The following is a 115343-nucleotide window of genomic DNA, read 5'->3' on the forward strand; positions in this document are numbered from 1 at the left end:
TTGAAGTTGCCACGACAGACACTGTTCCAGGTCTTCGGCCTGACCTGCCTGCACTGGGCGTTGCGCTACAGCGTGTTGTACCTGGCATTGAGGGGGCTGGGGGCGGATTTGCAATGGGCCTGGTGTTTCCTGATCCAGATGCTGTCCTTGAGCGCGGGGCAGTTCAGCCTGTTGCCGGGCGGTGCCGGAGCGGCGGAGTTGACCTCGGCGGCGCTGCTGGCGCCCATGGTGGGCAAATCCACCGCGGCGGCGGCGATTCTGATCTGGCGGGCGGTGACCTATTACTTTTATCTGGTGGCCGGTGGGCCGGTGTTCTTCCTGATGGTCGGGCGGCCGTTGATCAAGAAACTGATCCGGCTCAGGCAAGCCTGACAGATCAAGGTTTCTGTTCAGAATCGTCCTGGGGATGCAACTGCTCCCACAATTGCGCGGCATCGGGAAACTCAGTGCCGTCCTCCGGGCCCAACGCGTCGGGGTCGTAGCGGCTGAGGCAGCCCTCGCCCAGGGTCGCCGGCGCGTTGGAAGTGGCTTTGTCCAATGGATCGGTCATGGCGCGTTCCTCCCTTGAGGTGGCATGAAAATCACCGTGGCGAGGGAGCTTGCTCCCGCTCGGCTGCGCAGCAGTCGTAAAACCTGCCTACTCTACTTTCCCGATGCACGGTGTTGAATTTTTTGGTCTGCTTCGCAGCCCAGCGGGAGCAAGCTCCCTCGCCACGGACATCGTTGTTCTTCAGTAAAAAGGCCTGGCGATCGCTCGTCCAGGCCCTTTGCAGTGTAGTCAGAAGACCACGGTCTTGTTGCCGTGCACCAGCACCCGGTCTTCCAGGTGATAACGCAGGCCACGGGCCAACACCATCTTCTCTACGTCACGGCCGAAACGCACCATGTCTTCGATGCTGTCGCTGTGGCTGACGCGCACTACATCCTGCTCGATGATCGGGCCGGCATCCAGCTCTTCGGTCACGTAGTGGCAGGTGGCGCCAATCAGCTTCACACCGCGCATCGACGCCTGGTGGTACGGCTTGGCACCGACGAATGACGGCAGGAAGCTGTGGTGGATGTTAATGACCTTATGGGCATATTCGCTGCATAAGGCTGGCGGCAGGATTTGCATGTAGCGCGCCAGCACCACCACCTCGGCATCGTGCTGCTTGACCAGCCGCGAAACCTCGGCAAACGCCGGCTGCTTGTCCTGCGGGTTGACCGGTACGTGGTAGTACGGGATACCGTGCCATTCCACCATGCTGCGCAAGTCGTCATGGTTGGAAATCACACAGGCGATGTCGCAATCGAGCTCATCGCTGTGCCAGCGGTGCAGCAGGTCGGCCAGGCAGTGAGACTCACGGCTGGCCATCAACACCACGCGTTTTTTCTGCGCGGTGTCGGTGATACGCCAGTCCATCGAGAACTCTTCGGCAATGGGGGCGAACGCTTCACGAAAGGCTTCGATACCGAAGGGCAGCGAGTCGGCACGAATCTCGTGACGCATGAAAAACCAACCACTTTGATTGTCCGAGTGATGGCTCGCTTCGGTGATCCAGCCGTTATGGGACGCCAGAAAGTTACTGACTTTAGCAACGATACCGACGCGGTCCGGGCAAGCAATCACCAGACGAAAAGTGCGCATTAGGGAAACTCCAGAACTTCGCAAAGGCGGCCATTCTAGCCATTGCGCGGCAAAACTGCAGTATCGATGACACGCCACCTTCTCAGCGACGCCCCCGGGCCACGACCTGCGCGGTCGGGGCAAGCAGGCTATATGTGTGAACAGATGTGAAGGCATCTGTCGCGGTATTTAACTGCAACAGGCATTTTTGTGGCACAGCACTAATTAATTAAATAAAACACCGGTTAAATGTTTACTTGATGAAACTGTCTGATTACTATTGCCGCACTGTCTCCTTGTCACCCGCGTCCTACATAAGGTAGTCCACATGTCCTTGATCAATGAATACCGCGCCACAGAAGAAGCCATCAAAGAACTGCAAGCTCGCCTGAAAAATCTGTCCCAAGACGACAAACTGCAAACCGAGCTTGAATTCGAAGGCAAACTGCGCACTCTGATGGGCGAATACTCCAAGTCGCTGCGCGACATCATTGCCCTGCTGGATCCAGAAGCCAAGTCGAGCAAAGCACCACGTGGTGCCGTCAAAACTACCGGCACCAAACGCGCTCGCAAAGTTAAGCAATACAAGAACCCGCACAACGGTGAAGTCATCGAAACCAAAGGTGGCAACCACAAGACTCTGAAAGAGTGGAAAGCCAAGTGGGGCGGTGACGTGGTTGAAGGCTGGGCAACCCTGCTGGGCTAAGCCTTAGCGCTTCGCACCATTCTTTGCGAACAAAAAACGCCAGCGATTGCTGGCGTTTTTTATGCCTGCCATCTTTTTATTTCATCGCGGCTCAAGGCTTAAACGTTTGCGCAATTGCTGGCTATAGCCCTGCCACTCCGCGAGTACTTCTCGCTGCATTGGTGTAGACAGCGTCATCCACTCTGCCATCGCTTCATCAAAACTTTCCAAGGTATTAGGCGCGCCCCATTCCGGGGATGACAGACGTTGTTGGCAGAAAAGTCTCCAACGCCCCTGCTCTTCAGGATTCAACGTGTCCGGAAAGTTGCGTGCGCGATATCGGAACAATAGTTCCGGCAAACGCTCATCATCGAACGGCCAGCGTTCTTGAGCCAATTGCGCCGGATCAGCCATGCGCACTTGTTCACATAAACGCCGATCACGATCGCCCAAGAAGCCTGCGTATAACTGTTGCTCGGGATCCTCGCTGGCGCTGAAATCCTCGCGAGCATAAATAGCCTGAAGTTTATCCTGCCAAACTTTCTGTGCGTCAGTTAGCCGCAATGCCCGCTGCTGATAGCCCTCCATGTCCAGTTCCAATCGCTGCTGGTCCTCGGCACGCAGCACCGACAACGGCGCGACCACCGGACATTTGTTGATATGGATAAGCTTGAGCGGCACCGGCAACTCTCCTTCGAGCAATGCTTCCCGGCGGGTATACAAGCGCTGGCGCAGGCTTTCGGCATCGAGGTCCAGCAGGCCCTGGGGGTCCAGGTGCAGGTCACAGACAATCAGGGCGTTGCGGTTTTTCGGATGCCAGGCCAACGGCAAGACCACACCGATGTAGTTGCGCGCCGCCGAGAAGCGACCGGAAATATGCACCATGGGCTGCAACAGGCGGATCTGGTCCATCACCTTCTGTTTACTGCGCAACTGGAACAACCAATCGTAGAGCTTGGGCTGCTTCTGCCGGATCAGGCGCGCCAGAGCGATGGTCGCGCGCACGTCCGACAACGCGTCGTGGGCCTGGCCATGATCGATGCCATTGGCGGCGGTCAGGCGCTCGAGCTTGAGGGTCACGCGACCGTCCTCTTGCGGCCAGACAATGCCATCGGGGCGCAGCGCATAAGCGGCGCGCACCACATCGATCAGGTCCCAACGACTGTTGCCGCCCTGCCATTCCCGCGCGTACGGGTCGAAGAAATTCCGATAGAGGCTGTAGCGGGTCATTTCATCGTCGAAGCGCAGGGTGTTGTAGCCGGCGCCACAGGTGCCGGGCGCTGCCAGTTGTCCGTGGACACGGGTCATGAAATCGGCTTCGCTCAAGCCTTTCTCGACCAGGCATGCCGGGGTGATACCGGTAATCGCACAAGCTGCCGGATGGGGCAGGATGTCATCGCTGGGCCGGCAATACAGGTTCACCGGCTCGTCGATTTCATTGAGTTCGAAATCGGTTCGGATACCCGCCACCTGCAAGGGCCGGTCACAACGCGGGTTGATGCCGGTGGTTTCGTAGTCGTACCAGAAAATGGAAGTCACGGGCTGTTCCTGAACTGAAGACTGGCGAAGTCTAGGCGTTCGAACCCGCCTGCGACCAGCAGTCCTGTAACTTTTGAATGCCAATGCGCGGGGCCACCCCCCCCCTGTGGGAGCGAGCCTGCTCGCAATGGCGGTGGGTCAGCTTGTATTGATGTTGAATGTAACGCCGTCATCGCGAGCAGGCTCGCTCCCACAGTTGATCTATGGCGCCCTCGAATGCACTGCCCACCGCCCCCCTATGGGAGCGAGCCTGCTCGCGATGGCGGTAGGTCAGGAACAGACAGTGCTCGCCCTCTCAATTCCGTTGCTAACCATGAAATGACATACACAGTTGTATCGTTTGCCCGCACGAAGACTGCTAGCATCTGGGCCGAGATTGAACATTCGGTCTGGCCCATCACAGGTTGCCCATGCTCGAGACACCAGCACTGCAAAGGAACGCGACGCTGCCCGCGCCCCTGGACACGCGCTATCAGGTTGAAACGCCCGAAGGCATCGACCTGCCGCTGCGCCCGGCGGGATTGATGCCGCGTGCAATCGCCTTCGCCATCGACCTGGGCATACGCGGGTTGGTCCTGGGGCTTTTCTTCCTGGTGCTGGCGTTTTTCGGCGAGCTGGGGATCGGCCTGGGATCGATCCTGCTGTTTGTCGTCAGTTGGTGGTACATGGTGCTGTTCGAGGTGCTCAACCAGGGGCGCTCTCCCGGCAAACAGATCATGGGCCTGCGCGTGGTACAGGACGACGGTCGGCCCATCGGTTGGTCGGCGTCGTTGATCCGCAACCTCCTGCGTTTCGTCGACATGCTGCCCTTCGGCTACACCTTCGGCGCCATCAGTTGCCTGCAACACCCGGCATTCAAGCGCCTGGGCGACCTCGCGGCCGGCACGCTGGTGGTGTATCGCGAGCAGCCGGTCAAACGCCCCGCATTGCCAATGGCGGCCCCGATACGAACGCCTTTCACCCTGAGCCTGCAGGAACAACGCGCGGTGCTGGGCTTCGCCGAACGCCAGGCAGAACTGTCCCAGGCGCGGGTCAACGAGCTGGCGGCCATCCTGGCCGCGCCACTGAACGTCCAGGTGCCGCACGCCGTCGCCGAACTCAATGGCGTCGCCCGCGGCTTGTTGGGGCCAACATGAAACAAAGCCTGTTCGAAAGCCGTTACCAAGGGGAATGGGCACAGCTGTCCCGGCAACTTGACCAACTGGAGCGCAGCCGCAGCGTGCCCCAGAGCAGCGACTTCCCTGCCACCTACCGACGGCTTTGCCATCACTTGGCACTGGCCCAGGCCCGGGGCTACAGCAGCTTGCTGGTCGACACGTTGCAACAACTGGCGCTGCGCGGTCACCAGCAACTCTACCGGGACCGCAGCCGACCATCGGCCAGCCTCTCGGCCTTTATCCTGGTCGGTTTCCCTCGATTGGTGCGTGAACAATGGCGATTCGTGCTGGTCGCCAGCCTGATGTTCCTGGGCAGCCTGGTCGGCATCGGGCTACTGGTCTATCTGTTCCCGGAACTGGTCTACAGCGTGCTCGGCGCCGACGAAATCAGCCAGATCCGCAGCATGTATGACCCGGCCTCCGGGCACCTGGGTCGCTCGGTCGAACGGGCCGCCAGCGAGGACTGGGTCATGTTCGGCTACTACATCATGCACAACATCGGCATTGCCTTTCAGACCTTTGCCAGTGGCTTGATGTTTGGGCTGGGCAGCGCGTTCTTCCTGTTTTTCAATGGGCTGACCATCGGCGCGGTGGCCGGGCACCTGACCCAGATCGGCTCCGGGGGAACGTTCTGGTCGTTCGTGATCGGCCACGGCGCCTTCGAACTCACCGCCATCGCCCTGGCCGGGGCCGCGGGCCTGCAATTGGGCTGGGCCTTGATCGCGCCGGGGCGCCTGACCCGGGGCGAGGCCTTGCGGCTCGCCGCGGGCAAAAGCGTGCTGATGATCGGCGGCGTGATGCTGTTCCTGCTGATTGCCGCGTTCATCGAGGCCTACTGGTCTTCCAGCGCCGTGACGCCCGCCACCAAATATACGGTGGGCGCCTTGTTGTGGCTGTTGGTGATCAGTTATCTGTCGTTTGCCGGACGGGTGCGCCATGCGCCTGAGTGACGCCACCGTCGTTATCCGCCCCCGCACCACCTGGGAAGCCATGGACCTGGGTGTGCTGATGAGCCAGCAGCATCGACGTCTGCTGATGACCAGTTGGGCGATCATCACGCTGCCGGTGTACCTGTTGTTATCCCTGCTGCTGTGGGATTCACCGTCGCTGGTGGTGATGCTGTTCTGGTGGTTGAAGCCGGCCTTTGAGCGTCTGCCGCTGTACATCCTGTCCAAGGCGCTGTTCGGCGAAACCCCCACCTTGAGGCAGGCCTTGCTCCAGTGGCCGGCGCTGCTCAAGCCCCAGTTGCTGGCCAGCCTGACCTGGCGCAGGCTGAGCCTGAGCCGCAGCTTCCTGATGCCGGTGGTGCAACTCGAGGGGCTTTCCGGCGAAGCGCGGACGCAGCGCTTGCGGGTATTGCTGCAACGCAACCGCGGCGCGGCGCAATGGTTGACCATCATCGGCGCGCATCTGGAAACCGCCTTGTGGTTCGGCCTGATGGCCTTGTTCTATCTGTTCGTGCCGCAACAAGTCGAACTGCAATGGGATTGGGAGATGTTGGTGTCGGCGGCGGAGCGGGACTGGTTGTGGTTCGAACACCTGGTCAACTTCCTCTACCCGCTGCTGCTGATCCTGTGGGAGCCGGTGTATGTCGCCTGCGGCTTCAGCCTCTACCTGAACCGACGCACGATCCTCGAAGCGTGGGACATCGAGCTGGTGTTCCGGCGCCTGCGTCAGCGCCTGAACGGCGTGGCCCCGGTGTTGATGCTGCTGGCGCTCATGCTGCTGCCGCTGGCGCCTCCGGCGTTTGCCGCCGAGGACAGCAGCGGCCCCGACAGCCCACGACTGCTCAACCAGCCCCTCACCAGCGAAGCCTCCCGGGACGGCATCAAGGCGATCCTCGACGCCCCGCCGTTCAAGAACCCCGAGACCGTCACCCGCTATCGTTTCGGCGAAGAAACCGCCGAATCCCCAGAGACCGAGAACAAGAACGAGGCCAAACCGAGCTGGCTCAAGGCCCTGTTCAAATGGCTCGGCAGCCAACGCTTCGACATCGCCGCGGCACTGATCCAGGTGGTGCTGTGGGCTTGCCTGGTGGGGGCGATCGCCTGGCTGGCCTGGCGTTACCGTGAAAGATTCAAGACCCTGGCCAATCGCCGACCGACGAAGCGCCCGCCAACGGAACGAGCAACACCTGCGCGCATGTTCGGCCTGGATATTCGCGAAGAGAGCCTGCCCGCCGACGTGGCCGCCAGCGTCGAACAACTGTGGGCCACAGAGCCCCGTGAAGCCCTGGGCCTGCTGTACCGGGCGCTGCTCAGCCGATTGCATCACGACTTCAAGATCCCCCTGAAACCGGCCGACACCGAAGGCCAGGTGCTGCAACGCGTCGAACAGCTCAAGCAGGAAAACCTGCTGGGCTTCAGCAAAAACCTGACCTTGCATTGGCAGAACATTGCCTACGGGCATCGCCCTCCGCCGGCACACCTGCAACAGGAACTGTGTGACGGCTGGCGCGGACTGTTCGGTCCGGGAGCGGCCCGATGAGTCGGCACGCAGGCTGGCTGATCGGCGCCGTGCTCGCCGCGCTGGTGGGCGCATTGGCCTTCTATCTCTACGCCAAGGCCGTCCCCTACGAGGAAACCATCGAGCACGGCCCCTCCCCGCAAGCCCAGGCCAATCCTTACCTGGCCGCCGAGCTTTTCCTGCGCCAGCAGGGTATCAACGTCGAGCACGCCAACAACCTGAACGTACTGCCCACCCTGGAGCCTCGCCAGCACAGCCTGCTATTGCTGGGCGAGCGAACCCACATGACGCCACGGGAGGTCGAACAGTTGATGAACTGGACCCGGGCCGGCGGGCGCTTGCTCTTCGTTGCCGAAGCCTTGTGGGACGAGACCACCGGTAGCAGCGGCGACTTGCTGCTCGACCGCGTACGCCTGCATCAACTGTTGAGCAAGGACCTCAAGGAGCCGGCGCCCGAACTGATCAAGGACCGTTATCCCGAGCTGACCAAGCTCTACCTGGAGGACGAAGAGGCGCCGGCGTATGTCGGCTTCGACACCGACTTTCACCTCGAAGACCCGCATAACCTGGCCCAGGCCTGGGCCAACAGCGCGCTGTCGACCCACATGATGCAACTGAACCTCGGCCTGGGCTCGATCACCGTGATTACCGACGCCGAGCTGTGGAAGAACGAGAACATCGAGCAGTACGACAACGCCTGGTTGCTCTGGTATTTGAGTGCCGACACCGACGTCACGCTGCTGTACAACACCGACCATGACAACCTGCTGACCCTGCTGCTGCGCTACTTTCCCCAGGCGCTGGTGGCGCTACTCGCCTTGATTGCCCTGTGGTTCTGGCGTTCGGCGGTGCGTCATGGCCCACTGCAACAACCGGCCCCCAAGGCGCGACGTCAGTTGGAAGAACACGTGCAGGCCAGCGCCGGCTTCCACCTGCGCCACAACGGCCAGCAACACTTGTTGCACGCCTTGCAACAAGACCTGCTGCGCCGGGCGCGCTACCTTCATCCAGGCTTCGAACAACTGGCCGTCGCCGAACAATGGCAGGTCCTCGCCCGCCTGACCCGGCAACCCACCCGAGCCATCAGCCAGGCGTTGAGCCCACGACCGAAACAGCGTATGTCCAGCGCAGAGTTCTGCCGCCAGGTCGCCCATTTGCAAACTCTCAGGAATGCCTTATGACTGAACAGAACGAACCTGTCGACGCCCAGGCCCATGCCGCCCAACAGCGCCAGCGCGCCAGTCAGTTGGCCCAGGCCATCCGCAGCGAGCTGGGCAAGGCGGTGGTCGGTCAGGCCAGCGTGATCGACGATGTGCTCACAGCACTGATCGCCGGCGGGCACGTGCTGCTCGAAGGTGTTCCCGGGTTGGGCAAGACCTTGCTGGTGCGGGCCCTGGCTCGCTGTTTCAACGGCGAGTTCGCGCGCATCCAGTTCACCCCCGACCTGATGCCCAGCGACGTCACCGGGCATGCGGTGTACGACTTGCAGACCGAGCAGTTCAAGCTGCGCAAAGGCCCGGTGTTCACCAACCTGCTGCTGGCCGACGAGATCAACCGCGCACCGGCCAAGACCCAGGCTGCGCTGCTCGAAGCCATGCAGGAACGCCAGGTCACCCTCGAAGGCCGCGCCCTGCCCATCGCCCAACCGTTCATGGTCCTCGCCACCCAGAACCCCATCGAACAGGAAGGCACCTACCCGCTGCCGGAAGCCGAGCTCGACCGCTTCATGCTCAAGGTGCGCATGGACTACCCCGACGCCGACCAGGAGCTGGACATGGTGCGCCAGGTCAGTCGCTCGACGCGCGCCGACATGCTCGACGTGCAGCCGTTGCGCACGGTGTTGCAAGCCAAGGACGTGCAAGCGCTGCAACGCATCGCCAGCGATCTGCCAATGGACGATCAAGTGCTCGACTACGCCGTGCGCCTGGCCCGCACCACCCGCAGTTGGCCGGGCTTGACCCTCGGCGCCGGCCCGCGTGCCTCGATTGCCCTGGTGCGTTGCGCCCGGGCACGGGCGTTGTTGCGCGGCGGCGAGTTCGTGGTGCCGGATGACATCAAGGGCTGCGCCCTGGCCGTGCTGCGCCATCGGGTGCGACTGGCGCCGGAGCTGGACATCGAAGGGCTGACGGTGGACCAGGTGCTGGGGCAACTGCTCGATCAAGTGCCGGCGCCGCGGTTGTGAATAACACCAGCATGATAAGGGGATTTATGTGGGAGCAAGGCTTGCCCGCGATGGAAGCGACGCGGTCTCGCAGAAATCGAGGTGCCTGTTTCGCGAGCAAGCTTTGCTCCCACATGAGTCCCCTCTGCACAAAAGCTCGCTCTGCATTTCCTCCAAAGGGAATGTTGCGATGAAACCCTCACGCCTGCTACTGACCTGGCTCGCCCTGTTGCTGGCCGTGAGTATCGCGCTCGGCGCACTGCGGGCATTGGGCATCGCGGTGCCATCGACGTTGCTGTCGATCAACTGGGGCTTGCTGCTGGCCCTGTTGGTCCTGGCCATACTCGACGCGGCGCGCCTCAGGCGCTTGCCCTCGCCCCGGGTGCAACGGCAGATGCCGGGAAGCCTGGCCCTGGGGCGCTGGAGCGAAGTGCACCTGCAAATCCAGCATGAATTCGCCCAGCCCTTGAGCATCGAAATGTTCGACCACATCCCCCAGGGCCTGGACTTCGAAAACCTGCCGCTGTCGGTCGAGCTTCAACCCGGCCAGCACAGCCAGGTCGGCTACCGCGTGCGCCCGCTCAAGCGCGGCCACTTCACCTTCGCCCAGTGCGAAACCAACCTGCCGAGCCCATTGGGCCTGTGGACCGGCAAGCGCCGGCTGGACGTGGTCGATGAGACTCGGGTGTACCCGGATTTCGCCAGGCTCTACGAAGGCCAGCTATTGGCGGTGGACAACTGGCTCAGCCAGCTCGGCATCCGCCAGCGGCAACGGCGCGGCCAAGGGCAGGAATTTCATCAACTGCGCGAATTTCGCGAGGGCGACAGCCTGCGCCAGATCGACTGGAAGGCCACCGCCCGTCATCGCACGCCGATTGCCCGGGAGTACGAAGACGAACGCGACCAGCAGATCATCTTCATGCTCGATTGCGGCCGGCGCATGCGCAGCCAGGACGGCGAGTTGTCGCACTTCGACCACGCCCTCAACGCCTGCCTGCTGCTCAGCTACACCGCACTGCGCCAGGGCGATGCCGTGGGCCTGAGCACTTTCGCCAGCGAGCAAACCCGCTACCTCGCCCCGGTCAAAGGCACGGGCCAACTCAACGTCCTGCTCAACACCGTGTACGACCTCGACAGCAGCCAACGCCCCGCCGATTACCAGGCGGCCGTGACCCAACTGCTGGCCCGGCAAAAACGCCGGGCCCTGGTGGTGCTGGTGACCAACCTGCGGGATGAGGACGACGCGGACCTGCTCGCCGCGGTGAAACGTCTGGGCCAACAGCATCGGGTGTTGGTGGCCAGCCTGCGGGAAGAGGCCCTCGACCGCTTGCGCCAGGAACCCGTGCAAACCGTGCCCGAGGCCCTGGCCTACTGCGGGACGGTGGACTATTTGAACGCCCGGGCCGAACTGCACAAGCAGTTGGCCGCCCACGGCGTCCCGGCCCTGGACTCGCGCCCCAGTGAGTTAGGCGCGGACCTGGTGACCCAATACCTGGCCTGGAAAAAGGCCGGGACCGCCTAGGTCCTACAGCGAGTAAGCAAAGGTCCGGTTAACTACAGCGCCTTGCGCAACGGACTACAGATCCGCCAGAATCCGCCGGCTTGTGCGCCTTGGTTCTGCCCCGTAACTTGATTCGCGTCGCTGATATCCAGTGATCGGGTTTAGTCGCCCGGCGGTTCGACACGATGTGCACAAGCGTCATCCAGTGGGGTTTCCCTATCCCTTACTTGATGGTGGCTGTACGCAGGGCGCCCTCGGGCGCGCCGGATTTCGTGTCTCCGCCGGTCGACTAACCTGCGTCCAGCCGCCACCCTACATTCGTTTAGTCGCGAACCGGTTGGTGGCCCATTAAGGAGACCTAATCATGTTCAAAGCTACACCTAACCCGCCCCACACCGACCCGCTATTCCCCCACGAAACCCTCGACTCCGAAAAGCTCGACGAAGCCGCCCAAAGAGCCCTGGACTACTACCTCAAGCCCAACCACGGCCAACCCGACAAAAAACCTTACAAACAACCGGATTACTTCATCGTCGCGCCCAACGCTGACCCCGAAGGCATGCTCGCGCATACCTACGAAACCTTCTGCTCGGTGAGCACGCTCATCCTGGATTTATCCGAAGGCCTGGAAGGCGCCCCGCGCAACCTGGCGCTGGCGATTCACCAGATGGGCGAGATGGGAGTGTTGTTGCTGGAGAAGATGCTGGATAACGAAGCGAGGGTTCAGCGCTGAAGGCTGCGCAAGCATAGGCGACTGAATAATATCTAGAAGCTAATGCAGAACCTGTGGGAGCGAGCCTGCTCGCGAAGGCACACTTGAAATCGCCATCGCGAGCAGGCTCGCTCCCACAGTGGATTGGGGTGGTCACAAGTCCATCCCTAATCTCTTGTGGCGCCACTTCGGCTACGCTCCTTTCGAATTCGTCGTTAATCCTGATGGGATTAGGCGGAAACGTTTACTTCCCCCGTCATATTGACATCGTCTTCCTTAGGCCTGTCGTATATCCAATTGAAATATATCGTTCCAGAGCGACCATCTCCCTCCACAGACAGGTTCCTGACGAAAGCGTGCCACTCACCATTTTGATTACCGTTACTAATTAACGCCATCCACCCGGTATTTCCATCCCCTGAAACAAGCCCTACTTTCAGATTGCCGGATGTGCGATCGTTTTTGGCTGCCCGATACCGTTTTGTATCCACATAAAATCGGTTACCAGTCCACCTGTACTCCACTTCAAGGTCAGCCCAATAACCATAGCCTGCGCGGGTTGCGCGTATCACCACAGTATTAGCCATGACTAACACCTCCGTTCTAAAGGGCGTTCCGGTTGGCGACGCCATCAAAAGAACTCTCAGGTGCAGTAAACGTCAGGGCTATCGGCTCGAACACCTGTTAAACCTGACAGTACCGACAAGTGGCAGCTTTTGATGTGGGAAATCTCCGAGTGACTACAACGCCTTGCGCAACGGACTACAGATCCGCCAGAATCCGCCGGCTTGTGCGCCTTGGTTCTGCCCCGTAACTTGATTCGCATCGCTGATATCCAGCGATCGGGTTTAGTCGCCCTGGGGTATGTCACCAAGATGCATTGCGCTTTCATCAGTCAGGTTCCCTATCCCTGCTCTTGATGGTGGCTGTGCGCAGGGCGCTTCGGCGCGCCGGTTTTTGGTGATGATCCCCCGGTCGACTAACCTGCGTACAGCCGCCACCCCTCCGTTTAGTCGCGGAGTGGTCAAGGCATCACTTAAGGGAATATCACCATGTTCAAAGCCACACCCAACCCACCACACACCGACCCGCTATCCCCCCACGAAACCCTCGATCCCGAAAAGCTCGACGAAGCGGCACGAAGAGCCCTGGACTACTACCTCAAGCCCAACCACGGCCAACCCGACAAGAAAACCGACAAACAACTGGACTACTCATCGTCGCCCCCGACGCCGACCCCGAAGGCATGCTTGCCCACAGCTACGAAACCTTCTGCTCGGTGAGCACGCTGATCCTGGATTTATCGGAAGACCTCGAAGGCGCCCCGCGCAACCTGGCCCTGGCGATTCACCAGATGGGCGAGATGGGGGTGTTGTTGCTGGAACGGCTGCTGGATAACGAAGCGAAGATTCAGCGCTGAGAACCGCACCGGCACTGGCAACTGAATAATATTTAGAAACTGTGAAACACCTGTGGGAGCGAGCCTGCTCGCGATGGCGATTTCAAGTGCGCCATCGCGAGCAGGCTCGCTCCCACAGGGTGGTATCCCACTAAAAGGCGTCGGGGCTCAGGCCGATGCCGGCAACGAATGAAAACTGAAATACTGCCGCAACGCACTGACCAGTTGCGCGTACTCCGGCGGTGCAGACTGCAGGCTGAAACCGGCGTCGAAATGCTGCGGCGTCACATCTTCACGGCACCACAGGCAATTGGCTCGGAGCACAATGTTCTGCTGCGGTCCCTCATCGGCGGGGATTTTCAGGTGCAAGTCAAAGTCCGCGCCGACCATCAACGGCAAATGGCTGATCAGCATCAGACCATCTGCAGAAACATTGCCCAGAAAACCGATGGGCTTGCCGTTGACTTCATTAAACACTCTCAAAAAATACGGCAGCTGCTGCCGCTCGATTCGCCGTTTTTTGTACATGTCTTGTATCGCTTTTTGGACGACCCCAAACAGGGGCAACCGAATACTTCGGAACGAGCAAACGCCAGCTCGCTCTCCCCGATCCCGGTGCCAGACGCTTACAAGCGTCTTGGCCCTACTGCTGCCGGTCACAGGTGCCGCTTGAAGTTAGAGACCCAGCTCTAATGACGATTTGTACAAATATAGCTCAAGGCTGTGTGGCGGCCAGTACATCCGCAAACCTTTCATAAACAAAATATACGTTGCTCTGGTGGCCAGGGATCGCCCCCGGCCATGGCTTGGGAGGGCTGTCAGGACGCCGTCGGGCGGATCGCCGATGCGCTGCGGGTCGGATAATGGCCCAGGCTCTGCAGGGTCTCGAGCCGGGCCCGGGCACGGAAGGCGTATTCGCTGTTAGGGTATTGCGTGATGATGAACTGGTAGGTCTGCGCCGCATCGACGAACAGCTTCTGCCGCTCCAGGCACTGGCCACGCAGCATCGAGACTTCCGGCTGCATATAGCGGCGGGCACGGCTGGCGCGGTCGACCTGGGACAGCTCGAGCATGACCTGCTCGCAATTGCCGCGCTCATAGGCCTTGTAGGCCAGGTTCATGTGATGGTTCATCGACCAACGGGTGCAGCCCGTGACGCTCAGGGCCAGGGCAACAAAAAGCACGAATCGCATGGGAGGTTCTCCTGTCTTGAGCTCTATATCGACCTGGTTGGGAAAATCTTCAGCCTGAAAATGGCGCGGGAAACTGCACTTGTGGCGAGGGGATTTATCCCCGCTGGGCTGCGAAGCAGACCCAAAGTCTGTCACCTAGGTGTGTCAGGTTAATGTGCATCTGCCTTTCTTGGGGCCGCTTCGCAGCCCAGCGGGGATAAATCCCCTCGCCACAGGGGAAATGTGAAAACCATATAAGCGCAAAAATTTTCAGGAATGTTCATTTCGAAAAACAAACGAAAAAGTAGTGCATATGAACAATGACTACACCCAAAGAGCATAGTAGCCTTCGCTGGCGCTTGAACTTGAGGAGTCTTGCATGTCCGTCCGTCGCACCAAAATCGTCGCTACCCTTGGCCCGGCCAGTAATTCGCCGGAAGTTCTCGAACAGCTGATTCTGGCTGGCCTGGACGTTGCCCGTCTGAATTTCTCCCACGGCACCCCCGACGAGCACAAGGCCCGTGCCAAGCTGGTGCGCGACCTCGCCGCCAAGCACGGCCGCTTCGTTGCCCTGCTGGGTGACCTGCAAGGCCCGAAGATCCGTATCGCCAAATTCGCCAACAAGCGCATCGAGCTGAAGATCGGTGACAAGTTCACCTTCTCCACCAGCCATCCGCTGACCGAGGGCAACCAGCAAGTGGTGGGTATCGATTACCCGGACCTGGTCAAGGACTGCGGCGTGGGCGACGAGTTGCTGCTCGATGACGGTCGCGTGGTGATGCGCGTCGAAACCGCCACCGCCACCGAACTGAACTGCATCGTGACCATCGGCGGCCCGCTGTCGGACCACAAAGGCATCAACCGTCGCGGTGGTGGCCTGACGGCACCAGCCTTGACCGACAAAGACAAGGCCGACATCAAGCTGGCTGCGGAAATGGAAGTCGACTACCTGGCCGTGTCCTTCCCGCGTGACGCCGCTGATATGGAATACGCCCGTCAACTGCGCGACGAAGCTGGCGGTACTGCCTGGCTGGTGGCCAAGATCGAACGCGCCGAAGCGGTGGCCGACGATGAAACCCTCGATGGCCTGATCAAGGCCTCCGACGCCGTAATGGTGGCCCGTGGCGACCTGGGCGTGGAAATCGGCGATGCCGAGCTGGTGGGCATCCAGAAGAAGATCATTCTGCACGCACGCCGCCACAATAAAGCGGTGATCGTCGCGACCCAGATGATGGAGTCGATGATCCAGAACCCGATGCCGACCCGCGCCGAAGTGTCCGACGTAGCCAACGCTGTGCTCGACTACACCGACGCCGTGATGCTCTCGGCCGAAAGCGCCGCCGGCCTGTACCCGCTCGAAGCGGTGCAAGCCATGGCACGTATCTGCATCGGCGCTGAAAAGCACCCGACCAGCAAGACTTCCAGCCACCGCATCGGCAAGACCTTCGAGCGTTGCGACGAGAGCATCGCCCTGGCGACGATGTACACCGCCAACCACTTCCCGGGTGTAAAGGCGATCATCGCCCTGACCGAAAGTGGCTACACGCCGCTGATCATGTCGCGCATCCGCTCTTCGGTGCCGATCTACGCGTTCTCCCCGCACCGCGAAACCCAGGCTCGCGCCGCCATGTTCCGTGGCGTCTACACCGTGCCGTTTGACCCGGCCGCCCTGCAACCGGGCGAAGTCAGCCAGGCGGCGGTGGATGAGCTGGTCAAGCGTGGCGTGGTGCAGACCGGCGACTGGGTGATCCTGACCAAAGGCGACAGCTACCACACCATCGGTGGCACCAACGGGATGAAAATCCTGCATGTTGGCGACCCGATGGTCTGAGTGACCGAATGCTGAAAAACAAAAGCCCTGCCATGTGAATGGCGGGGCTTTTTGGTTTTCACCTTCTGATAAATGTGTTGCCTGGACTGGCCTCATCGCGAGCAGGCTCGCTCCCACAGTGGGTGTTGGACGCAGGTTCATTCACACCGCAGATCCCCTGTGGGAGCGGGCTTGCTCGCGAAGGCGCTGGTACATTCAACATTGATGCAAGCAGACCCACCGCTTTCGCGAGCAAGCCCGCTCCCACAGGGATTGGTGGCGGATATGGATTTGTAAGCACCCGGAAAACCTTGTGGGAGCGAGCCTGCTCGCGATAGGGCCGGCCAGGCACTACAAAGCTCAATGCCTGTTGATAAACCCCGACAACGCCGCCACCGCCTCGGGCGAGCGCAAGCGTTGGGTGAACAGCTTGCCCTCTTCTTCAATCACCTTGCGCAGCTGTTCCCGATCCGACGCTTTCATCAGTTGCTTGCTGATGCGCACCGCGTCAGGCGGCAGCGATTCGAAGCGCAACGCCACCTCCCGGGCCTTGGCCAATGCCGCCTCGCCACTGTCCAGCGCCTCGGTGGCAATGCCCCACGCGACCGCCTGTTCACCACTGAACCCCTCGCCCAACAGCAACAGTTGCGCAGCCCTGGCCTGGCCCAGCAGCCGCGGCAGGATCAGGCTGGAGCCGAATTCCGGGCACAACCCCAGATTGACGAACGGCATGCGCAGCCGAGCGTCCCGACTGACGTAGACCAGGTCGCAATGCAGCAGCAATGTGGTGCCGATACCCACCGCCGGCCCGGCCACGGCGGCGATCACCGGTTTGCGGCAATCGAGCAGGCTGAGCATGAACTGGAACACCGGGTTATCGAGGTCGTTCGGCGGCTGTTCGAGGAAGTCGATGATGTCGTTGCCGGCGGTGAAGCAGTCGCTGGAGCCGGTGAGCAGTACCGCGCGAATCTGCGGGTCGGTATCGGCCGTCGCCAGGGCTTGGGCCAATTGACTGTACATGGCCCGGGTCAGGGCGTTTTTCTTGCCCGGGCGGTTCAAGCGCACGGTCAGCAGACCGCGTTCACGGTCCAGCAGCAGGGTTTCGGTCATGGTCGGTCTCGCGTCTGGAAATCAGCGCTCAACCACGGGGCAGGAAGACGTCGGCCAGCAGTTGATTGCGCGGCAAGCCAGCCAGGTACAAGCGTTTGGCGAAGGCCTCGACCCGGTCGGGATGGCCGCAGAGTAAGGCTTGGGTTTGCCGGGAAACAAGCCGCAGTTGCGCCAAGGCAGGCGGCGCCTCGGCCGCGGTCAGCAGCTCGACACTGAGGTTCTGATGCTTGGCCGCCAGCGCCGCCAGGGGTTTGGCCAGGTAATGCCCGGCGGCATCATGGGCCACGTGAATAAGGCGAATCGCGCCTTGGTGATGCTGACGCAAGGCTTCGCGCAGAAGACCGAACAGCGGAGCCAGGCCGGTGCCGGCAGCGAGCAGCCACAGCGGCCTGTCGTGCCAGTCGGGGTCGTAATGTAGGGCACCGCCACGCAGCTCGCCAAGGCGGATCGGGTCGCCGGCCTTCATCTGCCTGGCCGCATCGATGAATTGCCCCGGCTCGCGGCAATCGAGATGGAATTCCAGGAAGCGGTCCTCCTCGGGCAGGCTCGCCAGGGAATACGGCCGGGCTACGTCGCCGGCCCACAGCACCAGATGCTGCCCGGCCCGATACCGCAACGGCCGCTCAGGGGTGACGCGCAAGCGCAGCACCTCGCCACCCAGCCAATCCACCGCCGCCACGTGGGCGGCCTGGCCATCGCGTTGCGGGTCGAAGGTGTGGATCCGCACATCCTCGACCACCTGGCATTGGCAAGCCAGCCGCCAGCCCTGGTCCCGCTGTGCCGGGCTCAAGGCGTCGGGCCGGCTGTCGCGTACATCGCCGCCCACACACTGCACCAGGCACGCATGGCAGCTACCGGCACGACAACTGTAAGGCACCGACACGCCGGCTCCGTTCAACGCATCCAGCAGGTTACTGCCCGCCGCCACCGTCCATTGCCGACCGGCGACTGTCAGTTCAGGCATCGACGTTCTCCCAGGCGGCGGCACAACGATTGCGGCCATCTCGCTTGGCACGGTACAGGGCCTGGTCGGCACGCTGCAACGCGTTGTCCAGGTCATCGCCCATTTCCAGCATCGTCATGCCCGCCGACAGGCTGAGGGCACCGACCTGCAGACCGATCAGCTCGACTTCGGTGAACGCCAGCCGCAGCCGCTCGCAACAGGCCGTCAGGCGCGAGGGATCGCAGGCAGGCAGCAGCATGACGAACTCCTCACCGCCATAGCGGGCCAGCACATCGCCTTCGCGCAGGCATGCCGTGGCGACCGCGGCAAACGCCTGGAGCACCTGGTCGCCAGCGGCGTGGCCGTGCAGGTCGTTGATGCGCTTGAAATGGTCGAGGTCGATCAAGGCCAGGCCATGGGCGATGCCAGGCCTGAGGGTATTGAGTTCGCGGGAAGCCAGGCGCAGGAAGTGCCGGCGATTGAACAGCCCGGTCAGTTCATCGGTGGCCACCAGGTCTTCGAGCTGACGCATCATCCCGCGCAAGGTGTCCTGGTGCGCCTGCAAGGCAAACCGTCGCTGGCGCATGCGCTGGCGTGAGGTCTGGACGTAGCGGGCATAAAACACCAGCCACACCAGCACGAGAAACAGCACGGCCACCTGCAACCCGGCCAAGGTAGGATCGGGAAGCCTGAAGAAGTACCCGTCCCAGAGGGTAATCGCAGTGAAACTGATGAATACCAGCGACGCGCAGCGCACAAAGGCCCGGCGCGACAGGTGGAACAGCCCGAACAGCAGGATCAGCACATAGAACACCAGGAACACGCCTCGAGCCTGGTCCAGGTGCGCCATCATCCAGGTCTGCCAGCCAAGACCGATCAACACTTGTATTTCGGTCAGGCTGGGGTCGGCGAAGCGCAGGTTGCGGTCGGTGATAAACAGCGCGAACAACCCGGCCTGGCACAGCACGACCAACACGCTGCCGATGATGACACCGCGCAACGAATCGAGGTAATGACCACTGAAAAATGCCAGCCACAACAACACCAATGCCAGCGCGTAAGTCGCGGCCGCCAAAGCGAAGCGTTTCAGCAAAAGACGTTGAATGGCGTTATGGGTCAATCGTTGACTCACCATGGGAAAGGAAACTGACAGGAGGCGTCCTACGCTACAGGCCAGACGCCACTTTAGTGGCGTGTAGGACAAATGACCATTCAATTCTGGAGCAGAAAAATGGCGTCAAAGCAATGGCCTAGATTGACGCAGTTGTTTGATGCGGGCAGGTGACCCTGTGGCGAGGGGATTTATCCCCGCTGGGCTGCGAAGCAGCCCCAAAATGCCTGAAGGCGAACAACCTGACACACCGAGGTGACTGACTTTCAGGGCTGCTTCGCAGCCCAACGGGGATAAATCCCCTCGCCACAGATAAATCCCTTCGCCACAAAGGCAGCTCGCTCCCACAGGGTGCCGGCCTGCGATATACTGCCGCGCCTTTTTAGCGTCGCGCCAGCATGCCCGGCGTGCCTTATAGAGGTGCCGCCCGTCGACCGATGCACCCAAGCGGCCGGCACCTTATTGAATGTTCCCGTCTTTAGAGAGGAGCGCGACTCATGACCGTGATCAAGCAAGACGACCTGATACAGAGCGTTGCCGACGCCCTGCAGTTCATTTCCTACTACCACCCCGTGGATTTCATCCAGGCGATGCACGAAGCCTACCTGCGCGAAGAATCGCCGGCGGCCCGTGACTCCATGGCGCAGATCCTGATCAACTCGCGCATGTGCGCCACTGGCCATCGGCCGATCTGCCAGGACACCGGCATCGTGACCGTGTTCGTGCGCGTGGGCATGGACGTGCGTTGGGATGGCGCGACCATGAGCCTGGACGACATGATCAACGAGGGCGTGCGTCGCGCCTACAACCTGCCGGAAAACGTCCTGCGTGCCTCCATCCTCGCCGACCCGGCAGGCGCACGCAAAAACACCAAGGACAACACCCCGGCGGTCATCCACTACTCCATCGTCCCGGGCAACACCGTGGAAGTGGACGTGGCGGCCAAGGGCGGCGGCTCCGAGAACAAGTCGAAGATGGCCATGCTCAACCCGTCCGATTCCATCGTTGACTGGGTGCTGAAGACCGTTCCGACCATGGGCGCCGGCTGGTGCCCACCGGGCATGCTCGGCATCGGCATCGGCGGCACCGCCGAGAAAGCCGCGGTCATGGCCAAGGAAGTGTTGATGGAGTCCATCGACATCCACGAGCTCAAGGCCCGCGGCCCACAGAACCGTATCGAAGAGATGCGCCTGGAGCTGTTCGAGAAGGTCAACCAACTGGGCATCGGCGCCCAGGGCCTGGGTGGCCTGACCACCGTGCTCGACGTGAAGATCATGGACTACCCGACCCACGCCGCCTCCCTGCCGGTGTGCATGATCCCCAACTGCGCCGCCACTCGTCACGCCCACTTCGTGCTCGACGGTTCCGGCCCGGCATCGCTGGAAGCACCGCCCTTGGACGCCTACCCGGAAATCGTCTGGGAAGCCGGCCCGTCGGCTCGCCGCGTCAACCTCGACACCCTGACCCCGGAAGAAGTACAGAGCTGGAAACCGGGCGAAACCGTACTGCTCAACGGCAAGATGCTCACCGGTCGCGACGCCGCGCACAAGCGCATGGTCGAGATGCTGAACAAGGGTGAAACCTTGCCGGTGGACCTCAAGGGCCGCTTCATCTATTACGTCGGCCCAGTCGATCCGGTGGGTGACGAAGTCGTCGGCCCGGCCGGCCCGACCACGGCTACGCGGATGGACAAGTTCACCCGCCAGATCCTCGAGCAGACCGGCCTGCTGGGCATGATCGGCAAATCCGAGCGCGGCCCGACCGCTATCGAAGCGATCAAGGACAACAAGGCTGTCTACCTGATGGCCGTCGGCGGTGCCGCTTACCTGGTGGCCCAGGCGATCAAGAAATCCAAGGTCCTGGCGTTCGCCGAACTGGGCATGGAAGCGATCTACGAGTTCGAGGTCAAGGACATGCCGGTGACGGTCGCGGTCGATAGCCAAGGCGAGTCGGTGCACATCACCGGTCCCGCCATCTGGCAGAAGAAGATCAGTGAAAACCTGGCGGTCGAAGTGCAGTAACAGGCATTTTGGCGCGGCGAAAACGGCCGGTGGGCGACAAGCTCACCGGCCTTTTTTTTTTGCCACAACCCCTCCGGTTAATCTTCACCACAGATCCCTTGTGGGAACGAGCCCGCTCGCGATAGAGGTGTGTCAGCTTGCATCCCTGTTGGATGTACCAGCGCCATCGCGAGCAGGCTCGCTCCCACAGTGGTTTTGGGTTGTTCACAACAGTTGATATCCCCCACCGATCCCTTGTGGGAGCGAGCCTGCTCGCGATAGCGGTGGGTCAGCTTGCATCTCTGTTGGATCTGCCATGCTATCGTGCCCGCCCGACTTTCCACTGGTTTACGCCAGCATGCTACCAACTACCCGTACCTTGCGTCTGTCGTTGTACACCTTGCTGATCCTCACCGGCGCGGCGGTTGCCGCCACCTTCGCCATACGCCATGCCGAACGCGCGGCCCTGGAAGAAGATGCCAGCCGCGCAAACCAGCAACTGGCGCTGTACGCCACTTCGCTGCACACCCTGATCGAACGTTACCGCGCCCTGCCCGCCGTGCTGGCGCTGGACCCGGAATTGCGTTCGGCCCTCAAGGGCCCCGTCAGTGCAGCGCAGCAGGACGCGCTGAACCGCAAGTTGGAACAGATCAATGGCGCCGCCCAGTCATCCACCCTGGAACTGCTCGACCACACCGGCCTGGCCGTCGCGGCCAGCAACTGGCGCCTGCCCAGCAGCTACGTCGGGCACAACTATGGTTTTCGTCCCTATTTCCTCCAGACCCGCACCCAAGGCACCGGGCGGTTTTACGCGGTGGGCGTGACCAGCGGCATCCCGGGGTATTTCCTTTCCAGCGCAGTGACGGGCGACAACGGCGAATTTCTTGGTGCCATGGTCGTGAAACTGGAGTTTCCCGAGATCGAGCGTGAATGGCGCCAGGGCAGCGACACCCTGTTGGTCAGCGATGCCCGAGGCATCATCTTCATCGCCAACCGCCCGGGCTGGCGTTATCGCCACTTGCAGCCACTGAGCGACAGCGACCGCGCCGAGCTCAAGGCCACCCGCCAATACGACAAACAACCCTTGCAACCGCTGGCCTATGAGTCGCTGCGGCGCTTCGATGACAATAGCCATCTGGCCCGTGTCGAGTCCCTCGACGGCTCGACGGACTACCTGTGGGAATCCTTGCCGTTGACCGCCGAAGGCTGGACGCTGCATTTGCTGCGCCGTCCGCAGATCGCTTTCGAAGACCGTCGCAACGCCGGGCTTGCCGCCGCCGGGTTGTGGTTGGCGCTGGTGTTTCTGCTGCTGTTTCTCAACCAGCGCTGGCGCCTGGCAAGATTGCGCCAGCGCAGCCGCGAAGAGCTGGAACGGCTGGTGGAGGAGCGGACCCGGGACCTGCGCACCGCCCAGGACGGGCTGGTGCAATCGGCCAAGCTGGCGGCACTGGGGCAGATGTCGGCGGCGCTGGCCCATGAAATCAACCAGCCCTTGACCGCCCAGCGCATGCAATTGGCAACCCTGCGCTTACTACTGGATCACGGTCGGATCGACGATGCCTACAAGGCCCTCAAACCGGTGGACGACATGCTGACCCGCATGGCCGCCCTCACCGGCCACCTGAAGACGTTCGCCCGCAAAAGCCCCAGCGGCCTGCGCGAACGCCTGGACCTGGCGGCAGTGGTGGACCAGGCACTGCAACTGCTGGACACGCGCCTGCGCGACGAACAGGTCAGCACCGTGCTGCACCTGACCCGCCCGGCGTGGGTGCGCGGCGATGCGATCCGCCTCGAACAGGTGTTGATCAACCTGCTGCGCAACGCCCTCGACGCCATGGCCGGCCACCCCCTCAAACGCCTGGAAGTGCGCCTGGAAGCCGATGATCAATTGTGGCGCCTGACCGTCAGTGACAGCGGCACCGGCATCGCCGAGGAACACCTGGCCCAGGTATTCGATCCGTTTTTCACCACCAAGGCCGTGGGAGATGGCCTGGGCTTGGGCCTGGCGGTTTCGTTTGCGATCATTCATGAATCCGGTGGCCGCCTGAGCGCGGACAACCATGAGCACGGCGCGGTATTCTGCGTGACCTTGCCCATCGATCAGGAGGCTCAACTGCATGCTTGATTCAGTCATGGTCGTTGATGACGAAGGCAGCATTCGCAGTGCTGTCGAGCAATGGTTGAGCCTGTCGGGATTCCAGGTGCAGCTGTTCAGCCGCGCCGATGAATGCCTGGCAAAGTTGCCGGAACATTTCCCCGGGGTGATCCTCAGCGACGTGCGCATGCCCGGCCTCAGCGGCCTGGAACTGCTGGCCGAAGTGCAGCGACGCGATCCGGACCTGCCAGTGATTCTGCTCACCGGCCATGGCGATGTACCTATGGCCGTGGAGGCCATGCGCGACGGCGCCTACGATTTCCTGGAAAAACCCTTCAGCCCCGAAGCCTTGCTCGGCAGCCTGCGCCGGGCCCTGGATAAGCGCACCCTGGTCCTGGAGAACCGACGCCTGCATGAGCAGGCCGACGCTCGGGCCCGGCTCGACGGGACGCTGCTGGGTGTGTCGCGGGCACTGCAAAACCTGCGACGCCAGGTGCTGGACTTGGCAGCGCTGCCGGTCAACGTGTTGATCCGTGGCGAAACCGGCAGCGGCAAGGAATTGGTCGCCCGTTGCCTGCACGACTTTGGCCCGAGGGCGAGCAAACCCTTCGTCGCGTTGAACTGCGCGGCCATTCCCGAAGCGCTGTTCGAGGCCGAGCTGTTCGGCCATGAAAGCGGGGCCTTCACCGGCGCCCAAGGCAAACGCATCGGCAAACTCGAATACGCCGACGGCGGCACACTGTTTCTCGACGAAATAGAGAGCATGCCCCTGGCCCAGCAGGTCAAGCTGCTGCGGGTATTGCAGGAACAGAAGCTCGAACGCCTGGGTTCCAACCAAAGCATTCAAGTAGACCTGCGCATCATCGCCGCCACCAAGCCCGACCTGCTGGACGAAGCCCGGGCCGGGCGGTTTCGCGAAGACCTGGCCTATCGCCTGAACATCGCCGAGCTGCGCCTGCCACCGCTGCGGGAACGACGCGAGGACATTCCCCTGCTGTTCGAGCACTTCACCCACAACGCCGCCGAACGCCTGGGCCGCGCCGCCGCCCCCCTGAGCGGCCCGCAATTGAGCCACCTGCTCAGCCACGACTGGCCGGGCAACGTGCGCGAACTGGCCAACGTCGCCGAACGCCAGGTGTTGGGGCTGGATCAACCGCAGGCCCTGGACACCGAACCCGGCCAGTCCCTCGCCGCCCAACAGGAAGCCTTCGAAGCCCAATGCCTGCGCGCCGCCCTGACGCGGCACAGAGGGGATGTGAAAGCGGTGCTCGAAGAACTGCAACTGCCACGCCGCACCTTCAATGAAAAGATGCAGCGGCATGGGTTGAGTCGGGAGATGTTTTTGTAGGGCCGCTGAATTTGCTGTGTCTGTACCGGCCCATCGCGAGCAGGCTCGCTCCCACAGGGTGATGTGTACGCCGGACAAATGTGGGAGCGGGCTTGCTCGCGAAGGCGTCGAGTCAGTCGGTATTGAATGGGCTGACACACCGCTTTCGCGAGCAAGCCCGCTCCCACAGGGTTATCTGTACACCGGCCAAAATGTGGGAGCGAGCCTGCTCGCGATGAGGCCGGTACAGACAACACATCCATGCCCGAATAAGCGGATTCCCGCCCACACCCCCAGTCACAATGAGCGGATTCCCGCTCATCCAGCGCCGCAAACCCCTCTAGCCCGGCCCTCCAGCCGCTGGCACAGCTCCTGCTATAGCCCTGTCAGGCTGCGTTCCCACGCGCTCCACAAAAACAATTAAACGAAGGATCCTTCAATGGACAACTCCAACGCCCTGCCCCTTGGGTCGGCTGCCGTGCCCGCCCGTGAAAGAACCACCGCCAGCCGGATCAAATCGATCTTCAGCGGTTCGGTCGGCAACATGGTCGAGTGGTATGACTGGTACGTCTACGCCGCATTCTCGTTGTACTTCGCCAAAGTCTTCTTCCCCAAGGGCGACACCACCGCCCAATTGCTCAACACCGCCGCGATCTTCGCTGTAGGCTTCCTGATGCGCCCGATCGGCGGCTGGTTGATGGGCTTGTACGCCGACCGCGCCGGACGCAAGCGGGCGTTGATGGCGTCGGTATACCTGATGTGCTTCGGCTCGCTGATCATCGCCCTGAGCCCGAGCTACGAAACCATCGGCGTCGGCGCGCCGATTCTGCTGGTGTTTGCCCGCTTGCTCCAAGGCCTGTCGGTGGGTGGCGAGTACGGTACCTCGGCGACCTATCTGAGTGAGATGGCGACCAAGGAACGTCGCGGCTTCTTCTCCAGTTTCCAGTACGTGACCCTGATCTCCGGCCAGCTCATCGCCCTGGGCGTGCTGATCGTGCTGCAACAGTTCCTCACCACCGAACAACTGTATGCCTGGGGCTGGCGCATCCCGTTCGCCATCGGTGCCCTGTGCGCAATCGTGGCGCTGTACCTGCGTCGCGGCATGGAGGAAACCGAGTCGTTCACCAAGAAAGAGAAGTCCAAGGAAAGCGCCATGCGCACCTTGCTGCGCCATCCCAAGGAACTGATGACCGTGGTCGGCCTGACCATGGGCGGCACCCTGGCGTTCTACACCTACACCACCTACATGCAGAAATACCTGGTGAACACCGTCGGCATGAGCATCTCCGACTCCACCACCATTTCCGCCGCCACACTGTTCCTGTTCATGTGCCTGCAGCCGGTAATCGGCGGGCTGTCGGACAAGATCGGACGCCGGCCGATCCTGATTGCCTTCGGCATCCTGGGCACGCTGTGCACCGTGCCAATCCTCACCACTCTGCACACCATCCAGACCTGGTGGGGCGCGTTCTTCCTGATCATGGCCGCACTGATCATCGTCAGCGGCTACACCTCGATCAACGCCGTGGTAAAAGCCGAGTTGTTCCCCACCGAAATCCGCGCCCTGGGCGTCGGCCTGCCCTACGCGCTGACCGTGTCGATCTTCGGCGGCACCGCTGAATACATCGCGCTGTGGTTCAAGAGCATCGGCATGGAAACCGGCTACTACTGGTACGTGACGGCGTGCATCGCCGTGTCGCTGCTGGTGTACATCACCATGAAAGACACCCGCAAGCACTCGCGGATCGTCACCGACTGACAGGGTTCCACAGTCACTGCAACGGTGGCTGTGATGGCCCCATCGCGAGCAGGCTCGCTCCCACAGGATTTGCGCCGAACCTGTGGGAGCGGCGGCGCGGTAATCAGCTCAACTCAGCCGCACGCTGCCTGTTGCCATAACGGTTCTGCGCATACGCCGCGCCGGCGACCATCACGATCAGTATCCCCGCCAACACCGCCGATGAGCCGACGGTGCCGAAGTCCAGCCCCCCTTTCTCATGAGGCTTGGTCATCAAGTCACCCAGCGTCGCGCCAAGGGGGCGTGTCAGCACGAAGGCTATCCAGAACAACACCACCGACGAAATCCTGGTGAAGTACTTGAGCAGCACGACTACGGCAATGGTCGAGCTGATCAGCAATGCGCCGCCAGCAAATCCCAGCCCCGAGTCGTCGGCCAGGTAATCACCGAGCGCGGTGCCCAAGGTGTTGGAAAACAGAATCGCCATCCAGTAGAACATCTCGCCGCGAAAGGTCTGCACCTTGGTGACGTTGAGCGAATCACCGCTCAGGCGCCAGGCTGCGAAAATCGCCAACAGAATCGCAATCAGGATCATCGACCCGGTGGCGTAACCCAATTCAAGGGTGCGATCCATGAAATCGGACATTGTGGTGCCCGCCGTGCTGGTGGACAGGATCACGATCCAGTACAGCAGCGGCTTGTAGGTCTTGGCCATCAGCTGTGTAACCAGCGTCAGGACGAACACGCTGATCAGAATCAGCGAGCTGATGGCGTAACCGACATTGAGGGTCATCGATAACAAATCCCCTGCGGTTTCGCCCAGGGTCGTCGCGCAGATCTTCATGACCCAAAAGGCCAAGGTGATTTGAGGCAGTTTATTCATCGCAGGCTCCAGAGGATGGCGGCCAACTCTTGGGGCTAACCGTGGGAGCAAGTTGACATCGCAGCGGTGAAAAACAGGTCGGCAACGTATGAAAAATCCGTCATTGAACGGCGATTAATCACCCGTTAATGCACTTGCCACACCCTGAACTCATTGAATCGATGACCTGCGCAAGGTTCGCTCCGACTGCTGAAGCGAATTATATGTGCCGCCCTTAACATCGATTTAATCGATAGTTTTTAGCATTATTTTGCGCTTTTCAATCAATTTAATTGGCTTAGTATTCAACCCATGCAAGACACATCGCCAACGAACCTGGAGTGACCACCATGAAAACCAAACTGATCCTCGCCCTGACCCTGTCCGTACTGGCTGCCAACACCTTCGCCGCCGACGGTTTCGACAAGACTGGTACCGCTTCCTTCAGCTCGGGCGCCAGCGCTGCCATCGAACGCAGCCATGCCGGTAGCTACGCCGCCGATGGCTTTGACAAGACCGGCACCGCCGATGCCATCGCTGCTGACGGGTTCGACAAGACCGGTACCGCCGACGCCATCGCCGCTGATGGGTTCGACAAGACCGGTACCGCCGATGCCATCGCTGCTGATGGGTTCGACAAGACCGGTACCGCCGATGCCATCGCCGCTGATGGGTTCGACAAGACCGGTACCGCCGACGCCATCGCCGCTGATGGGTTCGACAAGACCGGTACCGCCGACGCCATCGCCGCTGACGGGTTCGACAAGACCGGTACCGCCGACGCCATCGCCGCTGATGGTTTCGACAAGACCGGTACCGCCGAAGCGATTGGTTAATGATTGAACGTCAAAAGATCGCAACCTTCGGCAGTTCCTACAGGACCGTATTCAATCTGTAGAAGCTGCCGAAAGCTGCGATCTTTTTGCATCAACCAAATCTGGAAATAAAAGGCCCGGCCTTGCACTATTGGCCGCCTACGAATGCCTTCCAGGAAACACTCGCCATGCCCGACGACATCCATTTCTACGAACCTGCCAACGGTCACGGCCTGCCCCACGATCCGTTCAACGCCATCGTCGGCCCGCGCCCCATCGGCTGGATTTCGTCCCAGGATGCCGAGGGCCGCCTGAACCTGGCGCCCTACAGCTTCTTCAACGCCTTCAACTACATCCCGCCGATCATTGGTTTTTCCAGCGTCGGGCGCAAAGACAGCCTGAACAACATCGAACAGACCGGCGAGTTCGCCTGGAACCTGGCCACGCGCCCGCTGGCCGAGCAGATGAACCAGAGTTGCGCGATGGTCGCGCCGGAGGTCAATGAGTTCGAACTGGCGGGTTTGACGACCGCCCCGTCACGGGTGATCCAGGTACCGCGCGTCGCCGAAAGCCCGGTGTCCTTCGAATGCAAGGTCACGCAGATCATTCAATTGCAGCGAGCGGACAAGGGGCTGGTGCCGAGCTGGCTGATCCTCGGCGAAGTGGTCGCCGTGCATATCGCCAAGTGGCTGTTGAAGGATGGGGTGTACGACACTGCCGCCGCCGAGCCGATCTTGCGCGGTGGCGGGCCGGCGGATTACTTCCAGTTGGGGCCTGAGGCGTTGTTCAAGATGCATCGCCCAAAGTAGGAGCAGCGCGCCCCCCTGTGGCGAGGGAGCTTGCTCCCGCTGGGCTGCGAAGCGGCCCCTTTTTTGGTGGGTGCTTCGCACCCAAGCGGGAGCAAGCTCCCTCGCCACAAAAGCAACTCCCAAAATACTGATTACCAGACCAACCCACCCTCGTCGTCGACCCCCTTGAGATGGGTCAACTGCACGGCGGCCGCATCGTCGGCCTCGGTAGCTGTCTTGAAGGTCTGCTCCTCAAGCACCTTGTTGAAACGCGGCGCACCGGAGCCGCCAATAGCCTTGGTGGCAATGGCGGCATGGTAGCCGCCGCCTTCATTGGGAACGACCGCGGAAACAGCTTCAAAGGTTTCAAAGGCTTTACGTGCCATATCTCGTGCATCCTGGCGGTGGAAAATGACGCTCATTAAACCCTCAACCGGCCAGTTTGTGTACCTGCGCCAGGCACCCTTCAGTCGCCTGGGCGGCGGAGACTTCGCGGAACGTGTGGAAATCCAGGCTGCTCACCACCAGGTCCTGCACCAGCTCGGCGAAAATCGCCATGGCCGGTGAATTGAAGTAGGCGTCCATCGACGGTTGGTTGACCCAGAGCCCGGACACCAACCACAGATCAGCATCGCATTGCGATTGCTGCAAGGCGAAGTGCAAGCAACCGGGAGCCTGGCGCGAAGGCGCGATCAACGTACTCAGGCGCGCCCCCAGTTGCTTGGAGCAACCGCCGCGGGCGCGGACAAAAGCCATGTGGCTGACGGGGATCTGTGTAGTCATGTTCAACCCTCCCAGGTAATCCGTTGTGCAGCCGGGGACAGGCTGCGACAGGATCAAAGGTTAAGCGCCACGACGCCAGCTTCGTTAGTCGATTCCTGCCGACCCCTTGCACGATCCTGCGCATCGGTAGCACGAAATCCGCCATCGATTCGCTTACGGCCCGGAAAGTTGAAACAAAAGGTTTCAAGCAAGTTTCCAGCGCATTGCACCGTTATGGCCCCTCGCGCCGTGCAGGATCAGGCAAGCTTTCAACAGGATGTTGCTACCGCTGCGCCTTGCACAAACATAAGCTTTGTCCATCGCCCCTATGCCTGAGGATCCTGGCATGTCGCCACTCGACCACGCCCACGTCCCGCTGGACCCCTACCTGGAACAACAGCGCGCCGAACTGGCGTCGATCATCGACCGCAATACCAGCGAGGACGGCAGCTACGCCACGGCCATCGGCTCGCTGAATCTGTCGCGCCACAGCAAGCCCCAAAAGTTCGCCCCGGTGCTGGCGCAGCCGGCGCTGTGCATCATGGCCCAGGGCAGCAAGCAGGTGCGCCTGGCCGACGAATTTTTCAACTACGACCCGCTGCATTACCTGGTGGTCTCGGTGTCGATGCCGTTGAGTGGCTGCATCGCTAACGTCTCGCCCGAGGAGCCGATCCTGGCCTTGCGCCTGGACATCGACCCGGCGGAAATCACCGCGTTGATCGCCGACGCCGGCCCCTTGGGTGTACCGACCCGTCCCGCCGGGCGCGGGCTGTATGTCGAACGCCTGGACACGCCGACGCTCGACGCCGTGCTGCGCCTGGCGCGGTTGCTGGACAGCCCGAAAGACATCGCCATGCTCGCGCCCCTGGTACGTCGGGAAATTCTCTACCGTTTGCTGCGCAGTCCACAGGGCTATCGGCTCTACGAAATCGCCATCGCCAACAGTCAGAGCCATCGCATCAGCCAGGCGATCAAATGGCTCAATGGCCATTTCGAAAAACCGTTGCGCATCGATGACCTGGCCCGGGAAGTGAACCTCAGCGTCTCGACCTTGCATCACCGCTTCAAGGCCATGACTGCCATGAGCCCGCTGCAATATCAGAAGCAACTGCGCTTGCAGGAAGCCCGCCGGCTGATGCTGGCCGAAGGGCTGGAAGCTTCGGCGGCGGGCTATCGGGTGGGTTACGAAAGCCCTTCGCAGTTCAGCCGCGAGTACAGTCGGTTGTTCGGCGCGCCGCCGCTGCGGGATCTGGCGCGGTTGCGGATGACCGTCTGAGCTGATTCTTGAGTTGTCTGTACCGGCCTCATCGCGAGCAGGCTCGCTCCCACATTGGAACTGCGGTGAACATAGAGTTTGTGTTCACTGAAGATCCCTTGTGGGAGCGAGCCTGCTCGCGATGGGGCCAGCCGCAGCACCACATCTTTAGAGATCAGGCACCCAGCAACCGACACGCCTGCGCCGGTATGGTCACCGACACCGCATGCCCAATGCCCAGGTCCATGCCCTGGCAAGGCGTGCTCAGCGCCGTGAACGAAATTCCGGAACACTCCACCGTGGTCTCGACGGTGGCGCCGATGTCCCGCACGAACGTCACCTTGCCCAGCAACCGGTTGCCCGCCGTGACCTGGGGCGAGGACAGTTGCAAGTCTTCGGGACGTACCAGCAGCTTGATCTTCTCGCCAGCGCTGACGCTATGGCTGGCCGGCACGTCCAGCGTGTCCCCACCCGGCAGCCCGACCTGGCCGTTACCCAGGGTGGTCGCCGGAAAGATGTTGCCTGAGCCAATGAAATCGGCGACGAATTCATTGGTCGGGTGCCGGTAGATCTCGATCGGCGTACCGACCTGTTGCACCCGGTGCTCACCCAACACCACCACGATGTCGGCCATGGTCATGGCTTCGCGCTGATCGTGGGTCACCAAAATGGTGGTGATGTTCAAGCGCTGTTGCAGTTGGCGGATTTCCACTTGCATCGACTCGCGCAACTTGGCGTCCAGGGCCGACAGCGGTTCGTCCAGCAGCAGGATTTTCGGCCGGGCGGCAATGGCCCGGGCAATCGCCACGCGCTGGCGCTGGCCGCCGGAAAGCTTCGCCACGGGCCGGTCGATCATCGCCTGGAGCTGGATCAGTTCCAGCAACTCCACCACCCGCGCCTGTTGCTCGACCTTGCTCACGCCGCGCAGTTTCAGTGGATAGGCAATGTTCTCGCCGACGGTCATGTGGGGAAACAACGCCAACGATTGAAACACCATGCCGAAATTGCGCAGGTGCGCCGGGGTATGGCCGATGTCTTGGCCATCCAGGCGAATTTCACCGCCGCTGAGGCTTTCCAGGCCGGCAATCATGCGCAGCAGCGTGGTCTTGCCACAGCCCGAAGGTCCGAGGAAACACACCAGCTTGCCCTCGGGCAAATGCAGGTTCACGTCCGTTACCGCGCAGGCCGAGCCGTAGTGTTTCTCGACGTTTTCCAGTATCAGTCCAGTCATGTCTTCACCTCGAAATCAAAAGGAAACGCCGCCCTCGCCTACCAGTTTCTCCAACGCCCAGATCAACACGAAGTCGATCAGCACGATGAGTACGGCAAACGAAAAAACGGTGGGGTCCAGCGACGACACGGTGCGGCTGTACATCCAGATCGGCACGGTCATGACATCGATGGTGTAGAGGAAATAGGTCACGGTGAACTCGTTGAACGAGACGATGAACGCCAACAGCATCCCGGCGAGAATCCCCGACTTCATCAAGGGCACCACCACATCGACGATGGCCCGCTGCGGTGTGGCCCCCAGCATGCGCGCGGCCTCTTCCACTTCACTGCCGATGCCGAGCATGGCGGCGGTGCAGTTCTTCACCACGAACGGCAAGGCCAAAATGACGTGGGCAATGACCAGCCGCGAGGTGGTCATCTGGAACGGCAGGCTGTCGAACACCAGCAGCAGTGCCAAGCCCAGCACCACCATGGGAAACACCAGCGGCAGCGACATCAGTTGCAGCGCCACGGCCTTGCCACGGAACTCGCAACGGGTCAGCGCGTAGGCCGCCGGCACCGCGATCAGTGTGGCGAACACCATGGTCAGGCAGGCCACCAACAGGCTGGTCGCCATGGCCTGGCCTAGGCTCAGCACATCGCTGGCATCCGGCGACACAAAGGTGTGCCAGGCGGCCCGATACCATTGCAGGCTGTAGCTGCTCGGCGGAAAGTCCAGGTTCGCCGCACCGCTGAAGGACATGACGATCATGGTCAGGATCGGCAGCACCGCCAGCAACAGGATGAAACCCGACAGCAGCCCGACGGCGCGCCCGGTTTCGCCGGGCAACAGCGACTGGCGCTTTTTACTCAACGCGCTCATTGAGAAGCCTCCAGCATCCGCCGACGACGGCCGGTGAAATATTCAGACAGAGTCATGATCATCAGCGTGGTGACAATCAGCACCACCCCGGCGGCGGATGCGGCGGGCCAGTTCATCAACGGGGCGATCTGGTCGTGAACCATCACGGCCAGCATTGGCACTCGTCGACCGCCCAACAGCAGCGGTACGACAAAGCTGCTGGCGTTGTAGGCAAACACCAGCGTCGCGCCGGTGATGATCCCCGGCAGGCTCATGGGCAGCACCACTTGGCGAAACACCTGGAAGCGGCTGGCGCCAAGGGTGGCGGCGGCCTCTTCATAACTGCGGGCCACGCCCCGCATGGCACTGGCGATGGGCAGCACAGCCAGGGGGAACGCGGTCTGGACCAAGCCCATCAGCACGCCATTCTGGTTGTACAGCAACATGATCGGTCGCTTGATCAGGCCCAAGCCCATGAGCGCCTGGTTGAGCATGCCGGCCGGGCCGAGGATCACCAGCCAGCCATAGCTTTGCAGCAGCAGGTTGACCAACAGCGGCAACAGCACCGCCGCCAGGAACACCCGTCGCAACAAGGGCGAAGCGAGACGCGACATGGTGTAGGCCACGGGGATCGCCAGCAGCACGGCGATCACTGCGCTAATCAATGCCAGGCGCAAAGTCAGCAGCAGGGACTTGAGGTAATAGGGCTCCAGCAACTGCCCGTAACTGGCGAGGCTGAAGCCGCTCCACTCCGCGCCCTTGGTGCCGACGCTCATGCGCAGCACCAACAGGCTGGCGGCGATCAGCACGCCGAGAAACAACATCGACGGCGACAGGAAAAGCCAGGCTCGGCGGGTGGGCGAAATGCCCCGGGTTGCACGTATCGGCGCAACACTTTGGGGATGGGTTAACGGTTGGTGTTCCATAACAAGGTCTCGTCAGTGGAAAACGACAGAACAAACACAAATCTCAATTCCCGGTGGGAGCAAGGCACAGTCAATATCTCCTTCAGTTGAACCACCGCTATCGCGAGCAGGCTCGCTCCCACAGTGGATCGGCGGTGGGCACACAATCCATGCCCCCCCACAGTGGTTCTCCAATGGTCACAGAATCCATGCCCCCCGATTCCCTGTGGGAGCGAGCCTGCTCGCGATGGATTCGGCCAGGCAATATCTCCATCACTGACCCACCGCTATCGCGAGCAAGCTCGCTCCCACAGTGGATCGGCGGTGGAGACAGAATCCATGCACGTACCCACAGTGGCGCTCGAATCAGGAAGAGAAAATTTCCGTGTACCGGCGAATCCACTGGTCATGCACCGTCGCCAGGAAGGCGTTGTCGTGCATGATCGCCTTGTCGGCGATTTGCTCCGGGGTGAGGATGTACGGGCTCTTGCGCGCTTCGGCGGAGATGATGGCCTTGGCGTTGACCGGGCCGTTGAAGATGTCTTCGGCCATCTTGCCTTGTACTAGCGGGTCGAGGGAGTGGTCGATGAAGGCGTAGGCCAGGTCGGTGTCGCCCGGGCGGTTTTTCGGCATGACCGAGAGCATCAGGTCGGTGTAGAAACCTTCCTTCATGCCAAACGTCGCCCCCAGGCTGTAGGCCGGATCGCGGATCTGCTTGGGAAAAAACGCCGGCGCGTATAACCCGCCCATGTCCAGGGAACCGGTGCGGAACAATTCGGCGATCTGGTTCGGGTTTTCCCCCAGGGTCACCACCCGGTCCTTGAGCTCGGCGAGTTTCTTGAAGCCGGGTTCGATGTTGTGCTCGTCACCACCGGCCAGCTTGGCCGCGATGATGATCAGGTCCATGGCCTCGGTCCAGTTCGGCGGCGGCAGGAAAATGTTCGGCGCCAGGTCCGCGTCCCACAGGGCGGCGTAACTGTCCGGCGCCTGTTTCAAGGTCCGGGTGCTGTAGACCAGGCTGTTGCACCACAGCAGATAACCGATGCCATGGCCGCCGGCGCCAGTGCGGTATTGCGCCGGTACGTCGGCCAGGTTGGGAATGCGATTGAGGTCGGGTTTTTCCAGCAGCCCGGCAGCAGCCAGGCCCTCGGCCCCGACGCCTGCCAGGGTGATGATGTCGTACTGCGGCCGGTCGCCTCCGGCCTTGAGCTTGGCGACCATTTCCGATGTGCTGCCGGTGCGGTCGGCGATGACCTTGGCGCCGGTCTTGGCCTCGAAGGTCGCCGCGATGTTGCGCAACGCCGCCAGCCCGGTGTCATCGGACCAGGTGAGCAAACGCAGGGTCTTGCCAACGAACCGCGTGTCACTGGCCCGGGCGCTGATGAAGGGCACGCTCATGGCGGCCGCCGCTACCGAAACCACACTTGCAGTCTTGATGAATTGACGTCTGTTCAGATCATGCTCGCCCATGGAGGACTCCCTTTATTTTTTTAAGTATGAGGTGGGTAAAACCGTTGCGCCCGCACCGTTCGACGTCGACCAAACCCCCGTATTGCTTGGGCTTTGCCGCCGCCTGCGGCCATCCTGAGGTTGTGCAAAATCCCTGACTATCGAAAAAAACTCATTGAAGCCATGTTCCCCGCGCATGCCTTTTTTCGAGGCATGCGTGACCTGATAACGTGCCGTCAGACCGCCCGGACCACATGCTTGATTTCCTGGAACGCCGCCAAGCCCCAAGGCCCCAATTCACGGCCGAGACTGCTCTGCTTGTAACCCCCCCACGCCGCCTGGGGGAAAATCACCTGGGGTGCGTTGATCCACACCAGCCCTGCCTGTAACGCGTTGGCCACCTGCTCGGCGGCCGTCGTATCACGGCTGACCACGCTGGCTACCAGGCCGAAACGGCTGTCGTTCGCCAGGGCGATGGCCTGCGCCTGGGTGCTGAAACGGCGTACGCACAGCACTGGCCCGAAGATCTCCTCGCACCACAACGCACTGTCCAGGGGCACGTCAGTGAAGATGGTCGGCTGTAAAAAAAAGCCGCGCGACAGATGCGCGGGACGCTGTCCACCGCACACCAGCGTCGCCCCGACGCTCAAGCCTCGGTCGATGTGCCCCAGCACCCGCTGGTATTGCGCCTGGTTGACCAGCGCGCCCATCTCCACGTCCGGATCGAACGGGTCGGCCACGCGGATCGCCTCGGCGCGGGTCTTGAGCCGTTGCAGGAATTCATCGGCCAGTTCATCGGCGACCAGCACGCGGCTGGTGGCCGAACACATCTGCCCGGCATTGAAGAAACCGCCACCGCAGGCCAGTTCCACCGCCAGGTCCAGATCGGCATCGGCCAGCACCAGCAAGGACGATTTGCCGCCCAACTCCAGGCTCACGCCCTTGACCGTTTCCGCCGCTCGCTGCATCACCTGCACACCCACCGCATTGCTGCCGGTGAAGGAAATCTTCGCCACCCGCGGGTCCGCCGCCAGCGGCGCCCCGACTGCCAGGCCGGTGCCACAGACGAGGTTGAACACCCCGTCGGGCAAACCGCAGCCGGCGATGATCGATGCCAGTTCCAGCTCCGGCAGCGGCGTGACTTCCGAGGGCTTGAGCACCACGCAACAGCCGGCAGCCAGGGCCGGGGCGAGTTTCCAGGCGGTGGTGACCATCGGGAAATTCCACGGCACGATCAAGCCGACCACACCGCAGGGTTCGCGGCGCAGGCGTGCGCTGAAATCAGCGCTGGGCAAGGCCAGCGGACTGTCCTGGCGGGCGTCGAGGCCTTCGGCCAGTTCGGCGTAATACTCGAAGGTGGCGACCACGTCGTCGACATCGATGGCCGCTTCGAACAACGGTTTGCCGTTGTTGCTCGATTGCAGGTGCATCAACCGCTCACGGGCCTCCCGCACGCCAGCGGCGATACGGCGCAGAAGCGCGCCGCGCTCGCTGCCAGAAGTGTTCGACCATGGGCCGAAAGCCTGGGTAGCGGCGTCCAAGGCCTGATCGACGGCGTGTTCGTCGCCGCCATAAACAGTGGTCAGCAGCGCCTCGGTCGCCGGGTTGATCACCCGCAACGGTTGATCGCCGGCCAACCACTCACCGTTGATGTACAGCCCGTCTTGCGTGGTAGGGAAATTCATTTCGACACCTGCGTCATCCAGGTTGCCTGGTCGATTTCGATCAACGTCGGCCCCTGCCGATCGCAAGCGGCGAGCAATGCGGTATGCAGTTGCGCTACGCCGTCGATGGCTTCGGCCGCGCAGCCCAACGCCTTGGCGACACCGATGAAGTCCGGGGTGTAGATGTCCACGCCCACCGGTTCGATGGCGCGGTTGACCATGTATTTCTTGATCTCTTCGTAGCCCTGGTTATTCCACAGCAGCACGATCACCGGTGTGCGCGCCTCCACGGCGCTGGCCAGCTCCGGCAGGGTGAATTGCAAGCCGCCGTCGCCAATCAGGCACACCACCGCCGGGCGACCGTGGCCCAGGTCCTTGCCGCCGAGCCAGGCGCCGATAGCCGCCGGCAAGGCGTAGCCGAGGGTGCCGTAGCCGGTTGACGAGTTGAACCAGCGACGTGGCCGCTCCAGGTTGAAGGTCAGGTTGCCGGTGTACACCGGCTGGGTGGAGTCGCCGACGAATACCGCGTCGGGCAACGCCTGCAAAACGCTGTCGAGAAACAGCGTCTGGGCGCGGGTCGCAGCGTCCCAGCCGCCCTCCAGATCGGCCCGCAACCGCGCGGCGCGTGCAGGGCCCCAATCGCCGCAGCGCTCGGCCAAGGGCTGCGCGTTCAACTCGTCGAGCAGAGCCCGGGCAGCCGTGCGTGCGTCGGCCACCAGGGCCAAGCGCGGTGGATAGTTGCGCACGGTCTGGTCCGGGTCAATGTCGATACGCAGCAACGCGCCGGGGATCTCGAAGCCGCCAGCAAAGGTGATGTCGTAGTCGGTTTCGGCCAGCTCGGTGCCGATCGCCAGCACCACATCCGCCTCGGCCACCAGGGCGCGGGTAGCGACCAGGCTCTGGGTGGAGCCGATCAGCAGGGGATGCCGGGACGGTAGCATCCCCTTGGCGTTGATGGTCAACGCCACGGGCGCGCCGAGGCGTTCGGCCAGTTCGGTCAATTCGGTCGCCGCGTCGAGGGCGCCACCACCGGCCAGGATCAGGGGCCGCCTGGCCGACGCCAGCATGGCCGTCATTTGCTCCACGGCACTCGGTGCAGCGCCAGCACGGCTGATGCTCACCGGTGTGCTGGCGAGCAAAGCGTCAGCGTCTTCGACCAAAACATCCAACGGAATTTCGATATGCACCGGTCGCGGCCGCCCGGCCTGGAACAAGGCAAAAGCCCGGGCCAGCACGCCAGGCAATTCAGCGGCGGACATCAGCGTGTGGGAAAACGCCGCCACCCCGCTCACCAGCGCGCTCTGGTTCGGCAATTCATGCAACTTGCCGCGCCCGCCACCCAACTGGTTGCGCGACTGCACGCTGGAGATCACCAGCATCGGGATCGAATCGGCGTAGGCCTGGCCCATGGCGGTGGTGATGTTAGTCATGCCGGGGCCGGTGATGATGAAGCACACGCCGGGCTTGCCGCTGACCCGCGCGTAGCCGTCAGCCATGAAGCCTGCGCCCTGCTCGTGACGCGGGGTCACATGGCGGATGCTGGAACGGGCCAGCCCGCGGTACAACTCGACGGTGTGCACGCCGGGGATGCCGAACACCTGCTCCACGCCATAACCTTCGAGTAACTTGACCAGTACTTCGCCACACGTCGCCATTGCCATTGCCTTTTTCTTGTAAAGGGCTCCGCACAGCACGCGGCGGGTCCCTTTTTGTTTGGGGAATGGCGTTATTGGAACGGTCTGACCATAGCGGCAACAATGGATAAAAAGTCATACTAGCCATGTCCTCACGTCATGGCTTGGATCCGAAATGAAACGACTTCCCCCGCTGCCGGCGCTCCATACGTTTCTGATCACGGCCCAGTGCTGCAACTTCACCCGGGCCGCCGAGCAGCTGCACATCACCCAGGGCGCGGTGAGCCGACAGATCGCCGGGCTGGAAGATCATTTGGGTTATGCGCTGTTCCAGCGCCAGGCGCGCGGCCTGAGCCTGACCGCCGAGGGCCTGGCGTGGCTGCCACGGGTGCAGCAGGTGTTCAGCCTGATCGGCGAAGCGGTGGAGCAGATCGGCGAAAAGCGCCAGACCCTGCAACTCAAGGCCCCGACCTGTGTGATGCGCTGGCTGCTGCCACGCCTGTTGCAATGGCAGAAGGAACGGCCGGACGTACCGGTGGAGCTGACCACCACGGTCAGGCACGGTGTGGATTTCCAGCGTGAAGCCTTCGACGCCGCGGTGATCTATGGTCCGCCACCCGATGCCTCATTGGCGTGCCTGCACCTGTTCGATGAACAACTGACGCCTGTCTGTTCTCGCCCGGTCCTGGAAGGCTCCGTACCTCTGCGTGAACCCGCCGACCTGCAACAACACCTGCTGTTGCACCCCACCCGTGACGAGCGCGACTGGAACGCCTGGCTGGAAGCGGCCGATGTGCACTTGAGCAATGTCAGCAAGGGCCAGCACTTCGAAACCCTGGACCTGGCGATGTCCATGGCCTCCCAGGGCACAGGCGTGGCGATTGGCGACTGGTCGTTGATCGGCGACGACCTGAGCGCCGGCAGGCTGGTGATGCCGTTCGAGCTGAAGGTCCAGACCGGGCTGGGCTATCACCTGGTGCACCCGCGCAAGCCCGAGTCATCGGGGCCGTTGCAGGAATTGATGGGGTGGTTGGTGGAGCAGGCTCAAGCGCGGTAGAGGCTGACCCTCCCCCTTCAAAGGTGAATGAAACTGTGGCGAGGGAGCTTGCTCCCGCTGGGTTGCAAAGCAACCCCATAATCTACCCAGCCACCTTGATGCCTCGGGCTGAACCCTAGGGGCTGCTGCGCAGCCCAGCGGGAGCAAGCTCCCTCGCCACAAAAGCCCAGTCCTTTAAAAAGAAGGTGCCATCAGAGCAGATTCGGCGCCTGCACCGGCTCGATCTGCGCCCAGTGCGAAGTGTCTTCGCGGTGCTGCTGCAGGTACGGCAAAACCGCCCCCAGCAACGGTGCCTTGAATGCATCCTGGAAGCGATGGGCCAGGCCCGGGATCAGTTTCAATTGACTGCCTTGGATGTGCGCCGCCAAGTGCACGCCGTGCATCACCGGCAGCAACGGGTCGGCGGTGCCGTGGACCACCAGGGTCGGCACCCGCAGTTGGTTGAGCAGCGCCACCCGGCTCGGCTCGGCCATGATCGCCATGATCTGGCGCTTCACGCCTTCGGGATTGAAGGCCCGGTCATAGGCCACGGCAGCCTGATGCAGCAATACCTGGCGATCATCCACCACCATCGGACTGCCCAGCGCGGCCAGCAGGTCGGCCTGTTGTTGCAATGCCGCTTCGCGATTCGGCGCACTGCGTCGCGATAGCAACTGCACCAGCGCGGCGCTGGGTGCGGGCAGGCCTTCGGCACCGGAACTGGTCATGATCAGGGTCAGGCTTTCGACCCGCTGCGGCGCCATGGCGGCCATGTGCTGGGCGATCATCCCGCCCATGCTCACACCCAACACGTGGAAGCTTTGCACCTGCAAGGCGTCCATCAACCCCAGCCCGTCGTCAGCCATATCGGTCAAGGTATAAGGCGCGGCCACGGGCAAGCCGAGCTTGTAACGCAGGGCTTCGAAGGTCAGGTTGGCGCTGCCGGGCGCTTGGCGCCAGGTGGACAGGCCGACGTCGCGGTTGTCGTAGCGGATCACCCGGAAACCTTGCTCGCACAAGGCGACCACCACTTCATCCGGCCAATGGATCAACTGCCCGCCCAGGCCCATCACCAGCAGCAATGCCGGATCGGAAGCACGGCCAACGCTCTGGTAGGCCAGGCTCACCTGATCCAGATCGACCCGTTGGGTCGCAACATTGACATCACAACGAGACGCCGCCATCGACGGCAGGCCGAAAAACAACGCGGCCAGGAAAATGAATACACGCATGAAGAAACACCGAAACGCAGAACCCCAGTAGAGCGCGAGTCTGATGAAGTTTGTTCAAGCGCGCTGCCACAGTTGCGTGACAGTTTGATGAAGATTGCCGAGTGGTTGCCTGCGCAAAGGATGTATCTGTGGGGGCAAAGCTTGCTCGCGATACAGGCACCTCGATTCCAGAGAGATCGCGTTGGCTTCATCGCGAGCAAGCTTTGCTCCCACAAGTCCCGGCTCAAGGTACCGGTTTCAGGCCAACTGGCTACGCAACTGCCGCGCCGCCGCCACCATGTTCACCAACGCCGCTTCCGTCTCCGGCCAGCCCCGGGTTTTCAGCCCGCAGTCAGGGTTGACCCACAGCCGCTCAGGCGCGATTCGTTTCACTGCCTTGCTCATCAGCGCGATCATCTCGGCGGTGTCCGGCACCCGTGGCGAGTGGATGTCGTAGACGCCCGGACCGATGTCATTGGGGTAGTCGAAGGCCTCGAACGCGTCGAGCAGTTCCATGTCCGAGCGCGAGGTTTCGATGGTGATGACATCGGCGTCCATGTCGGCGATGGCCTGGATCACGTCGTTGAATTCGCTATAGCACATGTGGGTATGGATCTGGGTTTCGTCGCCCACGCCCGATGCGCTCAAGCGGAAGGCCTCCACGGCCCAGTCCAGGTACGCCTGCCATTGCCCGCGACGCAAAGGCAGGCCTTCGCGGAACGCCGCCTCGTCAATCTGCACGATCTTGATCCCGGCCTTTTCCAGGTCCAGCACTTCGTCGCGCAGGGCCAGGGCCAGTTGTCGGGCCTGGACCTGGCGCGACACGTCTTCGCGGGGGAACGACCACATCAGCATGGTCACGGGACCGGTGAGCATGCCTTTCATGACCTTGTCGGTCAGGCTTTGCGCGTAGCGGATCCAGTCGACGGTCATGGCTTTCGGTCGGCTGATGTCTCCATAAATGATCGCCGGCTTCACGCAACGCGAGCCATAGCTCTGCACCCAGCCGAAACGGGTGAAGGCGTAGCCGTCCAGTTGCTCGGCGAAGTATTCCACCATGTCGTTGCGCTCGGCTTCACCGTGCACCAGCACATCCAGGCCCAGGCGCTCCTGGATCTGCACGGCATGGCGGATCTCGGTATGCATGGCATCCTGATAATCGTTGGCCGACAGCTTGCCTTGCTTATAAGCCTGACGCGCCAGGCGGATCGCCGGGGTCTGCGGGAAGGAGCCGATGGTGGTGGTGGGAAAAGGGGGCAGTTTCAGCCGGGCACGCTGCTCCTCGATGCGCTTGGCAAACGGCGAACACCGCTGGCTGTCCTGTGGCCCGATGGCCGCCAGGCGCGCCTGAACCTCGGTTTTATGAATGCGCGTCGAGCTGGCGCGACCGGTCTGCACGTCACGGCTGACGGCCAGGGCCTGCTGTACACCCGGGGCCTGTGGATCGTTGAGCGCATCGCGCAACACCGCCACCTCACCGCACTTCTGCACGGCAAAGGCCAGCCAGCTCTTGAGTTCCGGATCGAGCCGGTCTTCGCGTTCCAGGTCCACCGGGCTGTGCAACAGCGAGCACGAAGTGCTGACCCAGAGGTTGTCGCCAAAGCGCTCCTGGGCCGGTTGCAGTTGCGCCAGCGCCTGTTCCAGCTCGCAGCGCCAAATGTTGCGACCATTGACCAGGCCCACCGAGAGAATCTTGTAGGTCGGCAGGCGGTCCAGCACCTGGCCCAATTGTTCCGGGGCGCGCACCGCGTCGATGTGCAAGCCGTCCACCGGCAGGCTCACCGCCAGGCCGAGGTTGTCTTCCAGGCCACTGAAATAAGTCGCCACCAGTTTTTTCAGCGGCGAATACTGGAGGATGTGATAGGCACGCTCGAACGCGCTTTTCCAGGCCTGGGGCAGGTCGAGGGTGAGGATCGGTTCGTCGATCTGCACCCACTCCACGCCCTGAGCCTTGAGCCGATTGAGGATTTCCCCGTAGACCGGCAACAGACGCTCCAGCAGGCCGAGCTTGTCGAAATCCGCACCCTTGGCCTTGCCCAGCCACAAGTAGGTCAACGGGCCGATGATTACCGGTTTGACCTGATGGCCCAAGGCATGGGCCTCGTCCACTTCATCGAACAACTGCTCCCAGCTCAGGGCGAAGGTCTGGTCGGCGGAAAATTCCGGGACCAGGTAGTGGTAGTTGGTGTCGAACCACTTGGTCAGCTCCTGGGCGTATTGCGCCTGGCCGTGGTCGGCATTGCAGCAACTGGCCGTGGCGCCACGGGCCATGGCGAACAGGGTGTCGAGGGTCGGTCGGCCCTGGGCATTCAAGGTGCCGTGGAAACGTTGTGGGACGGCGCCCAGGGTCAAGGTATGGCCCAGCACCTGGTCGTACCAGGCAAAGTCGCCGACGGGCAGGAGGTCAATGCCGGCGTCTTTCTGCAATTGCCAGTGCCGGGCCCGCAGTTCGCGTCCCACCGCTTGCAGCGCGGCCGGGGCCAGGTCGCCCTTCCAGTAGGCTTCGAGGGCTTTTTTCAGTTCGCGGTCGGCGCCGATGCGGGGAAAACCGAGGGTGTGGGCCAGGGCCATGATGTGCGTCCTCCTATAAAAGATGGCGCCATTGTCGACAGCACGGCCCACATGAGACAAACTCAACCTTTTCGTGTTGATCACAAGTTTTACTCATGGAGCCCACAGTGCTTGAACTCCGTCACCTCAAGACCCTGCACGCCTTGCGCGAAGCCGACAGCCTGGTCGAAGCCGCCGAACGCCTGCACCTGACCCAGTCCGCCCTCTCCCACCAGTTCAAGGAACTGGAAGAGCGCCTGGGCATGCAGTTGTTCGTGCGCAAGACCAAGCCCGTGCGCTTCACCAGCGCCGGCCTGCGCCTGTTGCAACTGGCCGATGCCGCCCTGCCGTTGCTGCGCAGTGCTGAACGGGACATCGCCCGCTTGGCTGGCGGCACCGCCGGGCGCCTGCACATGGCCATCGAGTGCCATAGCTGCTTCCAGTGGTTGATGCCGACCATCGACCAGTTCCGCGATGCCTGGCCGGAAGTCGAACTGGACCTGGCCTCGGGCTTCGCCTTCGCTCCATTGCCGGCCCTGGCCCGGGGCGACCTCGACCTGGTGGTGACCTCCGACCCGCTGGAGCTGGCCGGTATCACGTACGTGCCGTTGTTCACCTACGAAGCGATGCTCGCCGTCGCCAACCAGCATCGGCTGGCGGGCAAGCCCTACATCGTGCCCGAGGACCTGATCAGCGAAACCCTGATCACCTACCCGGTGGAGCGCGACCGCCTGGACATCTTCACCCGTTTCCTGGAACCGGCCGACATCGAACCGGCCCAGGTCCGCACCTCTGAATTGACGGTGATGATGATGCAACTGGTGGCCAGCGGCCGTGGCGTGTGCGGCATGCCGCACTGGGCCCTGCATGAATACAGCTCGCGGGGTTACGTGAAAGCCAAGCGGCTGGGGGAGAAAGGCTTGTTTGCCACGTTGTATGCGGCAGTGCGGACCGACATGCTCGACGCGCCGTACATGCGCGATTTTCTGCTGACGGCCAAGGACACCTCGTTTTCGACATTGGATGGGGTCAGTGCTGTGCGCTGACTGGCGGCCTTTGTGGCGAGGGGATTTATCCCCGCTGGGCTGCGAAGCAGCCCCCAAGGCAGGCAACTCGGTGTGTCAGGAAGATTGAGTTCACTGCTTTAGGGCCGCTTCGCGGCCCAACGGGGATAAATCCCCTCGCCACAAAAGCGCAACGGTCATGGTCACAGGGATTAGAGCTCGAGCCACATGTGGATTTTGTCGAGGTATTGGTCGTCCACGCGGATCGCCATTGGCTCGAGGCCGTACAGGACGAAGCCGCAGCGCTGGTAGAGCTTGACCGCCGGGTCGTTGCCGGCGGTGACGGTCAGTTGCACCAGGCGCAGAAAGGGATAGCGCCGGGCTTCGTCGAGGGCGGCCTGCACCAGTTGGTAGCCGAGCCCGCGATGGCGATGCTCATCGGCGACGTACATGCCGAACAGCAACGCCTTGTGCCGGGCTTTTTCCCGGGGCTCCAGGGCCAGGCCGACGATGCCGACCAACGCTTGCTCGACAAACGCCCCCAGCAGCACATCGAACCGGCTGCCCAGGCGCGATTCCCACCAGTTGATGGGCAACTTCGCCCGCTCGTTGACGCTGGAGGTGAAGGCCTGCGGATGCAGGGCGTACGCCTGGAGCATCAGTTGGCGATACACCTGGGCATCGCCGGCCCGCAACCGTCGGATGCTCACGCCGAACGCCGTTGCTCAAACATCAGGCGCAACGCCAGCGCACCGAGCACAAACCCCATGAAGTAACGCTGCGCCGCCAGCCAGGTCGGGTTGTGGACGAACCACGAGGCAATACCGGCAGCGAACAGGGCAATCAACAGGTTGACGCTGAAACTGACGCTGATCTGGGTCAGCCCCAGGACAATGCTCTGGGTGAACAGTGAACCGTGTTCCGGGCTGATGAACTGCGGGAACACCGACAGATAGAACACCGCGATCTTGGGATTCAGCGCGCTGGTGAGAAACCCCATGGTGATCAACTTGCGCGTCGAGTCCGCAGGCAATTGCTGGGCCTCGAAGGGCGAACGCGCGCCGGGCTTCACGGCCTGCCAGGCCAGCCACAACAGGTACAGCGCACCGGCCCATTTCAACAACTCATAGGCCACGGGCACCGCCAGGAACACCGCCGTCAACCCGGCGGCGGCGGCGAACATGTGCACGAAGAACCCCGCCACCACTCCCAGCAGGGAGGTGACGCCGGCCTTGCGGCCCTGGCAGATCGAACGGGAGATCAGGTAAATCATGTTCGGGCCAGGCGTCAGTACCATCAGCAACGCGGCGGCGGCGAAAATCAACAGGTCCGGCAGTGGAATCATGAGCATCAGTCCTTGAGGCGTGAATCAGCAGGTGGCGAGATGTGTCGCTCGATAAAACGGCAGGATCACCTCGCCTGTCAACGGTGCCAGCACAAGATCATTGTCACCGGCCGGGTCGATCCAGCAAATCTCTTCAATCTCGGCAGCCGGCGAAACCGGCGCGTCGATGCGTAGCAAAAACACCTCGGCCTGCACGACGAACCCCGGTTCGTTGGCCGCCGGAGCGCTGAACACGCCCAGGTGCCGGGCCTGTGCCGGGTCGATCTGTAAGCCAAGCTCCTCTTCCAATTCACGGGCCAGCGCCTGCACCGGCTGCTCATGGGCCTCGATCTTGCCGCCCGGCTGCATGAAGGCCCGGGTGCCGCGCTTGCGCACCAGCAGGGTTCGCCCGTCCGACCCGAGCAGCAGGGCGGCGGCGATACGGATGAGGGGAGTGGTCATGGGAGATCAAGGCCTTGGGCGGGGAAATGCCGGGGAGATTACAGACCAGGACGGAGGGAGAAAAGCCTGGCACCCGTTTCGGCACACGCACAGCCCCCTGTGGGAGCGAGCCTGCTCGCGATGACGGAGTGTCAGTCGATTTCTTTTTTAACTGATACGCCGCCATCGCGAGCAGGCTCGCTCCCACAAGGAATCGCAGTGACCGCTAGAGGTCTGTCACCCCAAAATCGGCTTCGGCACCGAAGGGTCGGCCTCCTCGGGGATTTTGACGAACACGCTGTACCGGGCCCCCTCCATCGCTTCGAAGGCGATGAGTTTTTCCACCAGTGGAGCGCTCAGGACCTTGCCGGCGTTGAGCAACAGCATGCCGTTGTCGGCGTTGAGGTTACGCGCCAGGATCATGCCCGCCGCCAGTTCCCGGGTATTCATGACCTTCACCGTCGGGTCCGACAAGGTCACGTCTTCCAGGTATTCGCCACATGCCTTGATGAAGTCCTCGATCATGTCCGGGTCGTATAGCTTGCCGGCGTATTTGCGGATGTAGACCAGCGCTTCGTCACTGTTCATCTGCCGTTCGAGTATCAAGCCACGTTGCAGCTCGATGAAGTCCACCGCCAGTTTCAACAGCCGCGAACCGAACGGAATGGCATCGCCCTTTAGGTGCTCGGGAAAACCGCTGCCGTCCCAACGCTCCTGGTGGTGGCGAATGATCCGCGCTGCGTCCTTCATAGGGTCCAGAGTCATCAGCAGCGATTCGCTCTGCTTCGGATAGGCGCGGTACAGCTCGAGCTCAGTGTGGTGCAGCATGTCGGCGGGCGTGACCATCATGTTGTCGGTCCAGCTCAGCTTACCGATGTTGTAGAGCGCCGCGGCCATGGTCAGGTCGCGGTCGGTGGACTCATCGAGGAAATGCAGCCGGCTGTAGACCCTGATCAACTCGATGATCTGCCGGTTGGTCTGCTTGGCCTTGGGCAGGCGCAGGTTGGCGATCAGCGAAAACACCTCGGTGCTGGTCACATAACTGCGCTTGAGCTCGTCATAGGCCAGGTCGAGCATGTCGGCGGTCTGCTGCAACTCGGAGGTGCGCGACGCCACGCGTTTTTCCAGGGTGGCGTTAAGGGTCTTGAGTTGCTGGTTCTGCTCGCGATTCAGCGCTTCGAGGCGCTGGCGCTCGCTTTCGGAATGCTGGTGAGCCAGGGCCTGGCGCAGGGCCTGCACCAATTCCTCATCGTTCCAGGGCTTGCTGAGGTAGCGATAAAGCTGCCCCTCGTTGATGGCCTTGGTCATCATGTCCACATCGGCATAACCGGTGAGCAGGATGCGCAAGGTCGATGGATACAACTTGCGGATCTCGGCCAGCAGCGTGGCGCCATCCATGTTCGGCATACGCGCGTCGGTCATCACCAGGTCGACCGGCCGTTCCTTGAGGATTTCCAGGGCCTTGGCACCACTGTCGGCCAGCAGGATTTCGTATGGCTGACTGCGCAATAGCCGACGCAGGCTATTGAGAATCGACTCTTCGTCATCGACCAGCAGCACCGTCGGCTTCTTTACCGGAACGTCCGGCGATTGATCTTCCATTTGAAACCCCCTCCTAATTCACGACAACCGTTCTACCTTAGCCCCAAAATACAGGCTAGTAGATTGCGAAAATTTAGACACATTTGCCATCAGTGCACGAGCGCATCCCGATCAGACAGCTATGCTGTACCCCATGAAGGGCCATGTACAGGCCGAATACTCATGCCAGCGAAAGGGATATCAGATGTTTCCAGGGTTCTATAGTCCGCATCAAGACGGTGCACGGCCATGAGCCTGCCGTTGGATAAAACCAATCGGCGGATCCTGATCGTCGATGACACCCCGACCATCCATGAGGATTTTCGCAAGATCCTCAGCCCCCAGATGAACGCCGAAGACAACCTGAGCAGCGCCGAAGAAGCCCTGTTCGGCGCGCCGGTGGCGGTCGCCAGCACCAGTTTCGTGCTCGATTCGGCGTTCCAGGGCATGGAAGCCTTGAACAAGGTCGAAACGGCGCTGGCCCAGGGGCAGCCCTTCGCCATGGCGTTCATCGACATGCGCATGCCGCCGGGCTGGGACGGCCTGGAAACCATCGAACGGCTGTGGCGCGCCGACCCCAAGCTGCAAGTGGCCCTGTGCACGGCTTACTCGGATTATTCCTGGGAAGACATCGCCGATCGCCTGGACCTGGGCGACCGCTTGCTCATCCTGAAAAAACCCTTCGACGCCATCGAGATCCGCCAGATGGCCAGTACCTTGACCGTCAAATGGCAGATGACCGAGGACGCGGCGCTGAAAATGGACATGCTCGAACGCGCGGTCGAGGAGCGCACCCGGGAACTGGCCGACGCCAACATCATCGTGCAAAACAGCCCGACCATTCTCTATCGCCTGCGGGGCGAGCCGCCGTTTCCATTGATGTACATCTCCCACAACATCACCAAGTTCGGTCATTCCGCGGCGCAACTGACCAACGCGCCGGATTGGGCGCAAACCCTGATCCACCCCGACGACCAGGACAAAGTCCATGAGGCCATGGTCCGCGTCCTGGACCGCGACACTGCGGGGGCTTCCATCGAGTTTCGCATGCGCACCGGCGACGACACGTTCCGCTGGGTGGAGAACCGCTACATACCGGTGCGCAACGATCAGGGCCTGTTGCTGGAAGTGGAAGGCATCATCCTCGACATCACCGAGCGCAAGCTGGCCGAAGAGAAGATCGCCCTGCTGGCCCGCACCGACGGCCTGACCGGGCTGGCCAACCGTGCCACGGTGATCGAGCGCCTGCACCAGGCCTTCGCCGCCGCTCGTCGGGGAGCTGCGCCGTTTGCCATGTTCTACCTGGACCTGGACCACTTCAAACGGATCAACGATACCTTGGGCCACCCCATCGGTGACCTGCTGTTGCAGGAAGTCGCCGCCCGGATCAAGGCCTGTACCCGGGAAAACGACGTGGTGGCGCGCCTGGGCGGCGATGAATTCGCCCTGCTGCAACTGGACGTCCATGAAGCGACCCACTGCGCCGCGCTGGCGGCCAAGATCCGCGATGCCCTCGTGGCGCCGTACTCCCTGGACGGCAACGATGTGCGGATCTCGGTGAGCATTGGCATCGCCCTGTACACCCCGCAGAGCCTGAGTGCCGACAGCCTGATGGCGCAGTCCGACATGGCCCTGTACCGTTCCAAGGAAAAGGGCCGCAACCAGTACCATTTCCATAACGAGGAGATCAATCAGGAGGTTACCGACCGGGTCGCCCTCGCCAACGACCTGCGCCAAGCGGTCGAAAACAACGAGCTGCACCTGCACTATCTGCCGGAAGTCGACCTTGGCACCGGCAAGATCCTCGGCATGGGCGTGCAAGTGCGCTGGAACCACCCCGAACGTGGCTGGCTGGAGCCGGCGGCCTTCATGCCGGCCGCCGAGAAGACCGGGATCATCATTGGCCTGGGGCATTGGGTGCTGGACCAGGCCTGCCAACAGATGCGCCAGTGGCGCGACCAGGGCATGGCGCCACCGGTGATCGCCATCGACCTGTCCCTGACCCAACTCAAGACCGGCCCGGAACTGATCTACGATGTGCTGCGCACCACCGCGCGCTGGGAACTGGCGCCCTGGGACCTGCGCTTCGACGTCACCGAAGCCACCCTCGCCCAGACCAAGTGGACCCACAACGACGTCTTGCCACGCCTCTGCGAATTGGGCGTGCAGATCGCCATCGATGACTTCGGCACCGAGTACTCCTCGTTCGATTACCTCAAGACCTACCGGGTCAACCACCTCAAGCTCGCCCAGCGTTTCCTCGACAGCGCCAACGCCGACCCCGAGAACGCCACGACGCTGCGGGCGATCATCAACTTCGCCCGGGACGTGGGCATCGGAATCATCGCCGAGGGCGTCGAGACCCAGGAGCAGCGCACTACGCTGATGTCCAGTGGCGGAGCGATGCAGGCCCAGGGGCATTACTTCAGTACCGTGGTCGACAGCGGCCAGGCCGCCGAACTGCTCAAGGCCGGCACCATCGTTCCGGCGACGGACCACTGGACTCGACCTGCGAGCCAGCTATCGGAGAGCAATCCATGAACCCCATGTCGGTCCCTGCCAACCGGCGGATCCTGGTGGTGGACGATACGCCGGCGATCCATCAGGACTTTCGCAAGATCCTCAGCCCCAGCGCCGGCAGCGATGACTCACTGGACGACACCGAGAGCCTGCTGTTCGGCACCCCGCAGGTCAACCGGCTGCAATTCCAGATCGACTCGGCCTATCAGGGTGAAGAAGCGCTGGAACTGGTCAAGCGCGCCCAGGCCGAAGGCCAGCCCTATGCGCTGGTGTTCGCCGACATGCGCATGCCCCCGGGCTGGGACGGCCTGCAAACCATCGAGCAACTGTGGAAAGCCGACCCGCGCCTGCAAATCGCCCTGTGCACGGCGTTCTCGGATTATTCCTGGGAAACCATGTCCGAACGGATCGAGTTCGACGACCAACTGCTGATCCTCAAGAAACCCTTCGACACCCTGGAAATCCGTCAGATGGCCAGCGCCATGACCTGGAAATGGCAACTGGCCCAGGATGCCGCGAGGAAAATGCGCAGCCTGGAGCGCACGATTGAAGAGCGGGTCCAGGAACTGCTCAAGGTGTCTCACTTGTTGCAGTACGACGTGCTCACCGAGCTGCCCAACAGCATGTTGCTCGGCGATCGCCTGACCCAGGCAATGGCCCAGTGTCGCCGACATGACCGGCAACTGGCGGTGATGTTCATCGGCCTGGACCGTTTCAAGCGCGTCAATAACGCGCTGGGACATCCGGTGGGCGACGAAATGCTCAAGCGGGTGGCCCGGGGGCTGGCAACCGTGGTGCGTGAATCCGATTCGGTGTTCCGCTACGGCTCGGATGAATTCGTGGTAATCGCGGGGGACATCGTCGACGCGCAGCAAACCAAAGGCGTGGCCGAAAAACTGCTGGCGGCCATCAGCACCCCGCAGCCCATTGACGGCCATGACCTGAGCGTCACCGCCAGCCTGGGCATCAGCGTGTACCCAACCGACGGTTTCGACGCCGTGGCGCTGATCAAGAAAGCCGAGACGGCGATGCGCAACGTCAAGGAAACCGGGCCTAACGACTACCGTTTCTTCACCGAAGACATGAACCGCCGGGCGCGGCAGCAGCAGACCATCGAATCCGGCCTGCGCCTGGGCCTGCAACGCAAGGAATTCGTGTTGCATTACCAACCTAAGCTCGACCTCAAGAGCGGCAAGGTGGTGGGGGTCGAGGCACTGGTACGCTGGAACAGGCCGGATCATGGCCTGGTCTATCCGTCGGATTTCATTCCGGTCGCCGAGGACAGTGGCCTGATCGTTCCGCTGAGCCAATGGGTGCTTCAGGAAGCCTGCCAACAGGCCTGCCGTTGGCAAGCCCAGGGAATGCGGCCGCTGTACTTGTCGGTGAATATCTCGGCCATCGATTTTCGCCAGCGCGGCTTCGTCGACGGCATTGCCCGCACCCTCAAGGAAACCGGCCTGGACCCGACACAGTTAGAACTGGAGATCACTGAAAGCGTACTGATGCAGAACGTCGATACCACGGTCGCCATCCTCAAGGCCATCAAGCAACTGGGGATACGCCTGGCCATCGACGACTTCGGCACCGGCTATTCGAGCCTGAGCTACCTGCAGAAATTTCCGGTGGATGTGTTGAAGATCGACCAGTCGTTCGTCGGTGACCTGAGCATCGACAGCAACGACGCCAAGCTGGTGAGCACCATCATCAGCCTGGGCAAGAGCCTGAACCTGCACATCATTGCCGAAGGTGTGGAGACCCTCGAGCAATTGGAGTTTCTCAAGAAACACCAATGCGAGGAGGTCCAGGGTTATTACTTCAGCAAGGCCGTGGAACCGCAGGCCTTCGCCGACTGGATGATCGAGTGGGAAAAACGCCAGAACCCGTTTTCGTGAACACCTGAGTGTCATCAACCAAAGTTTCAAGGAAAGCATCCCCATGGCGTCACATGGACTGATTCTGGCTCTCGGCCTGCTCGTGGGATCAAGCGTGACCGCTCACGCCGAACCCCTGGACGAACCCCTCAAGCCCCTGCCCCCGATTCCGACCCTGGACCCCAAGCGCGTCCAGTTGGGGCTGCGGCTGTTCAACGACCCACGGCTGTCGGTGAACAACACCCTGTCCTGCGCCAGTTGCCATCGCCTGGACAAGGGTGGCGCCGACGACAAACCGTTTTCCCTGGGCTTCGACGGCAAGCCCGTGGAAGTCAATACGCCCACCGTGTTCAATGCCGGCCTGAACTTCCACCAGTTCTGGGATGGCCGCGTCGACACCCTGGAGGAACAGGTGAACGCGGTGGTGACCAGCCCGAGGGAAATGAACAATACCTGGGAAACGGTGGTCAAGCGCATCGCCGATGACCCGGGCTATGCCAAGGACTTCAAGGAGGCCTACCCGGACGGGGTGACCCGGCCCAATATCCAGAACGCACTGGCCGATTATGAACGCACCTTGCAGACGCTCAACTCGCGCTTCGACCAATATCTGCTGGGCAACACCGACGTCCTGACCCCCCGGGAAAAGTTCGGCTACGAGCGTTTCAAGGAGTACGGCTGCATCGCTTGCCACCAGGGTGTGAACATTGGCGGCAACATGTTCCAGAAGTTCGGGGTCATGGGCGACTACATCAAGGACCGCGGCAACCCCACTCGAGCCGACGAAGGACGCTTCAACATCACTGGTGATGAAGCGGACCGCCAGGTTTTCAAGGTGCCCAGCCTGCGCAACGTGGCCGTCACCGCGCCGTATTTCCACGATGCGTCGGCGCCGACCCTGGAACACGCGGTGGAGGTGATGTTCAAGTACCAACTGGGGCGTGAGCCGCTCAAGAACGATACGACCCTGATCGTCGAGTTTCTCAAGACGCTGACCGGTGAATCGGGGGGCAAGCCTCTATGACAACTCTCCGTCGCCTCGGTCTTGCGCTCATCGGCCTGTTGCTCGCTTCAGTCCTGCTGTTCATGTACATCAATTCGGGGGCCCAGCAGGCCGCCTCGTACATTGAGTCCCGGGACCTGATCCGCCAGCTCAAGCAGCAAGACGCCATCTGGGACAACGAGGTGCTCAAGTCGCGGATCGCCCTGACCCACGACTACGACCCCCTGGTTTCGCCCCTGCATGAAATGACACGCCTGTGGCATCGTCTCGACGCCATCGAATCGGAGCCCGGGCGCCACAAGTCGTCCCTATGGGAAGCCCAACGTGACGAGTACCTCAAGGCGGTCAAGGAAAAAACCCGACTGGTGGAGCAGTTCAAATCCCACAACGCGGTGCTGCGCAACTCCATGGCCTTCCTGCCCACGGCAGAGGACGACATCCAGGCGCAATTCGCCCGGCTGGCCGACACCGAGCGGCTGCAGCTGCAAAACGTCGCCATCGACACCTACGACCTATTGCTCAGCAGCATGGAGTTCGCCCAGCTCAGCACCCCGGAGGTCGCTGCCGAAGTGCTGCTGGGCCTGAACAGGCTGGACGTCAACAAGGAACGCATGCCGCAGGGGCTTCAAGGTCCCGTTGACATCCTGAGCAGGCACATCGCGCTGATCCTGCGCGAACAACCGCGGGTCAATGAGCTGTTGCAGGGCATCGAAGCGGTGCCCGTGGCCAGTCGCCTGGACACCATCACCGACCTGCTGGAGAAGGACCAGAGCAAAGCCGCGGTCAAGTACGAGCGTAACCACGTCTACCTGCTGGTGTTCGCCACGATCCTGGTATTGATACTGATCTGGCTGGCGATCCGGCTGGTACGCAGCTTCGCCGAGATCAAAAGGGTCAACAATGCCTTGCAAACCGCCAACGACGAGCTGGAACAACGGGTCGAAGAACGCACCCGCCAGCTCAAGGACACCCAGAGCGAGTTGATGGACACCGCCCGCCAGGCCGGCATGGCGGAAATCGCCACCAACGTGCTGCACAACGTCGGCAACGTCCTCAACAGCGTGAACATCTCCGCCGACCTGGTCAGCCGCAAACTGCGCACCAGCAAGGCCGTGGGGCTGGGCAAGGCGATGCAACTGATCAACGAACACGCCGATAACCTGGGGCACTTTCTCACTGAGGACGAGAAAGGCAAGCTGCTGCCCGGCTACCTCAACCAACTGGTCGAAGCCATCGCCCTTGAGCAGCAGGGCCTGATCGACGAACTGGCCCAGTTGAGCAAGAGCGTGGACCACATCAAGGACATCGTCTCCACCCAGCAGTCCTATGCCGGGGCCAACAGCCTGCTGGAACCCTTGGTGGTCAGTGAACTGCTCGAAGATGCCTTGCGCATGAACTCGGGCGCCCTGACCCGCCACCATGTTACGGTGATCAAGGAATACGGCGAGGTGCCGCGGATCATGGGCGACAAACACCGCTTGCTGTTGATCCTGATCAACCTGATCAGTAATGCCAAATACGCCATGGCTGGGGTTTCCAATCATGCGCGGAACATGACCCTGAAGGCCGCCGTCATCGATGGCGAGACCTTGCAAATCAGCGTCAAGGACGAAGGCGAAGGTATCCCGGAGGAAAACATGACGCGCATCTTCGCCCACGGTTTTACCACGCGTAAGGAAGGCCACGGTTTTGGCCTGCACAGCTGCGCACTGGCGGCCATTGAAATGAACGGCCACCTCACCGCCCACAGTGAGGGGCCTGGAAAGGGAGCAACGTTCCAACTCCAGGTGCCCCTGAAACTCGCAGAAGGTGAGCCATGAACAGCCTGAGTAACCGCCGCATCCTGCTGATCGACGATACACCCGCCATTCATGAAGATTTCCGCAAGATCCTCACCCCGGAGGATGACAGCAACGCCGACTTGCTGGACATGGAAAGCGCATTGTTCGGCGAAGCACCGAAACCTGCCGCCACCGTGTTCGAACTCGACTCGGCCTATGGCGGGCAGGAAGGCCTGAACAAATTGCTGGAGGCGGCAGCGAAAGAGCGCCCTTATGCCCTGGCGTTTGTCGACATGCGTATGCCCGAAGGCTGGGATGGCGCCAAGACCATCGAAGAACTCTGGAAGCGCGACCCGCAGTTGCAGGTGGTGGTCTGCACGGCGTATTCGGATTATTCCTGGGATGAACTGCTCGACCGTCTCAACGGCCACGACCGGTTGCTGATCCTGAAAAAACCCTTCGACAACATCGAAGTCCAGCAGATGGCCAATACCCTGACCACCAAATGGGAAATGACCTCTCGCGCGCAATTGAAAATGAACAAGCTCGAAGACCTGGTGGAACAACGGACCCTGGCGTTCAAACAGGCCAGCGAGCTGCTGCAAATGGAAATCGACGAACGCAAGATGCTGGAAACCCAACTGGTGCAGTCGGAAAAACTTGCCTCGCTGGGTCAGTTGGCGGCCGGGGTGGCCCACGAAATCAACAACCCGATCGGCTTCATTTCTTCCAACCTGGGGGCCTTGGACGGCTACTTCGGCAAACTCCAGGAAATGCTCAGCGCCTACGGCAGTGCCGAGGAAGCCATCGCCTCGCCGGAGCTGGTGGTGAACTTGAGAAAGCTGCGCGAACAGGTGGAGCTGGATTTCCTGGTCGAGGACATCCCCTTGCTGATCAAGGAATCCAAGGATGGCATCGGCCGCGTCGGGCAGATCGTCAAGGACCTGAAGGACTTCTCCCGCGTCGATTCCAGCCAGGAATGGCAGATGGCCAATTTACAGCAGGGCATGGATTCGACGTTGAACATCGTCGCCAATGAAATCAAGTACAAGGCCGACGTGGTCAAGGAGTACACGCCGCTGCCGGAAGTGGAATGCCTACCCTCGCAGATCAACCAGGTGATCATGAACCTGATCGTCAACGCCGCCCAGGCCATCGGCCCCGAACGCGGCACCATCACCCTGCGCAACGGCGTCGCCGATGAAACCGTGTGGATCGAAGTCTCCGACAATGGCTCGGGCATCCCCCCCGAAACCTTGCAGAAAATCTTCGACCCGTTCTTCACCACCAAACCCATAGGCCAGGGCACAGGGCTGGGGCTGTCGTTGTCCTACGGCATCGTGAAAAAACACAACGGCGAGATCACGGTACGCAGTGAAGTCGGCGTCGGCACCACCTTCCGCGTGGAATTGCCGGTGCGGCAGATGAAGCAGGCGAGCTGAGCCACACCTGGGGTGAGAACACTGTAGAAGCTGTGGGAGCAAGGCTTGCCCGCGATGGGGACGACTCGGTACTTCAGAAACCGAGACGCCTGTATCGCGAGCAAGCTTTGCTCCCACAGCCCTGCTCCCATGACAATCCCCTCGCCATAGGGTTGCCCGCCGTTTCGCTGTCAGCGCAGAATGCCTCCACCGCCTCGCCCATCGCTCACCCCCAAGGAAACCGTATGAGCCTGTCTCTGCTGAGTCGTTACGCCTTCTTTGCTGGCTGTGTCATCTTCACCCTCGCCAGCCTGCCGTTCCTGCAACACGACTGGCTCTGGCCGATCACGCTGGTGACCGGGCTGTTGAGCCTGCTGGGGTTGTTCGACCTGTTGCAAAGCCGTCACGCCGTGCGGCGCAACTATCCGATCCTGGGCAATATCCGTTACCTGGTGGAAGGCATCCGCCCGGAGATCCGCCAATACCTGCTCGAATCCGACAGCGACGCCCTGCCCTTCTCCCGGGCCCAGCGTTCACTGGTGTATTCCCGGGCCAAGAACGAAAGCGCCGACAAACCATTCGGCACCTTGATCGACGTCTACCAGACCGGCTTCGAATTCATCGGCCATTCCATGCGCCCGGCCCCGTTGAGCGACCCTAACGGTTTTCGCGTAACGGTCGGCGGCCCGCAGTGCACCCAGCCGTACTCGGCGTCGGTGTTCAACATCTCGGCCATGAGCTTCGGCTCCCTGAGCGCCAACGCGATCCGGGCACTGAACCAGGGCGCCAAGCTGGGCAACTTCGCCCACGACACCGGTGAAGGCAGCATCAGCCCCTACCACCGTGAACACGGCGGCGACCTGACCTGGGAGCTGGGCAGCGGCTACTTCGGCTGCCGCACCAGCGACGGGCGCTTCGACCCGGAGCGCTTCGCCGCCCAGGCGCAGAACCCGCAGGTGCGGATGATCGAAATCAAGATGAGCCAGGGCGCCAAACCCGGCCACGGCGGCATCCTGCCCAAGCACAAGGTCACCCGGGAAATCGCCGAGACCCGTGGCATCCTCATGGGCGAGGATTGTGTTTCACCGTCTCGCCATAGCGCGTTTTCCACGCCTATCGAATTGATGCAGTTCGTCCAGCAACTGCGTGAGCTGTCCGGCGGCAAACCGGTAGGCTTCAAATTCTGCCTGGGCCACCCCTGGGAATTCATGGGCATCGCCAAGGCCATGCTGGAAACCGGGATCCTGCCAGACTTCATCGTGGTGGACGGCAAGGAAGGCGGCACGGGCGCAGCGCCGGTGGAGTTCACCGATCACATCGGCGTGCCGCTGCGCGAAGGCCTGCTGTTCGTACACAACACCCTGGTGGGCCTGAACCTGCGGGACAAGATCAAGCTCGGCGCCAGCGGCAAGATCGTCAGCGCCTTCGACATCGCCAGCGTCCTGGCCATCGGCGCCGACTGGGCCAACGCCGCGCGCGGCTTCATGTTTGCCATCGGCTGCATCCAGTCCCAAAGCTGCCACACCAACAAATGCCCCACCGGCGTCGCCACCCAGGACACCCTGCGCCAACGCGCCCTGGTCGTCCCGGACAAGGCCCAGCGGGTCTACAACTTCCACCGCAACACCCTCAAGGCCCTGGCCGAAATGCTCGCCGCCGCCGGGCTCGAGCATCCGTCGCAATTGCAGCCCAAGCATCTGGTGCGGCGGATGTCGGCCACCGAGGTGAAGTTGTTTTCTCAGTTGCATGTGTTTCTGAAGCCGGGGGAATTGCTGACGGGTGAGGTCAATGGGGCGTTTTATTCGCGGATGTGGCAGATGGCGCGGGCGGACAGTTTTGAGCCGCAGGAGGTGGTGGCTGCGTAATAGTGGCTTGATTGCCTGCCTCGGTTGAGGCAGGTGTTGCTTTGAGAATAAATAGAGAAGCAATCATCTGCCTATTCACAAGGGAGAGGGATTGATCCCAATCCTTCTCCAACAGCGGTTTGATGTCAGATAAAGATTGCGCCACTACCCACCAGCGCTTGTGCCCATGACACTTAAGTAGCTGGAAGTTGCTGAAATAGATCCAATTGGGGCCTTCAGAAATCAGGGCATAGCCGCCACGCTCAACGACCTCCAAAACGACGCTTGGGAGCAGGCGAACGTAAAACTTTGGTCGTATACCTGTTTGATTGTAATAACTGAATGGCAAATACCAGATTAAAGACTCAAGCACGATTTCATCGCCTGGTCGAACGACTTCCTGGAGTTCAGCAGCCAGCACATCGAGCCTGAAATCCCTTCGCAAATCGGTACCATTCAAGCCATCATCTTGTCGATATACCGATTGCAGACCCAGTACTTCCGCTGCCAGCACAATCATTCCGGTCAAAACCAGAACATCAGCTCGTCGCGCCAACCTATCCAGCGCTACAGCGACGACGAAAGGCACCCCAACCGCCGCGAAAACCAGATAGCGAGGGACAAACATCGGGATAGCTAATGCCACCAACACAAGGACGACAGTCGGTATAAAAAAATAGCCAATCAGTAATCCGCTGAAACGAAGCGGGGTATTGTCTTTCCAAACCAGCATTGCCGCACTTGCGGCAACTCCTATCAAAGGTAGTGCACACACAAGCAATGATTGCGTCTGCCACCCGTTCATCAAAATGAACTGCCAAACGAGACTCAGCACTGCCTGCGCTGTGACAGGCGGTATCCAATTGAGCATATAGCTGGCGGATAGCTGGTCGATAAAATGCGGCAACCAAGGCACAAACAACAGCGCAATCACACCATTGACCAACATCCAGGACCGCACGGGTAGCACTGTTTGATATTTCCCCGGTCGCCCCCACCACCAATAAAACCAATGCACTAGCACACACAGCGCGGCAAAGTAGTGGGTATAGAAAGCGGCGGTCATCAGCAATACATAGGTAACCGGGAAACGCTTTTTCCCTGGTTCTTTCACCCAACAAACCAATGCAACGGTTGCTCCCATCAACCAGAATCCGAGCAAGGTATACATCCGAGCTTCCTGGCTGTATCGAACCGAGATGGGCAGCAACGCCAATAGCAACGCAGCCACCCAGGTCGCCCTTCGCGTAGCAACCAGGCTCATCAACTTTATGCCAAGCAAGACCGTACCCACATCCGCGATCACACTCAGCGACCTGACGGCCAAAGCTCCATCACCGAACCAAGCAATCCAGTAGTGCAGCACGAGGTAATAAAGAGGTGGGTGAACGTCTCGGGCCGTAAGCGACCAGATCTGCCAAGGCTCATGCCGGGCAAGCAGTACGCTGAAAGCCTCGTCATACCAGATAGCGGGCAGCGTGATTCCGTGAAATCGCACGACGAACGCAAGGATGGTCACGGTCGCCAACGCTGAGCGGTCCAGCCGAATCAATGAGTTGTTGAGAAAACCGTTCCATAACGTTTTCACGGGCGCTCCCGATCCAACCGGCCGTTGCCTGGTGCCGTTCAATCTATGTTCTGCGCCAGCACAAGGTCTACTGTAGGTACTAACAGGTACCGGTGGCTCCATAACGCGTGGCGAGGGAATTTATCCCCGTTTGACTGCGCCGCAGGCACAAACGCTCATGAAAGATTGAGGAGGTTTCGAAGGTCCCAATGAGAAAGCCCCGATCATCAGACCGGGGCTTTGCTATACATCGCCGTCCACTTACGAAGCTGAACGCACCGAACCCTGCACATCACCCGTCGGTTGCAACTTGAAGGTATAGAACAGCGCCGTCAGCAGCACCAGGAACGCCGGGCCGACATAGAGCGCCACGCGGGTGTCGGGGAAGTACGCCATCAGACCCACCACCAGAACCAGGAACGCCAGCGCCAGGTACGAGCTGACCGGGTACAGCCACATGCGGTATTTCAGGGCCGCACGCTCTGAAGCGCTCAAGCCTTTGCGGAATTTGAGCTGGGCCAGCAGGATCATCACCCAGGTCCAGATCGCGCCGAAGGTGGCGATGGAGGTGACCCAGACGAAGACTTTTTCCGGTACCAGATAATTGAGCAGCACGCCCAGCAGCAGCGCGGCGATGGACAGCAGCAGCGCGCGGCGCGGCACGCCGTTGGCCGAAGTCTTGGCGAAACCGGCCGGGGCCTGGCCGTTCTGCGCCAGGCTGTAGAGCATCCGCCCGGTGCTGAAGATCCCACCGTTGCAGGAGGACAGCGCGGCGGTGATCACCACGAAGTTGATGATCCCGGCGGCGGTCTTGATACCCAGGCGCTCGAAGGTCATCACGAACGGGCTGCCCTGGGTGCCGATCTCGTTCCATGGGTAGATCGACAGGATCACGAACAACGCCCCGACGTAGAACAGCAGGATCCGCCAGAACACCGAGCCGATGGCGTTGGGGATGGTTTTCTGCGGGTCCTTCGCTTCACCGGCGGTCAGGCCGATCATCTCCACGCCCAGGTAGGCGAACATCACCATTTGCAGGGACATCAACACGCCCTGCACGCCATTGGGCATGAAGCCGCCGTGGGTCCAGAGGTTGGAAATGCCCAGGGCCACGCCGTCATTGCCGAACCCGAAGGCGATGATGCCGACGCCGCCGATGACCATGGCGATGATGGTGACGATCTTGATCAGGGCGAACCAGAACTCGAATTCACCGAAGGCCTTGACCGCGATCAGGTTGATCGAACCCATGCTGACCAGCGCAGCCAGGGCCCAGATCCAGCGGGGCACATCGGGAAACCAGATGCCCATGTACACCGCCACGGCGGTGATCTCCGCCACGCAGGTCACCAGCCAGAGGAACCAGTAGTTCCAACCGGTGAGAAAGCCCGCCAACGGGCCAAGATAGTCCTGGGCATAGCGGCTGAACGATCCGGCCACCGGGTTATGCACGGCCATCTCACCGAGGGCGCGCATGATCACCAGGATCGCCAGGCCACCAATGATGTAGGACAGCATGATCGCCGGACCGGCCATTTCGATGGCCTTGGCCGAGCCGAGGAACAGCCCGACACCGATGCAGGCGCCAAGCGCCATCAGGCGGATATGCCGCTCACCGAGTTCACGTTTGAGCGGACCGCCCTGGGCGGTCTCGCCATGGGGCAGATGATTGCCGACAGGCATAGGGATAACCTCGTCTTGTTATTGGATTAGCCACCGAGTATCCAAGGCCACAGGCCGATAAGCCTGCAACCTTGCCGAAACCGGGTCTGTCTTGTGGGCAGACCGTCCTGTGGAACAACACCCTCAGGATCAGCGGGCCATGCAGTATAAAAAGCCAGGGATAGAGAGTTTCACTGTAAAACCTGGTAAATCCAGGGATAAGCCTAAGTTGGAATCCGGTTTTGCAGAGGCCTTGTCTGGAATAGAGGTCATTCAGAAAACGGCGCCGAGTATTGCACAACGATGGTGCAACGTCTTGCCTGGGTACAGGCAGATGGCTCTGGTGCAAGGTTTTCAGACAGTTCTCCTTGTGATGCGGAGATTAATCTGTGGCGAGGGGATTTATCCCCTCGCCACAGATGAGTTCCATCACAACTGGTAAATCCCACCACAACAGATAAATTCCCTCTCCACAGGAAAACCATATTTTCCTGTCCAAACAGGGAGCATGAGGGCTTCACAGCCATGCGGTATCCCAGAGCGGGTAATCCCCGATACATTCCACCAGCCCAGCCCGAATCGGATTGGCGATGATGTAGTCGGCGCTGGGGCGCAGCTCTTCATTGTCACGAATCGCGCGGTCATGAAAGCCACTTTGCCAAAGCGGACCAGTGGCTCCGATCATGCTATTGACGCTATGGGTACAGCGAGCTTTGGTAGCGCCGATGACACGACTCAGATGGCCCTCGTGGATTTGCAGCAACCAATGGAAATGATCCGGCATCACCACCCAGGCTAAAGAGCTGACCAGACCCGAATCATGGGCACGTTTGAATTCTGCAACCAATAGTCTTCCAACCTTCCAGTTGGCAAAAACAGGACGTCGTTGATGAACAACAGCAGTCACCAGATAAGCTCGTCCTGGCTCGGAATAACGACCTCGACGCAAGCGATGGGAATTGGGGTGTGGATGCATTCCTTGCTTCCTTTGAAGGGGTTTGAATGCAGCCTAGCCATGCCGCTGGTTTGTCGACGCTGCAAAGGTCGAGCGAAATTTCCGAGACTTGCGTAATCCCTATGATGAGAGGGATTTATCTGTGGCGAGGGGATTTATCCCCGCTGGACTGCGAAGCAGTCCCCCCAGATGAAATCCGGTATGTCTGAACAAATTGAATTGTCTGCATTGGGGCTGCCTCGCAGCCCAGCGGGGATAAATCCCCTCGCCACAAAGAAATGCCACTGGTCATGACAGACCAGGGCCAACAATTTCCCCTCCCCCCACGCCAACCACCGTCTAAGCTTCAAGCAAGTCCGATCAATCTGCGTGAATGGATCAGTCGACTATGGGCGCTTTGTGGCAAACCGATTCGAATGAACCTATGGTCCCGACTGAACGTATGGAAGAAGCGCCTTTACCTCAAAAAAAACGCCGCGCACGGCATGGCTGGCGGGCATTCTGGTTGTTGTTGCTGATTATCGTGGTGGTGGTCGGCCTGGCGGTGGCCAAGGAGATGCGCACGTCGCGGTTTCAGGCCCGGGAGCTCAGCAAGTACGCCGCGTCCCTGAACTATGCGGTGCAGCCAGGGCCCAGCGATGCCATCGTCTACCCTGGCGCGGGCCCGTTCGACCGACGCCTGGGCTACAGCGCGCTGGGGGAATTCCTGCCGCGCTTGCTCAAGCGCGACTACGTGATCCAGGCCCAGGCGCGGTTTTCGCCGGCGCTGATGGGCTACGTCGAAAAAGGCCTGTTCGTGCCCTATGCGGAAAAGATCCAGGCCGGGCTGACCATCACCGATTGCCGCGCCGCACCGGTCTATCAGTTCAAGTACCCGCAGCAACTGTATGCGAACTTCGAGGCGATCCCGCCCGTGGTGGTGCAGAGCCTGTTGTTTATCGAGAACCGCTTTCTGCTCGACCCCAAGCAACCGCTGGCAAACCCGGCAGTGGACTGGCCACGTTTCGCCATGGCGGCCTGGTCGCAAGTCGCCAAGCTGTTGAGCCTGCCGGGGCAGTCCGCCGGCGGCAGCACGCTGGCGACACAGCTGGAAAAATACCGTCACTCTCCCGAGGGCCTCACGGTGTCGGGCGGGGAGAAAATCCGCCAGATGATTTCCGCCAGCGTGCGGGCCTACCAGGCCGGCCCGCAAACCCTCGAGGCGCGGCAACGGATCATCCGCGACTACCTAAACAGCGTGCCGCTCTCCGCCGTGCCGGGGCACGGTGAAGTCCATGGCATGGCGGAAGGCTTGCGGGTCTGGTACGGCGCCGATTTCAAGCGGGCCAATGAACGCCTGTTCAGTACCGCCAACGACCCCAAGAGCCTGGCGGAAAAAGGCCTGGCCCTGCGGGAAATGCTGTCGTTGATGATCGCCCAGCGCCGCCCGTCCCATTACCTGTCCAAGGGCCACGATGAACTGGCGCGCCTGACCGACAGCCACATCCGGCTACTGGCGCAGAACGGCGTTATTGATGCGGCGCTGTCCGAGGCAGCCCTGGCGAGCAAGGTCAGTTATCGCGACTGGGTCCAGGACCCGACGGTCCAGCCCAACGAAACCAACAAGGGCATCAGCGCCGCCCGCAGTCGCCTCGCCACGCTGCTCAATCGCCCGCTGTACGACCTCGATCGTCTGGACCTCTCGGCCACCAGCACCTTGCAAAGCGACTTGCAGGCCCAGGCCACCGAGTACCTCAAGCGCTTGGCCGACCCGGCCTTCGCGACCGAGATCGGCCTGATGGGCGAACGCCTGCTGACCCCCTCCAGCACCACCCAGGTGCGCTACAGCTTCACCCTGCTGGAACTGACCCCCGATGGCTCGCGCGTGCGGGTGCAGACCGACAGCACCGACCAGCCCTTCGACATCAACGAAGGCAGCAAACTGGAGCTGGGTTCCACCGCCAAGCTGCGGGTGCTCACCACCTACCTGCAAATCATCGCCGAACTGCACGAACGTTATGCCCAGCAGACCCCGGCGGCGTTGAAGAAAACCGAGATTGCCGAACAGGACCGCCTTTCCCGCTGGGCCGTCGACTACCTGGTCCAGAACAGCGACCGCAGCCTGCCGAAAATGCTCGAGGCGGCGCTGGATCGCACGTATTCCGCCAGCCCTGGCGAGGCGTTCTTCACTGGCGGCGGGCTGCATACCTTCCACAACTTCCGCAAGGAAGACGACGGTCGCATGCCCACGCTGCGTGACTCCTTGCGAGAATCGATCAACCTGCCCTTCATCCGCCTGATGCGCGACCTGGTGCGCTACGCCACCTATGCCGGCCCCAATAACAGCTCCGAGCTGCTCAAGGACGACAAGGACCCGCGCCGCCAGGAATACCTGGCCCAGTTCGCCGACCGCGAAGGCACTTCGTTCCTGCTCAGGTTCTGGAAGAAGTACCAGAAAAAGGACACCGGCCAGCGCCTGGAAACCTTCCTCGACGGCATGCGTCCTACGGCGATCCGCCTGGCCGCCGTGCACCGCTATTTCTTTCCCAACGACAGCCAGGAGAGCTTCAACCGCTTCGTGCGCGCGCACTTGAAGTCGGCCAAGAGCGCCGAAAAACTCACCGACGAACGCCTGGAGCGGCTCTACCAGAGCTACGGCCCCGGCGCCTATGACCTGCCGGACCAGGGTTTCATCGCCAAGGTCCACCCGCTGGACCTGTGGTTGATGGGCTACCTGCTGAACAATCCCGAGGCCAAGTTCAGCCAGATCGTCAAGGCCAGTGAGTTCGAGCGTCAGGAGGTCTACAGCTGGCTGTTCAAGAGCCGGCACAAGAGCGCCCGGGACAGTCGCATCCGCACCATGCTGGAGATCGAAGCGTTCCTGGATATCCACCAGCGCTGGCAACAAGTCGGCTATCCGTTCGACCATCTGGTGCCGTCGCTGGCCACTGCCATCGGCAGCTCCGGCGACCGCCCCGCTGCCCTGGCGGAACTGGTGGGCACCATCCTCAACGACGGCATCCGGCAGCCGGCGCTGCGCATCGACAGCCTGGACTTTGCCGTCAATACGCCCTACGAAACGCGGTTGGTCAACGACCCGGACAACGGCAAGCGCGTGATGCCGGTGGAAGTGGCCCAGGCCCTGCGCGGCGCGCTGTCCCAGGTGGTGGACGCCGGCACCGCGAAACGCGTGGCCGGCAGTTTCAAACTGGCCGACGGTACGCCGCTGGCCATGGGCGGCAAGACCGGCACCGGCGACAACCGTATCGAAGCCGTCGGTTCCGGTGGACGGGTGATCAGCTCCAAATCGATCAACCGCACCGCCACCTTCGTGTTCTACATCGGCGACAGCCACTTCGGCACCCTCACCGCCTTCGTCCCGGGGGCTTCGGCGCAGAACTTCAAGTTCACCTCGGCTTTGCCGGTGCAGGTGCTCAAGGGCATGGCGCCGTTTCTCTCGCCGTACTTGCAACCGGGCAGCCAGACCCAGTGCAAGCCGTTGGTGGCAAGCCAGTAAGTTACGACACATGTGGATGTAGGAGCTGACGAGTGTAACGAGGCTGCGATCTTGTCCCAGACAGTTGAGTCACAAGCGAAAAATCAAGATCAAAAGATCGCAGCCTCCGGCAGCTCCTACAGAGCACTCTCTCGCCACAGAGCACTCGCAGCCTTATCGATGTGGCGCGGTGAGTTACAGGCTGACCCGAGGGACCGCGTCGAAAATCACGGTGAAGTCTGCGTTATACATGCCAGGTGAGAGTGGACGAGTAGGCGAGTTCGCAACAACGACACGCATGTCCGCCTGGGTACCGGGCGTGGACGTGGCATCGTCCACGACTTCCTGAGGTAGGTTGTCCAGAGGTACATCGTTGAACAAAACCCTCAGGCTCACAATATCTATACCATTGCTCAAATGGACGGCCCCGGTGCTCGCGCCACCCTCGATGTAGGCGTGGACCGAACCCTCGGTGTTCTTCACGTCAAAGGTGTGACGCAAAGAGGTGAACTTGTAGGTCAGGGGGTTGTAATACATGTATTCGTCCTTACCGAACTCCGGATCCCGTGGCTGCACATGAAACTGCTTGTTCGGAATGTTCGCGGTGATATGGATGGCTGCGCGAGCATCATCAGCCGCCAACACTAATAAAGGGCTCAGGGCTGCAATAACCAGGGCCGTTACGGATACTATTTTTTTAAACATACTTGCTCTTCTTCTGATTAATAAACGAAGTACAGACTCCCCGTGGCGCGGTGAGTTACAGGCTAACCCGAGGGACCGCGTCGAAAATCACGGTGATAAGCCCGGTGTAAAGACCTGACTGGCTGGAATTAATCGGGAACGGCGCGAAGATGTGCATCTCGGCCTGTGTACCTGGCGTGGACGTGGCGTCGTCCACCACTTCCTGCGGTATGCCAGTGAACAGGGGAACATTGTTGAACATGACCGCAATGACAATCTGATTCGAGCCATTGTCCAGCCAGGAATTCCCCTCAACGTAGGCATGGACCGAACCCTCGGTGTTCTTCACATCGAAGATCTGGCGCACCGGGGACAATTTTCTGGTCACCGGGTTGTAATGCATGACCTCGTCCTTGCCGAACTCCGGATCCCGTGGCTGCACATGAAACTGCTTGTTCGGAATGTTGGCGGTGATGTGAATCGAGGAGCGAGCATCATCGGCCGCAAAGCCTGGCGCAGGGCCCAGGGCAGCACCTAGAGCCGTAACGAAAACCATTTTTTTCAACATGTGTAGCTCCTTTTTTTATAGTAAGTAAAACCCCTGGCGAGGGCGCTTGCTCAAGTGTCCTCGCCACGGGGTTTGGTGCAAATGCTCGACTCCCTGAGCCTCACCACTCCACGCTCTTGCATCGACAGCCCTACGGCGCGGTGGCGTCGAACACCATGTGCACCGTGCCGTAGTAGTCGCCTGGCTTGTAGTCGTCATCGGGCTTGATGGCGGCGATGACCAGCGGCACCTGGCGCCCGGGCCGGGCCTCGGTGGCCGAGACCACTTGGGCCGAATTCAGGGTCAGTTCGACGTTGTTGAATGTCACTCGCAAGTCAATGCGATCACGGCCATTGGACAAGTACGCCTCTTCCCCCAGGCGCGCGCCGATGGAGCCGTTGCTGTTCTTCACCTCGTAGGTCGCCCGCAAGGGGCTGAGGTCGGTGGTGATGGTGCTGAAGGGCAAGCGTTGTTCGCGTTGGACCAGTTGCGGGTCCAGCGGCAACACATAGAAGTCGACTGTCGGGATGGTCACGTAGAGTTCGAACGTTTCCCGCTCCACCGCGCCCCAGGCCGAGGCCCCAGGCAATATCAATGCGCTCAATGCGAGGGGGCGTAACACTGACTTGAACAACAATGCCTTGAACAACAACGCCTTGAACAATAGGGTCTTGAACATTCTGATTACCTCTGGCGACGACGGTTCGGCGACGGCGGCCATCAACCTTTGATCTCGACGTTTTTTGTCTTGTTGCCTTCGACCAGTGTGAAGCGGTATTCACGCCCCGCTTCCTTGTCGAACGAAAAGCTCTGGCCGCTCTTGACGTGATGCTTGGTGGTTGGCTTGCAGTCGTTCTCTTTCTGCGCCACACAGTCCTTGAACTCATCGATCACCAACACCGTGTTGCCGTTATTGCGCAAGTGGTAACGGCTGGCGCTGTTATCGATCACGGTCTCGTAACGGGTGTCCTTGGGCCGCACGAAAAACACCGTGCCGTAGCCGGCCAAGACCTTGACCCCCGCCTCCACACGTTCCTTTTTATATTCCTCGCGTTCTTCGGCGCTGATGGCGAACTCGTCTTCGGCTTCCGGCACCACCGGCACGAAACGCACGCGGAAGTAACGTTCCTTGTCGCGGTTGCCCATGAACACCAACCGCGTTCCCTGCACGCCGTTGGCCGGCACGATCAGCCGCGCCGGGCTGGCCATCAGGCCATCTTTGGCTTGGGCACTGTCCTGGTTTTTCAGGGGCACTTCCTGATAGGTACCGTCCTCGTTGTAGATGATTTCCAGGATGTTGACCTTGACGAACGCCGTGGACGTCCCGCCGTTGAACACCCGTTTCATGTAAGTCGTTTTGTCGCCGTCCAGGTAGTCGTACACCACCCCCACGCCAATCTGCGGCCCAGCCTGGGCCACGCCGCAAAACAGATAGATCCCAACCCATGCCAATAGATGTTTCATCGCTGTTCCAACCTCATGCAGTAAACACAACTCATTGAATTTTGCCGGCCAGTCGGCCACTCAGACTTCCGAATCCCAGATCACCGTGACGTTGCCGGTATAGGCTTTGGCGCCACTGTCCAGCATCTGCTCGACACTGCTTTGGGCCACCTCGAAATGCAGCATCCCGAGCCGGCGGTCGACGTACAAACCCGGCTGGAACAGCTCGGTGCCACTGCCATCACGCAGCAATCGGCGGCGGTTGACCGGCTGCCCGCCGGCATCCGTCAAGCCATCGGGCAGGGTCACGCTGACGTCCACCGGGACGGCATGGCCGGTGCCGGCTTCGGCGATCGCACAGGTATTGCCGCTGATGCGCTCGCACTCGAGGGCCATCTTGAAACGCGAAGAAGCGGAGATATGGAAGCGCTGGTCGCGGAACAGCCGCGCCGGTTTACGCCCGCTGTTCAGCCAGGCTTGCCAACCTTCCTGGGGCACCAGTTCGACGCGGTTACCGCCGGGGGGAACTTCGACCTTGAGGGTGTGTTCGACGTCGAGTTTGAAATTGAGGGTGATCGCCGAGTCGTTGGGGATCATGACGTCGCCCAGGTCGAGGTCCTGCCCAGGACCAACGGTATAAGTCAGCGTCCCCGTGTATTGGCCGGAGGACATCTTCAACGGGTTGGGGGTGCGCAGTTCGTAGGCGAAGTCCAAGTGGGTGTAGCTCATGGCGGGAATCAGATAAAGGGCTGGTTTGGCGCATACCCCTTGTGTCGGAGTCTTCCAGAAAAACTCGTAATCGGTAGAGGTGTAAAAACCCATACCACTGTATTGACAGGGCGCGGCGGCATATACCCAGGAAGAACCACGCCATAATCTCTGGTGAGCGGTGAGCGGATTCACACCGCCACCTACCACATTGACGACGCCGGCGGGAATTCGATATCTCGAACCGATACCAGAAAAACGCACTTCGACCACTTCGGTTTCGCCCGTGCCTGTATGAGTGATCTGAGCCGTGCGCCAGTTGGCAGGCACTTTAAACATCGCACCTTGCCGAGTGTCTCCATGATTGGCCTGGATGGGGCTGATGGCGTTGGAGATAATGGGCAACCGGATGCTGAACATCTTTGCCGTTCGGCACTCCGCCGAATGATTTTCACAGTAACCACTCACTGGAGTGGTATTGAGAAAGGTATTCTCCTGCGGTTTCGAAGCGTCAGGCCTGAATATCGCACTGATGTCCCGGCTCAACGCATTGGCCGCAGGTGTGCATGTAAACAACAACGCGCAAACCACTCCGCGCACTGTCATGGATAAATGTTTCATCTATTTCTCACCATCAAATCGGCTCGGAACAGGCCGAGCCAGCCTTTCTAAACTTCCGAATCCCAAATCACCGTGACATTGCCGCTATAGGCCTTGGCGCCCGTGTCCAGCATCTGCTCGACACTGCCTTGGGCCACCTCGAAGTGCAGTGTCCCGGGCCTGCGATCGACATAAAAACCCGGCTGGAACAGCTCGGTGCCACTGCCATCGCGCAGCAGTCGGCGGCGGTTGACCGGCTGCCCGCCGGCGTCCGCCAAACCCTCGGGCAGGGTCACGCTGACGTCCACCGGCACGGCGTGGCCTGTACCGGTTTCCGCGATCGCGCAGGTGTTGCCACTGATGTGCTGGCACTCAAGGCCCATCTTGAAACGCGAAGAGGCCGATATATGGAAGCGCTGGTCGCGAAACAGCCGCGTCGGCTTGCGCCCGCTGTTCAGCCAGGCTTGCCAGCCTTCCGGGGGCACCAGCTCGACGCGGTTGCCGCCGGGGGGAACTTCGACCTTGAGCGTATGTTCGACCGTCAGCTTGAGATTGAGGGTGATCACCGAATCGTTCGGGAGCATGACGTCGCCCGTGTCAAAGTCCTGCCCTGCCCCGACGCCGTAGCTCAGTGAACCCGTGTATTGGCCGGACGACATCCTCAATGGGTTGGGTGTGCGCAGTTCGTAGGCAAAGTCCAGTCCGTGGTAAGACATGCTGGGGATCAGGTAACTGGCCCGTTTGGCACACACACCTTCGGTCGGCGTCTTCCAGAAGAAGAAGTAGACGCGGTCATTCAAGGTGCTGTACCCGCTGGATTGGCAGGGCGAGGGGGCATAGAGCCAGGGAGAACCACCCCACAACTTCGCATGGGCAGCCCTGAAATCCACACCGCCACCGACCAATTCAATTGCGCTGACGGGCAGTTGGTAGTACGAACCGATACCGGATATGCGTACTTGAACGATTTCAGTCTCGCCCGTGCCGCTATGGGTCACCTGTGCCAGACGCCAAGTGGCAGGCACATGGAACATCGCCCCTTGGCGGGAGTCCCCATGATTGGCCTGAATGGGACCGGTCGATGCGAAGTTAATGGGCAGCTGGATGCTGAACATTTTTTCCCTGTCGCAGACCGCCGGATAGAAGGCGCAATAACCCGAGACCGGCGTGGTGTTGGCAAACGTATTTTCGTTGGGCTTGGAGGGATCGGGCCTGAAGATTGCGGTCACATCCCTGCTCACGGCACTGGTCGTCGACGCACAGGCCCACAACATCACTGAAACCATGCCTTGCACTGCCACTGGTAACTGCTTCATCTATACCCACCCTCTAGTCGGCTCGAACGGGCCAAGCCACCCCTTTTAAACTTGCGAATCCCAGATCACCGTGACGTCGCCGGTATAGGCCTTGGCGCCGTTGTCGAGCATCGCTTCGACGCTGCCCTGGGCAATCTCGAAATGCAGCGCTCCCGAGCGCCGATCAACGTACAAACCTGGCTGGAAAAGCTCGGTGCCACTGCCATCGCGCAGCAGTCGGCGGCGGTTGACCGGCTGGCCGGCACCGTCCGTCAAGCCATCGGGCAGGGTCACGCTGACGTCCACCGGTACGGCATGGCCGCTGCCGGTCTCGGCGATGGCGCAGGTATTGCCGCTGATGTACTGGCATTCGAGTGCCATCTTGAAGCGGGAAGAAGCGGAGATATGGAAGCGCTGGTCGCGGAACAGTCGCGTGGGTTTGCGACCGCTGTTGAGCCAGGATTGCCAGCCTTCCTGGGGGACGAGTTCAACGCGGTTGCCGCCGGGGGGGACTTCGACCTTGAGGGTGTGTTCGACAGTCAACTTGAAATTGAGGGTGAGCGCGGAATCACTGGGCAACATGACATCGCCCAGGTCGATGTCCCGCCCTGGCCCGGCGCTATACGTCAGCGACCCCGTGTATTGCCCGGACGACATTTTCAAAGGGTTGGGGGTGCGTAGCTCATAAGCAAAATCCAGGTAGGAAAAACTGAGCCCTGGAATCAAGAACTGGGCCTTTTTGGCGCATGAGCTTTCTACCGGCGCCTTCCAGAAAAATGTATAGATCTTCGAGCCATATGACCCTACGCCGCTGTATTGGCAGGGAGAGGCGGCATACACCCAGCTGGAACTCCATAACAACTGATGAGCCCTCAGGAGACTCACACCGCCACCCACCAGCTCGATTGCGTTATGGGAGAGTTCGTATTGCGAACCGAAACCGGACCAGCGCACTTCAACGGTTTCCGTCTCCCCCGTCTCGGCATGGGTGACCTGTAGCGCTCGCCAATTGGCAGGCACTTTAAACATCGCACCTTGCCGATAATCTGCATGCAGGGCTTGAATCGGGCCGACCGAAGCGGCAGTCAGCGGTAACCGAATGCTGAACATCTTTGCGGCTCTGCATTCCGCCGGATATTGCGTACAGTAACCACTGGTTGGGGTGGTATTGAGAAACGTATTCTCCTGGGGTTTCGAAGCGTCAGGCCTGAATACAGCGGTGATATCCCGCTCCAAGGCATTGGCCACAGGCACACACGCAACCAGCAACACCGAGACCACGCTGCGTACTGCAACCGAAAAGGGTTTCATTGATACAACCTCATACATCAAGACAAATCACTGCAAATAAGGGTGTAACGCTGCCTTAAGAACGTCGGAACACCCGTGGCGAGGGAGCTGCTCCCGCTGGGGTGCGAAGCAGCCCCCTGTATCTCAGCCATCACACCGTAGGGGGACGCTCGCGCGTCCAGCGGGAGCAAGCTCCCTCGCCACAGGGTCATCGTATTTCTTGGATAAAACGGCATTAGCCAGTAAGGGGCTTCACGAACGCTGTTTCGCCTTGTCAGACTCGGTCCCCGTGGTATCGGCCAGGGTGTCCGGCGTGCAGCGCAAGTCACCGATCATCAGCACATCGCCCTCGACGCTGGCGTTGTCCGGATCGAGGCGGAACCGACAGAACAACTCGTTGCCGTAACGCACTTCCAGGGTCGGGGAGGCGGCGTTCATCTCCATGGAAAAGAACCCGTCCACTTCGCTGATACCGCGGCTGGCATGGTTGATCACGTGGTGGCCTTTGAGCGGTTGCCCCTGCTCGTCCAGCAAGCGCCCGAGCACGGTCACGGTTTTCATCACGCTGATCTTGCGGTAGTCCACCCCGCCCTTGTTCAGGTGATAACGGGTGCGCGAAGGCTCGATGTTCGCCGCCGGTGGATGCACGCCCTCGAAGTCGAAGGTCACCAGGCTGTTCCTGTAGGCGGTGATGGGCACGAAGTTGCGGCCCGGGTGCAAGGTGGTGCTGCCGCCGGTCAGGTCGTCGGCGCGCAAAACGACGCCGTCCAGGTCGGTGTCCACGTCGACGATCATGCCCGCGCCGCGCCCATGGGGCAGGCCGGTGAAAGCCGCTTTCTGGCCGCCCACGGCCACGGTGCTGCTCAGGTTCAGGCCGCCGGTGAGGTTGTCGTTATAGGACGAGCGCTGGACGAAGCCGTCGCCATACATCGACTCGGTCATGAAGCTGGCGATGCCCGACAGGCCTACGCCGTAGGTATCGGCCAGCGCCGTGGCGGAGACGCTTTGCAACACGTGATCCTCCAGGTCGCGGCGATAGGTCAGCGACCCATTGTTGTCCCGCGTGCCCTCCCGGGATGTCCGGGTGCCGATGGTGCCCGACCAGTATTCGCCCGGCCCGCCCAAAGCCACGTTGAGGCTCAGGTCCACGCCGCGATTGCGCCGGTCGTTGGTGCTCGAAGTACCGGGGCGGTCGAACACCGACAGCCGCCAGTTGGCATCGCTGCCACGCAGCTTGCCGCGTTGGGTCAAGCCAAGGTCCAGGCCCGTGCCTTGGACATTGCCTTCGCTATAGGCCAGGCGTGCGTTGACGGAAGTCTTGTTGCTCAAGCGATGGTTGACCGACAGCGACGAGTTGCTGGTATGGCCGACGAACACGTTGCGCTGACGGACACGGGTGCCGTCCGGCAAGGTCTCGTAGGTATTGCGGGTGTCGAGCCAACTGCGGTTGTGGCTGGCGACGATGCTGCCATGGCCATAGCTATACAGGCCTTGCAGGTCCATGCCGGTGCCGTACTGCTGGGTCTGGTAGACGTTGGCGTACAGGCTGGTACTGCTGGCGAGCGTCCAGTCGATCGAGGTGCCGACTTGCAGCTTGTCCTGCACTTGGCGCGTGGAGGCACCGAGGATCACCCGTGGGTGTAGCAGGTAGTTGACGCCGAGCCCCGCGGTGTTGAAACCCGAGGGCTGGTCTTCCCAGTTGCTCCACAGGCGGGTTTCGCGACCGGCGAACAGGTTGTAGCGCCAGCGGTCCTCGGTGCTGCTCCAATTGTTCGGTTTGTAGACCAGTTCCTGGCTGGTGGCGGTGGTTTGCCCGTCCTCGATCAGCCGCACTTCCACCTCATAGATACCGCCGGGCAAGGGCCGGGTGTCCAGGCTCTGCAAACCGGCGCTGACCGCCTGTGTGTTGATCAACAGGCCGCTGCGATAAATCTCCACCGAAGCCTGACGGCTCGCGGTGACATAAATGGGGTATACGCTGGGTTTTGGATTGTCGATCGCCAGGCTGTCGGAGCTGCCAAACATCACCCCAAGGGCGGTGTCCGGGTTGGCGCCGAACGAACGGATCTGACGATTCAAACCATCGGAACTGGGCGTGAAATAGCCCAGGCGAAAGAAATGGCCTTCCAATTCGCGCTGGGTATAGAGCTCATGGACGGCGTGGTAGAGCTTGTCATCCGGCCCGCCAAGGCGCGAAAGCTGGAGGTCCAGCGACTGGCTCCAGTTGCCCAGGCTGGAACTGGCGTTGAGGCCATAGCGCCCGCCGGTGTCCTGCTCCTGGCCACCGTTTAGATTGAGTTGGTTATTGAAGATCAGGCCGAGGCTGCCGCCTTCCGGCTGATCGTGATAACGCTTGGTTTCGGTGGTGCGCTCAACGTCTTTAGTGAGGATCGACACCAAGGAGTTCTCGAGACTGTAATGCACGGCGAGCAGCCCCGCGGTGCAATTGGTTTCACAAGCGCCCAGCGCTTGGCCTTGCTTGAGTCGTTGCTCCCATTGCTCCCGGTCAATGGCCTTTATCGAACTGTCTTGCGTGTCGGTAAACTCCAGCAGGGTAATGCGATCATCGCGGGTCAAGACCACCATGGCTTCACCCAGGTACTGTTGGTTGAGTTCAACACGAACTGCAAGGGGGACATCGAAGAAGTGCGCTTCAAACTCCGCCGGCAGGCCCTTGGCCTGGGACAACAGGCTTCTGGGAGTGGTACCGGGGGCGGCCGGGGCGGCCAATGCGTTCGCGCACAACAACAGCGCGAGCGCACCCGCGATGGGTGTTATCGGAAACATCAACGGACTCTCTAATCAGCGAGCTATCAGGGCGTTCAGGTGCGGGCCGACCCGTTGGGGGAGAACAGGTCGGCCTGCGGCATGCCCGTGGAGGTGAGGTGAAACTCACCGGGCAGCGAATGGCCTTACGGGCGAGGCACGGCGTCGAAGATGACGGTCATGTCGGCGGTGTACAGGCCGTTCTGGGTAGCCAGAGGCTTGGCCGCGACGATGGTCATGTCAGCCTGGGTACCCGGGGTGGAGGTTGCATCGTCGACCACTTCCTGAGGCGTTGCGGTCAGGGTGACGCCGTTGAAGGCGGTGGTCAGGGCGATGGCGTCGCTACCGTTGTACAGCGCACCCGGGCCGCCTTCGATATAAGCGTTTACCGAACCTTCGGTGTTTTTCACATCATAGGTCTGGCGCAACGAAGTCAAAGTACCGCTGACCGTGTTGTAGCTCATGGTTTCATCTTTACCGAAGTCCGGGTTGCGCGGCTGCACATGGAACTGCTGGGTCGGGATCTCCGCTTTGATGTGGATGGACGAGATTGCGTCGGCAGCGGCGAAGGCCAGCGAAGAACTCACGGCAGCGGCGGCCAGAGCAGTAACGGATACGAGTTGTTTGAGCATGTTGTTAACACCTGTTCTTAGCAATAAAGAGAAATGATTGAAATTGCAGACCAACAGCAACTTGGCCTGTCCCTCCAACGCCGAGCATGATCGGCGCTCTTTAACTAAAAAAAAGCAGGCAATTTCCTATAGGCTTGTAGTAAATCCAGCACGCGGAAGAGCGAAAAATACCCCGATATCGATAAAGCTTAAGTTCAGCTGTCAGAAACAGCCCACATTTTAAGCTGACACCCTTTTAATCATTACAAATGTATGCAACCGCACCTCGCATACATTGACTATTCATGTAAGGTCTTTCCCTGAACCCAAATAACCCGCCGCGAAATAAAGATATATCTTAGTTTGCAAAAAACCATCAAGTCAAAAGATATATCTTTTATTCAAGATATATCTGAGTGCTATCTATATGCAGAACGGAGACAGCATATGAACGCCCTTTATTCTCATTCCGATTCTTCCTCCAAACGTGAATATGACGGTTTCGAACGACGCCCTACAGGCTCGCGTGGCAGCCGGGCCCCCCGGGTCTTCGCCCCCGGTGATTTGAAGGTGTTGCTGCTGGCGCTGATTGCCGAACAGCCGTGCCACGGCTATGACCTGATCCGCCGGATCGAGAACATGTTCGACGGCGCCTACAGCCCCAGCCCCGGGGTGATCTATCCGACCCTGACCTTCCTGGAAATGAACGCAATGATCAGTTGCGGCCTCGAAGACGGAAAAAAGTGCTACAGCGTGACCGATGCCGGACGTCTATCCCTCGAGGACCAGGCCGAAACGCTGGATGAGGTGCGTACACGCATTGAAATCAGCAAGCGCACATTGCGCGGCCACAATCGTCCCCCGGAAATCCATGAAGCGGTGTATAACCTGCGCCATGCGCTGCAAAAGCACCATGGCCACTGGAGCCCGGAAGAAATCCAGCGGGTGCGCGATCTGCTCGACGCCACCGCCAAAGCCATCACCGACGGCCCTGACCGTCCACCTGTCTCGGAGTCAAGCCAATGACCGAAGTCGATCCAAACACCATTCACCGCGTCACCCACGAGATCAAACGCCGTCGCTTGCAAGTGTTGCGGGTACAGGACCTGACCCCACGCATGCGCCGCATCACCGTCGGCGGGCCGGAACTGGCCGATTTTGTCAGCCTGGGCACGGACGATCACGTGAAGTTGATGTTCCCGCAGAACGCCGAGGAACACGCCGCCCTGGAAAACTTCAACCCCGGCGCAGGTAAAGCCCAGGGCCCGATGCCCGAGATGCGCGACTACACCCCGCGCCGCTACGACCTGGACACCCTGGAGCTGGACATCGATTTCGTGCTCCACGGCGACGGCCCTGCCGCGACCTGGGCGGCCCAGGCGGCGCCCGGGCAATACCTCAATATCGGCGGGCCACGGGGCTCGATGATCGTGCCGGACATCTTCGACAGCTATCTGCTGATCGGCGACGAAACCGCCCTGCCCGCCATCGCCCGCCGCCTCGAAGGCCTGGCGCCCAACCGGCGCGCGCTGGTAGTCGTGGAAGTGGAAAACGGCGCCGAACAGCAGATCCTCCAGAGCCCGGCGCAAGTGCATGTGATCTGGGTACTGCGCGAAGGTCGCCGGGACAGCCTGTTGACCACCGTGCAGCAATTGGAAATGCCCAGTGGCAAGCTGTACGCCTGGGTCGCGACCGAGAGCAAGGTATCGCGGCAGATTCGCAAGGTGTTGTTGGAGGAGAAAGGCTTGGACCAGGACTTTGTGAAAGCGGTGGGGTATTGGAAGCTGGAGGGCAGTGAGGAGGATTGAGGGATGGCTTATGGCTGAAGTACCCTTCATCCACTGACACCGTCAACCTCCTGTGGCGAGGGGATTTATCCCCGCTGGGCTGCGCAGCAGTCCTAAAACCAGGCAACTCGGTGGATCAGAAAGATTGGGGTGACTGTTCTGGGGGCTGCTGCGCAGCCCAGCGGGGATAAATCCCCTCGCCACAGATACATCCCCTCACCACAGGGAGTATCGCTGTCCTTTAATACCTTATCCGTCATCACCAGGTATCCGCCCCATGCTTTTCCTGATCGCCTACATCGCCAGCGTCGTGCTGATCAACTTCGCGTTCTCTGCCGCACCGCACCTGGACATCATCTGGTCGGCCTGGGGCGGGCTGGTGTTTATCCTGCGGGACATGGTGCAGACCCGTTTCGGCCATGGCGCCATCGTGGCGATGCTGGTGGCGCTGGGGTTGTCCTATGTCACCTCGGACCCGACCATCGCCCTGGCCAGCGCCACCGCGTTTGCGGTGTCCGAGTGCATCGACTGGCTGGTGTTCACCATTACCAAGCGTCCGCTGCATGATCGACTGTGGATCAGTTCGGCCCTGAGCATTCCCCTGGACACCTTTATCTTCTTCGGCCTGATCGACGCCCTGACACCGCCCGTGGTGATCACCGCCCTGGCCTCGAAATTCGCCGGAGTCACGGTCGTCTGGTTGATCATGGCCTGGCGTTTACGCAAGCAAACCGTCGCCGGCTGAAGCCAAACCCCGCGGTTCATGTAAAATGCCGCGCTTTCTCCCATGGGAAGCTCGCCCGGCGCGCAACCCGCGATGATCCGCTCCTGTTTGAGGACCTTCAGATGACCCGTATCGGAACCCCATTGTCGCCCACCGCGACCCGCGTTTTGTTGTGTGGCAGCGGTGAGCTGGGCAAGGAAGTGGTAATCGAACTGCAGCGCCTGGGCGTCGAGGTGATTGCCGTGGATCGCTACGCCAACGCGCCGGCCATGCAAGTGGCCCACCGCAGCCATGTGATCAACATGCTCGACGGCGCTGCCCTGCGCGCGGTCATCGAGGCCGAGAAGCCGCATTTCATCGTGCCGGAAATCGAAGCCATCGCCACCGCCACCCTGGTGGAACTGGAAGCCGAAGGCTTCACCGTGATCCCTACCGCCCGCGCCGCGCAACTGACCATGAACCGCGAAGGCATCCGGCGCCTGGCCGCCGAAGAGTTGGGCCTGCCGACCTCGCCATACTTCTTCGCCGACACCGTGGAAGACTACCGCAAGGCCGTGGAAACCCTGAGTTTCCCCTGCGTGGTCAAGCCAGTGATGAGTTCCTCGGGCAAGGGCCAGAGCCTGCTGCGCAGTGCCGATGACGTGCAGAAAGCCTGGGACTACGCCCAGGAAGGCGGCCGTGCCGGCAAAGGTCGGGTGATCATCGAAGGTTTCATCGATTTCGATTATGAAATCACCTTGCTCACCGTGCGCCACGTCGGCGGCACCACCTTCTGCGCACCGGTCGGCCACCGTCAGGAAAAGGGCGACTATCAGGAATCCTGGCAACCCCAGGCCATGAGCCCGGTGGCCCTGGCCGAATCCGAGCGCGTGGCCAAGGCAGTGACCGAGGCCCTGGGTGGTCGCGGTCTGTTTGGCGTCGAGCTGTTCATCAAGGGTGACCAGGTGTGGTTCAGCGAAGTCTCGCCGCGCCCCCACGACACCGGCCTGGTGACGCTGATTTCCCAGGACCTGTCGCAGTTCGCCCTGCACGCCCGGGCCATTCTCGGCCTGCCGATTCCGCTGATCCGCCAGTTCGGCCCGTCGGCATCGGCGGTGATCCTGGTGGAAGGCCAGTCGACCCAGACCGCTTTCGCCAACCTCGGCGCCGCCCTGAGCGAACCGGACACTGCCCTGCGCCTGTTCGGCAAACCGGAAGTCAACGGCCAGCGCCGCCTGGGCGTAGCCCTGGCCCGCGACGAATCCATCGAAGCCGCCCGCGCCAAGGCGACCCGGGCTTCCCAGGCGGTGAAGATCGAGTTGTAAGCAGTATCGTTTGCCTCATGGTGATCTGTGGGAGCAAGGCTTGCCCGCGATAAACGATAACGCGGTCCACCTGAAGACCAGGGCGCCAGCATCGCGAGCAAGCTTTGCTCCCACAGTTAACTTGGGGTGACATCGGGCTAAAGAAAAAGGCGACACCCGCAAGGGTGTCGCCTTTTTCATGAGCGCCGGTTTGGCTTAATCCGGCAGCTTGTACGCGATCACATAGTCACCCTGCTTGGTCCCCAGGGAACCATGACCACCCGCGACGACCAGCACGTACTGCTTGCCGTCCTTGCCGGTATAGGTCATCGGCGTGGTCTGGGCGCCGGCGGGCAGGCGCCCTTCCCACAGTTGCTTGCCATTTTTCACGTCATAGGCACGCAGGTACTGGTCGAGGGTGCCGCTGAGGAACGCCAGGCCACTGGCCGTGGTGAAGGTGCCGCCCAGGCTCGGTACACCCATGCTCAGCGGGATCGGCACCGGCGAGCTGTCACGCACGGTGCCGTTCTTGTGCTTCCACAGGGTCTTGTTGTTGGTCAGGTCCACTGCCGCGACATAACCCCAGGCCGGTGCCTGGCAAGGCAGGCCCATGGGCGACAGCAGCGCTTCGAGGATCACGCCATACGGTGCGCCCTTGTTCGGCTGCACGCCTTCGGTTTCGCTCTTGCGACCCGGACCGCCAGCCACTTCGGCCGCCGGTACCAGTTTCGACTTGAACGCCATGTAGCTCGGGTTGACGAAGGCGATCTGCCGCACTGGGTCAACCGAAATGCCGCCCCAGTCGAACACGCCGAAGTTGCCCGGGTAGACGATCGAGCCTTGCAGCGACGGTGGGGTGAACATGCCGTCATAGCGCAGCGACTTGAAGTCGATCCGGCACAGCATCTGGTCGAACGGGGTCACGCCCCACATGTCCCGCTCCTTGAGGACCGGCGGCACGAAGTTCAGGTCGGACATCGGTTGGGTCGGCGAAGTGTGGTCGCCTTCCACCGCGCCTTGCGGCACCGGGATTTCCTTGATCGGGATGATCGGCTGGCCGTTGCTGCGGTCGAGCACGTAGAGGCTGCCTTGCTTGGTGGAAGCCAACACAGCCGGTTTCACGCCGTCGGCGGTCTTCATGTCCATCAGGGTCGGTTGACCGCCGACGTCCATGTCCCACAGGTCGTGGTGGGTGAACTGGAAGTACCAGCGAACCTTGCCGGTGGCGATGTCCAGGGCGGTCAGGCCGGCGGAATATTTTTCCGACTCAGGCGTGCGATTGCCACCGAACTGGTCGGGGGTCTGGTTGCCCATCGGCAGGTAGAGCATGCCGAGTTTTTCATCGACGCTGAACATGGACCACATGTTCGGCGAGTTGCGGGTGTAGGTCTTGCCCTCGGCAATCGGCGTGGTGTCGTCCGGGTTGCCGCTGTCCCAGTTCCACACCAGCTTGCCGGTGTGGACGTCGTAGGCGCGGATCACACCGCTTGGCTCGTCGGTGGAGACGTTATCGGTGACGTGACCACCGATCACTACCAGGTTCTGGGTCACCGCCGGTGGCGAGGTGGAGTAGTAACCGCCGGCCGTGAAGCCGCCGATGTTGGCGGTCAGGTCGACCTGGCCTTTGTCGCCGAAGTCTTCGCACATCTTGCCGGTGTCGGCGTTCAGGGCGATCAGACGGGTGTCGGCGGTCGGCAGGAAGATCCGCCGCGGGCACGAGGTGCTGGCCGGCGTGGTGCTGGCGGTGCCGGTGGGGCTCTGTTCGGCCGAGGCGTACACCGCGTCATCGTGATAGGTCACGCCACGGCAGGTCATATGGGCCCAGCCCTTGAAATTTTCCGCTTTTTGGGTGGAAAGCTTCGGATCGAAACGCCAGATTTCCTTGCCGGTTTCCGGCTCCAGGGCAATCACCTGGCTGTGGGGCGTGCACACGTAGAGCATGCCGTTGACCTTCAGCGGGGTGTTTTCCGCAGTGGTCTCGCCCGGGTCGTTCGGCCCCGGCAGGTCGCCGGTGCGATAGGTCCAGGCCGGCACCAGTTTGCTGACGTTCTCGGGGGTGATCTGCGCCAGCGGCGAATAACGGTCGCCATGGGCGCTACGGCCGTAGGAGTTCCAGTCGCCATCGGGCATGGCCGGGGCGGTGTTGGTCATGCCCGGCACGCTGTCGCGGTCCAGTTGGCCCTTGATCTCGCCCGGGTTGGTGAACTGGCTGGCCAGTGCGGCGATACCGGCGATGACCACGGCGGCGCCCAATGCGCGGGTTCCCGTGGCCGGGGCATCAGCGCTCAACAGCGGGCGGCGGAACCATGGCAACAACATGACGATGCCCAAGGCAAACAACATCGCCAGGCGCGGCACCAGTTGCCACCAATCCAGGCCCACTTCCCACAACGCCCACACGGTGCTGGCGAACAATACCAGCGCGTACAGGCCCAGGGCCGCGCGACGGGCCATGATCAGCAGTACGCCGGTCAGCGCCAGGCCGATACCGGCCAGCAGGTAATACCACGAGCCGCCAAGCGTGCTCAGCTTGACTCCCCCGGCCAACAGGGCCAGGCCCATCAATAGAAGCAGGATGCCGAGCAGGCTCGGTAGCAGACGGCTTCGACTCAAAGCACCCTCAGTGCTCATAGTGTGATTCTCCGTGACGTTTTAAGGAGTCCCGCGCAAGTAGTCACTGTAGATGACGATCTTGAGGGGGCATGGTTCAGTCAAAGGTATTCGGTTATTGCAAATCCCTGTGGGAGCGAGCCTGCTCGCGATTGCGGTCTGGCAGTCGACATCGTGGCTGGATGTGAAATCGCAATCGCGAGCAGGCTCGCTCCCACAGGTCTCGCCGGTAAAGACAGCGCTGTCTTTCAGAGCCTGGACATCAGGTATAAAAAATCTTTGATCTTCCAGCAGGAGCCGGACGCAGAGGCTTCACCTAACGGCGCAGAAGCGTTTCAGCAGGCGGCGCAAGGATAATGTCCTGTTCTCGATAGAGAAAGGGCTTTTGTTGACATGAATCATCTCGGATTCGGTAACAGTGCGCGCCGGGCTCTGGCGGCCATGTTGAAGGCTATGCTTCCACCACAAGGGCACCTCGGCTAAGGTGCGCGGCTTTACATCTTTTGCATGCGAAGGCCTTCCATGACCGAACCCAACAACAACCCGCTGCACGGCGTGACGCTGGAGCAGATCCTCAACGCCCTCGTGCAGCATTACGAATGGTCGGGCCTGGCTGAACGCATCGACATCCGCTGTTTCAAGAGCGACCCGAGCATCAAGTCGAGCCTGACCTTCCTGCGCAAGACGCCGTGGGCGCGGGAGAAGGTCGAGCGCCTGTACATCAAGTTGATGCGTACCAAGCGGCCGGTCTGAACCGTGGATATCGATCTGCGTCGTCCCGCGCGGCTCGTGGCGGTGGCGGCAGTGCTCGGCTGGACGGGTTTGAGCATCCAGTTGTACCTGATCCTGCTCGGCCGATGGGAGCTGGACGCGAGCCTGCTGGGCGGGTTGGTGAACTTCTTCAGTTTTTTCACGGTGCTGACCAACACCTTGGTGGCAGTGGTATTGACCTGGGAACTGAACCCGCGCCAATCCCCAGCCCGTCGCTGGTTCCTGTGGCCCAGCGTGCGCAGTGGTATCGCCGTGAGCATCGCCCTGGTCAGCCTGGCCTATAACCTGCTGTTGCGGCATCTATGGCAGCCCGAAGGGTGGCAGTTCGTGGCCGACGAGTTGCTGCACGACGTGATGCCGCTGCTGTACATCGTCTATTGGTGGCTGTATGTGCCCAAAGGCACCTTGCGCCTGGGCCACATCGGGCTGTGGATGATCTATCCCTTGGTGTATTTCGCCTATGTCCTGCTGCGCGGGGATCTGTTGGCGGCCTACCCCTACCCTTTCATTGATGTGGCGAACCTGGGTTATCCACAGGTGTTCATCAATGCCGGGGGGATCTTGGCGGGGTTTGTCGGGATTGCGTTGGCGGTGGTGGGGGTGGATCGGTGGTTGGGGCGAACACATTGAAGCCTGGTGAATATGCTCTTGTGGCGAGGGGATTTATCCCCGCTGGGCTGCGCAGCAGCCCCAAAGCTGTCAACTTACTCTGCCTGACACACCGAGGCGCCGGATTTGGGGGCTGCTACGCAGCCCAGCGGGGATAAATCCCCTCGCCACAGATCAATCCTCTGCCACAAGGGGGTTGTGTTGCATATCCGGCATCAGCGCCTGGCCGGCAACATCCACACCAGCCCACTGCTCTTGGCCCGCTCATGACACAACGCCAAGACACTGCGCCGTTCCTCGTTATCCATCCGGCTCCATCGGGTGATTTCCGCCACGGTGCGCTGGCAACCGGTGCAGACGTCGTCATCGTCCAGCGCGCAGACGTTCACGCAGGGCGAGCGAACCGGGCGTTCGGACGGGGTCATTGTTCTTGCTCGGCGAGGTCGCGGGCATAGCGCTGCGCGTTGTGGACATAGTGAGCCGCGCTGGCTTCGAGCATTTTCTTCTGGGCCTCGGTCAATTCCCGCACGACCTTGCCGGGCGAGCCCATCACCAGCGAGCCGTCGGGGATCTCCTTGCCTTCACCGATCAACGAGTTGGCGCCAATGATGCAGTTCTTGCCGATCTTCGCACCGTTGAGAATCACCGCGTTGATGCCGATAAGGCTGTAGTCGCCCACCGTACAGCCATGGAGCATGGCGTTGTGACCGATGGTCACGCCGGTGCCGATGGTCAGCGGGTAGCCCATGTCGGTGTGCATCACCGTGCCGTCCTGCACGTTGCTGTGCTTGCCGATCAGGATCAGTTCGTTGTCGCCGCGCAGGACGGCGTTGAACCAGACATTGGCGCCCTCTTCGAGGCGGACCTTGCCCACCAGCGTGGCGTTGGGCGCGACCCAGCTCTGTGGGTGGGTTTCGACACGGGCATCGCCCAGGCGGTATTTCATGAGGATCCTCGGGTCATCAGGTATTGATGTAGCTTTTGGGCGGCGTGTGCAGGTCGATATCGGCGTCATACAACAGGTTGACCAGTTCGACGATCATGATCGCCGTCAGGCCCCAGATCTTGTATTCGCCAAAACGATAGCTGGGTACGTACCAACTGCGGCCCTGGTAATCGATACGATGCGTGTGTTCGCGCGGGTCCTTGCGAAAAAACTCCAGCGGCACGCTGAACACCGCGGCAATCTCGGCATCGTTGGCCTGGTATTCGACGTAGTCCGGAATCACCCCGACATAGGGCGTGACCTTGATGCCATGCAGCGAAATCAACGGGCTGAGGGGGCCGATCACTTCCACCAGGCCGGGAGGCAGGCCGATTTCTTCCTCGGCCTCGCGCAGGGCGGTGAAGATCAGGTCGGGGTCTTCCGGGTCGCGGCGCCCGCCAGGAAAGGCCACCTCGCCGCCATGGGTCGAGAGCCCGCTGGCGCGCAGGGTCAGGACCAACTCCGGTTCATCGCTGCGGGTGATCGGCACCAGCACCGCGGCTTCAGGGAAACGTCGGTCGGCCTGCAGGTCTTGCGGGGTATGGTTGCTTACTCGATGCAGTAGCTCGTCCAGCATGAGACTTCTCGATTTATTCGCTACCTTGCATCATGCACCAATCATTCAAGCGGCCCAAGCCCCGCACCGCGTCGTGTCGCGAAACGACAACTTGCCGCACCGGCCCACGCACGCCAAGATAGGCGCAGCATTCAGGAACCCAAGCATGAAATTCTGCAGCCAGTGCGGTAACCCGGTGACCCAGCGCATACCCGAAGGCGACTCGCGCCTGCGCTTCGTTTGCGACACCTGCCATACCATCCATTACCAGAACCCCAACATAGTGGCCGGCTGCGTACCGACCTGGGGCAGTAAAGTCCTGTTGTGCCGGCGCGCCATCGAGCCGCGGCGCGGTTATTGGACGCTACCGGCAGGCTTCATGGAAAACGGAGAAACCATCGAACAGGCCGCCGTGCGCGAAACCGCCGAAGAGGCCTGCGCCCGGGTGCGAAACTTGAGCATCTATACGCTGATTGACGTACCGCATATCAGCCAGGTACATGTATTCTTCCGCGCCGAACTGGTGGATGAGGATTTCGCCGCCGGGCCCGAGAGCCTGGAAGTGAAATTGTTCGAAGAAGCGGATATTCCCTGGGACGAGCTGGCTTTCCGCACGGTGGGCCGTACCCTGGAATATTTCTACGCTGACCGCCGGGCCGAGGATTACCCGGTGCGATCCGAATCGATCCCACCGCTGGCCCAGCCCGCCAACACCTGAAAATACCAATCAATATAGCCGCGACACCTCTAGGGATACCGTTTCAATGCGCTGGTTGCTTGTCCTGTTCTGCTTGTCGTTCACCGCTGTGTCCCAGGCCGCCGCCGTGGGAACCTACAACGGCAAAGTCATCGAAAAAGTGCTGGTGCTCAAGTCCGCCCATCAATTGCAATTGATCAACGACGGCAAGCCGCTCAAGACCTATCGCATTTCCCTGGGCAAGGGCGCCAAGAAAGGCCCCAAACTGATCGAAGGCGACAAGCGCACCCCCGAGGGTTTCTACTGGATCGACTGGCGCAAGACCAGCGACCGTTTCTACCTGTCGATGCACATTTCCTACCCCAACATCAGCGACGCCGCCCGCGCCCGACGCGAAGGCGTGGAGCCGGGGGGCATGATCATGATCCACGGCACGCCGGATTCGGAAGAGAACCCTGAACAGTTGTTCCATACGCTGGACTGGACCGACGGCTGCATCGCCATGCGCAACGTGGACATGCGCGAAGTCTGGAACCTGGTGCCGGATGGGACGATGATCGAAATCCGGCCGTAGAACTCGACCACACATGAGTTCCCTGTGGCGAGGGGATTTATCCCCGCTGGACTGCGCAGCAGTCCCCTAAGCCAACAACTCAATCTACCTGACACACCGAACTGCCTGGCTTGAGGGCTGCTTCGCAGCCCAGCGGGGATAAATCCCCTCGCCACAAAAGTCGATGACTATCAGCCTTTTGTTACAAGTCCAGGCACCGCAACGCAATCCCTCCCCCAGCCTTGATCTACTCTCAGAACTGATGCGGTAGGTCGAGGCTCTGCCCAGCAGCCCCCCGCAGAATCCAAAGTGAGATGTGTCACGTCGAAGCATAGGCAGTCATGACGTATGTGATTCGACAGGGCTTCACAGTTCCAGATGAGACATCAAATCATGACAACCAATAACAATTTCATACGGGCGACAGCTGTCGCGGTGGTGGTGTTGGCGGGTGTGTGGCAACCGAGCGCAGACGCGTGGGGAGCCGATGGAAAAGAGGAGCCGTGGTATACCGCCTGGCTTCAGGTTACCGCGGATTCGAGTGTGCCGATCCGCGATACCAAGCCATCGTTGCATTGGCGTACCGACATGAACACGCTCTATCGAGGGGACACGACGGATCAGGGACTCGGGGCCTTCCAGGACGGGATTTTACCCAAAGCCGTAGGCTCCCCCGTCATCGAGTGGATGTATGACTGGTGGAGCCACGGGGCTGGCGCAGGTAAATCGGTCTACAGCAGTACAACCCGCGACCAGGCGCTCGCCCAACGGTTCGCCAAGGAATGGGTGTACGAGATCAAAGCTCCCCATGGTATCGATCAGGATGTGTCGGGAGGACCTGTCAGTGAGCAGGAAATCAGCTTTCCGGGAGGCGTCAAGCGCCAGTTCATCAAGCAAGCATGCAAGAAAGACAACCTTGCCAACTGTGAGCCGAACCCGAACTACCGCGAACCGACGGGCCATGAAAGCCCATTGGAGGTCGCGGCGGTGAGCATCGATTGGAGCCGGATCACGCCCCCAGAGGGTCTGGCCTGGGTAACGAGTAAGCAATCCCTCTGGGCAGTCGGCTCTTCAATAATCAACTCCGTACAAGGGGCGGATGCACTTGCCCAAGGATTACGGGCCTGGAATTCGCAAGTACCGAACTTGAGATTGGCGAGTGATCCAGAGTCGTCCGTTTTTACCAACTCGGTTGTTGTGGCGTTTCGCGACTATACCGATGCCAAGATCTGGGCCATCGCCCAAGCGCAAAACGGCGGCTGGGTATATGAAGTCAGGCCCAACAGCGTGGCCGTGGATTTGTCCGGACGTAACACAGGCGGACGTGAAGGCGCCTTCGCGTTCATCGGTGGCATCAAAGGAGGCCTGCTGATGAACGCCCGTCGTTTCGAGAAAGGCGTGGGCGAACCGGTTGAGTGCATCGGCATAGAAAAAGAGGTTTGCCGCCTCGAGAACCGCCATCAATAGTTTTCAAGCCCATGCCATCTGCCGTGCAGGGTGGCTGATGCTGTCACTTGGGGCTTGTATGTCTCCCTCGCCACAGTTTCAGTGCTCTGCCGGTTTTTTTGTATTCGTCTTTCGATTTATCGCGAGCAGGCTCGCTCCCACAGTGGATTTGTGGTGTTCACAGAACTTGTGGTCGACACCCGTCCCTTGTGGGAGCGAGCCTGCTCGCGATGAGGCCGGCACTTATTGCATCAGGTCCGAAGCTCTACCCGATCCAAAGCTTTGTTCGCCAATAGCGCTCCCAGCTCGATCATCTGCGCCACTCCCAACGCCACATGCCGCCGAGAACCTTCCAGATCGAAGGCAAGATCGCTGAGCATCGCATTGGCCGAGGCCAGGGTTTCGCTGAGGTTGGCTAGCAGGGCTTCGGTATCGACGTTGTCCGAGACGGTGAACAATTGCGTCGAGGGTTGGGGTTCTGGTTCGCTGTCGTCGGGCTTGAGGTAATGGTCCATCGCACGGTCGGCGGCTTCTTTCAGCTTGTCGGGGGCGTAGTCGCCGTAGGGGAAGGTGGAGGCGGGTTTTGGCGGATTTGGGGTTTCTTTGATCATGTGCAGCTCCTTGTATCAATGGGAGCCACCGCCCTTCTGCGGTCAAACAAAAAGGGGCAGCTGTACGCGGGTTGACCGACCGGAAACAAGGCATTCCGGCACGTCCGAAGACGTCCCACGCACAGCCACCGGCGACACGATACCTCAGACGAACGAAAAACGCCTGAAATAGGTCTTGGAAACGCTGGCGCGCCTTGTAGGTTCGGACGGTCAAATCCGGTCGCTGAATTGGCAGCGACACCCAAAGGCTAGAGCCCTCGCTTCCGAGGCACAACCTTAAAAACATGTCGGAAACTTCGGGGCGTCTGACAGACCAAAGGATGATCATTCACACAACAAAAAACCGGCCGAAGCCGGTTTTCGAGGATGACATTTGGGTTTACACAAACGCTGCGCGCTGCTCAGCCTCATAATGCCGAGTTTGAAAAGGCAAGAGGGTTTGCACCTTCAAGCCAAGACCTTCATTCAGCCCCCAAGCGAGAGCAAGTTCATCACGGCGTTTGCGAAGCGCAACAGCGGTTTGTGAGGTTATGGCTTGCTTGGGTGTCGAACGTAAAAATAGCTCAAGGGCTTTGAAGACTTCCAATGCGCGACTGTCCGTGACACACGAAAATCGGGTGAGTCGTTCGAGCAGATATCCTGCGCGACGCAACTCGACCTCATTAGTGTGTTGACTCAGAAAAGCTTGGGCTGCGCTTATCAAGTCCAGGTTGGAATACCAGACAGCTTTGGCTGCACTCACGAGTGCAACATCATCTGCGTGATCCAGCGGGCTTTTGACCAATGTGTCCAGAGCGGCTGAGAGGACGTGGCCGTTAGCAGGCTTCGTCATCTGTATTCTCCAAATAATTTTGCAAAATGTGGGTAAGAACAGACGTTGGAGGCTCTTTGTTACCAACATATACATCAATTGCCTGCATTGCCAGTCGACGCAGCTCGGCGGTCAATATGAAGCCGGCCCTCAGGAGCGCCATGATATCGCCAACGTCTTGGTCCGTTGCTCTACCCAGCTTTGAAATCGCAATATCGATAGGAGCAGCAATGTGGACGTGCAGAGGTGACTCTATCGGGAACTCTTCAAGGGGGATGCTTCGGACCCAATAATCCTCGTGAATCGGACCAAAGCTGGTGTTGTATTGGAGGTCGTAGTTCAGCTCCATCAATCGGCCGGACTTCTCGTCGACAAATTGCTCAGGCACTTCCGCAAGCAGCGTTCGAAGATGAAAGCCTTCCGGAAGGCTCGCCTCATAGATTTCGGCGTCAACGTCCGTGGAAACACGATGATGCGTATAGAGATGTACTGCGCATCCGCCAAACACCATGACTTTAACCGCCCCTGACTCCGCATTTTCATATATCAGCTCCGCTTCGACAGACTTGAACATTGAAATCAAAGCCCGTCCCAGGGAGGTACTTGTATTGAGGCGGGGGGTGATCATATCCGGCAGTTCCATGTTTGGACCTCAGAGGCTGCTGTTGCTCCTTGAAACTTGGATCTGCTGCTCGGTCTTCCCAAGGCCGGTAAGCGATCCCAGTGCTTGGAGATGTGGGCTCCGAAAGCTAGAGCCCTCGCTTCCGAGCGACAACCTTAAAAACATGTCGGAAACTTCGGGGCATCTGACAGACCACCCATCTGATCAGGGATGTTTCGCACAGATTTCAGATAGGCTTTTTTGGATGGGGTTGGATACATATTCATTGCTGCGGTAACGGCGACTTAGGGTTCCGCCCTGACGGCGGCTCACTTTCGAAAAGCCCGGAAGCCGGCCCAGTCGAAAGAAACCAAAGCGCTTCTGCCCCACCACTTGGCACCTCGCTAGGCTCGGTGTGCCCGAGATCAACGTCCACCACGAGGCGGCCTGATAGCCGACCTGGTTCTTGGTGGGACCGCGTTTCTCCTGTGTGCGAGCTTGCTCGCGATGAGGCCAGCAAACCCAATATCCATGTGACTGAACCGCCGCCATCGCGAGCAAGCTCGCTCCCACATTGGATTTTCAGCAGCCACAACACTCATATACGCCGCAAACACCTTGTGGGAGCGGGCTTGCTCGCGAAGAGGCCAGTACATTCAACATCCTCGTTGGCTGTTATGCCGCCTTCGCGAGCAAGCCCGCTCCCACAGGGAAATCGGAGTACGACCGGGAGAGCCAGGTCGGCTATCAGGCCGCCTCGCGAGCAAGCTTTGCTCCCACAGATCTGACGGGTGTACGACTGGGTGCGCCAGGTCGGCTATCAGGCCGCCTCGTGGTGGGGTGGACGTTGATCTCGGCGCCCCGTTAACCACGCTGGCCGAACGCAGGTATTGCGCAGTGGGTACCTCGGCATGGATGCCGAGGTAGCCGCGCTGGGCCATGGATGGCCCTTCGCGGCGGGCCCACGGAGCAATGCCGGAGTGAGGGCACACCGAGCCTAAGCGAGGTGCCAAGTGGTGGGGCAAAAGCGTTTTGCTTACTTTTGCGCTTCTCAAAAGTGAGCCGCCGTAAGGGCCATCCCTTTCAAGGTCTTAGGTAAAATCCCCTGAAGTTTCTATCAGGGATACCCGAACGATGTGGGCCGATGTTCTGGAGCGTTTCGAGAAAAAAGCACCTGCCAGCGTTATGGCCAAATTGGCGCTGGAGCACGCTATTGCCCCTGAGTGGGTCGATCAGGTCTTCGAAGAACATCGGCAACGGCAGTATTCTCGTGAGCTACTGTTCTCGACCATCATCAAGCTGATGTCCCTTGTTTCATTGGGCTTGAAGCCGTCCCTTCACGCCGCCGCGCGGCAACTGGAAGATCTTCCTGTCAGCCTGGCGGCCCTCTACGACAAGATCAGTCGTACCGAGCCAGCTTTGTTGCGCGCCCTGGTCACGGGCTGTGCGCAGCGCCTGGCTCCAACCATCAAGGAGTTGGGTTGCACGACGATGTTGCCGGGTTGGCAGGTTCGGGTGGTGGACGGTAATCACTTGGCATCCACTGAGAAACGACTGGGGGCTTTACGCCACGAGCGCGGCGCCGCTCGGCCCGGGTTTTCGGTGGTTGTCTACGACCCCGACCTGGATCAAGTCATCGACCTGCAGGCATGTGAAGATGCCTACGCAAGCGAGCGCGTTTGTGTGCTGCCCCTATTGGCCAATGCCGAGCCAGGCCAAGTGTGGCTGGCTGATCGACTCTATTGCACGCTCCCGGTTATGGAGGCTTGTGAGCAGGTCCAAACCTCCTTTGTCATTCGTCAGCAAGCCAAGCATCCACGCTTGATTCAAGAGGGTGAGTGGCAAGAGCCAGTGCCTGTGGAAACAGGCACTGTGCGTGAGCAGATCATTCAGGTCAGAGGCGGTTATCAGTGTCGGCGTGTCGAACTGACGCTTCATTCGCCAACAGACTCGGGTGACAGCAGCTTGATGTTCTGGAGCAACCTGCCTGAAGGCGTCAGCGCGCAGCAGATCGCGGAACTCTATCGCCGCCGCTGGAGCATTGAAGGCATGTTCCAGCGACTGGAAACAATCCTGGAAAGTGAAATCGAAACCCTTGGTAGCCCAAAGGCTGCATTGCTCGGGTTCACTACTGCGGTGTTGGCCTACAACGTCCTGGCCGTACTCAAACGAAGCGTCGAGCAAGCCCATCAGGCTTCCCAGCCTGACGGCTGGGAAGCCTCAACCTATCACTTGGCGGTTCAGGTCCGGAGTGGTTATGAAGGCCTGCAAATTGCGCTGCCCTCGGAATGTTTTCCCGTCATACCTCTGGAAAAACTGGCCCAGCGCTTGTTGGAACTGGCCAGAAACATCCAACCAAAACAAGTTGCGAAAAATCCCCGGGGCCCCAAGGTGCCTAAACCCAAAACATGGGTGCAAGGCACTGCGGTGCATGCACATGTTTCAACGGACCGGGTAATCAAGGCCGCCAAAACGAAAAGACCTTGAAAGGGATGGCCGTAAGGGCGGAACCCTAAGCCGCCGTTACCGAAGCAACGGATATACACACAAAACAAACCACCGCCGGTCACCACAAAAATAAATATCAAATTTCAAAACCCGCGCCCCATGCATACCACTGACCTCTACCCCCCCAGCCCAAAGCAAGTAATTTCACGCACTATCCCCACCACCCTAATACCACTTCAAACACCCCCTCTAAAAACACCCCATAAACACTCGTAACCCACCAGAACCAGCGTTGACATGGTATTCAAGTGGTATTAGCTTCAACCGCAACTCACCGAGCGACAACGCCTACAAAACCGCATCGGACAAACAAATGAACGACATCCTGGCCCTACGCCCCGACGACACCCAACCCACCCCGCTCTACCTGCAACTGGCACGCAACCTGGAAACCGCCATCCACGCCGGCCAGTGGAAAGCCGAGCAAGCGATGCCCTCCGAACGCAGCTTGAGCGAGCAACTGGGCATTTCCCGGGTCACCGCCCGCAAAGCGCTGGAAGTGCTGTTCGAACAAGGCCTGATCCGCCGCAACCAGGGCTCGGGCACGTTCATTACCCCACGCCTGGAACAACCGCTGTCACGCCTCAGCGGCTTCAGCGAGATGCTGCGGCTCAAGGGCTTCGTGCCGGGTTCGCAATGGCTGGAGCGGGAAATCACCCCGCCAACCCACGAAGAACTGATCCGCCTGGGCCTGTCACCCACCGACAAGGTCGCGCGGCTCAAGCGCCTGCGCAAGGCTGACGACACGGTCATGGCCATCGAAATGAGCACCCTGCCCGCCAGCATCATCCCCAAGCCACAAGCGGTGGGCGATTCGCTCTATGAATTCCTCGACGGCATCGGCAAGCCGGTGGTGCGCGCGCTGCAACACATCCAGGCCATCAACGCCTCGGACGAATTCGCCGCCCTGGTGGGCATCGCCCCCGGCACCGCGATGTTGCTGATGACCCGGGTCGGCTACCTGGAAGACAACACCCCCATCGAAGTCACCGACACCTATTGCCGCAACGACTACTACGACTTCGTCGCAGAGCTGCGGCGTTAGACGACTAGAGAGTGCCCATGTCCGAAGACAACATCCTCACCTCCAACGGCTGGGTTCGCGGCCACCTGATCCATGAACACGGCAAGATCGTGGCCATCGATGGCCAACCCTGCGATCCGGCGAGCAATGACCTGCCCTATTTGCTGCCCGGTTTCATCGACCTGCACGTCCATGGCGGTGGCGGCATGGACATCATGCAAGGCGCCCTGGCGTTCGAAACCATCGCCCGCACCCATGTGCGTTTCGGCACGACGTCGTTGCTGGCGACCACCATGACCGCGCCCAGCGACGAGATCGCCAGCGTGCTCAAGGCCCTCGGCGAGTTTTGTGAGCAGCGCCAGCGCGGCAACGCCCGGGTTCTCGGCGTACATCTGGAAGGCCCTTACATCAACCCGGGCAAACTGGGCGCCCAACCGAATTTCGCCCACACCGCGCTGCTGGCCGAGGTGGAGAGTTACCTGGCCCTGGCACCGATCAGGGTGATCACCATTGCCCCGGAAATCGCCGGCCACGACGCCCTGATTCGTACGCTCAGCGCCCGAGGTGTGCGCATGCAGATCGGCCACACCCTGGGCAGCTACGAGGAAGGCGTCGCCGCGCTGGCCGCCGGGGCCAGCAGTTTCACCCATCTATATAACGCCATGAGCCCGCTGCACCACCGCGAACCGGGCATCGTCGGCGCGGCGCTGGCCCATGCGCAATACGCCGAGCTGATCCCGGACTTGCTGCATGTGCACCCCGGCGCCATGCGCGTGGCCCTGCGTTCGATCCCGTGCCTGTATTGCGTGACCGACTCCACCGCCGCCGCCGGCATGCCCGATGGCGAGTACAAGCTGGGCAGCCACACCGTGACCAAGTGCCTGGGCGGCGTTCGGCTGGCCGACGGCACCCTGGCCGGCAGCACCCTGACCATGGACCAGGCCCTGCGCAACCTGGTGAAGATCGGCCTGCCCATCGGCGAAGCCTCGCAACGCCTGTCCCAATTCCCTGCCGACTACCTCGGCCTGCCCGAGCGCGGACGCCTGCAACCCGGTGCCTGGGCCGACTGCGTGCGCCTGGACCGTTCCCTGACGCTGACCGACGTGATGGTCGAAGGAGAAGCCATTGACTTGCAAAATGCTTGAAGAGGCCCTGAGCTCGTTCGAAGCTGTCGAGCGTCAGTTGCAACAATTGGACCCGGCGCTGATGGAAATCGCCGGACGCCTGCGCCGTCAACCGCCGCAAGTGGCGATGACTGTGGCGCGGGGCAGTTCCGACCACGCCGCCAGCTACTTCGCCTACCTGACCATGCAGCTATTGGGCATCCCGGTGGCCTCGCTGCCAATGTCGGTGGTGACCATGCAGCAGGCGCCGCTCAAGGTCAGCGGCCAGGTGGCCTTTGCATTTTCCCAGTCGGGACAGAGCCCGGACCTGGTCGACAGCCTGCGTCTGCTGCGCAAGCGCGGCGCCTTGAGCGTGGCCTTGGTCAATGCTGCCGACTCACCGCTGGAAGCGGCGTGTGAATTCAGCGTGCCGTTGTGCGCCGGCGTCGAAAGCAGCGTCGCCGCCACCAAGAGTTTCATCGCCACCCTCAGCGCCAGTGCGCGACTGGTAGCCCATTGGAAGGACGACGCCGAGTTGCTCGAAGCGGGCAATGCCCTGCCCGAAGGTTTGCGCGATGCCGCCCGTCAGGACTGGAACGTTGCCGTCGAAGCCCTGCGCAACTGCCAGCGGTTGATGGTGATCGGCCGGGGCGCCGGGTTCGCCATCGCCCAGGAAGCGGCGCTCAAGTTCAAGGAAACCTCGGCGATCCAGGCCGAAGCCTTCAGCAGCGCCGAAGTCCGCCACGGGCCGATGGCGCTGATCGATGCCGACTACCCGCTGCTGGTGTTCGCCCCGCGCGGTGCCGAGCAGGCCGGAGTGTTGAGCCTGGCCGCGGACATGCGCCAGCGCGGCGCCCGGGTACTGCTGGCGGCGCCGGATGACATCGCCGAACGCGACCTGACGCTGACCCGCGCCGGACACCCGGCCCTGGACCCGATTCTGGCCATCCAGAGCTTCTACGGCATGGCCGCGAGCCTGGCCGTGGCCCGAGGACTGGACCCGGACCAACCAAGGCACTTGAGCAAGGTCACCCGTACGCACTGAGCCAACGGCTTTCTTTCAATAAAAGAGTCTGATGAGAGCGCCCCATGCCCAACAATAATAAAGAGCTGATCCTCAGCGCCCCGCTCAGCGGCCCGGTGCTCACCCTCGCCAATGTCCCGGACGCGGTGTTCGCCAGCGGCGCGATGGGCGACGGAATCGCCATCGACCCGCTGAACGACACCCTCTACGCGCCCTGTGCCGGCGAAGTGATCCACGTCGCCCGCAGCGGCCACGCCGTGACCCTGCGCGCCGACAACGGCGCTGAACTGCTGCTGCACCTGGGCCTGGACACGGTCGAGCTGCAAGGCGAGGGTTTTTCCATGCTGGTCAAGGAAGGCGCGCGGGTCAGCAACGGCCAGCCGCTGCTGCGTTACGACGTAGACAAGGTGGCACTGCGCTGCAAGAGCCTGGTCAGCCTGTTGGTCATCACCAACGGCGAGCACTTCCAGGCGCGGCCTATCACCCTCAAAGGGGTGAAGGTCGGCGAGCCGCTGTTGCACGTCGTCGCCAAGACCCCGGCTGAGACGCAAGACGAAGAACAGGCCGTTGGCATCGAAGTTTTCGGTCAGGTGCGCATCGCCCATCGCGGAGGCCTGCACGCCCGCCCGGCGGCGTTGATTCGTCAGACCGCCCAGGGTTTCAAGAGCCGTTCGCAGCTGCATTTCCAAGGCAAAACGGCATCCTGCGACAGCGTGATGGGAATGATGGGCCTGGCCATTACCGAGCAGGCAGAGGTGCACGTCAGTTGCCGGGGCAGCGATGCCGAGGCGGCGTTGCACGCCCTGCTGAGCACGTTATCCACAGCCCTGGCTGAAGAAGCCCACGCCGTGGCGCCTGCGGTAAAAGCCCAGCACCGTAGCGCCGAAGCCGGCGTGCTGCATGGTGTGTGTGCGGCCCCCGGTCTGGTGGCCGGGCCGTTGGTTCGGCTCGATGGCATTCAATTGCCCGAGGACGCTGGCCGCCACAACGTCGAAGAACAACGGCAGCAGTTGAACAGTGCCTTGGGGCACGTTCGTCGCGAAATCCAGCTCACCCTGGAAAACGCCAAGGCCCGTCGCCATCGCGACGAAGAAGCGATTTTCAGCGCCCATCTGGCGCTGCTGGAAGACCCGATCTTGCTCGACGCCGCGCACCTTGCCATCGACCAGGGCAGTGCCGCGAGCCACGCCTGGAGCCGCTCCATCGACGTGCAGTGCAAGGTGCTGCAGCAACTGGGCAGCACGCTGCTGGCCGAGCGCGCCAATGATTTACGCGATCTGCGCCAGCGGGTCTTGCGCGTGCTGTTGGGCGAGGCCTGGCAATTCGACGTGCCCGCGGGCGCCATCGTTGCCGCGCAGGAACTGACTCCGTCGGAGCTGCTGCAACTCTGCGCTCAAGGCGTGGCCGGTGTGTGCATGGTTGAGGGCGGGGCAACCTCCCATGTGGCGATCCTGGCCCGAGGCAAAGGCCTGCCGTGCCTGGTGGCGCTGGGCGATGCACTGCTGGTACAGACGCCGGGGCAATCGGTGGTGCTGGATGCCGACGGCGGCCGCCTCGAACTCGCGCCAACCGCCGAGCGCCTGGCCCAGGTGCAGCAAGAACAACGGCGGCGAGCGACCCAACACGCCCAACAAGAGGCCCTCGCCCACACATCGGCGCATACCCGTGACGGCGTGAATATAGAAGTGGCGGCCAATGTCGCCTCCCGTAGCGATGCGGCCCAGGCACTGGCAAGCGGTGCCGACGGGGTTGGCTTGTTGCGCACTGAATTCCTCTTCGTCGACCGTCACACCGCACCCGACGAAGAAGAGCAACGCCAGGCCTATCAAGCCGTACTCGATGCCATGGGCGACAAGCCGGTGATCATCCGCACCATCGACGTCGGCGGCGACAAGCAGTTGGATTACCTGCCGCTGCCGGCCGAAGCCAACCCGGTGCTGGGCCTGCGCGGCATTCGCCTGGCCCAGTTGCGACCGGAACTGCTCGACCAGCAATTGCGGGCCTTGCTGCAAACCCGTCCGCTGCAGCGCTGCCGAATCCTGCTGCCGATGGTGACCGAGGTCGACGAACTGCTGCACATCCGCCAGCGCCTCGATACCTTGGCCAGCGAGCTGGGCCTGAGCGAACGCCCGCAACTAGGGGTGATGATCGAAGTGCCGGCCGCCGCGTTGCTGGCCGAACAATTGGCCGAGCACGCCGACTTCCTCTCCATTGGCACCAACGACCTCTCGCAATACACCCTCGCCATGGACCGCGACCACGCCGGCCTCGCCGCCCGGGTCGATGCCTTGCATCCGGCACTGCTGCGGCTGATCGCCCAGACCTGCGCTGGCGCGGCGAAGCATGGACGCTGGGTCGGCGTGTGCGGCGCCTTGGCCTCCGATCCGTTGGCCACGCCCGTGCTGATCGGGCTGGGCGTACGCGAGCTATCGGTCAGCCCACCGCAGATCGCTGAAATCAAGGCGCGCGTGCGCCAGCTCGACACCGTCAAGTGCGCTTGCCTCAGCGCCGAGCTGCTGAACCTGGGCAGTGCCGCCGCCGTGCGCCAAGCCTGTCATCAACACTGGCCCCTGGGCTGAGCCACGTCGAAGAACAATAAAAGGAGAGACGCCATGTACCAGCATTTCATCGAAGGGCTGCAACGCCTCGGCCGTGCGCTGATGCTGCCGATCGCGATCCTGCCGATTGCTGGCCTGTTGCTGCGCCTGGGCGACACCGATCTTTTGAACATCGCCATCATTCACGATGCCGGGCAGGCGATTTTCGCCAACCTGGCAATGATCTTCGCCATCGGCATCGCCGTGGGTTTCGCCCGGGACAATAACGGTACGGCGGGGTTGGCCGGGGCCATTGGTTATCTGGTGATGATCGCTACCCTGAAAGTGCTCGATGCCAGCATCAACATGGGCATGCTCGCCGGGATCATCAGTGGCCTGCTGGCCGGCGCGCTGTACAACCGCTTCAAGGACATCAAGCTGCCGGAGTACCTGGCGTTCTTTGGTGGCCGGCGCTTCGTGCCGATTGTCACGGGTTTCAGCGCCGTCGGCCTTGGCGTGGTGTTCGGCCTGATCTGGCCACCGATCCAGCAGGGCATCAACAGCTTCGGCGAACTGCTGATGGCCAGTGGCAGCTTCGGCGCGTTCGTCTTCGGTGTATTCAATCGGTTGCTGATCGTCACCGGTTTGCACCACATCCTCAACAACATGGCCTGGTTCATCTTCGGCAGCTTCACCGATCCGCAAACCGGCGCGGTGGTCACGGGCGATCTGACTCGCTACTTTGCCGGCGACCCCAATGGCGGCCAGTTCATGACCGGCATGTTCCCGGTAATGCTCTTCGGCCTGCCCGCCGCGTGCCTGGCGATGTACCGCAATGCCCCGCCCCAGCGGCGCAAAGTCATGGGCGGGATTTTGTTGTCCATGGCGCTGACGTCGTTTCTCACCGGGGTCACCGAGCCGGTGGAATTCGCCTTCATGTTCCTCGCGCCATTGTTGTTCCTGCTGCATGCCTTGCTCACCGGGCTGTCGATGGCGATCACCGATTGGCTGAACATTCGCCTGGGCTTCACCTTCTCCGGCGGTTTCATCGACATGGTCCTGGGTTGGGGCAAGTCCAGTAACGGTTGGTTGGTGGTACCGGTGGGCCTGGTCTATGCGGTGATCTATTACGTTGTATTCGACTTCTGCATTCGCCGCTTCGACCTGAAGACCCCGGGGCGTGAAGACGTGCCGGCCGGGGACAAACCGGTCATCGCCCAGAACCAGCGCGCCAAGGCCTACATCCAGGCCTTGGGTGGTGCGGACAATCTGATCACCGTCGGCGCCTGTACCACACGGCTGCGCCTGGACATGGTCGATCGCAACAAAGCGTCCGACACGCAACTCAAAGCCCTTGGCGCCATGGCCGTGGTGCGTCCCGGCAATGGTGGGAGCTTGCAGGTAGTGGTCGGGCCGATGGCCGACAGCATTGCCGATGAAATCCGCTTGGCCCTGCCCTCTTCTGCCCGTCCTGCCACTGCGCCCGTGGTTGCGCTGGTTGAGCCTGCTGCACCAACCGCCGTGTCCGGGGTCGAAGCGCAGCAGTGGCTGGATGCGCTGGGTGGCGCTGGCAATGTGTTGCAGCTCGATTGCGTGGCGACGAGCCGGTTACGGGTGCGACTGGCCGATGGCCAAGGGTTGTCGGAGAGCCAACTCAAGACACTGGGTTGCCAGGGAGTGAGCCCGTTGGACGGTGGAGTCTGGCACTTGCTGCTGGGGGAGAAAGCACCGGGGTTGTGGCGGGCGTTGGAGGCGGTGGTGCTGAGCCGTCAGGCGGGTGTCAAAGCCTGAATTTTCGTTGCCTGATAGCCTGCTCGCGATGAGGCCTGCACACACCCAACACATCTGACAGACCACCCCCTGTGGCGAGGGAATTTATCCCCGCTGGGCTGCGCAGCAGCCCCAAAACAACCAAACTCAATTTGCCTGACACACCGAGGTGCCGAGTTTAGGGCTGCTTCGCAGCCCAGCGGGGATAAATCCCCTCGCCACAACAATAAAAAAACCCGCTGAATCAATCAGCGGGTTTCTCATTCAACGGCCGGAGGATCAGAAATCCTCCAACCGCCACACTTCATACGCCGGTGTCTCGTAGGGATGGCTCTGCTTCAACGCCACCACCACCGCACGGATCAACTCATCGGCAACGACAAGCTCCACCTTCCACTCCTCGACCTGCTCGACCTGGCCCGCTTCGCCAATGAACGGCTGGCTGCCGTCCAACGGGCGGAACTGGCCCAGGCCCAGCACTTGCCAGGCGCAGTGGTCGTAGTCGCCGATCCGCCCGCCACCGGCGGCGAATACGGCGCTTTTGACCACGTCCAGGTGGCTGGCCGGGACGAAGAAGCAGAGCTTGTACACCGCCTCAGTTCACCCAGACGCGGGCGTTGCGGAACATGCGCATCCATGGCGCGTCTTCGTTCCAGTCGTCCGAACGCCACGAGTTCTGCACCGCGCGGAATACGCGCTCGGGGTGCGGCATCATGATCGTGACGCGACCGTCGCGGCTGGTCAGGCCGGTGATTCCGCGCGGCGAGCCGTTCGGGTTGGCCGGGTAGGTTTCGGTGACCTTGCCGTGGTTGTCGACGAAACGCAGCGACACACAACCGGACAGGTCGGCTTCGAGCAGCGCTTCTTCGCTTTCGAATTCGGCATGGCCTTCACCGTGGGCGATGGCGATCGGCATGCGCGAACCGGCCATGCCCTGCAGGAAGATCGAGTTCGATTCCTGGACCTGGACCATCGCCACGCGCGCTTCGAACTGCTCGGAGCGGTTGCGCACGAAGTGCGGCCAGAACTCGCTGCCCGGGATCAGTTCGTGCAGGTTGGACATCATCTGGCAACCGTTGCACACGCCGAGGGTGAAGCTGTCGGTACGTTCGAAGAAACCCTGGAACGCATCGCGAGCGCGGCTGTTGAACAGTGCCGACTTGGCCCAGCCCTCACCGGCACCCAGCACGTCACCGTAGGAGAAACCGCCGCAAGCGACCATGCCCTTGAAGTCGTTCAGGTCGACACGACCGGCGAGGATGTCGCTCATGTGCACGTCGATCGCGCTGAAACCGGCACGGTCGAACGCCGCCGCCATTTCCACCTGGCCGTTGACGCCCTGCTCGCGCAGGACCGCCACTTGTGGGCGAATGCCTTTCTTGATGTAAGGCGCGGCCACGTCGAGGTTGACGTCGTAGCTGAGCTTGGCGCTCAAACCCGGGTTGTCTTCTTCCAGCAGCGCGTCGAACTCCTGCTCGGCGCAGTCGGCGTTGTCGCGCAGACGCTGGATCTGGTAGCTGGTTTCCGCCCACTGGCGCTGCAACAGGCTGCGCTGGCCTTCGAAGACGGTATCGCCGTTGAAGGTGATGTTGATGTGGGCGTTGTTGATCGGCTGGCCGATCACCGAGACGCAGTCGGCCAAACCAGCGGCGCTGAACTGAGCGAGGATGTCCGGGGTAGCGTCCTGGCGAACCTGGATCACCGCGCCCAACTCTTCGTTGAACAGGATGGCCGGGATTTCAGCGGTGGATTCGGCGACGCTGTCGAGGGTCAGGCTCAGGCCGCAGTGGCCGGCAAACGCCATTTCCACCACGGTGGTCAGCAAACCGCCATCGGAACGGTCGTGGTAGGCCAGCAGGTGACCGTCGGCGTTGAGGCCCTGGATGACGGCGAAGAACGCCTTCAGGTCTTCGGCATCATCGACGTCCGGTGCTTGCGAGCCGAGCTTGCCGTGTACCTGGGCCAGGATCGAGGCGCCCATGCGGTTCTGGCCACGGCCCAGGTCGATCAGGATCAGGTCGGTGGTGCCCTTGTCCATGCGCAGTTGCGGGGTCAGGGTCTGGCGGATATCGGTGACTGGCGCGAAACCGGTCACGATCAGCGACAGCGGCGAGGTCACGCTCTTGTCCACGCCTTCGTCGTTCCAGCGCGTGGCCATGGACATGGAGTCCTTACCCACCGGAATGGTGATGCCCAGCTCCGGGCACAGCTCCATGCCGACGGCCTTGACCGTGTCGTACAGGCGGGCGTCTTCACCCGGGTGGCCGGCGGCGGACATCCAGTTGGCCGACAGCTTGATGTCGGAAATCTTGCCGATGCGCGAAGCCGCGATGTTGGTCAGGGTCTCGCCAATCGCCATGCGGCCCGACGCCGGAGCATCCAGCAGCGCCAGCGGCGTGCGCTCGCCCATCGCCATGGCTTCGCCGGTGTAGACGTCGAAGCTGGTGGCGGTCACGGCCACGTCGGCCACCGGCACTTGCCACGGGCCGACCATCTGGTCGCGGGCCACGAGGCCGGTGATGGTGCGATCGCCGATGGTGATCAGGAAGCTTTTGCTCGCCACGGCCGGGTGATGCAGCACGCGCTCGATGGACTCGGCGAGGTCGAGGGTGGACGGATCGAAATCGTCGCCCAACTCGGTTTCACGAACGGCCGAACGGTGCATGCGCGGGGCTTTGCCCAGCAGCACTTCCAGCGGCATGTCCACCGGGCTGTTGCCGAAGTGGCTGTCGGTGACGGTCAGTTGTGGCTCGGCAGTGGCCTCACCCACCACGGCGAACGGGCAGCGCTCGCGTTCGCAGATGGCCTGGAAGCGCTCGAAGTCAGCCGGGCCGACCGCCAGGACATAACGCTCCTGGGATTCGTTGCTCCAGATTTCGTGCGGGGCCATGCCCGGCTCGTCGTTCGGAATGTTGCGCAATTCGAAGCGGCCGCCACGGCCACCGTCGTTGACCAGTTCCGGGAAGGCGTTGGACAGGCCGCCGGCGCCGACGTCGTGGATGAAGCTGATGGGGTTGTGTTCGCCCAACTGCCAGCAACGGTCGATGACTTCCTGGCAACGGCGTTCCATTTCCGGGTTTTCCCGCTGGACCGAAGCGAAGTCCAGGTCCGCCGAGCTGGTGCCGGTGGCCATGGAGGAAGCGGCGCCGCCGCCCAGGCCGATCAGCATGGCCGGGCCACCGAGGACGATCAGCTTGGAGCCGACCACGATTTCGCCTTTCTGCACGTGTTCGGCGCGGATGTTGCCCATGCCGCCGGCAAGCATGATCGGCTTGTGGTAACCACGAACTTCTTCACCACGCGGGGTGCTGATGGACTGTTCGAAAGTACGGAAATAGCCAGTCAGGGCCGGACGGCCGAATTCGTTGTTGAACGCCGCGCCCCCCAGGGGACCTTCGATCATGATGTCGAGGGCGTTGACGATGCGCTCAGGCTTGCCGTAAGGCTTTTCCCACGGCTGTTCGAAGCCAGGGATCTGCAGGTTCGATACGGTGAAGCCGGTCAGGCCTGCCTTGGGCTTGGCACCGCGACCGGTGGCGCCTTCGTCACGGATCTCGCCACCGGAACCGGTGGACGCGCCCGGGAATGGGGCGATGGCGGTCGGGTGGTTGTGGGTCTCGACCTTCATCAGGATGTGCACCGGCTCCTGGACCGCACCGTACTGGCGGGTCTCAGGGTTCGGGTAGAAACGCCCGGCGACGTTGCCGACGATCACCGCGGCGTTGTCCTTATAGGCCGAGAGCACACCTTCGTTGTGCATCTGGTAGGTGTTCTTGATCATGCCGAACAGGCTTTTTTCCTGGCTCTGGCCATCAATGTCCCAACTGGCGTTGAAGATCTTGTGGCGGCAGTGCTCGGAGTTGGCCTGGGCGAACATCATCAGTTCGATGTCATGGGGGTTGCGCTTCAAGCCCTGGAAAGCATTGACCAGGTAATCGATCTCGTCTTCGGCCAGGGCCAGGCCCAGTTCGGCGTTGGCTTTTTCCAGCGCGGCACGACCGCCGCCCAGCACGTCGATAGCGGTCAGCGGCTTGGGTTCGGCGTGGCTGAACAGGCCGGCAGCCTGCTCCAGGTTACCCAGCACGACCTGGGTCATGCGGTCATGCAGGCCATCGGCAATCAACTGGGCCTCGGCCTCGCTGAACTCACCGGCGACATAAAACGCAATGCCGCGCTCCAGGCGCTGGATTTTCGCCAGGCCGCAGTTGCGGGCGATATCGCTGGCCTTGCTCGACCATGGCGAAATGGTGCCGAAACGCGGCAGTACCAGGAACAGACGACCGGCCGGCTCCTGGACGGGAACACTGGGACCGTACTTCAGAAGGCGCGCGAGCACCTGCTGTTCGTCGCCGGTCAAACCGCCGGTGACTTCGGCGAAGTGAGCGAATTCAGCATACAAGCCACTGACAGCCGGAACCTTCTGGCTCAGTTGCTCAAGGAGTTTGCTGTGGCGAAAGGCAGAAAGGGCAGGAGCGCCGCGCAGGATCAACATCTTCGGGACAGCCTCGGGAAGGGGGTGTGCTTTGAGGCCGTGCATTCTAGCCTAAACCGCCGGCAACGGCACCCGAAACGGCACGGGCGGTGCGAGCCGAATGTCGGTCTTTGCTTGCACGGCGCTACTGGACAGCGGTACCCATGCTCGCGAAGAGATATTTTTCAGCGACGCAAAGCCCGCCGCGCGCCGGCCGGCCTGCGCTGCGGACATGTTTTGCAATGGCTAGCAGACTGGCCTTTTGCTGTCGAGATATGGCGGTAGGGGCCGTTTGCGTATACTGCGCAGATGTTTTCCCCAACGGCTTTGCGTCCGCGATATGCCAGATGGCTGATCGCAACCGGACTCTTCCTGGTGCTCAGTGGTTGTGTTGAGAAACCCAACACACTGGAGCGCGTAAAGGAGGATGGCGTGCTGCGGGTGGTCACCCGAAACAGCCCCGCCACCTACTTTGAGGATCGTAACGGTGAAACCGGCTTCGAATACGAGCTGGTGAAGCGCTTCGCCGACGATTTGGGGGTGGAACTGAAGATAGAGACCGCCGACAACCTCGACGACCTGTTCAGCCAGATCGGCAAGCCCAACGGCCCGGTATTGGCCGCCGCCGGCCTGGTCAGCAGCGAGCAACGCAAAAAGCAGGTGCGGTTTTCCCATCCCTACCTGGAAGTCACCCCGCAGGTCATCTACCGCAACGGCCAGTCGCGCCCCACCGATGCCGCCGCCCTGGCCGGCAAGAAGATCATGGTGCTCAAGGGCAGCAGCCACGCCGAACAGCTGGCGCAGTTGAAGCAGCAGTATCCGGGCATCGAATACGAAGAGTCCGACGCGGTTGAAGTGGTCGACCTGTTGCGCATGGTCGACGAAGGCCAGATCGACCTGACCCTGGTGGACTCCAACGAAGTGGCGATGAACCAGGTGTACTTCCCCAACGTGCGCGTGGCCTTCGATCTGGGCGACGCCCGTAGCCAGAGCTGGGCAGTGGCCCCCGGCGAAGACAACAGCCTGCTCAACGAAATCAACAGCTACCTCGACAAGGTGCAGAAGAACGGCACGCTGCAACGCCTCAAGGACCGTTATTACGGGCACGTCGATGTCCTCGGTTACATGGGCGCCACCACGTTCGCCCAGCATTTGCAGCAGCGGCTGCCCAAATACGAACAGCATTTCAAGGCTTACGCCAAGCAGGAGAAAGTCGATTGGCGCCTGCTGGCCGCGATCGGCTACCAGGAATCGCTGTGGCAACCGGCGGTGACGTCCAAGACCGGCGTGCGCGGCCTGATGATGCTGACCCAGAACACCGCCCAAGCCATGGGCGTGTCCAACCGTCTGGATCCGAAGCAGAGCATCATGGGCGGCGCCAAGTACCTGGCCTACATGAAGGATCAACTGGACGAGAGCATCGAGGAGCCGGACCGCACCTGGTTCGCCCTCGCCGCCTACAACGTGGGCAGCGGTCACCTGGACGACGCCCGCAAACTGGCGGCCAAGGAAGGGCTGAACCCGAATAAGTGGCTGGATGTGAAGAAAATCCTGCCGCGCCTGTCGCAGAAACAGTGGTACAGCAAGACCCGCTATGGCTACGCCCGGGGCGGCGAGCCAGTACATTTCGTGGCGAACATCCGTCGCTACTACGACATCCTGACCTGGGTGACGCAGCCACAGCTCGAAGGCAATCAGGTGGCCGAGGGCAATCTTCACGTGCCGGGTGTGGACAAGAGCAAGCCGAACCAGGAAACCCCGCCGCTATAAGCTGTACACAACTCCTGATGCTGTGATGAACCTGTGGCGAGGGGATTTATCCCCGCTGGGGCGCGAAGCGGCCCCAGGACAGGTCAACTCAATCTGCCTGACACATCGAGGCGCCGGGTTTTAGGGCTGCTGCGCAGCCCAGCGGGGATAAATCCCCTCGCCACAGTGGATCAGGCAAGCCCAAGTGAGCCGGCACATGGGGTTATGGGATGGGTTCAGGATCTGGCGGCAGCCAGGATCAGCGCTTTCATTTCCGACACAGCCGACTTGAACCCGACGAACAACGCATGGGCCACCAGCGCGTGGCCGATGTTCAGTTCGTTGATGCCCTTGATCGCCGCGACGGCTTCGACGTTGTGGTAGTGCAAGCCATGGCCGGCGTTGACGATCAGACCCTGGGCCAGGCCGAAGGCGACACCGTCGGCCACGCGCTGCAGCTCATCGGCCACGTCCGTGGGGGTTTCGGCATCGGCATAACGGCCGGTGTGCAGTTCGATGGCGGGCGCGCCGACACGTTTGGAAGCTTCTATCTGCCGTTCGTCGGCATCGATGAACAGCGACACCTCGGCACCAATCTTCGACAGGCGTTCCACTGCCAAGCTGATCCGCGACTCCTGCCCCGCTACGTCGAGGCCGCCTTCGGTGGTCAGTTCCTGGCGCGTCTCCGGTACCAGGCAGATGTGCGCTGGGCGGATGCGCTCGGCGAACGCCATCATTTCTTCGGTCACACCCATTTCGAAGTTCATGCGGGTTTGCAGCACATCCTTGAGCAGCAGCACGTCGCGCTCCTGGATGTGGCGACGGTCTTCACGCAAATGCACGGTGATGCCGTCGGCGCCCGCCTCTTCGGCGTCCAGTGCGGCCTTGACCGGATCCGGGTAGCGCGTACCGCGGGCCTGGCGCAGGGTGGCGACATGGTCGATGTTCACGCCGAGAAGAATGCGATTGCTGGTGCTCACGAAAAGGCTCCTGAAGGGACAAGTATTCGGCCCACAGCATACGGGTAGATCAGGGCTTGCGAAACAGCTCGCGACTGACCAGCGGCCGACCGCCCAGATGCACGGCCAGGGCCTGGCGCATCAGGCGCTTGGCCGCCGACAAGGCGCCTGGCGCACTCCAGTCGGCCTCGGCCATGGCCAGAAGCTCAGCACCATTGAACAGCCCCGGTTGCAGCAGGTAGACCCGCTCCAGGCCGGCATCCACCTGCAAACGGTACAGACCGTCGGCCGCGATGGGGTCGCCGTGCAGGTCTGTGTTCAGCGCGAAGCCATAGCCCAAGTCATCCAGCAGCCGCCATTCGAACGAGCGCAACAGCGGCTCCAGAGGACGGCCTTCGGCCAGGGCCAGCAGCGTGGCGGCGTAGTGGTCGAAGACGGCCGGGTGGGGATCTTCGGCGGGCAGCAGGCGGATCAGCAGTTCGTTGAGGTACAAACCGCTGAACAGTGCCTCGCCGTTGAGCCACGCCGCCACGCCGTTGCTTTCCATGCGCCCGACATTCTTCAACTCGCCTCGTCCGCGGAATTCGACTTCCAGCGGCACGAATGGCCGCGCCAGCGTCCCGGCCTTGCCCCGCGCCCCACGCAACACCGCCCGCAGCCGCCCTTGCGGCGTGAGGAAATCCACCAGGGCGCTGCTTTCGCGGTAGGCGCGCGAGTGCAGGACGTAGGCGGGTTGGGCGATGGGTTGGGTTGGGGGCATGGGGATCGCGGTTCTCAATGAGCAAGCACAATTTTACTGACAACCACAAACCACTGTGGGAGCGAGCCTGCTCGCGATGAGGGACTGATATTCAACAAAGATGTTGACTGACAGACCGTTATCGCGAGCAGGCTCGCTCCCACAATGGAATTCATGTATCCCAGAAGGATTACAGGTCGCCGTAACCCAACGACCGCAACGCCCGCTCGTCGTCGGACCAGCCGCCCTTCACCTTGACCCACAGGTTGAGCATGATCTTGGAGTCGAACAGCAGTTCCATGTCCTTGCGCGCCTCGGTGCCGATGCGCTTGATGCGCTCGCCCTTGTCGCCAATGATGATTTTCTTCTGGCCGTCACGTTCGACGAGGATCAACGCATGGATGTGCAGGGTCCTGCCCTGCTGCTTGAACTCTTCGATCTCGACGGTGATCTGGTACGGCAGCTCGGCGCCCATCTGGCGCATGATTTTCTCGCGCACCAACTCGGCGGCGAGGAAACGGCTGCTGCGGTCGGTGATCTGGTCTTCGGGGAAGAAGTGATCGTTTTCCGGCAGGTGCTCGGCAATCACCCGCTCCAGCGCGTCGAGGTTATGGCCGTGCTGGGCGGAGATCGGGATGATCTGGGCGTTCGGCAACTGTTCCTGCAACCAGGACAGGTGCGGCATCAGCTCTGCCTTGTCTTCGATGCGGTCGGTCTTGTTCAGCGCCACGATCAGCGGACCGGTGACGTACTGGACACGCTCGAGGACCATCTGGTCTTCTTCGGTCCACTTGGTGCGGTCGACCACGAAGATCACCACGTCGACGTCTTTCAACGCCGCCGAAGCGGTCTTGTTCATGTAACGGTTCAGGGCCTTCTCGCCACCCTTGTGCATGCCAGGGGTGTCAACGTAGATCGCCTGCACGGCGCCTTCGGTCTTGATGCCAAGCATATTGTGGCGAGTGGTCTGGGGCTTGCGCGAAGTGATCGCCAGCTTTTGGCCCAGGATGTGGTTCAGCAACGTGGACTTGCCCACGTTCGGCCGACCGACAATGGCGACGTAGCCGCAGCGGGTGACGGTTGTATCAGTCATTGCCATTCTCCACACCCAGGGCAATCAGTGCTGCGGCGGCCGCTACCTGTTCGGCAATACGACGACTCACACCCTGACCCCGGCTTTTTTCATTCAATAGGACAACTTCGCATTCGACGAAGAAGGTACGGCAATGCGGCTCACCCTGGATATCCACGACTTCGTAGCGCGGCAACTCGCAACTGCGCGATTGCAAAAATTCCTGCAAACGGGTCTTCGGGTCCTTGTTGGTGTCCACCAGCGTCAGGCTGTCGATCTCGGAGGTCAGCCAGGCCAGCACGCGTTCGCGCGCCATTTCCATGCCTGAATCCAGGTAGATCGCGCCAATCAATGCTTCCAGGGCGTCGGCCAGAATCGACTCACGACGGAAACCGCCGCTTTTCAATTCACCGGAGCCCAGGCGCAGGTATTCGCCCAGGTCAAAACCACGAGCCAGTACGGCCAGGGTCTCACCTTTTACCAAGCGCGCGCGTAAACGCGACAACTGGCCTTCGCGAGCCAACGGGAAACGCTCGAACAGCGCTTCGCCCGCCACGAAGTTGAGGATGGCATCACCGAGGAATTCCAGGCGTTCGTTGTTGCGCCCGGCAAAACTGCGGTGAGTGAGGGCCAGGAGCATCAGGTCCTGGTCCTTGAAGGTGTAGCCGAGCTGGCGCTCGAGACGGCTTAGAGAAACGCTCACGGTTTACCCACGCTGAGTTCGTGGCTGGATTCCACCGCTACGGCGGCGAGGCGCCGTCGGCTTGGGACAATTAACGCTGTGTTCAAAAATGACGTCCTGACTATCGTTGGCTTCATGCCTTCGGGCAACCTTGTGCAGGCTCCAGAAAAGCATTCGGCGCTGTGTTCAACAGCGCCGTGTGTGATTACTTGATCAGGCCAACCCGCGAGAAATTCGGCAGGTGACTGAGTTTGGGTTCCGGCCAGCTCATCCAGACCGCAAAGGCCTTGCCGACGATATTCCGGTCGGGGACCATGCCCAGCATGTCCTTGGGAATGTTCGGATCATCCCAGTAACGGCTGTCGTTGGAGTTGTCGCGGTTGTCGCCCATCATGAAGTAGTGCCCCGCCGGCACGGTCCACGAATGGTCCGGCGTGGCGCGGTAGCGGCTCATTTCCTTGCGGATCAGGTGCTCGGCCTCGCCGAGTTTTTCCCGGTAGAGCTCGGCACTGCCCAGCGTACCAGGCTCGGAGCCAAGCAACTGTTCGGCCACCGATTCGCCATTGACGAACAGACGCTTATCGGCGGTGTAGCGGACCGTGTCGCCCGGCAGGCCGACGACACGCTTGATGTAGTTGACGTTCGGGTCGCTCGGGAAGCGGAACACCATCACATCGCCGCGTTGCGGGTCACCGACCTCGATGACTTTCTTGTCGATCACCGGCAGACGGATCCCGTAGGAAAACTTGTTCACCAGGATGAAATCGCCCACGTCCAGGGTCGGCTTCATCGAGCCGGACGGGATCTGGAACGGTTCCACCAGGAACGAACGCAGCACCAGCACGATGAACAGCACCGGGAAGAACGACTTGCCGTACTCGACCAGCAACGGTTCCTTGTTGAGCTTTTCGATCACCACACCATCAGGCTGGCTGACGCTGCCCTGATAAGAGGCGATGGCCGCCCGGCGCCGAGGCGCCAGGAACAACAGATCAAGCAACGCCAACAAGCCGCAGACAAACACGGCGATAACCAGCAACAGCGGGAAATTTAGCGACATAGGACCTAACTATCCAACCTGAGCACCGCAAGGAAGGCTTCCTGTGGAATTTCCACGTTACCGACCTGCTTCATGCGTTTTTTACCGGCCTTCTGCTTTTCCAACAGCTTGCGCTTACGGCTGACGTCGCCGCCGTAGCATTTGGCCAATACGTTCTTTCTGAGCGCCTTGACGGTTGTACGCGCCACAATCTGCCCACCAATGGCGGCCTGGATTGCCACATCGAACATCTGCCGCGGAATCAGTTCCTTCATCTTCTCGGTCAATGCACGACCTTTGTAGTGCGCGTTGTCACGGTGCACGATCAATGCCAGGGCATCGACTTTCTCACCGTTGATCAGCACATCCAGCTTCACCAGATTAGCCGATTGGTAACGATCGAAATGATAGTCCAGCGAAGCATAGCCGCGACTGGTGGATTTGAGGCGGTCGAAGAAGTCCAGCACCACTTCGTTCATCGGCAGGTCGTAGGTCACCTGGACCTGCGAGCCGAGGAACAGCATATCGTGCTGCACGCCGCGCTTCTCGATGCACAGGGTAATGACGTTGCCCAGGTGCTCCTGAGGCACAAGGATGTTGGCCCGCACGATCGGTTCGCGCATGTCCTCGATGGCCGACAGGTCCGGCAGCTTGGACGGGTTGTCGACGTAGAGGGTTTCGCCGTTCTTGAGCAGCAACTCGAAGATTACCGTCGGCGCCGTGGTGATCAGATCCAGGTCGTACTCGCGCTCCAGGCGCTCCTGGATGATTTCCATGTGCAACATGCCCAGGAATCCGCAACGGAAGCCGAAGCCCAGGGCATCGGAGCTTTCCGGGGTGTATTGCAGGGACGAGTCGTTCAGGGTCAGCTTTTGCAGGGCTTCGCGGAAATCCTCGAAGTCGTCGGAGCTGACCGGGAACAGGCCGGCATAGACCTGCGGCTGAATGCGTTTGAAACCTGGCAGCACATCGACGTCGGGGGTGGAGCTCAAGGTCAGGGTGTCGCCGACCGGCGCCCCGTGGATGTCCTTGATACCCGCGATGATGAAGCCCACTTCACCGGCCTTCAGGTCAACGGTGGCGGTGTGTTTCGGGTTGAACACACCGACGCTGTCCACCAGGTGGATCTTGCCGGTGGACTTGACCAGGATCTTGTCGCCCTTCTTCACGCGGCCATGGCGCACGCGAACCAGGGAGACCACGCCCAGGTAGTTGTCGAACCAGGAGTCGATGATCAACGCTTGCAGCGGATCTTCGATGTTACCGGTTGGCGCGGGAATGGTGGTGACCAGGCGTTCGAGCACTTCATCCACGCCCAGGCCGGTCTTGGCGCTGCAAGTGACCGCATCGGTGGCGTCGATGCCGATGATTTTCTCGATTTCTTCCTTCACGCGGTCCGGATCGGCCTGAGGCAGGTCGATCTTGTTCAGTACCGGCATGACTTCCAGGCCCTGCTCAATGGCCGTGTAGCAGTTGGCGACCGACTGGGCCTCGACGCCCTGGCCGGCATCGACCACCAGCAACGCACCTTCACAGGCCGCCAGCGACCGGCTGACTTCATAGGTGAAGTCGACGTGGCCTGGGGTATCGATGAAGTTCAGCTGATAGGTGATGCCGTCGCGGGCCTTGTAGTAGAGGGTAACGCTGTGGGCCTTGATGGTGATCCCGCGCTCACGCTCCAGATCCATGGAGTCCAGGACCTGGGCCTCCATTTCACGCTCGGCCAGGCCGCCGCACATCTGGATGAAGCGATCAGCCAGCGTCGACTTGCCATGGTCAATGTGGGCGATGATGGAGAAATTGCGGATATGACTCAAATCACTCACGGATCAACACTCAAAAAGGCTGCAGGCATGGCCCGCCGAAAAATAGCCGGGAATTGTACCTGATACAGCGCGCAAGTGGGAGCAAAGCTTGCCCGCGAAACAGCCGCCCCCCGATCTATGGAAGACCGCAGGGGCTTCATCGCGGGCAAGCCTTGCTCCCACAGCTTGCTCCCACATAGCCCTGCTCCCACAGCCCCTGCTACAGGTGCGTGTTCAACCGGCCCGACGCAGCAGCCAGAGCCCTGCCAGCGCACAGACGCCGGCCGGCACCAGCACCGCGAACAGCGGCGAGAAGCCGAACACCAGGCTCGAAGGCCCCAGCAGATCCTGGGCGATACGGAAGGTGAAGCCCACCAGCACGCCGGTGAACACCCGCTGCCCCAGGGTCACCGAACGCAGTGGGCCGAAGATGAAGGAAATCGCCATGAGCACCAGCGCGGCGGTGACCAGCGGTTGCAACACCTTGACCCAAAAAGCCAGCCAATAGCGGCCGTTGTTCAGGCCCTGGTCCGCCAGATAGTGGATATAGCCCCACAAACCGGTAATCGACAGGGATTCTGGCGCCATCACCACGGTGCTGAGCAACTGCGGGCTGATCGACACGTCCCAACGCTCTTGCGCGGCGGCGACCACTTCGGTGCGCTTGTCATGGAACAGGGTGGTGGTGACATCGCTCAATTGCCAGTGATCCTCGGCAAAGTTGGCGCGCTTGGCGAAGCTCGACGAGAGCATGTGCCGTTGGTCGTCGAAACGATAGCGGGTCACGCCATAGAGGATGCCGTTGGGTTGGACCGAGTTGATGTGGATGAACTCGTCGCCCTGGCGGTGCCACAGGCCGTGCTTGGCACTTTGCGCATCACCGCCGCCCTGGGCCAGGGAACGGTTGGCCTGAGCGGTATTTTCGGTGGCCGGGGCGATGTATTCGCCAATCAGCACGCCCACCAGCATCAGCACCAGCATGGGCTTCATCACCGCCCAGACGATCCGACCAATGGACACGCCGGCGGCGCGCATGATGGTCAGCTCACTGTTGCTGGCCAGGCTGCCCAGGCCGATCAGGCAGCCGATCAGCGCGGCCATCGGCAACATGTCATACAAACGCCGCGGCGCGGTCAGCAGCACGTAGCTCGCCACGTCCGTCAGCGTGTAGGTGTCGCTGACGTCACTCATTTCATCGATGAAGGCAAACAGGGTCGCCAGGCCTAGGATGATCCCCAGCACCGCGAGGATCGCCATGAACACACTGCTGCCGATGTAGCGATCGAGTTTAACCACGGGCCACCTCCAGCGCGCTGCGGCGACTGGCCAGCTTCAGGCGCAGTGGTTCCCAATAGAGCAGCCCCAGGCCGATGGCCAGGAAGATGCCATGCACCCACCACAAGCCCAGCGTCGGCGAAATCTTGCCCTTTTCCAGGGCGCCACGGGCGGAAATCAGGATGGTCAGGTAAGCCATATACAAAAGAATCGCCGGCAGCAGCTTGAGGAAACGCCCTTGGCGCGGATTGACCCGCGACAGCGGGACCGCCATGAGAGTCACGATGAACACCAGCAGCGGCAAGGACAGGCGCCATTGCAGCTCGGTACGGGCGCGAATGTCTTTGTTGCCCAGCAGGCTGGCGGTGGTCATCGCGTCGCGGTCGGTGACTTCGTTGCTGACCTCGGGCTTGGGCAACAGCACGCCATAGGTGTCGTACTTGATGGCCCGGTAATCGGCCTGCCCGGGCTTGCCGTCATAGCGATAGCCATTCTGCAGGATCAGGTAGCGGTTGCCGTCGGGATTGATTTCCTGGCGGCCCTTCTCGGCCACCAGCACGGAAATGCCACGGTCCTTCTTGGTGTCCGAAGACAGGTTCTTTTGCGTAATGAAGACACCGCCCAGGTCGATCCGGTCGTCTGAGAGCTGTTCGGTGTAGGTCACACGCGTACCGTCGCGCAAGGCCTGGAAACGCCCCGGCACCAGGGTGTCGAACTCGGTCATGGCGTCCTGCTGGTTGATCAGCAATTGGAACTGGTTGGCGCCCTGGGGGGCCAGGCTCAGGCTCAGCCAGGCCACCACCAGTGCCACCAACGTGGCCGGGAACAGGGTCATGCGAAACAGCCGTTGCTGGCTCATGCCAGTGGCCGACAGCACGGTCATTTCGCTGTCCAGGTACAAGCGCCCGTAGGCCAGCAGGATGCCGAGGAACAACCCCAACGGCAGGATCAACTGCAAGAAGCCCGGCAGGCGGAACCCCATGATCAGGAACAGCGAGCCCGGATCCAGGGCACCGGAGGCCGCCTGGGCAAGGTATTTGATGAAGCGTCCGCTCATGATGATGACCAGCAGCACGGCGCTCACGGCGCTCAGGGTCAGCAATACTTCGCGGGATAGATAACGAAAGACGATCAAACCAGACACTCCAGGGTTGTCAGGCTAAGGCGGCCAAACAAGCAAACGTATCGAGTCGGCCCGCCAACGCGAGCCGCCGAAAAAAGAGCCGCATTATCCTGTGATTGGAGGCGCCTGTCACTTCGCACGCTTTAAGCCGGCACTTAAAGCCAAAAAACTTAAGGGTGCCGAGGGTTGTCAGGCTCGGGCGCCGGGGTTCAAACTGCGGCCTTTGTCGCCGGCAAAAACCGGCGCTTCTTTTATATAGAAGAAGCTTGCTCAGCGCGCCATTGCCTCGGCGCCTGGCCTCTTGACCATTGACTCAGGGATCCGGAAATGGAACTGGTTGTAAAAAGCGTCAGCCCAGAAACGTTGAAAACCGCCACGCTGATAGTCGCCGTCGGTGAAAACCGCAAGCTCGGCGTGGCCGCCACCCAGCTCGATACCCTTAGCGGTGGTGCCATCAGTGCCGTGCTCAAGCGCGGCGACCTGGCCGGC

99 protein-coding genes and 1 pseudogene (2 of these 100 only partly in view) are annotated in these 115343 nt (G+C 61.3%); 47 read left to right on the top strand and 53 right to left on the bottom strand.

Annotation, left to right across the window (positions count from 1 at the left end; all coding sequences use genetic code 11):
• Nucleotides 1-372, top strand: partial view of a glucosaminyl phosphatidylglycerol flippase gene (gene gpgF / locus PBDP_RS23435; RefSeq protein WP_109753790.1) — the end only. The gene continues 624 nt to the left of window position 1, outside the view; 372 of the gene's 996 nt are visible here — the last part of the coding sequence; the start codon falls outside the window, past its left edge; it ends in the stop codon at nt 370-372.
• Nucleotides 373-376: 4 nt separating this feature from the next.
• Here the strand turns inward: gpgF and PBDP_RS23440 are convergent, their stop codons facing one another.
• Together PBDP_RS23440 and purU are read right to left on the bottom strand one after the other, a co-directional pair.
• A complete protein-coding gene (locus PBDP_RS23440) occupies nt 377-550 on the bottom strand; it encodes a hypothetical protein (RefSeq protein ID WP_178082484.1) in 174 nt (57 codons plus the stop codon).
• Nucleotides 551-778: 228 nt separating this feature from the next.
• Nucleotides 779-1627: a formyltetrahydrofolate deformylase gene (gene purU / locus PBDP_RS23445; protein ID WP_003178545.1), complete on the bottom strand. Its 849-nt coding sequence runs from the start codon at nt 1625-1627 to the stop codon at nt 779-781.
• Between the two features lie 307 nt (nt 1628-1934).
• On the opposite strand from purU, the gene mvaT reads away from it, so the two are divergent.
• Nucleotides 1935-2312: a histone-like nucleoid-structuring protein MvaT gene (gene mvaT, locus PBDP_RS23450; protein ID WP_003205091.1), complete on the top strand. Its 378-nt coding sequence runs from the start codon at nt 1935-1937 to the stop codon at nt 2310-2312.
• Between the two features lie 81 nt (nt 2313-2393).
• Here mvaT and sbcB read toward each other — a convergent pair whose 3' ends face one another.
• The gene (gene sbcB, locus PBDP_RS23455) at nt 2394-3830 is read right to left on the bottom strand and encodes an exodeoxyribonuclease I (protein ID WP_212801388.1); all 1437 of its coding nucleotides are present in this window, start codon (nt 3828-3830) and stop codon (nt 2394-2396) included.
• Between the two features lie 410 nt (nt 3831-4240).
• Here sbcB and PBDP_RS23460 point away from each other — a divergent pair, with 410 nt between their 5' ends.
• The 7 genes from PBDP_RS23460 to PBDP_RS23490 all read left to right on the top strand — a co-directional run bounded on the left by PBDP_RS23460 (nt 4241) and on the right by PBDP_RS23490 (nt 11848).
• Complete coding sequence (locus PBDP_RS23460) at nt 4241-4966, top strand: RDD family protein (RefSeq protein WP_109753787.1); 726 nt, start codon at nt 4241-4243, stop codon at nt 4964-4966.
• Entirely contained in the window at nt 4963-5937 is a 975-nt protein-coding gene (locus PBDP_RS23465; protein ID WP_212801389.1) for a stage II sporulation protein M, read from the top strand. The genes PBDP_RS23460 and PBDP_RS23465 overlap by 4 nt, the downstream gene beginning before the upstream one ends.
• On the top strand, nt 5924-7474 hold the full coding sequence (locus PBDP_RS23470) for a DUF4129 domain-containing protein (protein WP_212801390.1): 1551 nt from the start codon (nt 5924-5926) through the stop codon (nt 7472-7474). The genes PBDP_RS23465 and PBDP_RS23470 overlap by 14 nt, the downstream gene beginning before the upstream one ends.
• Entirely contained in the window at nt 7471-8634 is a 1164-nt protein-coding gene (locus tag PBDP_RS23475; protein ID WP_109753784.1) for a DUF4350 domain-containing protein, read from the top strand. Before PBDP_RS23470 ends, PBDP_RS23475 begins: the two co-directional genes overlap by 4 nt.
• The gene (locus tag PBDP_RS23480) at nt 8631-9635 is read left to right on the top strand and encodes an AAA family ATPase (protein ID WP_212801391.1); all 1005 of its coding nucleotides are present in this window, start codon (nt 8631-8633) and stop codon (nt 9633-9635) included. Before PBDP_RS23475 ends, PBDP_RS23480 begins: the two co-directional genes overlap by 4 nt.
• A 169-nt stretch (nt 9636-9804) precedes the next feature.
• Complete coding sequence (locus PBDP_RS23485) at nt 9805-11136, top strand: DUF58 domain-containing protein (protein WP_109753782.1); 1332 nt, start codon at nt 9805-9807, stop codon at nt 11134-11136.
• Nucleotides 11137-11479: 343 nt separating this feature from the next.
• Nucleotides 11480-11848, top strand: a complete 369-nt coding sequence (locus tag PBDP_RS23490) for a DUF6124 family protein (protein WP_212801392.1) — start codon at nt 11480-11482, stop codon at nt 11846-11848.
• Between the two features lie 209 nt (nt 11849-12057).
• On the opposite strand, the gene PBDP_RS23495 is transcribed toward PBDP_RS23490, so the two are convergent.
• Nucleotides 12058-12414 (bottom strand): hypothetical protein, encoded by a 357-nt coding sequence (locus tag PBDP_RS23495; RefSeq protein ID WP_212801393.1) that lies wholly within the window; start codon nt 12412-12414, stop codon nt 12058-12060.
• A gap of 465 nt (nt 12415-12879) precedes the next feature.
• Between PBDP_RS23495 and PBDP_RS30020 the strand changes: the two genes are divergently transcribed.
• Together PBDP_RS30020 and PBDP_RS30025 are read left to right on the top strand one after the other, a co-directional pair.
• Nucleotides 12880-13110 (top strand): hypothetical protein, encoded by a 231-nt coding sequence (locus PBDP_RS30020; protein WP_249411874.1) that lies wholly within the window; start codon nt 12880-12882, stop codon nt 13108-13110.
• On the top strand, nt 13074-13247 hold the full coding sequence (locus PBDP_RS30025) for a DUF6124 family protein (protein ID WP_249411818.1): 174 nt from the start codon (nt 13074-13076) through the stop codon (nt 13245-13247). The genes PBDP_RS30020 and PBDP_RS30025 overlap by 37 nt, the downstream gene beginning before the upstream one ends.
• A gap of 147 nt (nt 13248-13394) precedes the next feature.
• On the opposite strand, the gene PBDP_RS23505 is transcribed toward PBDP_RS30025, so the two are convergent.
• Both PBDP_RS23505 and PBDP_RS23510 read right to left on the bottom strand, forming a co-directional pair.
• On the bottom strand, nt 13395-13754 hold the full coding sequence (locus PBDP_RS23505; protein WP_109753780.1) for a PilZ domain-containing protein: 360 nt from the start codon (nt 13752-13754) through the stop codon (nt 13395-13397).
• Nucleotides 13755-14044: 290 nt separating this feature from the next.
• Nucleotides 14045-14419 carry a tetratricopeptide repeat protein gene (locus PBDP_RS23510; RefSeq protein ID WP_109753779.1) on the bottom strand — a complete coding sequence of 125 codons (375 nt, stop codon included), beginning with the start codon at nt 14417-14419 and terminating at the stop codon, nt 14045-14047.
• A gap of 358 nt (nt 14420-14777) precedes the next feature.
• On the opposite strand from PBDP_RS23510, the gene pyk reads away from it, so the two are divergent.
• Nucleotides 14778-16229 (top strand): pyruvate kinase, encoded by a 1452-nt coding sequence (pyk, locus tag PBDP_RS23515; protein ID WP_109753778.1) that lies wholly within the window; start codon nt 14778-14780, stop codon nt 16227-16229.
• Between the two features lie 339 nt (nt 16230-16568).
• On the opposite strand, the gene PBDP_RS23520 is transcribed toward pyk, so the two are convergent.
• The 3 genes from PBDP_RS23520 to PBDP_RS23530 are packed head-to-tail and all read right to left on the bottom strand — an operon-like array spanning nt 16569 to nt 19381.
• Nucleotides 16569-17318: an enoyl-CoA hydratase gene (locus PBDP_RS23520; protein ID WP_176689205.1), complete on the bottom strand. Its 750-nt coding sequence runs from the start codon at nt 17316-17318 to the stop codon at nt 16569-16571.
• Nucleotides 17319-17346: 28 nt separating this feature from the next.
• The gene (locus tag PBDP_RS23525) at nt 17347-18282 is read right to left on the bottom strand and encodes an iron-sulfur-binding ferredoxin reductase (protein ID WP_212801394.1); all 936 of its coding nucleotides are present in this window, start codon (nt 18280-18282) and stop codon (nt 17347-17349) included.
• Nucleotides 18275-19381 (bottom strand): GGDEF domain-containing protein, encoded by a 1107-nt coding sequence (locus PBDP_RS23530; protein WP_109754016.1) that lies wholly within the window; start codon nt 19379-19381, stop codon nt 18275-18277. The genes PBDP_RS23525 and PBDP_RS23530 overlap by 8 nt, the downstream gene beginning before the upstream one ends.
• A 488-nt stretch (nt 19382-19869) precedes the next feature.
• Between PBDP_RS23530 and PBDP_RS23535 the strand changes: the two genes are divergently transcribed.
• From PBDP_RS23535 to PBDP_RS23550, 4 genes are all read left to right on the top strand, one after another.
• On the top strand, nt 19870-21393 hold the full coding sequence (locus tag PBDP_RS23535; RefSeq protein WP_109753775.1) for a fumarate hydratase: 1524 nt from the start codon (nt 19870-19872) through the stop codon (nt 21391-21393).
• 337 nt (nt 21394-21730) lie between these two features.
• Nucleotides 21731-23497, top strand: a complete 1767-nt coding sequence (locus tag PBDP_RS23540; protein ID WP_109754015.1) for a sensor histidine kinase — start codon at nt 21731-21733, stop codon at nt 23495-23497.
• Nucleotides 23490-24815 carry a two-component system response regulator MifR gene (mifR, locus tag PBDP_RS23545; protein WP_109753773.1) on the top strand — a complete coding sequence of 442 codons (1326 nt, stop codon included), beginning with the start codon at nt 23490-23492 and terminating at the stop codon, nt 24813-24815. Before PBDP_RS23540 ends, mifR begins: the two co-directional genes overlap by 8 nt.
• Nucleotides 24816-25233: 418 nt before the next feature.
• Nucleotides 25234-26553, top strand: coding sequence for an MFS transporter (locus PBDP_RS23550; protein ID WP_109753772.1), 1320 nt, complete (start codon nt 25234-25236; stop codon nt 26551-26553).
• Nucleotides 26554-26656: 103 nt separating this feature from the next.
• Here the strand turns inward: PBDP_RS23550 and PBDP_RS23555 are convergent, their stop codons facing one another.
• Nucleotides 26657-27415 carry a COG4705 family protein gene (locus PBDP_RS23555; protein ID WP_116833345.1) on the bottom strand — a complete coding sequence of 253 codons (759 nt, stop codon included), beginning with the start codon at nt 27413-27415 and terminating at the stop codon, nt 26657-26659.
• A 329-nt stretch (nt 27416-27744) separates the two neighbouring features.
• Here PBDP_RS23555 and PBDP_RS23560 point away from each other — a divergent pair, with 329 nt between their 5' ends.
• Both PBDP_RS23560 and PBDP_RS23565 read left to right on the top strand, forming a co-directional pair.
• The gene (locus tag PBDP_RS23560) at nt 27745-28230 is read left to right on the top strand and encodes a hypothetical protein (RefSeq protein WP_116833346.1); all 486 of its coding nucleotides are present in this window, start codon (nt 27745-27747) and stop codon (nt 28228-28230) included.
• Between the two features lie 167 nt (nt 28231-28397).
• A complete protein-coding gene (locus PBDP_RS23565) occupies nt 28398-29018 on the top strand; it encodes a flavin reductase family protein (RefSeq protein ID WP_109753769.1) in 621 nt (206 codons plus the stop codon).
• Between the two features lie 131 nt (nt 29019-29149).
• Here the strand turns inward: PBDP_RS23565 and PBDP_RS23570 are convergent, their stop codons facing one another.
• Entirely contained in the window at nt 29150-29383 is a 234-nt protein-coding gene (locus tag PBDP_RS23570) for a hypothetical protein (RefSeq protein WP_116834268.1), read from the bottom strand.
• A gap of 43 nt (nt 29384-29426) precedes the next feature.
• On the bottom strand, nt 29427-29780 hold the full coding sequence (locus PBDP_RS23575; RefSeq protein WP_109753767.1) for a putative quinol monooxygenase: 354 nt from the start codon (nt 29778-29780) through the stop codon (nt 29427-29429).
• A gap of 325 nt (nt 29781-30105) precedes the next feature.
• Between PBDP_RS23575 and PBDP_RS23580 the strand changes: the two genes are divergently transcribed.
• Nucleotides 30106-31035: an AraC family transcriptional regulator gene (locus PBDP_RS23580; protein WP_109753766.1), complete on the top strand. Its 930-nt coding sequence runs from the start codon at nt 30106-30108 to the stop codon at nt 31033-31035.
• Nucleotides 31036-31189: 154 nt separating this feature from the next.
• Here the strand turns inward: PBDP_RS23580 and PBDP_RS23585 are convergent, their stop codons facing one another.
• The 6 genes from PBDP_RS23585 to PBDP_RS23610 all read right to left on the bottom strand — a co-directional run bounded on the left by PBDP_RS23585 (nt 31190) and on the right by PBDP_RS23610 (nt 38761).
• The gene (locus PBDP_RS23585) at nt 31190-32245 is read right to left on the bottom strand and encodes an ABC transporter ATP-binding protein (RefSeq protein WP_212801395.1); all 1056 of its coding nucleotides are present in this window, start codon (nt 32243-32245) and stop codon (nt 31190-31192) included.
• 15 nt (nt 32246-32260) lie between these two features.
• Nucleotides 32261-33109 (bottom strand): ABC transporter permease, encoded by an 849-nt coding sequence (locus PBDP_RS23590; protein WP_109753764.1) that lies wholly within the window; start codon nt 33107-33109, stop codon nt 32261-32263.
• On the bottom strand, nt 33106-34014 hold the full coding sequence (locus PBDP_RS23595) for an ABC transporter permease (protein ID WP_176689203.1): 909 nt from the start codon (nt 34012-34014) through the stop codon (nt 33106-33108). The genes PBDP_RS23590 and PBDP_RS23595 overlap by 4 nt, the downstream gene beginning before the upstream one ends.
• Nucleotides 34015-34359: 345 nt before the next feature.
• Nucleotides 34360-35463: an ABC transporter substrate-binding protein gene (locus PBDP_RS23600; protein ID WP_109753762.1), complete on the bottom strand. Its 1104-nt coding sequence runs from the start codon at nt 35461-35463 to the stop codon at nt 34360-34362.
• Nucleotides 35464-35678: 215 nt separating this feature from the next.
• Nucleotides 35679-37127 (bottom strand): aldehyde dehydrogenase family protein, encoded by a 1449-nt coding sequence (locus PBDP_RS23605; protein WP_163856935.1) that lies wholly within the window; start codon nt 37125-37127, stop codon nt 35679-35681.
• Nucleotides 37124-38761 carry a 5-guanidino-2-oxopentanoate decarboxylase gene (locus PBDP_RS23610; RefSeq protein WP_212802532.1) on the bottom strand — a complete coding sequence of 546 codons (1638 nt, stop codon included), beginning with the start codon at nt 38759-38761 and terminating at the stop codon, nt 37124-37126. The genes PBDP_RS23605 and PBDP_RS23610 overlap by 4 nt, the downstream gene beginning before the upstream one ends.
• Before the next feature lie 154 nt (nt 38762-38915).
• Between PBDP_RS23610 and PBDP_RS23615 the strand changes: the two genes are divergently transcribed.
• Nucleotides 38916-39797 carry a LysR substrate-binding domain-containing protein gene (locus tag PBDP_RS23615; RefSeq protein WP_116833352.1) on the top strand — a complete coding sequence of 294 codons (882 nt, stop codon included), beginning with the start codon at nt 38916-38918 and terminating at the stop codon, nt 39795-39797.
• Nucleotides 39798-39988: 191 nt separating this feature from the next.
• Here the strand turns inward: PBDP_RS23615 and PBDP_RS23620 are convergent, their stop codons facing one another.
• Both PBDP_RS23620 and metE read right to left on the bottom strand, forming a co-directional pair.
• Nucleotides 39989-41008 (bottom strand): alpha/beta fold hydrolase, encoded by a 1020-nt coding sequence (locus tag PBDP_RS23620; protein WP_109753758.1) that lies wholly within the window; start codon nt 41006-41008, stop codon nt 39989-39991.
• Between the two features lie 237 nt (nt 41009-41245).
• The gene (gene metE / locus PBDP_RS23625) at nt 41246-43558 is read right to left on the bottom strand and encodes a 5-methyltetrahydropteroyltriglutamate--homocysteine S-methyltransferase (RefSeq protein WP_212801396.1); all 2313 of its coding nucleotides are present in this window, start codon (nt 43556-43558) and stop codon (nt 41246-41248) included.
• Between the two features lie 107 nt (nt 43559-43665).
• Between metE and metR the strand changes: the two genes are divergently transcribed.
• Nucleotides 43666-44583, top strand: a complete 918-nt coding sequence (metR, locus tag PBDP_RS23630; RefSeq protein ID WP_060740854.1) for a transcriptional regulator MetR — start codon at nt 43666-43668, stop codon at nt 44581-44583.
• Between the two features lie 170 nt (nt 44584-44753).
• On the opposite strand, the gene PBDP_RS23635 is transcribed toward metR, so the two are convergent.
• The 4 genes from PBDP_RS23635 to nosR form a co-directional block, all read right to left on the bottom strand.
• A complete protein-coding gene (locus PBDP_RS23635) occupies nt 44754-45251 on the bottom strand; it encodes a GNAT family N-acetyltransferase (protein WP_109753756.1) in 498 nt (165 codons plus the stop codon).
• Nucleotides 45248-45886 carry a LysE family translocator gene (locus PBDP_RS23640; protein ID WP_109753755.1) on the bottom strand — a complete coding sequence of 213 codons (639 nt, stop codon included), beginning with the start codon at nt 45884-45886 and terminating at the stop codon, nt 45248-45250. The genes PBDP_RS23635 and PBDP_RS23640 overlap by 4 nt, the downstream gene beginning before the upstream one ends.
• A gap of 24 nt (nt 45887-45910) precedes the next feature.
• On the bottom strand, nt 45911-46327 hold the full coding sequence (locus PBDP_RS23645; protein WP_109753754.1) for an NUDIX hydrolase: 417 nt from the start codon (nt 46325-46327) through the stop codon (nt 45911-45913).
• A gap of 216 nt (nt 46328-46543) precedes the next feature.
• A complete protein-coding gene (gene nosR / locus PBDP_RS23650; protein WP_109753753.1) occupies nt 46544-47908 on the bottom strand; it encodes a response regulator c-di-GMP phosphodiesterase, NosR family in 1365 nt (454 codons plus the stop codon).
• A gap of 228 nt (nt 47909-48136) precedes the next feature.
• Between nosR and PBDP_RS23655 the strand changes: the two genes are divergently transcribed.
• The 7 genes and pseudogenes from PBDP_RS23655 (at nt 48137) to PBDP_RS23680 (ending at nt 58348) form a co-directional block, all read left to right on the top strand.
• Entirely contained in the window at nt 48137-50428 is a 2292-nt protein-coding gene (locus PBDP_RS23655) for a GGDEF/EAL domain-containing response regulator (protein WP_116833356.1), read from the top strand.
• Nucleotides 50425-52299 (top strand): two-component system response regulator, encoded by a 1875-nt coding sequence (locus tag PBDP_RS23660; RefSeq protein ID WP_116833357.1) that lies wholly within the window; start codon nt 50425-50427, stop codon nt 52297-52299. Before PBDP_RS23655 ends, PBDP_RS23660 begins: the two co-directional genes overlap by 4 nt.
• Before the next feature lie 43 nt (nt 52300-52342).
• Complete coding sequence (locus PBDP_RS23665) at nt 52343-53302, top strand: cytochrome-c peroxidase (RefSeq protein WP_212801397.1); 960 nt, start codon at nt 52343-52345, stop codon at nt 53300-53302.
• Nucleotides 53299-55101: a DAHL domain-containing sensor histidine kinase gene (locus PBDP_RS23670; RefSeq protein ID WP_212801398.1), complete on the top strand. Its 1803-nt coding sequence runs from the start codon at nt 53299-53301 to the stop codon at nt 55099-55101. Before PBDP_RS23665 ends, PBDP_RS23670 begins: the two co-directional genes overlap by 4 nt.
• A gap of 590 nt (nt 55102-55691) precedes the next feature.
• Nucleotides 55692-55778: pseudogene (locus tag PBDP_RS30415) on the top strand (hypothetical protein); the annotation flags it as partial.
• A 291-nt stretch (nt 55779-56069) separates the two neighbouring features.
• On the top strand, nt 56070-56504 hold the full coding sequence (locus tag PBDP_RS30420; RefSeq protein WP_502936880.1) for a sensor histidine kinase: 435 nt from the start codon (nt 56070-56072) through the stop codon (nt 56502-56504).
• Between the two features lie 224 nt (nt 56505-56728).
• A complete protein-coding gene (locus PBDP_RS23680) occupies nt 56729-58348 on the top strand; it encodes an FMN-binding glutamate synthase family protein (protein WP_212801399.1) in 1620 nt (539 codons plus the stop codon).
• On the opposite strand, the gene PBDP_RS23685 is transcribed toward PBDP_RS23680, so the two are convergent.
• Together PBDP_RS23685 and PBDP_RS23690 are read right to left on the bottom strand one after the other, a co-directional pair.
• Complete coding sequence (locus tag PBDP_RS23685) at nt 58269-59915, bottom strand: glycosyltransferase family 39 protein (RefSeq protein ID WP_232201120.1); 1647 nt, start codon at nt 59913-59915, stop codon at nt 58269-58271. The two genes, PBDP_RS23680 and PBDP_RS23685, sit on opposite strands and share 80 nt — an antisense overlap.
• Nucleotides 59916-60155: 240 nt before the next feature.
• A complete protein-coding gene (locus tag PBDP_RS23690; protein ID WP_109753745.1) occupies nt 60156-61577 on the bottom strand; it encodes an amino acid permease in 1422 nt (473 codons plus the stop codon).
• A gap of 139 nt (nt 61578-61716) precedes the next feature.
• Here PBDP_RS23690 and PBDP_RS23695 point away from each other — a divergent pair, with 139 nt between their 5' ends.
• On the top strand, nt 61717-61998 hold the full coding sequence (locus PBDP_RS23695) for a hypothetical protein (protein WP_212801400.1): 282 nt from the start codon (nt 61717-61719) through the stop codon (nt 61996-61998).
• 75 nt (nt 61999-62073) lie between these two features.
• On the opposite strand, the gene PBDP_RS23700 is transcribed toward PBDP_RS23695, so the two are convergent.
• Entirely contained in the window at nt 62074-62532 is a 459-nt protein-coding gene (locus PBDP_RS23700) for an REP-associated tyrosine transposase (protein WP_109753743.1), read from the bottom strand.
• Nucleotides 62533-62899: 367 nt separating this feature from the next.
• Here PBDP_RS23700 and PBDP_RS23705 point away from each other — a divergent pair, with 367 nt between their 5' ends.
• On the top strand, nt 62900-66007 hold the full coding sequence (locus tag PBDP_RS23705; protein ID WP_212801401.1) for a transglycosylase domain-containing protein: 3108 nt from the start codon (nt 62900-62902) through the stop codon (nt 66005-66007).
• A 174-nt stretch (nt 66008-66181) separates the two neighbouring features.
• Here PBDP_RS23705 and PBDP_RS23710 read toward each other — a convergent pair whose 3' ends face one another.
• From PBDP_RS23710 to PBDP_RS23750, 9 genes are all read right to left on the bottom strand, one after another.
• The gene (locus tag PBDP_RS23710; protein WP_212801402.1) at nt 66182-66691 is read right to left on the bottom strand and encodes a CS1 type fimbrial major subunit; all 510 of its coding nucleotides are present in this window, start codon (nt 66689-66691) and stop codon (nt 66182-66184) included.
• A 55-nt stretch (nt 66692-66746) separates the two neighbouring features.
• Entirely contained in the window at nt 66747-67238 is a 492-nt protein-coding gene (locus PBDP_RS23715) for a CS1 type fimbrial major subunit (RefSeq protein ID WP_212801403.1), read from the bottom strand.
• 130 nt (nt 67239-67368) lie between these two features.
• Nucleotides 67369-67896: a CS1 type fimbrial major subunit gene (locus PBDP_RS23720; RefSeq protein ID WP_502936855.1), complete on the bottom strand. Its 528-nt coding sequence runs from the start codon at nt 67894-67896 to the stop codon at nt 67369-67371.
• A gap of 41 nt (nt 67897-67937) precedes the next feature.
• A complete protein-coding gene (locus PBDP_RS23725) occupies nt 67938-68681 on the bottom strand; it encodes a molecular chaperone (protein ID WP_116833367.1) in 744 nt (247 codons plus the stop codon).
• A 60-nt stretch (nt 68682-68741) separates the two neighbouring features.
• Nucleotides 68742-69989, bottom strand: a complete 1248-nt coding sequence (locus PBDP_RS23730) for a hypothetical protein (RefSeq protein WP_502936857.1) — start codon at nt 69987-69989, stop codon at nt 68742-68744.
• Between the two features lie 47 nt (nt 69990-70036).
• Nucleotides 70037-71284 (bottom strand): hypothetical protein, encoded by a 1248-nt coding sequence (locus PBDP_RS23735; protein ID WP_249411819.1) that lies wholly within the window; start codon nt 71282-71284, stop codon nt 70037-70039.
• 45 nt (nt 71285-71329) lie between these two features.
• Nucleotides 71330-72574, bottom strand: a complete 1245-nt coding sequence (locus PBDP_RS23740) for a hypothetical protein (RefSeq protein ID WP_116833369.1) — start codon at nt 72572-72574, stop codon at nt 71330-71332.
• Between the two features lie 231 nt (nt 72575-72805).
• Nucleotides 72806-75340 carry a CS1-pili formation C-terminal domain-containing protein gene (locus PBDP_RS23745; RefSeq protein ID WP_212801404.1) on the bottom strand — a complete coding sequence of 845 codons (2535 nt, stop codon included), beginning with the start codon at nt 75338-75340 and terminating at the stop codon, nt 72806-72808.
• 125 nt (nt 75341-75465) lie between these two features.
• A complete protein-coding gene (locus PBDP_RS23750) occupies nt 75466-75951 on the bottom strand; it encodes a CS1 type fimbrial major subunit (protein WP_116833371.1) in 486 nt (161 codons plus the stop codon).
• A gap of 426 nt (nt 75952-76377) precedes the next feature.
• On the opposite strand from PBDP_RS23750, the gene PBDP_RS23755 reads away from it, so the two are divergent.
• From PBDP_RS23755 to purT, 4 genes are all read left to right on the top strand, one after another.
• Nucleotides 76378-76956 carry a helix-turn-helix transcriptional regulator gene (locus PBDP_RS23755; RefSeq protein WP_116833372.1) on the top strand — a complete coding sequence of 193 codons (579 nt, stop codon included), beginning with the start codon at nt 76378-76380 and terminating at the stop codon, nt 76954-76956.
• Nucleotides 76953-77738 (top strand): siderophore-interacting protein, encoded by a 786-nt coding sequence (locus PBDP_RS23760; RefSeq protein ID WP_109753733.1) that lies wholly within the window; start codon nt 76953-76955, stop codon nt 77736-77738. Before PBDP_RS23755 ends, PBDP_RS23760 begins: the two co-directional genes overlap by 4 nt.
• A gap of 256 nt (nt 77739-77994) precedes the next feature.
• Nucleotides 77995-78462 (top strand): preQ0 transporter, encoded by a 468-nt coding sequence (locus tag PBDP_RS23765; RefSeq protein ID WP_109753732.1) that lies wholly within the window; start codon nt 77995-77997, stop codon nt 78460-78462.
• Nucleotides 78463-78563: 101 nt separating this feature from the next.
• Complete coding sequence (gene purT / locus PBDP_RS23770; RefSeq protein WP_109753731.1) at nt 78564-79745, top strand: formate-dependent phosphoribosylglycinamide formyltransferase; 1182 nt, start codon at nt 78564-78566, stop codon at nt 79743-79745.
• A 195-nt stretch (nt 79746-79940) separates the two neighbouring features.
• On the opposite strand, the gene PBDP_RS23775 is transcribed toward purT, so the two are convergent.
• A complete protein-coding gene (locus PBDP_RS23775) occupies nt 79941-82355 on the bottom strand; it encodes a glucose/quinate/shikimate family membrane-bound PQQ-dependent dehydrogenase (RefSeq protein ID WP_116833375.1) in 2415 nt (804 codons plus the stop codon).
• Nucleotides 82356-82856: 501 nt separating this feature from the next.
• Here PBDP_RS23775 and PBDP_RS23780 point away from each other — a divergent pair.
• Nucleotides 82857-83087: a VF530 family protein gene (locus PBDP_RS23780; protein WP_003205228.1), complete on the top strand. Its 231-nt coding sequence runs from the start codon at nt 82857-82859 to the stop codon at nt 83085-83087.
• Nucleotides 83088-83123: 36 nt separating this feature from the next.
• Nucleotides 83124-83735, top strand: coding sequence for a Pr6Pr family membrane protein (locus PBDP_RS23785; RefSeq protein WP_109754012.1), 612 nt, complete (start codon nt 83124-83126; stop codon nt 83733-83735).
• A gap of 194 nt (nt 83736-83929) precedes the next feature.
• Here the strand turns inward: PBDP_RS23785 and PBDP_RS23790 are convergent, their stop codons facing one another.
• From PBDP_RS23790 to PBDP_RS23800, 3 genes are read right to left on the bottom strand one after another with little or no spacing between them, the layout of a single operon-like run.
• The gene (locus PBDP_RS23790; protein ID WP_109753729.1) at nt 83930-84139 is read right to left on the bottom strand and encodes a DUF1289 domain-containing protein; all 210 of its coding nucleotides are present in this window, start codon (nt 84137-84139) and stop codon (nt 83930-83932) included.
• Nucleotides 84136-84660 (bottom strand): gamma carbonic anhydrase family protein, encoded by a 525-nt coding sequence (locus tag PBDP_RS23795; protein WP_109753728.1) that lies wholly within the window; start codon nt 84658-84660, stop codon nt 84136-84138. Before PBDP_RS23795 ends, PBDP_RS23790 begins: the two co-directional genes overlap by 4 nt.
• A 16-nt stretch (nt 84661-84676) precedes the next feature.
• The gene (locus tag PBDP_RS23800) at nt 84677-85276 is read right to left on the bottom strand and encodes a CoA pyrophosphatase (RefSeq protein WP_109753727.1); all 600 of its coding nucleotides are present in this window, start codon (nt 85274-85276) and stop codon (nt 84677-84679) included.
• Nucleotides 85277-85421: 145 nt separating this feature from the next.
• Here PBDP_RS23800 and PBDP_RS23805 point away from each other — a divergent pair, with 145 nt between their 5' ends.
• The 3 genes from PBDP_RS23805 (at nt 85422) to PBDP_RS23815 (ending at nt 87972) form a co-directional block, all read left to right on the top strand.
• Nucleotides 85422-85973, top strand: coding sequence for an NUDIX hydrolase (locus PBDP_RS23805; protein WP_092166299.1), 552 nt, complete (start codon nt 85422-85424; stop codon nt 85971-85973).
• A gap of 46 nt (nt 85974-86019) precedes the next feature.
• Complete coding sequence (locus PBDP_RS23810) at nt 86020-86526, top strand: L,D-transpeptidase family protein (RefSeq protein WP_072409000.1); 507 nt, start codon at nt 86020-86022, stop codon at nt 86524-86526.
• 372 nt (nt 86527-86898) lie between these two features.
• Nucleotides 86899-87972, top strand: coding sequence for a scabin-related ADP-ribosyltransferase (locus PBDP_RS23815; protein ID WP_212801405.1), 1074 nt, complete (start codon nt 86899-86901; stop codon nt 87970-87972).
• Between the two features lie 230 nt (nt 87973-88202).
• Here PBDP_RS23815 and PBDP_RS23820 read toward each other — a convergent pair whose 3' ends face one another.
• The 3 genes from PBDP_RS23820 to PBDP_RS23830 form a co-directional block, all read right to left on the bottom strand.
• Entirely contained in the window at nt 88203-88562 is a 360-nt protein-coding gene (locus PBDP_RS23820; RefSeq protein ID WP_109754739.1) for a DUF6124 family protein, read from the bottom strand.
• A gap of 379 nt (nt 88563-88941) precedes the next feature.
• The gene (locus PBDP_RS23825) at nt 88942-89394 is read right to left on the bottom strand and encodes a hypothetical protein (protein ID WP_212801406.1); all 453 of its coding nucleotides are present in this window, start codon (nt 89392-89394) and stop codon (nt 88942-88944) included.
• On the bottom strand, nt 89378-90016 hold the full coding sequence (locus tag PBDP_RS23830) for a DUF6036 family nucleotidyltransferase (protein WP_212801407.1): 639 nt from the start codon (nt 90014-90016) through the stop codon (nt 89378-89380). The genes PBDP_RS23825 and PBDP_RS23830 overlap by 17 nt, the downstream gene beginning before the upstream one ends.
• 1143 nt (nt 90017-91159) lie before the next feature.
• Here PBDP_RS23830 and PBDP_RS23835 point away from each other — a divergent pair.
• The 6 genes from PBDP_RS23835 to nagE all read left to right on the top strand — a co-directional run bounded on the left by PBDP_RS23835 (nt 91160) and on the right by nagE (nt 99961).
• The gene (locus tag PBDP_RS23835) at nt 91160-92461 is read left to right on the top strand and encodes an IS4 family transposase (RefSeq protein WP_212802470.1); all 1302 of its coding nucleotides are present in this window, start codon (nt 91160-91162) and stop codon (nt 92459-92461) included.
• 334 nt (nt 92462-92795) lie between these two features.
• Complete coding sequence (locus PBDP_RS23840) at nt 92796-93527, top strand: GntR family transcriptional regulator (RefSeq protein ID WP_072395392.1); 732 nt, start codon at nt 92796-92798, stop codon at nt 93525-93527.
• 17 nt (nt 93528-93544) lie between these two features.
• Nucleotides 93545-94651, top strand: coding sequence for an N-acetylglucosamine-6-phosphate deacetylase (gene nagA, locus PBDP_RS23845; protein ID WP_109754742.1), 1107 nt, complete (start codon nt 93545-93547; stop codon nt 94649-94651).
• A complete protein-coding gene (locus PBDP_RS23850; RefSeq protein WP_212801408.1) occupies nt 94632-95654 on the top strand; it encodes an SIS domain-containing protein in 1023 nt (340 codons plus the stop codon). Before nagA ends, PBDP_RS23850 begins: the two co-directional genes overlap by 20 nt.
• Nucleotides 95655-95698: 44 nt before the next feature.
• On the top strand, nt 95699-98212 hold the full coding sequence (ptsP, locus tag PBDP_RS23855) for a phosphoenolpyruvate--protein phosphotransferase (RefSeq protein ID WP_212801409.1): 2514 nt from the start codon (nt 95699-95701) through the stop codon (nt 98210-98212).
• A 33-nt stretch (nt 98213-98245) separates the two neighbouring features.
• Nucleotides 98246-99961, top strand: a complete 1716-nt coding sequence (gene nagE / locus PBDP_RS23860) for an N-acetylglucosamine-specific PTS transporter subunit IIBC (protein ID WP_212801410.1) — start codon at nt 98246-98248, stop codon at nt 99959-99961.
• 258 nt (nt 99962-100219) lie between these two features.
• Here nagE and PBDP_RS23865 read toward each other — a convergent pair whose 3' ends face one another.
• Entirely contained in the window at nt 100220-100531 is a 312-nt protein-coding gene (locus PBDP_RS23865; protein WP_109754746.1) for a YqfO family protein, read from the bottom strand.
• 4 nt (nt 100532-100535) lie between these two features.
• A complete protein-coding gene (gene purL, locus PBDP_RS23870) occupies nt 100536-104432 on the bottom strand; it encodes a phosphoribosylformylglycinamidine synthase (RefSeq protein WP_109754747.1) in 3897 nt (1298 codons plus the stop codon).
• 288 nt (nt 104433-104720) lie between these two features.
• Here purL and mltF point away from each other — a divergent pair, with 288 nt between their 5' ends.
• A complete protein-coding gene (mltF, locus tag PBDP_RS23875) occupies nt 104721-106181 on the top strand; it encodes a membrane-bound lytic murein transglycosylase MltF (protein WP_212801411.1) in 1461 nt (486 codons plus the stop codon).
• Between the two features lie 215 nt (nt 106182-106396).
• Here the strand turns inward: mltF and pdxJ are convergent, their stop codons facing one another.
• The 8 genes from pdxJ to lptF all read right to left on the bottom strand — a co-directional run bounded on the left by pdxJ (nt 106397) and on the right by lptF (nt 114866).
• Complete coding sequence (pdxJ, locus tag PBDP_RS23880; RefSeq protein WP_109754749.1) at nt 106397-107140, bottom strand: pyridoxine 5'-phosphate synthase; 744 nt, start codon at nt 107138-107140, stop codon at nt 106397-106399.
• Between the two features lie 49 nt (nt 107141-107189).
• Nucleotides 107190-107879: a DNA repair protein RecO gene (recO, locus tag PBDP_RS23885; protein ID WP_116833386.1), complete on the bottom strand. Its 690-nt coding sequence runs from the start codon at nt 107877-107879 to the stop codon at nt 107190-107192.
• Between the two features lie 169 nt (nt 107880-108048).
• Nucleotides 108049-108951: a GTPase Era gene (gene era, locus PBDP_RS23890; RefSeq protein WP_109754751.1), complete on the bottom strand. Its 903-nt coding sequence runs from the start codon at nt 108949-108951 to the stop codon at nt 108049-108051.
• Complete coding sequence (gene rnc, locus PBDP_RS23895) at nt 108944-109633, bottom strand: ribonuclease III (protein ID WP_109754752.1); 690 nt, start codon at nt 109631-109633, stop codon at nt 108944-108946. Before rnc ends, era begins: the two co-directional genes overlap by 8 nt.
• A gap of 184 nt (nt 109634-109817) precedes the next feature.
• Nucleotides 109818-110672, bottom strand: a complete 855-nt coding sequence (lepB, locus tag PBDP_RS23900) for a signal peptidase I (RefSeq protein WP_109754753.1) — start codon at nt 110670-110672, stop codon at nt 109818-109820.
• 5 nt (nt 110673-110677) lie between these two features.
• Nucleotides 110678-112477, bottom strand: coding sequence for a translation elongation factor 4 (lepA, locus tag PBDP_RS23905; RefSeq protein WP_109754754.1), 1800 nt, complete (start codon nt 112475-112477; stop codon nt 110678-110680).
• Between the two features lie 213 nt (nt 112478-112690).
• Nucleotides 112691-113752 (bottom strand): LPS export ABC transporter permease LptG, encoded by a 1062-nt coding sequence (lptG, locus tag PBDP_RS23910; protein WP_109754755.1) that lies wholly within the window; start codon nt 113750-113752, stop codon nt 112691-112693.
• Nucleotides 113745-114866 carry an LPS export ABC transporter permease LptF gene (lptF, locus tag PBDP_RS23915; protein WP_109754756.1) on the bottom strand — a complete coding sequence of 374 codons (1122 nt, stop codon included), beginning with the start codon at nt 114864-114866 and terminating at the stop codon, nt 113745-113747. Before lptF ends, lptG begins: the two co-directional genes overlap by 8 nt.
• A gap of 315 nt (nt 114867-115181) precedes the next feature.
• On the opposite strand from lptF, the gene PBDP_RS23920 reads away from it, so the two are divergent.
• Nucleotides 115182-115343, top strand: the 5' end (the start) of a protein-coding gene (locus PBDP_RS23920) for a leucyl aminopeptidase (RefSeq protein WP_212801412.1). The gene runs 1329 nt beyond the window's last position; only the first 162 of its 1491 coding nucleotides appear in the window; it begins with the start codon at nt 115182-115184; the stop codon falls past the right edge of the window.

The organism is Pseudomonas sp. St290, assembly GCF_018325805.1.
Classification (GTDB): Bacteria; Pseudomonadota; Gammaproteobacteria; order Pseudomonadales; family Pseudomonadaceae; genus Aquipseudomonas; species Aquipseudomonas bijieensis.

Bases quoted from the DNA above. Each gene is read 5' to 3' on its own strand.
- PBDP_RS23490 (WP_212801392.1), top strand. From the start codon at position 11,480: ATGTTCAAAGCTACACCTAACCCGCCCCACACCGACCCGCTATTCCCC.
- PBDP_RS23480 (WP_212801391.1), top strand. From the start codon at position 8,631: ATGACTGAACAGAACGAACCTGTCGACGCCCAGGCCCATGCCGCCCAA.
- PBDP_RS23665 (WP_212801397.1), top strand. From the start codon at position 52,343: ATGGCGTCACATGGACTGATTCTGGCTCTCGGCCTGCTCGTGGGATCA.
- PBDP_RS23475 (WP_109753784.1), top strand. From the start codon at position 7,471: ATGAGTCGGCACGCAGGCTGGCTGATCGGCGCCGTGCTCGCCGCGCTG.
- nagE (WP_212801410.1), top strand. From the start codon at position 98,246: ATGTACCAGCATTTCATCGAAGGGCTGCAACGCCTCGGCCGTGCGCTG.
- PBDP_RS23605 (WP_163856935.1), bottom strand. From the start codon at position 37,127: ATGAATTTCCCTACCACGCAAGACGGGCTGTACATCAACGGTGAGTGG.
- PBDP_RS23485 (WP_109753782.1), top strand. From the start codon at position 9,805: ATGAAACCCTCACGCCTGCTACTGACCTGGCTCGCCCTGTTGCTGGCC.
- PBDP_RS23680 (WP_212801399.1), top strand. From the start codon at position 56,729: ATGAGCCTGTCTCTGCTGAGTCGTTACGCCTTCTTTGCTGGCTGTGTC.
- PBDP_RS23745 (WP_212801404.1), bottom strand. From the start codon at position 75,340: ATGTTTCCGATAACACCCATCGCGGGTGCGCTCGCGCTGTTGTTGTGC.
- PBDP_RS23815 (WP_212801405.1), top strand. From the start codon at position 86,899: ATGACAACCAATAACAATTTCATACGGGCGACAGCTGTCGCGGTGGTG.
- PBDP_RS23775 (WP_116833375.1), bottom strand. From the start codon at position 82,355: ATGAGCACTGAGGGTGCTTTGAGTCGAAGCCGTCTGCTACCGAGCCTG.
- PBDP_RS23470 (WP_212801390.1), top strand. From the start codon at position 5,924: ATGCGCCTGAGTGACGCCACCGTCGTTATCCGCCCCCGCACCACCTGG.
- PBDP_RS23610 (WP_212802532.1), bottom strand. From the start codon at position 38,761: ATGGCGACGTGTGGCGAAGTACTGGTCAAGTTACTCGAAGGTTATGGC.
- PBDP_RS23550 (WP_109753772.1), top strand. From the start codon at position 25,234: ATGGACAACTCCAACGCCCTGCCCCTTGGGTCGGCTGCCGTGCCCGCC.
- PBDP_RS23520 (WP_176689205.1), bottom strand. From the start codon at position 17,318: ATGACCGAAACCCTGCTGCTGGACCGTGAACGCGGTCTGCTGACCGTG.
- PBDP_RS23800 (WP_109753727.1), bottom strand. From the start codon at position 85,276: ATGCTGGACGAGCTACTGCATCGAGTAAGCAACCATACCCCGCAAGAC.
- PBDP_RS23585 (WP_212801395.1), bottom strand. From the start codon at position 32,245: ATGACTGGACTGATACTGGAAAACGTCGAGAAACACTACGGCTCGGCC.
- PBDP_RS23505 (WP_109753780.1), bottom strand. From the start codon at position 13,754: ATGTACAAAAAACGGCGAATCGAGCGGCAGCAGCTGCCGTATTTTTTG.
- PBDP_RS23790 (WP_109753729.1), bottom strand. From the start codon at position 84,139: ATGACCCCGTCCGAACGCCCGGTTCGCTCGCCCTGCGTGAACGTCTGC.
- PBDP_RS23715 (WP_212801403.1), bottom strand. From the start codon at position 67,238: ATGTTGAAAAAAATGGTTTTCGTTACGGCTCTAGGTGCTGCCCTGGGC.
- mvaT (WP_003205091.1), top strand. From the start codon at position 1,935: ATGTCCTTGATCAATGAATACCGCGCCACAGAAGAAGCCATCAAAGAA.
- purT (WP_109753731.1), top strand. From the start codon at position 78,564: ATGACCCGTATCGGAACCCCATTGTCGCCCACCGCGACCCGCGTTTTG.
- PBDP_RS23710 (WP_212801402.1), bottom strand. From the start codon at position 66,691: ATGTTTAAAAAAATAGTATCCGTAACGGCCCTGGTTATTGCAGCCCTG.
- nosR (WP_109753753.1), bottom strand. From the start codon at position 47,908: ATGGAAGATCAATCGCCGGACGTTCCGGTAAAGAAGCCGACGGTGCTG.
- purL (WP_109754747.1), bottom strand. From the start codon at position 104,432: ATGTTGATCCTGCGCGGCGCTCCTGCCCTTTCTGCCTTTCGCCACAGC.
- PBDP_RS23810 (WP_072409000.1), top strand. From the start codon at position 86,020: ATGCGCTGGTTGCTTGTCCTGTTCTGCTTGTCGTTCACCGCTGTGTCC.
- ptsP (WP_212801409.1), top strand. From the start codon at position 95,699: ATGCCCAACAATAATAAAGAGCTGATCCTCAGCGCCCCGCTCAGCGGC.
- PBDP_RS23645 (WP_109753754.1), bottom strand. From the start codon at position 46,327: ATGACCACTCCCCTCATCCGTATCGCCGCCGCCCTGCTGCTCGGGTCG.
- PBDP_RS30420 (WP_502936880.1), top strand. From the start codon at position 56,070: ATGGATTCGACGTTGAACATCGTCGCCAATGAAATCAAGTACAAGGCC.
- PBDP_RS23555 (WP_116833345.1), bottom strand. From the start codon at position 27,415: ATGAATAAACTGCCTCAAATCACCTTGGCCTTTTGGGTCATGAAGATC.
- PBDP_RS23755 (WP_116833372.1), top strand. From the start codon at position 76,378: ATGAACGCCCTTTATTCTCATTCCGATTCTTCCTCCAAACGTGAATAT.
- era (WP_109754751.1), bottom strand. From the start codon at position 108,951: ATGACTGATACAACCGTCACCCGCTGCGGCTACGTCGCCATTGTCGGT.
- PBDP_RS23560 (WP_116833346.1), top strand. From the start codon at position 27,745: ATGAAAACCAAACTGATCCTCGCCCTGACCCTGTCCGTACTGGCTGCC.
- metE (WP_212801396.1), bottom strand. From the start codon at position 43,558: ATGGCCCTGGCCCACACCCTCGGTTTTCCCCGCATCGGCGCCGACCGC.
- PBDP_RS23495 (WP_212801393.1), bottom strand. From the start codon at position 12,414: ATGGCTAATACTGTGGTGATACGCGCAACCCGCGCAGGCTATGGTTAT.
- PBDP_RS23820 (WP_109754739.1), bottom strand. From the start codon at position 88,562: ATGATCAAAGAAACCCCAAATCCGCCAAAACCCGCCTCCACCTTCCCC.
- PBDP_RS23840 (WP_072395392.1), top strand. From the start codon at position 92,796: ATGAACGACATCCTGGCCCTACGCCCCGACGACACCCAACCCACCCCG.
- PBDP_RS30020 (WP_249411874.1), top strand. From the start codon at position 12,880: ATGTTCAAAGCCACACCCAACCCACCACACACCGACCCGCTATCCCCC.
- PBDP_RS23655 (WP_116833356.1), top strand. From the start codon at position 48,137: ATGAGCCTGCCGTTGGATAAAACCAATCGGCGGATCCTGATCGTCGAT.
- PBDP_RS23565 (WP_109753769.1), top strand. From the start codon at position 28,398: ATGCCCGACGACATCCATTTCTACGAACCTGCCAACGGTCACGGCCTG.
- PBDP_RS23660 (WP_116833357.1), top strand. From the start codon at position 50,425: ATGAACCCCATGTCGGTCCCTGCCAACCGGCGGATCCTGGTGGTGGAC.
- PBDP_RS23570 (WP_116834268.1), bottom strand. From the start codon at position 29,383: ATGGCACGTAAAGCCTTTGAAACCTTTGAAGCTGTTTCCGCGGTCGTT.
- PBDP_RS23575 (WP_109753767.1), bottom strand. From the start codon at position 29,780: ATGACTACACAGATCCCCGTCAGCCACATGGCTTTTGTCCGCGCCCGC.
- PBDP_RS23535 (WP_109753775.1), top strand. From the start codon at position 19,870: ATGACCGTGATCAAGCAAGACGACCTGATACAGAGCGTTGCCGACGCC.
- PBDP_RS23580 (WP_109753766.1), top strand. From the start codon at position 30,106: ATGTCGCCACTCGACCACGCCCACGTCCCGCTGGACCCCTACCTGGAA.
- PBDP_RS23695 (WP_212801400.1), top strand. From the start codon at position 61,717: ATGCAGTATAAAAAGCCAGGGATAGAGAGTTTCACTGTAAAACCTGGT.
- PBDP_RS23780 (WP_003205228.1), top strand. From the start codon at position 82,857: ATGACCGAACCCAACAACAACCCGCTGCACGGCGTGACGCTGGAGCAG.
- purU (WP_003178545.1), bottom strand. From the start codon at position 1,627: ATGCGCACTTTTCGTCTGGTGATTGCTTGCCCGGACCGCGTCGGTATC.
- PBDP_RS23705 (WP_212801401.1), top strand. From the start codon at position 62,900: ATGGGCGCTTTGTGGCAAACCGATTCGAATGAACCTATGGTCCCGACT.
- PBDP_RS23620 (WP_109753758.1), bottom strand. From the start codon at position 41,008: ATGCGTGTATTCATTTTCCTGGCCGCGTTGTTTTTCGGCCTGCCGTCG.
- recO (WP_116833386.1), bottom strand. From the start codon at position 107,879: ATGCCCCCAACCCAACCCATCGCCCAACCCGCCTACGTCCTGCACTCG.
- PBDP_RS23510 (WP_109753779.1), bottom strand. From the start codon at position 14,419: ATGCGATTCGTGCTTTTTGTTGCCCTGGCCCTGAGCGTCACGGGCTGC.
- PBDP_RS23805 (WP_092166299.1), top strand. From the start codon at position 85,422: ATGAAATTCTGCAGCCAGTGCGGTAACCCGGTGACCCAGCGCATACCC.
- PBDP_RS23460 (WP_109753787.1), top strand. From the start codon at position 4,241: ATGCTCGAGACACCAGCACTGCAAAGGAACGCGACGCTGCCCGCGCCC.
- mifR (WP_109753773.1), top strand. From the start codon at position 23,490: ATGCTTGATTCAGTCATGGTCGTTGATGACGAAGGCAGCATTCGCAGT.
- PBDP_RS23615 (WP_116833352.1), top strand. From the start codon at position 38,916: ATGAAACGACTTCCCCCGCTGCCGGCGCTCCATACGTTTCTGATCACG.
- PBDP_RS23825 (WP_212801406.1), bottom strand. From the start codon at position 89,394: ATGACGAAGCCTGCTAACGGCCACGTCCTCTCAGCCGCTCTGGACACA.
- PBDP_RS23835 (WP_212802470.1), top strand. From the start codon at position 91,160: ATGGCCAAATTGGCGCTGGAGCACGCTATTGCCCCTGAGTGGGTCGAT.
- PBDP_RS23690 (WP_109753745.1), bottom strand. From the start codon at position 61,577: ATGCCTGTCGGCAATCATCTGCCCCATGGCGAGACCGCCCAGGGCGGT.
- PBDP_RS23730 (WP_502936857.1), bottom strand. From the start codon at position 69,989: ATGAAACATTTATCCATGACAGTGCGCGGAGTGGTTTGCGCGTTGTTG.
- PBDP_RS23720 (WP_502936855.1), bottom strand. From the start codon at position 67,896: ATGTTCAAGACCCTATTGTTCAAGGCGTTGTTGTTCAAGGCATTGTTG.
- PBDP_RS23760 (WP_109753733.1), top strand. From the start codon at position 76,953: ATGACCGAAGTCGATCCAAACACCATTCACCGCGTCACCCACGAGATC.
- PBDP_RS23700 (WP_109753743.1), bottom strand. From the start codon at position 62,532: ATGCATCCACACCCCAATTCCCATCGCTTGCGTCGAGGTCGTTATTCC.
- PBDP_RS23750 (WP_116833371.1), bottom strand. From the start codon at position 75,951: ATGCTCAAACAACTCGTATCCGTTACTGCTCTGGCCGCCGCTGCCGTG.
- PBDP_RS23725 (WP_116833367.1), bottom strand. From the start codon at position 68,681: ATGAAACATCTATTGGCATGGGTTGGGATCTATCTGTTTTGCGGCGTG.
- mltF (WP_212801411.1), top strand. From the start codon at position 104,721: ATGTTTTCCCCAACGGCTTTGCGTCCGCGATATGCCAGATGGCTGATC.
- PBDP_RS23830 (WP_212801407.1), bottom strand. From the start codon at position 90,016: ATGGAACTGCCGGATATGATCACCCCCCGCCTCAATACAAGTACCTCC.
- PBDP_RS23525 (WP_212801394.1), bottom strand. From the start codon at position 18,282: ATGCCTGAACTGACAGTCGCCGGTCGGCAATGGACGGTGGCGGCGGGC.
- PBDP_RS23595 (WP_176689203.1), bottom strand. From the start codon at position 34,014: ATGGAACACCAACCGTTAACCCATCCCCAAAGTGTTGCGCCGATACGT.
- PBDP_RS23540 (WP_109754015.1), top strand. From the start codon at position 21,731: ATGCTACCAACTACCCGTACCTTGCGTCTGTCGTTGTACACCTTGCTG.
- PBDP_RS23765 (WP_109753732.1), top strand. From the start codon at position 77,995: ATGCTTTTCCTGATCGCCTACATCGCCAGCGTCGTGCTGATCAACTTC.
- lepB (WP_109754753.1), bottom strand. From the start codon at position 110,672: ATGTCGCTAAATTTCCCGCTGTTGCTGGTTATCGCCGTGTTTGTCTGC.
- nagA (WP_109754742.1), top strand. From the start codon at position 93,545: ATGTCCGAAGACAACATCCTCACCTCCAACGGCTGGGTTCGCGGCCAC.
- PBDP_RS23795 (WP_109753728.1), bottom strand. From the start codon at position 84,660: ATGAAATACCGCCTGGGCGATGCCCGTGTCGAAACCCACCCACAGAGC.
- PBDP_RS23440 (WP_178082484.1), bottom strand. From the start codon at position 550: ATGACCGATCCATTGGACAAAGCCACTTCCAACGCGCCGGCGACCCTG.
- PBDP_RS23740 (WP_116833369.1), bottom strand. From the start codon at position 72,574: ATGAAACCCTTTTCGGTTGCAGTACGCAGCGTGGTCTCGGTGTTGCTG.
- PBDP_RS23640 (WP_109753755.1), bottom strand. From the start codon at position 45,886: ATGATTCCACTGCCGGACCTGTTGATTTTCGCCGCCGCCGCGTTGCTG.
- PBDP_RS23590 (WP_109753764.1), bottom strand. From the start codon at position 33,109: ATGAGCGCGTTGAGTAAAAAGCGCCAGTCGCTGTTGCCCGGCGAAACC.
- PBDP_RS30025 (WP_249411818.1), top strand. From the start codon at position 13,074: ATGCTTGCCCACAGCTACGAAACCTTCTGCTCGGTGAGCACGCTGATC.
- pyk (WP_109753778.1), top strand. From the start codon at position 14,778: ATGTCCGTCCGTCGCACCAAAATCGTCGCTACCCTTGGCCCGGCCAGT.
- PBDP_RS23600 (WP_109753762.1), bottom strand. From the start codon at position 35,463: ATGGGCGAGCATGATCTGAACAGACGTCAATTCATCAAGACTGCAAGT.
- PBDP_RS23670 (WP_212801398.1), top strand. From the start codon at position 53,299: ATGACAACTCTCCGTCGCCTCGGTCTTGCGCTCATCGGCCTGTTGCTC.
- PBDP_RS23465 (WP_212801389.1), top strand. From the start codon at position 4,963: ATGAAACAAAGCCTGTTCGAAAGCCGTTACCAAGGGGAATGGGCACAG.
- PBDP_RS23735 (WP_249411819.1), bottom strand. From the start codon at position 71,284: ATGAAGCAGTTACCAGTGGCAGTGCAAGGCATGGTTTCAGTGATGTTG.